This window comes from Rahnella sp. 1L-D-7-B-C2 (assembly GCF_057290995.1).
Genome location: NZ_JBXAVQ010000001.1, coordinates 57,672 through 172,070, shown reverse-complemented (window position 1 = coordinate 172,070; position 114,399 = coordinate 57,672). Strand labels below are relative to the sequence as shown.

Below are 114,399 nucleotides of genomic sequence, written 5' to 3'. Positions count from 1 at the left end.
CGGCCAGTTAAAGACCGACTCAGTCACCACCGCGCCACCAATCAGGCTGCCGAAATTGAGTGCGACGATAGTGACAATCGGGATCAGCGCATTGCGAAATGCGTGACTGCAATAAACGGTGGTGGCCGACAATCCCTTGGCACGCGCGGTGCGGATGTAATCTTCCGAGAGAACATCAAGCATGCTCGAACGCGTCATGCGCGCCATCACCGCCATCGGTAAAACCGCCAGCGTGACCGAGGGCAGAATGTAGCTTTTCCACGACGTCGCGCCGAGCAGTGGCAGCCAGCCAAGATTCACCGAGAAGGTGTTCATCGCCATCAGCCCCAGCCAGAAGTTGGCGATGGACGCACCGGCAATCGCCAGTAACATCACGCCAAAATCCGGCCAGCGGTTACGGTACACTGCCCCTATCATGCCGGCCGGAACGCCCACCGCTACCGCCAGAAAATACGCCAGCACCGCCAGCATCAGCGTATACGGCAGACGTTCGCCGATTTCCTGCGTGACGGGTTGCTGCGACTGCAAGGATACGCCGAGATTGCCGTGCAGCACATCACCTGCAAAATGCAGGTATTGCGTCACCATCGGCTGATCCAGCCCGAGGCGGACGCGCATGGCATCGACCGCCTCCTGCGTGGCTTCAGGTCCGGCCATCAGACGCGCCGGATCGCCCGGCAGCGCACGGATGGACACAAAAATCAGCATCGATACCCCGATCAGGATGATCGGGAAGGCGATGAGTTTTTTGGCAAGATAGGCTTTCATGGCGCTTTTCCACTGTAAATGCGGCGGTTATTTTTTCTGTGCATCTTTCACGACGATCTGGCCGCCCGGGATCATGGTGACGCCGGATATATTGGTGCCGGTGGCGTAGAGATCGTTCTGGTAATAGAGCAATACCTGCGGCGCCTGCTGGTTAATCTCTTTCTGCGCCTCAACATAAATGGCGTTGCGGGCATTTTCATCCAGCGTCGAAGCCGCTTTGTCTAACATTTCATCCAGCTTCGGATCGCTGAAGAAGCCCAGATTGGCCCCGCCCGGTGCGAAGCTTTTGCTGTAATACAGCGGACGCAGCTGGAGATCCGCACCGTTTGCGCCGGATGACCAGGACGCCAGTACCGCGCCGGTGTTATCCGCTTTTTTCCCGGCCTGATCGGCGAAGGCGGCTTTGGTCCACACGCCACTTTCCATGATGCGCACGTCCAGTTTCACGCCGATTTTTGCCCACATACTTTGCAGCACCTGCCCGATGCGCGCGTCCTGCCCCTGCACGGCAATCGACATCGTAAAGCCGTCGGCCACACCCGCTTCTTTCAGTAATGCTTTGGCTTTGGCCAGATCCAGCGGATACGGATTCAGCGTTTTGTCATAGCCGGCGGTGACCGGTGCCAGAGGGGAGTTGGCGGGCTGCGCGAAGCCGGACATGATGGCGCGCACCAGCCCGTCACGGTCGGTGGCGTAGTTCAGCGCCTGACGGACGCGGACGTCGCTAAGCGGTTTGAGATCGGCATTCAGCGCCACCCAGAAGACGGAGGCTCCCGGACTTTCGTGCAGGTTAAACTTCGGATTATTTTTAAGTACTTTGGCAAATTGCGGCGGCACCGGGTTGATCACATCAGTTTCACCGGCCTGAAGCGCCATGTTCATGACCGAAGGTTCTGCGCTCCACGTCCATTTGATGTCATCCGGACCGGCGGCTTTATCGCCCCAGTAGCCCGGATATTTTTGTTCTAAGACGAATTCGCCGGTTTTGTACTGCACCATTTTGTAAGGGCCGGTGCCGACCGCCTTGCTGTCGAGCGTGCCGGTTTTATCCGCCGCCGGGCTGACCATCAGACAAGCGCCTGTAGTGAGTAAATTCAGGAAAGCGGGATACGGTTTTTTTAATGTGAAGACGACGGTGGAGTCGTCGGTTTTGGTGACGCTGTCGAGGAAGGTCCGCAGACGTCCGCTGGCCGCCAGACCACGTTTGGTATCGAGATGGCGGGCGAAGTTGGCGACCACGGCGTCAGCGTTAAACGGTGTGCCGTCGTGGAAGGTGACGCCGCTGCGCAATTTGAATGTCCAGACCAGACCGCTTTCATCGCTGCTCCATGAGGTCGCCAGCGCCGCTTCCGGTTTCAGCTGCGGCGACATGCGCAGCAAGCCTTCGTACATCGGATCCAATACCGTGCCGGTAAACGTGGCGGTCTGGTTGCCCGGATCCATGCTGCGCGGCGCTTCGTTTTGCATCACGTTCAGCGTGGCGGCGAACACCGGCAGCGAAAACGCGGCGAGAAGGGCGCTGCTCAGTAACGATAACTGCACGGGACGCCGGATGTAACGGGTAATCTTCATGTTCTGCCCTCTGCGTGGAAATCGGATTAAGTGGCTCTGGTGATGTCAGTCTGATGAATAAAACATCGGTATTCATTACAAGACATTTTTTAACAAATAGTTCATATGAAATACTTATGTCGCGATGTTTAGTTTAATTTGTGAACTAATTGGCATTGATATATCCATTTCTTCCGTTTAATGTCAATGCAGATGAGCGAAAACTGAGAGCGCCTGAACGAATATGTTAACAATCTTGCAACGACAGATATTAGGTGCGATTAATGCGTCAGGTGGCTTAAGCCGGACGGAACTGGCTCAGTTGGTCGGCATGAGCAAAGCGGCAATCGGCGGTGTGGTGCGCGAAATGCTCGAGGCCGGATTCTTGCACGAGGCGGAAACGGTGCCGGGCAGCGGACAGGGGCGGCCATCGGTGCGGCTGGTAGTGCATCCTGACGGTGCATGGTTTGCCGGCGTCTCATTGTTGCAAAATCCGGCGCAGATGGTGCTGATCAACCTGCATGGGGAAATCCTCTCGCGTGTCGCATTTGCGGCAGATTCTGATCCACAGCGGCTGGCAGAAAATATCGCCAGGGCACTACCAGCGTTGCTCGAACCGCATCCTGACGCGGCGAAGAAACTGGTCGGCCTGGGCGTGACGCTGTCCGGCCTGATTGACGAACACCAGTCCACCTGCGTGCAGTCGGCGCTGCTCGGCTGGCGGGATGTGCCGCTGGCGAAGCTGATTTCACAGGCCACCGGCATGGATGTCGCCATTGAAAACGATGCCAAAGCGCTGGCGGTGAGTGAGAAGAGTTTCGGTCAGGCGCGGGATCTGAGGAGCTTTACGCTGGTCAGCCATGGCGCGGGGATCGGCAGCGCGCACTTTATCGCCGGGCAGTTGCATCGTGGTTTGCACGGCGGTGCGGGGGAAATCGCCCACTGTACGCTGGAGCTGAACGGCTCGCCGTGCCGTTGTGGTAAGCGCGGCTGTCTGGATACGCTGGCGTCGCTGAATGCCATCGCGCAAATGGCCATAGCCGAAGGACTGGAGGCGACCACCATCGGCGCGCTGGAGCAACTGGCGATGCAGGGTCAGACAGCGGCGATCCGCATTTTGCATCGCGCCGGTTCTGCACTGGGGCTGGCAGTTTCACTTCTCATCCAAATCAACGACCCGGATCTGATCCTCATTGCCCATCAGGACGCGGATTTTTCCGGGTTATTCGGCACCGTGGTACAGCAGTCTATCGAAGCCAACGTGCTGCCGGGCAATGCCGGTAAAACGCCGGTTCGCACTTTTACACTAAACGACGACACCTGGGCGCGCGCGGCGGCAAGCATTGCTGCACATCGCTTTCTTGTCGGTCTGAAGCCAGTCTGAGGAATCATCAACATGCGTATAGCGGTCAGCGGTATCCATATTGAATGCAGTACCTACAACCCGGTACTGAACGAAGAGAAAGATTTCACCGTGGTGCGCGACGGGCAGCTTCTGGCCTCGCCGCGTTTTCGTTTTTTACAAGATTATCCGGCGACGTTCTTACCCACCATTCACGCGCGTGCGATTGCCGGAGGGCCAGTTGCCCGCGCAACGTACGATAAATTTAAAGCGGAAATGATCGCCGGACTGGAGGCGCAAAAGCCGTTTGATGGCCTGTATCTGGCGATGCACGGCGCGATGTACGTCGAAGGGCTGGAAGATGCGGAAGGTGACTGGATCGCCGCCGCGCGTAAAGTCGTCGGGCCGGATTGCCCGATCAGCGTCAGCTACGATCTGCACGGCAATGTGTCGCAGCGGATCATTGACGCCATCGATATGTTTTCCACTTACCGCACAGCGCCGCATATCGATGTGGAAGAAACGATGCGCCGTTCAGTGGCGATGCTGGTGAAACATCTGCAAAGCGGGGTGAAACCAACGCTGTTGTGGGTGCCGGTGCCGGTGGTGCTTCCAGGGGAGCGCACCAGCACCGAAGATGAACCGGCAAAAAGTTTGTACGCCCGTCTGCCGGAAATGGACGAGGTGGAGGGCGTGTGGGACAGCTCGCTGATGGTCGGTTACGTGTGGGCGGATGAGCCCCGTGCGACGGCGGCGGTGATCATGACCGGTACCGATCGCGTTGCGCTCGAACAGCAGGCGACGCAGCTGGCGCAGGCTTACTGGGACGCGCGTGAGGATTTCGTCTTCGGTTGTGAGGCCGATACCGTGGAAGCCTGCGTGCGCAAGGCGATTCACTCTGAAACCCGGCCTGTGGTGCTGGCGGATTCCGGGGACAATCCAACCGGCGGCGGCGTCGGTGACCGCGCGGATGTGCTGGAAGAACTTATCAGGCAATATGCTGAAAATGTGATTGTGGCCGGCATCACCGATGCACCGGCGACGGACGCGGCTTTCAACGCCGGTGTCGGTTCTGAACTGACGCTGACGCTCGGCGCATCACTGGACAACTCCAGCCCGCAGGTCAAAGGCGAGTTTGAGGTGGTATTCCTGCTCGATGCGCTGACGGCTGCCGATCGTCAGGCGGTGTTACGCATTGGCGGTATTGACGTAGTGGTTTCGGCGCGTCGTCGTCCGTATCACAACATCAGCGATTTCACCGCGCTGCAACTCGATCCGCTCACCGCCGATATTGTGGTAGTGAAATCCGGTTATCTCTCCCCGGAGCTGGCCCCGATTGCCAGCCCGAACTTGATGGCGCTGTCGAACGGCGTGGTCGATCAGTTCGTTGAACGTCTTCCACGCAACCGCAAGGCGCGCAAAACCTTCCCGTTTGACCGTGATTTCAGCTATGTGCCGCAGGTGCAGCTGTCGGCAAGGAGCAAATAAGATGAGCGAACCGGAAAACCGTCAGCCGGTGCTGAGCGTAAAACATCTCACCACCTCATTTCGCGGTGAAGACGACTGGCTGCCGGTGGTGCGGGATTTGTCGTTTGAGGTGTATCCAGGCGAAACGCTGGCCATCGTCGGGGAATCCGGTTCGGGTAAAAGTGTGACGTCGCTGTCGGTGATGCGTCTGCTGAAAGCGCACAGCAGCAAAATTGAAGGTGAAATCCGGCTGAATCAGCGCAGTTTACTCGGGCTCTCCGATAAGCAAATGCGCGATATTCGCGGCAATGAAATGGCGATGATTTTTCAGGAGCCAATGACGTCGCTGAACCCGACGTTCAGCATCGGCAGGCAAATCGCCGAAAGCCTTAAGCGCCACCGGGGGATGTCGTCTGCACAAGCGCGGGCAGAAACGCTGAAGCTGCTGGAAAAGGTGCGCATTCCCAATGCCAGCGCGCGCTTCGATGAATATCCGCATCAGTTTTCCGGCGGGATGCGCCAGCGGGTGATGATCGCCATGGCGCTGGCGCTTAAACCCAAACTGCTGATCGCCGACGAACCGACAACCGCGCTGGACGTGACTATTCAGGGCCAAATTCTGGATTTGATCAAGACGTTGCAGGAAGAAGAGGGGATGGCAGTGCTGTTCATCACCCATGATATGGGCGTGGTGGCAGAAATTGCTGACCGCACGCTGGTGATGTATCGCGGTGAAGCGGTAGAAAGCGGCGCGACCGAAGATATTTTCCATCGCCCGCAGCATCCTTACACGCGTGCACTGCTGGCGGCGGTGCCGAAATTAGGATCGATGCAGGGGCGCGAATGGCCGCTGCGTTTCCCGCAGATTAATCTGCAAACCGGTGAAGCCAATACACCAACAGAAGTGGCGGGGACGGTGGATAATGGCCTGACGCCGCTGCTCTCGGTGAAGAATCTCAGCGCACGTTTTCCGGTCTACGGCGGCGTGTTCAGCCGCCAGGTCGGAGCGGTACATGCAGTGGAAAATATCAGCTTTGATTTATTCCAGGGCGAAACGCTCTCGCTGGTCGGCGAATCCGGCTGTGGTAAATCCACCACCGGCCGTGCGGTGACGCGGTTGCTCAAGCCGAACAGCGGCGCAATCGACTTTGATGGATTTGACGTCATGAATTTGGGCAAGCGTGACATTTTGCAAATGCGTCAGCGCATCCAGATGATATTTCAGGATCCCTTTGCCAGCCTCAATCCGCGTATGCGCATCGGCGACGCGCTGATCGAACCGATGCTGCAACATAAGCTGCATAACCGCAGCGATGCCAAAGAGAAAGCCGCGTCGCTGTTGCAAAAGGTCGGGTTGTCGGCGGACATGCTGCGCCGGTTCCCGCACGAGTTTTCCGGTGGTCAGCGTCAGCGGATCTGCATCGCCCGCGCGCTGACGCTCGACCCGAAAGTGATTGTCGCCGATGAGTCGGTATCTGCGCTGGATGTGTCGGTGAAAGCGCAGGTAGTGAATCTGCTGCTCGATTTGCAGGAAAGCATGAATCTGTCATACCTGTTTATTTCGCACGATATGGCGGTGGTCGAGCGGGTGAGTCATCGCGTGGCCGTGATGTATCTGGGGGAAATTGTGGAAATCGGCCCGCGCGCGGCAATATTCGATAATCCGCAGCATCCGTACACCCGTAAACTGATGGCCTCAGTGCCGGTGCCCGATCCGTCACGCAGAATGCTCAAACGTCAGATGCAGGTCGAAGAGCTGAAAAGCCCGGTGCGTGAGAACGGCTTTGTACCGCCAGTCAGGCAGTATCAGGAAGTGTCAGTGGGACATTTTGTGCAGGTTTAAATGTGGATTGTTTTGATTTTATCGAAAAGGTGAGGAGAACTCAGGAAGATGGTGGTGGGGGAAGGATGACTCGGCCTGTGGCCTCGCCCTGCGGGTCGTTGCTGCGCAACGCTGTCTCGCTTCGCTCGGCTCGAACCTTCGGGTCGAAGCTTCTCTATCCTTCCCGGGCAGTGTTCTATTTTATTTTTGATTTTGTCGAAAAAGTGAGGAGGACTCAGGAAGATGGTGGTGGGGGAAGGATTCGAACCTTCGAAGTCGATGACGGCAGATTTACAGTCTGCTCCCTTTGGCCGCTCGGGAACCCCACCACAACTTTTGTGGCATTTACTACATACTTCTTGGCCTTAAATCATCATGCGCTACATGGATGATTTCACGTTACAGCGGTTAACGCTGCGAACGGGGCGCATAATACCAAATGAAACGGATGTGTAAAGCGCTGAAAGCGATAATAAAGTTCGTTTGCGGTTTTTTTGTTCTTAACGATGCTTCTCTGCGCGAAAAGCACCGTCAGAACAGCGTTCTACAGGATAACCGTGCGATTCCCGTAAACGAATACGCGCTGCGCCAGGACGCGATACAGCGCACGGCTAAGCACGTTTTTCTCGACGTCACGACCGGCACGCATCATATCTTCAGCGGTATAGGTGTGATCGACGTTAATCACGTCCTGCATGATGATCGGGCCTTCGTCTAAACTGTCGTTGACGTAGTGCGCTGTGGCACCAATCAGCTTCACGCCGCGTTCGTACGCCTGGTGATACGGGCGTGCGCCGATAAAGGCCGGCAGGAACGAGTGGTGAATGTTGATGACCTGATGCGGATAATGCTGCACGAAGCCCGGTGTCAGAACGCGCATGTATTTCGCCAGAACCACGTAATCCGGCTGATACTGGTCGATCTGGGCAATCATCGCGCTGTCATGCTGTTCGCGGGTCAGACCTTCGTGGCTGACCAGATGGAACGGAATATCGAAGCGTTCCACCAGCGTTTGCAGCGTGTCGTGGTTACCGATCACCGCGGCGATTTCCACATCTAAACCGCCGTAAACGGCTTTCATCAGCAGGTCGCCAAGGCAATGTGCTTCTTTGGTCACCAGGATAACGATGCGACGACGGCCTGTGCTGTGCAATTCGCGTACGGAACCGGCAGGCAGCGCGCTGTCCAGATCGGCAAGCAGCGTGGTGTCATTGAAGATGCCTTCGAGTTCGGTACGCATAAAGAAGCGTCCGGTGCGGTGATCTACGAATTCATTGTTCTGCACGATATTCAGTTCGTGCTTGTAGCAAATATTCGTAATTTTGGCGATCAGACCTTTTGCATCAGGGCAAATGGTGCGTAATACCTTGGTTTGTACATTTTGTTGCGACATGAGGGTGTGGATCCTGTCCAAGACTGGTAATAACAAATTAACAATGCGATTGAATTATTTACCGCAGCACTTCTTATATTTTTTACCCGATCCGCACGGGCAGGCATCATTGCGGCCTGTCTGCGGTTTAATTCCGTCTATATAGTACCAGCGTTCTTTCAAACGAAGAAATCGCGAACGCTCGTGGATCAGATGAATCTGCTCCTGGCCAGCTTCGGTAAATCGCGCGGCGAATTCCACGAATCCTTCATCCTGGTCGCGACCGTCATACTGGCTAATGACCTGCAATCCCTGCCAGTCTGTGGTCGCAAACCCTTCCTGTAAACTGTCGCGCCAGTGCTCGGGTTGACAATCAGGATGCCAGGTGGTTATCAGATAACTCGCATTTTTAAATGTATAGGCGGTATAGCGGGACCGCATCAGCGCAGAGGGCGTCGGTGCCGGTTTATCTCCGTCGATGTATGGCTGGCAGCACTCGTCGAACAAAATGTTGCTGCCGCAAGGGCAAAGTAGGGACACGTAAACTCCTGAATCAGCATGTCTTGCGTATGTTGCACGCAGGTTGCGCTATTGAATGCATCAAAGTGTTATGTTACCTAACATCCTCGTCGTGTGGCAACGCGCTTCCCGGTTCACTCTTATCTACAGATAGCATTAAGGTTTTACATGAGCAGAAAAGTCACCATTGGTCTGGCCCTTGGCTCGGGAGCAGCAAAAGGCTGGGCACATATCGGCGTGATTAATGCCCTGAAAGATATGGATATCGAGGTGGATGTGGTCGCCGGATGTTCAGTGGGTGCGCTGGTGGGTGCGGCTTATGTGAGTAACCGGCTGCCGGCGATGGAAAGCTGGGTGCGTTCGTTCAGTTATTGGGACGTGCTGCGCCTGATGGATTTCTCGTGGAAACGCGGGGGATTGCTGCGCGGGGAGCGGGTCTTCAACGCCGTCGGACAGATTATCCGCATCAACGAGATTGAGGAGTGCTCGAAAAAATTCGGCGCCGTGGCAACGAACCTGAGTACCGGCCGCGAACTGTGGCTGACCAAAGGGGATTTGCACGAAGCCATTCGCGCCTCCTGCAGCATGCCCGGCCTGCTGGCGCCGGTCTGGCATAATGGGTATTGGCTGGTGGATGGCGCTGTCGTGAACCCGGTGCCGGTCTCGCTGACCCGTGCGTTAGGGGCAGATATTGTAATAGCGGTCGATCTTCAGCATGACGCGCACCTGATGCAGCAAGATTTACTGACAGTACAACCGACGGGAGAAGCACTCATTACTGAGAAAGACCTGAGCTGGCGTGACAGAATTCGCCAGCGCTTAACCCGCCCGAACGCCCGTAAGCCGAATGTCAGCCCTTCGGCGATGGAAATTATGTCGACCTCCATCCAGGTTTTGGAGAACCGGCTTAAGCGTAATCGTATGGCGGGCGATCCGCCGGACGTGGTTATCCAGCCTTATTGCCCGCAAATTTCGACGCTCGATTTCCACCGCGCTGCGGAGGCCATTGAAGCAGGGCGCCTCGCCGTCGAAAAACAAAGAGAACAATTGTTGCCCCTGATAAAAAACAAACAGTTCTGAGTGGCTTAACGTGTGTATTGACGGAATCTGAAAATTCTGACAAGCAAAAACAGGCTTTATGAGCCACTATTAGAATAAGAAAATCTGGGGGCCGTGATGGATAAACCACTTACAAGCAAGCACATTCTTATCGTTGAAGACGAAGCCGTTTTCCGATCTGTGCTCGCTGGCTATGTGAGCTCCCTCGGCGCGACTTTCACAGAGGCCGAAAATGGCCTGCAGGCCCTATCCCTGATAGAAGACTTTCCTCCTGACCTGATCCTCTGCGATTTAGCGATGCCCGAAATGGGCGGTATCGAGTTTGTCGAAAACCTGCGTCTGCAGGGGAACAAAATTCCCGTTCTGGTGATTTCCGCTACAGATAAAATGACCGATGTCGCGACGATGCTGCGCCTTGGTGTCGAAGATGTGCTGCTTAAACCGATAAACGATCTCCAGCGGTTACGCGATGCGTTGCTGACCTGCCTGTATCCGAAGTTGTTTTCTTCTCAGGCGATGGAGGAAAGTTCACTGGTTCAGGACTGGGAAGCGTTGTGCCGTAATCCAAATGAAGCGCAACGCTTGCTCAAAGAATTACAGCCACCGGTACAACAAACGCTGGCCAATTGCCGCATTAACTACCGGCAACTGACGACGACGGATCATCCGGGACTGGTGCTGGATATTGCGGCGCTGTCATCGAAAGATTTGGGTTTCTATTGTCTGGATGTGACACGCGCCAATGAAAATGGCGTTCTCGCTGCGTTGTTGCTGCGCGCCATTTTTAACAGCCTGCTGCGTGAGCATTTGAGCGACCAGCATCAACGGTTACCGCAGATGTCTACTCTGCTTAAGCAGGTGAATCATTTATTCAAACAAGCAAACCTGAAAGGCCAGTTTCCGCTTTTACTCGGTTATTATCATGCCGAGCATAAAAATCTTATTCTGGTCTCGGCAGGCCTGCATGCGAATCTCAATACCGGCACCAATACCATTCAGCTGAGTAACGGCGTGCCGCTGGGCACGACGGGCGCAACCTATTCTAATCAGATAAGCCAGCGCTGTGAGGCGTGGCAATGTCAGGTGTGGGGATCGGGTGGGCGTCTGAGATTAATGTTGTCTACTGAGTGAGAACATTTCTCATCATGTAGAATAATGCCTTAATAATATTGAGCATTTCTCCCGCACGACTTTTCGTCTTAATGATTCATCACATTATTCTAAGACCTATCTTATGCAAAATATGCCTTTGCAGAGGCACTTACGTTTGAAACTGGTATAATGCGCCCAGAATTTTAGGTCTCAATTTCACGTAGTCTAAAAATGATGTTTAAAAATATATAATAGGAATTCGCTGATGAAAGTAACAGTTTTTGGTATCGGTTACGTCGGACTTGTTCAGGCGGCGGTTCTTGCTGAAGTCGGGCATGAAGTACTGTGCATCGATGTGGATGCAAAAAAAGTAGAAAATCTGAAAAATGGTCAGATACCCATTTTTGAACCAGGTCTAACCCCGTTAGTTAAACAGAACTATGAAGCAGGGCGTCTGTTGTTCAGCACCGATGCGGCTGAAGGCGTGGCGCACGCAACCGTTCAGTTTATTGCTGTTGGTACACCGCCGGATGAAGATGGCTCCGCAGATCTGAAATATGTGACTGCCGTGGCGCGTACCATCGCCGAACACATGACTGAACCCAAAGTGGTGATTGATAAGTCTACTGTGCCCGTCGGGACTGCGGATAAAGTTCGTGCAGTGATGACCGAGGTGCTGAAAAAGCGCGGTGTGGATATCGATTTCAACGTCGTTTCAAACCCTGAGTTCCTCAAAGAAGGGGCCGCTGTCGCCGACTGCATGCGCCCTGAACGTATCGTCATTGGTACCGACAATCCTAACGCCATCGATCCTATCCGTGAACTGTACGAACCCTTCAACCGTAATCATGACCGTATGATCCTGATGGATATCCGTAGCGCAGAACTGACCAAGTACGCGGCAAACTGCATGCTGGCCACCAAAATCAGCTTTATGAATGAGATGTCTAATCTGGCTGAAATGCTGGGTGCAGATATTGAGAAAGTTCGTCAGGGGATCGGCTCAGACTCCCGTATCGGTTACCACTTTATCTATCCTGGCTGCGGCTACGGCGGCTCTTGCTTCCCGAAAGACGTGCAGGCTCTGATCCGTACAGCAGAACATATTGGCTATCAGCCGAAATTATTACAGGCCGTGGAACAGGTGAATTATCAGCAAAAATATAAATTGCCGACATTTATTCAGCGTCACTTTGGTGAGGACCTCAAAGGTAAAACCTTTGCGCTGTGGGGCCTTTCGTTCAAACCTAATACTGATGACATGCGTGAAGCCTCCAGCCGTGTATTAATGGAACAACTCTGGGCAGCAGGGGCGAAAATCAAAGCCTACGATCCAGAAGCGATGAATGAAACTCAGCGGATCTACGGTCATCGCGAAGATCTTGAACTGATGGGCACTAAAGAATCCGCATTGCAGAACGCGGATGCGCTGATTATTTGCACCGAATGGCAGAATTTCCGCGCGCCAGATTTCGATGTCATCAAAAATGCATTAAAAGAGCCGGTCATCTTTGATGGTCGTAATTTATTCGATCCTGAACGTTTGGAAAAACGCGGGTTTACTTACTACGGCATTGGCCGTGGTGCATCAGTCAATCCGGTTCTGTAAGGAGTATTCATGAAATATCTGGTTACCGGCGCTGCGGGTTTTATTGGTTTTTACGTGTCACAACGTTTACTGGCGGCAGGTCATACCGTTGTCGGGATTGATAATCTGAATGATTATTATGACGTCAATCTGAAACTCGCGCGTCTGGCGCAGCTCGAAAATAAAGACGGCTTTTCGTTCATTAAGCTGGATTTAGCCGATCGCGGGGGTATGGCCGATTTGTTTGCAGAGCAGCGTTTTGACCGTGTTATTCATTTGGCTGCGCAAGCCGGTGTCCGGTATTCCATCGAAAATCCTTTGGCATATGCAGATTCTAACCTCATAGGATTTGTTAATGTTCTGGAAGGGTGTCGTCATAATAAAGTGGGTCACTTACTTTATGCTTCTTCCAGTTCAGTTTATGGCCTGAACAAGAAACAACCTTTCTCGACGGATGATTCTGTTGATCATCCTGTTTCACTGTATGCCGCGACCAAAAAAGCCAATGAATTAATGGCTCACACTTATTCACATCTTTATAGCCTGCCAACAACTGGATTGCGTTTCTTTACCGTCTACGGTCCCTGGGGACGTCCGGATATGGCATTGTTTAAATTTACAAAAGCCATCATCGCGGGCCAGAGTATTGATGTTTATAACCGCGGGGAGATGCGTCGCGACTTTACCTATATTGATGATATTGCGGAAGCGATTGTACGTTTGCAGGATGTTATTCCGCAGGCTCAGCCGGACTGGACGGTGGAGAATGGTTCACCTGCCAGCAGCTCTGCTCCTTACAGTGTTTATAATATCGGTAATAACAGCCCGGTGAAACTGACGGCCTACATTAGTGCGCTTGAGAAGGCGCTGGGGACCGAAGCCAGCAAGAACCTGCTGCCTATGCAGCCTGGTGACGTGCATGAGACCAGTGCTGACACACAGCCGCTTTATGAGGCCATCAACTTTAAGCCTGAAACGACAGTTGAGCAGGGCGTACAAAACTTCGTGGACTGGTATCGCGATTTCTACCACGTATAAACTGGCGTGGTGGACAAAGGCTGCTCAGGCAGCCTTTTTTGTTTCTGTTTATTCGGTTAAATCTTATAGTTTTTATCCATAAATTAAATTTTGATTTATGGATTAAGACGGTTCAGCTCTATTCAAATACCGAAACAAAAAACCCATCGCGATGGATGGGTTTTATCATGACTTACATTTGTTTCAATAAGAGCAATTACAGCAGGAAATCGTCCAGTGATTTGCCTTGCTCTTCGATTGCTTTCTTGATTACAGCCGGAGTACGACCCTGGCCGGTCCAGGTTTTGTTTTCGCCGTTTTCGTCGATGTATTTGTATTTAGCAGGGCGCGCAGCACGTTTAGCTTTACCCGCTGATTTGGTAGCAGCCATCGTTTGCAGCAATTCGTTAGGATCAATGCCGTCAGCAATCAGCATTTCACGGTATTGTTGCAGTTTACGCGTGCGTTCTTCAATTTCAGCAGCCGCCTGAGAATCTTCTTCGCGACGTTCGTTAACAACAACTTCTAATTTTTCCAGCATCTCTTCCAGAGTTTCCAGAGTGCATTCTCTTGCTTGCGCACGCAGAGTACGGATGTTGTTCAGAATCTTTAATGCTTCGCTCATTATACTAGTCTCAATTATATGGTGGGGGACGTTTGTGTAATAATAGATTGCTCTTCCCTGTTCTGCAATAGACAATTTGTATTACTGACTCTAATTTACGCATTTAAAGCAAATAATGATGATGCAGTTAAAATATAGATGAGTCTGGAGCCGCTATTTACCGGGGGGTTATAACCCTCTATCCAATACATTCCGCAGGTGTATTCTCAAGTGGAACTCTGCGCTGTATAACCGTATACGCATCCGGACAATTAAAACATTTACCCTAGGATCAATTGTAAGGATATGGATAGAAAGGGCATTAATGCCGCAATAAGCCGCAGCACAGCTGCCTTTTTAGGACTTCGCTGACCGGTTCTTTAATGTATAGACAAACCATTATCTTCACTGAAAATTACATATAAATGCCCGTCATGTAAGGTAATAAGCAGTTACGATAACTCTTACCCTTACGTAGGATTATAATTTCTGATTGTAAGTTTCTGTGATTTTCAAAATGTCGGGAAAGGTTATTCCGGGATCATATTGAGAACCGTAACGCGTTGTTATCCATGAGAGGGATTGTGGTACAATCCAAGCCGAAAAATTCCGCCTTCCAATACGTTACGGGGTTGCCGCTTCATGGCTCAGCTTTATTTTTATTACTCGGCTATGAATGCCGGTAAGTCTACGTCTCTGTTGCAGTCTTCATATAATTATCAAGAACGTGGCATGCGCACGCTGGTGTTAACCGCTGAGCTGGATCACCGGTTTGGTCTTGGGAAAGTCAGCTCCCGTATCGGGTTGTCGTCGCCCGCAGAGCTTTATAATAATGAGACTGACCTGTTTACCCTTATTGCTCAGGAGAGCGGCCCGCAGCGTCTTAACTGCGTTCTGATCGATGAGTGCCAGTTCCTGACGAAGGCGCAGGTGTCGCAGCTGACAGACGTCGTGGATGACCTTGATGTCCCTGTCTTGTGTTATGGATTGCGTACAGACTTTCGTGGCGAACTTTTTGAGGGCAGTGAATACCTTCTGGCGTGGGCGGATAAACTGGTGGAGCTTAAAACCATCTGTCACTGCGGTCGTAAAGCCAATCGTAACCTGAGACTGGATGAGAAAGGGCACGCCCTGCACGATGGCGCACAGGTCGTAATAGGCGGAGATGAGAGCTATGTGTCGGTCTGTCGCAAGCATTACAAAGAAGCGATGGCTGCTATTGACGATAACGATGCAATAAAGCCTGAGTAAGCTACGTGGTGGATAGAAAACGCGCCATGCGCGGATGTGTCGCCCCAAGATTTCAGCGTAAGAACGTTCGACGCTTTGTGAGAAGCAAATAAAAAACCCGCCAAGTGGCGGGTTTTTTGCTTACCGGAAACTCAGCAAGTTATTTTTTGCTGGTTTTCTTATCAGCTTTTGGTGCTGGTGCAGCAACTGCAACTTCATCAGCAACGTCTTCGTTATATTCGCGGCCGTAGAAGGTATCCATCAGAATTTGTTTCAGCTCAGCAATCAGTGGGTAACGTGGGTTAGCACCGGTACACTGGTCATCAAACGCATCTTCAGACAGTTTGTCTACTTTAGCCAGGAAGTCTGCTTCCTGAACGCCTGCTTCACGAATAGAGGTTGGGATACCCAGATCCGCTTTGATTTCGTCCAACCAGTTCAACAGTTTCTGGATTTTCTGTGCAGTACGGTCGCCAGGAGCACCCAGACCTAAATGGTCTGCGATTTCAGCGTAGCGACGACGCGCTTGTGGGCGGTCATACTGACTGAAAGCAGTTTGTTTGGTTGGGTTATCGTTAGCATTGTAACGGATAACATTGGAAATCAGCATGGCATTGGCCAGACCGTGAGGAATGTGGAACTCTGAACCCAGTTTGTGGGCCATGGAGTGACAGACACCCAGGAAAGCGTTGGCAAACGCGATACCCGCGATAGTTGCCGCATTGTGAACACGTTCGCGAGCAACCGGGTTTTTAGCCCCTTCGTGGTAGCTGGCTGGCAGGTTTTCTTTCAGCAATTTCAGAGCCTGAAGCGCCTGGCCATCAGAGTATTCATTCGCTAGTACTGAAACGTAAGCTTCAAGTGCGTGAGTTACCGCATCAAGACCACCGAACGCACAGAGTGATTTTGGCATGTTCATGACCAGGTTAGCATCGACGATAGCCATATCCGGAGTCAGAGCATAGTCAGCCAGTGGATATTTCTGACCTGTAGCATCATCGGTTACAACAGCAAACGGAGTCACTTCAGAACCGGTGCCGGAAGTGGTGGTGACGGCGATCATTTTCGCTTTCACGCCCATTTTCGGGAATTTGTAGATACGTTTACGGATATCCATAAAGCGCAGCGCCAAATCTTCGAACTGAGTGTTTGGATGTTCGTACAGCACCCACATGATTTTCGCTGCATCCATCGGTGAACCACCACCCAGTGCGATGATCACATCTGGTTTGAAGGAGTTCATCTGCTCAGCACCTTTACGCACAATGCTCAGCGTTGGATCCGCTTCTACTTCGAAGAACACTTCAGTTTCAATACCGTGGCCTTTCAGAACGCTGGTGATCTGGTCTGCGTAGCCGTTGTTGAACAGGTAACGGTCAGTCACGATGAAGGCGCGTTTTGCTCCGTCAGTCGCCACTTCTTCCAGTGCGATTGGCAGTGAGCCACGACGGAAGTAGATAGATTTTGGAAGTTTATGCCACAACATGTTTTCTGCTCGCTTCGCTACAGTTTTCTTGTTGATCAAGTGTTTAGGACCGACGTTTTCAGAGATGGAGTTACCACCCCATGAACCGCAGCCCAGCGTCAGAGAAGGGGCAAGTTTGAAGTTATACAGGTCACCGATACCACCCTGTGAAGCAGGGGTGTTGATAAGAATACGTGCAGTCTTCATTTTGTTGCCAAAATAGTTAACACGTTCTGGTTGGTTATCCTGGTCTGTGTACAGACAAGAGGTATGGCCGATACCGCCCATTTCTACCAGTTTCTCTGCTTTTGCTACCGCATCTTCAAAATCTTTTGCACGGTACATCGCGAGAGTAGGGGACAGTTTTTCATGTGCAAACGGTTCAGATTCGTCAACAACGCTGACTTCGCCGATTAACACTTTAGTATGAGCGGGAACTTTGATGCCGGCCATTTCAGCGATTTTCGCTGCTGGCTGACCTACGATAGCCGCGTTCAGGCCACCATTTTTAAGGATGATGTCGGAAACCGCTTTCAGCTCTTTACCCTGCAGCATGTAACCGCCGTGGGAAGAGAAGCGTTCACGTACTGCGTTATAGACAGAATCAACCACAATGATGGACTGTTCTGATGCACAGATTACGCCGTTATCGAAGGTTTTTGACATCAGCACCGAAGCAACAACACGTTTGATATCAGCAGTTTCATCAACAACAACTGGAGTATTACCTGCACCCACGCCGATGGCTGGTTTACCAGAGCTGTAGGCTGCTTTCACCATGCCAGGACCACCGGTCGCCAGGATCAGGTTGATGTCTGGGTGATGCATCAACTGGTTAGACAGTTCTACACTTGGTTCGTCAATCCAGCCAATAATGTCTTTCGGCGCACCCGCAGCGATAGCCGCTTGCAGAACGATATCTGCAGCTTTGTTCGTCGCATTTTTAGCACGTGGGTGTGGGGAGAAGATGATGCCGTTACGGGTTTTCAGGCTAATCAGCGCTTTGAAAATCGCAGTGGACGTTGGGTTGGTGGTAGGTACGATACCGCAGATGATGCCGATTGGCTCTGCGATAGTGATGGTACCGAAGGTATCATCCTGACCGAGGATGCCACAGGTTTTTTCATCTTTATAGGCGTTGTAGATATATTCTGAGGCGAAGTGGTTTTTGATCACTTTGTCTTCGACAATACCCATACCGGATTCTTCAACAGCAAGTTTTGCCAGCAGAATTCTCGCATCGGCAGCAGCCAGGGCGGCGGCAGCGAAGATCTTATCTACTTGTTCTTGACTGAAGTTGGCATATTCACGCTGTGCCTTTTTGACTCGGGCAACCAGCGCGTTCAGTTCGGCGACATTTGTTACAGCCATAATGCTCTCCTGATAAAGTTAAACTCTTTTAGTAAATAACCTGCCAGAGATTAGTATAGCCTTGCTATCTTACACCGTGAGAAAGTAATTAATGCTATCATTCTCAATGTGTTATCTCTGTCTCTTTATTTGCTCAAAGAGCTTTCAGTCGTGTAGCACCTGTAGTAGATAAATTGCCATTCCGCGCCATCTTATGAACGTTTATGTCAGAGCCTGTTCGTAAGTACCGGTGAGTGACTATGCGCAAAGCTTACCTATTTGTAGGGAGGAGGAATTTGATCTGGATCACTAAACACCGATGCTGACACCTTTCAGCTGGGGTTTATTGAGAATAATTATCAAAAAATACCTAATCGCCTACAAATTAGCAGCCATTTAGGGCAGCAACATTACACTTATTTAACAAAAGTGTCATTCACTGCTTTTTATTGAAATTCTGGTGATAAATACCATGAAACGACGTGGCGCCTTCATTGCAATTCCAGTACATTAGCGCCCCATCAAGACCTTCATCTACTGGCATTTTGTGCGGAGTTCTGCGTGAGCCAATCTTTATTAGATTTTTCAGGCTATATCAAATTTTTCGTCGGGCTGTTTGCACTGGTGAACCCTGTCGGGATCCTGCCTGTTTTCATTAGTATGACCAGCTATCAGGCAGCGGCTGGCCGTAATAAGACCAATATGACGGCTAACCTGTCGGTCGCCATTATATTGTCGACGGCATTATTTCTCGGCGATGCCATTCTTCACCTGTTTGGGATCTCAATTGATTCATTTCGCATTGCCGGCGGCATCCTGGTAGTGACCATTGCGATGTCGATGATAAGCGGCAAGCTGGGCGAAGATAAGCAGAACAAACAAGAGAAGTCGGAAACGGCGATCCGTGAAAACGTCGGTGTTGTTCCTTTAGCCTTACCTCTGATGGCGGGGCCGGGGGCGATCAGTTCGACAATCGTCTGGAGTTCTCGCTACAACGGCTGGCAAAACCTGCTCGGTCTGACGCTGGCGATCATGTTTTTCGCGTTCTGTTGCTGGCTTTTGTTCCGTGCCGCGCCTTTGCTGGTACGTTTGTTGGGGCAAACCGGCATCAACGTCATTACCCGAATCATGGGTTTGTTGCTGATGTCTCTGGGGATTGAGTTTATTGTCACCGGGATAAAAGCTATTTTTCCCGGCTTGCTCTAATCAATAAGCAGACAAATTATCGCGAAAACGCTGATGTGTTTTCGCGATAATTATTACTTCCTCTTATAATGCCATGCATTAATATAGTGCAGCTAATGGCGTAAATAAGAGCGTTTGCACCCAAATGTAGCGTAAACTCCCTTCTCATACTTCATTTCACTCCAAGCCTTCATTTCTTATAATAAACTTAGCTATTTTTTTGCTTAATACACTCCTTTCCTGCCCGTTTTGCCGTTAATTTATCCACATCATTCTGTAAGGCTTGTGCAGGCCGTATCGAGATGTTATTAGTGTTAACACAGCAGTTAACAGGGCATTATCCTTGAAATGCGCAGATTGTTAACTGATTGTGTCAGCCGGGTTGTTGAGCAAGCTGTAATGCATTTTTGAATTGAAGAGATTGCTAATTTTTAATCAAAATCAGTGAGTTAAATGCACTTTGTTTGTGCTGTACTTAGTAGGCTCCAAACGCTCTGCAACGCATAAAAGAGAATTACGTAACAAATTTGCAAAATTAATTGGCGCCGGTATCGGGCTTCTGATAATTTTCAAAACGTCTTCACAAATGGAAAATTGTTTAGAGTCATGCTCTAAGTGAGAACGAATCTTGCAAGGCATAGAAAGATTGAAGCAGTTTCATTTGTTTTTGGAGAGCGAAGTGTCGCAATACGTAACGCAAATTTATCCTCAGTCGCTTTCTCTTTTCAGGAAGACAGGCTTTGCGTTGCTGGCATTACATAGCCTTGTGTTGAATCTTCCCGTTAAGCAAAACAAATCTTCAGTTCTTCTTCTTATTTGATTCCCGCCGTTTGATGATGCCGGGAGGCTTTCGGCTTTACGGGTGAAAGCCAAAAAACTTTATTGAGTAGGAATAGGAATATCAGTATGCGACGGCCTGGTTTATCCCCGAAGTCAAAATCGGCGGTGAGCGGGGCGAGTCAAATGGAGGGGATCATCCTTAACGATCTCTGAAACCGCATGGCGCTTAACAGCCTGACGTTTCAACGGCTTCACGTAGTAAGAGGGGACACCATCTGTGGATGGTGACGAAATGGGGGAGTTTCTGAGCAATTCGTTCCTGCTTGTGAAATCCGTTAACCCGGAAAGGGTTTATCTTGCGCCAGAGCGCGTAAGTTCATAATAAAAATTGGAGTTGAATGACAATGACCAACATCACAAAAAAAAATCTGCTGGCTGCCTGCATCATGGCTGCGGTTGGCGCCATATCTATCAATACCGCCTTTGCTGCTACTGTGCCTGCCGGTGTGACGCTGTCAGACAAGCAAGAGCTGGTGCGTAATAACGGTTCAGAAGTTCAGTCTCTTGACCCGCATAAAGTTGAAGGCGTTCCGGAATCGAACGTTATCCGTGATTTGCTGGAAGGTCTGGTAAATACCGACAGTAAAGACGGCAGCGTCATTCCTGGCGTCGCTACCAGCTGGGAAAACAAAGATTTCAAAGTCTGGACTTTCCACCTGCGTCCGGAAGCTAAATGGTCCAACGGCGACCCTGTTACTGCTCAAGATTTCGTGTTCAGCTGGCAGCGCCTGGCTGATCCAAAAACTGCCTCTCCGTATGAAAGCTACCTGCAATACGGCCACATCGAAAATATCGATGACATCATCAGCGGTAAGAAAAGCCCTGATACCCTGGGTGTGAAGGCGATTGATGACCATACCCTGCAAGTGACACTGACCGAACCGGTCCCGTATTTTGTTAAAATGCTGTCCCACACCGCGATGAAGCCGGTGAACAAAAGCGTTGTTGAGAAATTTGGCGACAAATGGACTCAGCCAGAAAACTACGTCAGCAACGGCGCCTACAAACTGAAGGCCTGGACCGTCAACGAACGTATCGTGCTTGAGCGTAGCCCGACTTACTGGGACAACGCCAAAACTGTCATCAATCAAGTTACTTATCTGCCAATTTCTTCTGAAGTCACAGACGTTAACCGCTACCGCAGCGGCGAAATCGACATGACATATAACAACATGCCGATCGAACTGTTCCAGAAACTGAAAAAAGAAATCCCTACCGAAGTGCACGTTGATCCGTATCTGTGTACTTACTACTACGAAATCAACAACCAGAAAGCACCGTTCACTGATTCACGCGTACGTGAAGCGCTGAAACTGGGTCTGGATCGCGACATCATCGTGAACAAAGTGAAAGCGCAAGGCGATCTGCCGGCGTACAGCTACACCCCTCCTTACACCGACGGCGCGAAACTGACGCCTCCGGCCTGGTTCAAAGAAACTCAGGATCAGCGCAACACCGAAGCGAAAAAACTTCTGGCAGAAGCGGGTTACACACCGGCCAAACCACTGACCTTCGAACTGCTGTACAACACGTCTGATTTGCATAAGAAACTGGCGATTGCCGCAGCCGCTATCTGGAAGAAAAACCTGGGCGTGGACGTGAAACTTGTCAACCAGGAATGGAAAACCTTCCTGGACAGCCGTCATCAGGGCAACTTCGATGTAGCGCGCGCCGGCTGGTGCTCTGACTACAACGAACCGTCTTCCTTCCTGAACACCATGCTGTCTGACAGCAGCAACAACACCTCTCACTATAAGAGCGCGGCGTTTGATAAAGCGATCGCGGACACCCTGACGGCGAAAACTGACGACGAACGTGCGGGTCTGTATCAGAAAGCGGAAACTCAGCTGGATAAAGATTCTGTGATTGTCCCTGTGTATTACTACGTGAACGCGCGTCTGGTGAAACCATACGTTGGCGGTTACACCGGTAAAGATCCACAGGACAACGTCTACGTGAAAGATCTGTACATCATCAAACACTAATACGTGAGGAAACAGGGCATCCCCGAGCTGCCCTGTTTTTATTTGATGAAGGTAATGCTTATGGCGCGAGTATTCAGCGCCATAGCAAAGAGCCACTACGATGAGCCGCACACGCGGGTCATCGTGACCAAGCCAAAAACTATCAAGCTGTAGTGACAGGCTTAGAAACAGGTACGGGCAATGTTAAAGTTTATTTTACGCCGCTGTCTGGAAGCGATTCCGACGCTTTTCATTTTGATCACCATTTCGTTTTTTATGATGCGTCTCGCACCGGGCAGCCCTTTTACGGGTGAGCGTAATCTTCCACCAGAAGTGATGGCGAACATTGAGGCGAAATACCACCTCAATGACCCAATCTATAAGCAATATTTCAATTATTTAGAACAGCTGGCCAAAGGCGATTTCGGTCCGTCGTTCAAATATAAGGATTACACCGTTAATGATCTGGTCGCGGCTTCTTTCCCGGTTTCGGCGAAATTAGGACTGGCGGCATTTATCATGGCGATTGTTTTTGGTGTGACGGCGGGGGTTATTGCTGCGCTGAATCAAAACACCAAGTGGGATTACACGGTGATGGGAGTGGCGATGACCGGGGTGGTTATCCCGAGTTTCGTCGTCGCACCGTTACTGGTGCTGATATTTGCCATTACCCTGAAATGGTTGCCGGGCGGTGGCTGGAACGGCGGGGGGGCCAAATACATGATCCTGCCGATGGTCGCACTTTCACTGGCTTATATCGCCAGCATTGCGCGTATCACCCGTGGTTCAATGATAGAAATCCTGCACTCCAACTTTATCCGCACAGCACGCGCTAAAGGCTTACCGTTGCACCGCATTATTTTGCGCCATGCACTTAAGCCTGCACTTTTGCCAGTCCTGTCTTACATGGGGCCTGCGTTTGTGGGGATTATCACCGGTTCGATGGTTGTCGAGAGCATTTTCGGATTGCCGGGCATCGGCCAGCTGTTTGTTAACGGCGCTTTAAACCGTGACTACTCGCTGGTACTGAGCCTGACTATTTTAGTGGGCGCATTGACCATTTTATTCAATGCGATCGTTGACGTGCTGTACGCCGTCATCGACCCGAAAATCCGTTATTAATGCCGGAGTACGTCAATGATGTTAAGTAAAAAAAACAGCGACGTTGTCGAGAACTTCACCGAGAAACTGGAAGTTGAAGGCCGCAGTTTGTGGCAGGATGCGCGTCGTCGCTTTATGCATAACCGCGCTGCAGTCACCAGCCTGATCGTTCTGGCCTTTATTGCCCTGTTCGTGGCTTTCGCTCCGTTCTTATCACAGTTTGCCTACGATGATACCGACTGGAATATGATGTCGGCCGCGCCTGATATGGCTTCACACCACTTTTTCGGGACTGACTCCTCAGGCCGTGATTTGCTGGTTCGTGTGGCGATCGGCGGGCGTATCTCGCTGATGGTGGGTGTTGCCGCTGCGCTGGTGGCGGTGATCCTCGGGACGTTGTACGGTTCGTTGTCCGGCTATCTGGGCGGTAAGATTGACTCCGCCATGATGCGTTTGCTGGAAATCCTCAACTCTTTCCCGTTCATGTTCTTTGTTATCCTGCTCGTGACTTTCTTCGGACAGAACATCCTGTTGATTTTCGTGGCGATCGGCATGGTGTCGTGGCTGGATATGGCACGTATCGTGCGTGGCCAGACCCTTAGCCTGAAACGTAAAGAATTCATCGAAGCGGCGTTGGTCAGCGGTGTGAGTACGCGCAATATCGTGTTGCGTCACATTGTTCCCAACGTTTTAGGTGTCGTAGTGGTGTATGCGTCATTGCTGGTGCCAAGCATGATCCTGTTCGAATCCTTCCTGAGCTTCCTGGGTCTGGGTACGCAGGAGCCGCTGAGCAGCTGGGGCGCATTGTTAAGTGACGGCGCCAACTCGATGGAAGTTTCACCTTGGTTACTGCTGTTCCCGGCAGGCTTCCTGGTTGTAACTCTGTTCTGTTTCAATTTTATCGGCGATGGCCTGCGTGATGCCCTCGACCCGAAAGATCGTTAAGGAGTGCAACCATGAGCACTATTGAACAAATTCAAGCCAACGCGGCACCGGCTTCTGCCCTGAAAGGCGAGATGTTGCTGGACGTGAAAGACCTGCGCGTCACTTTCGAGACGCCTGACGGCGATGTTACTGCGGTAAACGATCTGAATTTCGACCTGCGCGCCGGTGAAACCTTAGGGATAGTGGGTGAATCCGGTTCCGGTAAATCCCAGACTGCGTTTGCACTGATGGGCCTGCTGGCCAGCAATGGCCGTATCGGCGGCTCAGCGAAATTCAACGGCCGCGAAATCCTTAATCTGCCGCAAAAGGAGCTGAACAAGCTGCGCGCTGAGCAGATTTCGATGATTTTCCAGGATCCGATGACCTCGCTGAACCCGTACATGCGCGTCGGTGAGCAGCTGATGGAAGTGCTGATGCTGCATAAACACCTCAGCAAACGTGAAGCCTTTGAAGAATCTGTACGTATGCTGGATGCGGTAAAAATGCCGGAAGCCCGCAAGCGTATGAAAATGTTTCCTCACGAATTCTCCGGCGGTATGCGCCAGCGTGTGATGATCGCGATGGCGCTGCTGTGTCGTCCGAAACTGTTGATCGCCGATGAACCCACCACGGCTCTGGACGTGACCGTCCAGGCGCAGATCATGACGCTGCTGAATGAACTGAAAGCTGAGTTCAACACCGCGATCATCATGATCACACACGATCTGGGCGTTGTTGCCGGAATCTGTGACAAAGTGCTGGTGATGTACGCAGGCCGTACTATGGAATATGGCCGCGCCCGCGACGTGTTCTACGAACCTTGTCATCCGTACTCCATCGGTCTGCTGAATGCTGTTCCGCGTCTTGATGCAGAAGGCGGCGCCATGATGACCATCCCAGGTAATCCGCCAAACCTGCTGCGTCTGCCAAAAGGCTGTCCGTTCCAGCCGCGTTGTCCGCACTCAATGGATATTTGCGCCACAGCGCCACCGCTTGAGCGTTTCGGTGAGGGTCGTTTGCGTGCCTGCTATAAGCCGCTGGAGGAACTGGTATGACTGACAATACAATCATGGACAGCTCAGCGATGAACACCCACGCGCCGGAGAAAAAAGTCCTGCTGGAAGTGGCCGATCTCAAAGTCCATTTCGACATTAAAGATGGCAAACAGTGGTTCTGGCAGCCGTCAAAAACCCTGAAAGCCGTGGATGGCGTCACTTTGCGTCTTTATGAAGGTGAAACGCTGGGCGTGGTAGGGGAATCTGGCTGTGGTAAGTCGACCTTTGCCCGGGCACTAATAGGTTTGGTGAAAGCGACTGACGGTCGCGTGGCGTGGCTGGGTAAAGACCTGCTGAATATGTCTGATAACGAGTGGCGTAAAACCCGCAGCGATATTCAGATGATTTTCCAGGATCCGCTGGCGTCCCTGAACCCGCGTATGACTATCGGCGAAATTATCGCCGAGCCGCTGAAAACCTATAATCCGAATATGCCTCGTTTAGAGGTGAAAGAGAAAGTGAAGGCGATGATGCTGAAGGTCGGGCTGTTGCCTAACCTGATCAACCGTTACCCGCACGAATTCTCGGGTGGTCAGTGTCAGCGTATTGGTATCGCGCGTGCTCTGATCCTTGAGCCGAAGCTGATTATCTGTGACGAACCGGTGTCCGCACTGGACGTGTCGATTCAGGCGCAGGTGGTAAACCTGCTGCAACAGTTGCAGCGCGAAATGGGCTTGTCACTTATCTTCATCGCGCACGATCTGGCAGTGGTAAAACACATCTCTGACCGTGTTCTGGTGATGTACCTGGGTCACGCGGTGGAACTCGGCACTTATGATGAGGTGTATAACAATCCTCAGCATCCTTACACCCGCGCGCTGATGTCTGCCGTGCCGGTACCAGACCCGGACAAAGAGCGTAACAAAGTGATTCAGTTGCTGGAAGGGGAATTACCTTCGCCAATCAATCCGCCATCCGGCTGCGTGTTCCGTACACGTTGTCCGATTGCCGGACCGGAATGTGCGATCACCCGTCCGCTGCTCGAAGGTAGTTTCCGCCATGCGGTTTCCTGCCTGAAAGTTGATCCGCTCTGAATCATTGGTGTCAGCCCTGAAGCATAAAAAAACCTGCCGCTGGCAGGTTTTTTTATACGCTGTATTCGGGTTACTCTTTCCAGAGAATATGGCACAGCTTATGATCTTTCTCCCGGCACAGCAGCACGCGGGCAAAAATATCATTGATCGGCATGTCTTCTGCGTCCGCCAGACCAATCACCACTTCAGCGAAGAAGTCAGGGTTTAGATCGAAATCCACATGTTCTACCCAGTCTTCTGCCGGATCATAAAGCTCAGCGCCACCGCGTTCTTCAAATTGCAGATTGAAGATCAGGATATCCGCTGGATCCAGGTTATCCCCGGCCAGTTCCAGAAAGATATCGTAAGCTTGCTCAAGCGTTTCGTCTTCGGTCAGGCGATTATTCAGGTCCATAGCATTCTCGTTTACAAATGAGTGTATTCAGGCTTTATCAAAACCGGTACTGCGCGTATTACACCACGCTCAACGCGGCTTTTACAGCAGCGGGCTGAAAAAGTAGAACAAACGTTCGACCAGACGATGCCAGAAGGGACGTTTCAGCCAGGCTTCGACATCCAGCAGGCGCGAACGCGCAATGTAATCGTCCTGAACGCGACCCAGATCGGCACCGAATCCGGCGTCATCGATCACCAGCGTGATTTCAAAATTGAGCCAAAGGCTGCGCATATCCAGATTGACTGTCCCGACCAGGCTCAGTTGCCCATCCACCAGAATACTTTTGGTGTGCAGCAGGCCGTCTTCGAACTGGTAAATTTTGACACCGGCTTCAAGAAGCTCGTTAAAGAACGCGCGGCTGGCCCAGCCGACCATCATAGAGTCATTTTTTAACGGCAAGATAATGCTGACATCCACACCGCGCTGTGCGGCGGTACATATTGCATGAAGCAAATCGTCGCTCGGCACCAGATAAGGCGTGGTCATGACCAGCTGTTCGCGCGCAGAATATGTGGCAGTAAGCAAAGCCTGATGGATCATATCTTCAGGAAAGCCCGGCCCTGACGCGATAACCTGAATCGTATGGCCACTTTCCTGCTCGAACGGCATCTGATTAGTATCGGGCTCCGGCGGCAGAATACGTTTACCGGTTTCGATTTCCCAGTCGCAGGAATAAACGATACCCATAGTGGTGGCTACCGGGCCCTCCATGCGCGCCATCAGATCAACCCACTGACCGACGCCTGCATCCTGTTTAAAGAAACGCGGATCGACCATATTCATGCTGCCGGTGTAGGCTACATAGTTGTCGATTAATACGACTTTACGGTGCTGACGCAGATCCATCCGGCGAAGGAACACACGGAACAAATTTACCTGTAATGCTTCTACAACTTCGATACCGGCATTACGCATCATTGCCGGATACGGGCTGCGGAAGAAAGTAACGCTGCCGGCTGAGTCGAGCATCAGACGGCAATGGATACCCCGTCGTGAAGCCGCCATCAGCGATTCGGCAACCTGATCAACCAGACCACCGGGCTGCCAGATGTAAAACACCATCTCGATGTTGCTGCGCGCCAGTTCAATATCGCGCATCATCGCTTTAAGCACGTCATCGCTGGTGGTCAGCAGCTGAAGCTGGTTGCCTTTTACCCCCGCGATACCCTGACGGCGTTCGCAGAGCTGGAATAAAGAGGCGGCAATTTCACTGGTTTCGGTGGCAAAAATGCGCTGGCAATCTTTGAGATCGTTCAGCCAGCGCGCCGTAGAAGGCCACATCGCTTTTGCACGTTCGGCGCGACGTTTGCCCAGATGAAGTTCACCAAACGACAGATAGGCGATGATGCCAACCAGAGGAATAATATAGATGATCAGCAGCCACGCCATGGCCGAAGGCACCGCACGGCGTTTCATCAAAATGCGCAGAGTTACGCCGGCTATCAGTAACCAGTATCCAAAAACCAGAAATCCGCTGATTACCGTATAAAAAGTTGTCATAAAGGCGAAAAATCCTGTTCGCAAGCCATTAGCGTAAGTGTACGTGTTCGGGAGATTCTTTTAACCAACTTTTTCCCACCAATCAATCAGCTACCTCTGAATCTGTTAATGACTGATAAAAATTCTCAGGGTGCTGATATCAAGGTTAGCTGATTACAGGAGACAAGGTGAGAAACAAGACTTGGATCACAACGTCATCGGCCTATAATGTCCCGGCTAAATTCTTCCGTTCTTATTCTTTCATTATTGAACAGTGACGGCCACCACGGGACACAGGTGTATGAAACGCAGTAAAAATGAAGTCGGTCGCTGGCGTATGTTACGCCAGACTCAGCGCCGGAGAAGCCGCTGGCTGGAAGGTCAGTCGAGACGCTATCGTCACATCTACCGTATTCGTCAAATCCACCACCAACAACATCAACGCCTGTCATTGTATGCCGTGAATTACGAATGGAGTTCATGATTAGCGGGATTTAGGCTGGAAAAGCGCGCCGCATTTTTTACAGACCAGCGTGGAGTTTTTGCGAACTTTGGTGCTGATTTGTTCAGCAACATACCCGCATTCAGGGCAAGTAACCTTCGTGGTTTTACTGGTTAGAAACTTCAGTCCGTCGAAGAATGACATAGTGCTTACCTCATGGGCAGGGGTAAACATCCTAACACAGAAGCCATGAAAGCATTGTGACGGCTTTGGGGTTATTGCGCCACGACGGTTCAGGTCGTGACGCAGTTCAGTTTCAGAAGACGCGTTTAAAGGGTTTCACGGTGACGGCTTTATACACGCCCGCCTCGACATACGGGTCAGCATCCGCCCAGGCTTTAGCGGCTTCCAGCTTTTCAAACTCTACCACCAGCAGTGAACCGGTCATGCCTGCAGCACCGGGGTCTTCACTGTCGATTGCCGGCGTTGGTCCGCCGATTAACACCCGGCCCAAAGCCTGCAATTTTTTAAGCCTTTCGATATGTGCAGGGCGGGCAGCCGCACGTTTTTCCAGTGAATCGGATACATCTTCAGAATAAATAACGTAAAGCATGAGCCACCTTTCTTTTGATTTTAATGAGCAATCTGTCGCGATTTCGCGCGGGCAGACCGATGTGCAGAATTACCATAGCTAAACCTGAAGCCCGAAGAAAGTGCTTTGCGCGGGATCAAGTCAGAGGTTATTTGAGAATAGTTGTCATCTCGGTGTTGAATATGATTGCTATTTACATTTAAACTTGCGGCTTCACGGGGAAAAAGAATCATTATGCCGCTAAAAAAGTTTAGGTTTATTCGCAAGGTTTCTTTGCCGGTGGCGCTTTCCGTCGGCTTACATGCTGTAGTTATTGCCGCCGTGCTGTACGTCACGGTCAGTGACGCACTCAAATTGCCAGTGCAGGAACAGAAGGTCATGAGCGTGACGATGGTCAATCCTGCTGACTTTGCGCCACCTCCGCCGCCACCTCAGGCTGAGCCAACACCGCCCGAACCTGAGCCGGAACCGGAAGTTGTGCCAGAGCCGCCTCCGCCGCCAGAGGCAGTGGTGATCCCTGAACCTCCGAAGCCTAAGCCGAAACCGCCTAAAAAACCGGTGGTGAAGCCGAAGGTAAAACCCGTTGAGCGTCCGGTAGAAAAACCGACGCAAACTGTGCAGACGGCTCCGGTGACCAGCAATCAGCCGGTGACGAAACCGGCCAGCCAGCCGCCAGCGTCGAGCAACACGCAAAGCACCAGCGGCCCGCGTCCGCTTGAACGTGGCAAACCGTTCTATCCGACGCGTGCGCTTGCCTTGCGTATTGATGGCCGCGTCCGTGTGCAGTTTGACGTGGACAGCGACGGACGCGTGGAGAACGTGCGTATTCTCTCTGCGGAACCGCGCAATATGTTTGAACGTGAAGTGAAACAGGCAATGCGTAAGTGGCGCTATGAGCCTAAAGCGGCCAGCAATCTGGTGGTCAATCTGGTATTCAAAGTAGAAGGCGGTTCGTCCGTCGAGTAATTCTCTGCCGTTTCTGCAATAAAAAAGGTCGCCCTCATCAGGCGACCTTTTTTGTTTTCATGTATCACATCGCACAATTAATCCTGCGACACACCTTCTGAATCGACGCTGAAATTACTGCGTCCATCGGGAAGCTGGCGGGATTTGCCTTCTTCATCCACGGCGACATAAGTGAAGACCGCTTCGGTGGCTCTGTAACGCTGTCCTATAGGCTCGGAAGAGACTTTCTTGACCCACACTTCCACATTGATGGTGATGGAGCTGTTGCCGGTACGGATGCAACGTGCATAGCAGCAAACAACGTCACCGACGGCGACCGGTTTGAGGAACGTCATGCCGTCCACGCGAACCGTCACAACGCGACCTTTGGCGATCTCCTTCGCCTGGATAGCACCGCCCATATCCATCTGCGACATTAACCAACCGCCGAAGATATCGCCATTCGCATTGGTGTCCGCAGGCATTGCCAGCGTGCGCAGCACCATTTCACCATTGGGTAAGCTATGTTTTTCGTTCATAAAGAGTGGCTTCACACAGTTCAATGACTTCAAAAATTAAGGCCTTTCAAAGAAAGGCCCATGCAGGAGATGACTTATTTTTTTTCTTCATCCGGCATATGCCGGTAGATATATACACCGCTTAACAGAGTGAAGACCAATGTCAGCGCGGTCAAACCGAAGACTTTAAAGTTAACCCAGATATTTTGTGGCAACCAGAATGCGACATAGATATTGGCCAGTCCGCAAAGCAGGAAAAAAATCGCCCAGCTGATGTTCAGTTTATTCCATACGTGATCGGGCAGGGTCAGTTCTTTACCCAGCATGCGTTGAATCAGAGGTTTTTTCAGCACCAGCTGACTAATCAGCAATGCACCGGAGAAGAGAACGTAAATCACGGTCACTTTCCATTTAATGAACTCGTCATTATGGAAAACCAGCGTCAGGGTGCCGAAAACAGCCACCATCGCGAAGGTGATCAACGTCATTTTTTCGATTTTACGATACATCACCCAGGTGATGATCAGCGCCAGTGCCGTGGCAGCAATTAATGCGCCCGATGCGACAAAAATGTCGTAAAGCTTATAAACCACAAAAAAGACAATCAGGGGAAGAAAATCGAGGAGCTGCTTCATACTTCATTCCATGTTTTATGTATGGGATGACTATACCGGAATCATTTCGCGGACAAAAGAAAAGGGCGCCTGAGCGCCCTTTAAAAAAACATATCAATATTACACGCGTAATTTTGTGTAAAGACGGAACAGATAAATCAGTAATAACGCGGAAACCAGGTTGCTCAGCGCGCTGAGGATCACCGCCGCGACGTCAGGGGACATCATCGACAGACGGCTCACCACCAGCAGCAGTACCATTTTCGCTGCCAGCCAGAACATGATGGCCGGAACAATGAGGCGCAGATTGGCGAAGGCCAGCTTGCTGCTGACTTTGACGGATTTGAAAACGCCGAGTTTTTCATTCACACACAACACCGGTGACAGGCATGTCGCTACCGCCAGCACGATGCCCGGTACGACGAACAGCGTCAGGCCGAGCTGAACCAGCAGGGTGCAGAGAAGCATCAGGCCGAACAGACGCGGCATGATCGGTGCTGCTGCGCCGAGCGCGCGAAGAGCGCTGGTGCGCATCCCGCCTGAAACCTGTTGCAGCAGAACTAACATCCCGCCCACCAGCAGTACATTGCCGATCAGCGCAGAGAACGTCGCCGCCGCAGACACCTGAAGCAGCACTTTCTGCTGCTCCGGGGACATGCTCTGTACCAGCTCCTGAATGCTCATGCCGGTATTACTCAGCAAATCGTCGCTACCGGCGCTGAGCAGGCTCAGTTGATCGCTGCCCGGCATAAAAATCTGGTTCAAGATGACGGTAATTAATGCGGTCATGACAGCCAGCAGCAAAATGCTACCTAACTGATTACGCATAAAATTGAAACTGTCACGGTACAACGTACTGGCCGTGATAGGCATGAACGCTCCTTGGCAAAAAGCAAAAATCAATAAGACGGCGATTGTAACCTTTAAATGGGGATCGCCGATAGGTTTGCGCTGACTTCCTGTCAGTTTGCGTGACGAATCGCTGCCTGAACGCGTTGGTGTTAACTGCAATCAGGAACCGGTAATTTCATCTCCAGCGCAGGCAACCCGTAATGCGCACGGGCGCGGTCGCAGGCAGAATTGCCGATACCGTCCAGACCGGACTGATCGAATTCGCGGCAGGGTGAAGGGCGGTTGAGGTAAATAGAACAGGAAACGGACTGGCCGACTTCCCCTTCAAGGGCGACACAGCGCGGTGATTTGCTGTTGGTGCCTTGCATACAGCTCAAAAAGGGAGTGACTTGCTCTGTCAGCGCCTGCGGAATATCTCCACCTGCGACCTGAGATTCAGCCCAATAAAAAGAGACCCGGAAATACGCACAGCATGCGCCACAGGTCATGCATGGGTTGTTCATTTCGCTCATTTTGGGATGTGACCCACTCCTTAACGGCACCAAACCAAAACCACAAGGAATAAGCAAAGTACGCAGCGACGTTTTTTTAAGCAACAGATATTCGCGGCATTTGAGAAATAAACAAATCCCCCTGTTTTTGATGTAGATCAATTCCTTTGTTTTTATAGATTTAGATCGGATTGAGAAAGATGCTTTTTTCGTAAATTTGTTTTAAAGATGTGATCCCGCAATGATCAATCCATACCAAAGAGTAGGTATCATTCGCGCGGCAAATATATAATCCACACAAAGGGAAGGGACAATGAAGGCAGCATATTGGGCATTGGTCGCGGCAGCGGCATTTCCGTCAGTCGCGAGCGCACATCAGGCAGGGGATGTGATTTTTCGTGTAGGTACCGCCACCGTCCGGCCAACCGAAGGGTCCGACAACGTTCTGGGACTGGGTTCGTTTAATATTAATAACAATACGCAGATGGGGATGACCCTGGGTTACATGTTCACCGATAACATCGGGATGGAACTGCTTGCGGCCACGCCGTTCCAGCACAAAGTCGGTCTTCAAAGCACCGGGACCATTGCCGAAGTGAAACAGCTGCCGCCGTCATTAATGGCGCAGTACTACTTTGGGGATAAGCAAGACAAGCTGCGTCCGTACCTCGGCGTCGGTATCAACTACACCACGTTTTATGATACCAATTTCAACCAAACGGGCCGCGATGCCGGGTTGTCCGATCTGAGCGTGAAAGATTCCTGGGGCGTGGCAACGCAGGCTGGTCTTGATTACAACCTCGATAACAACTGGCTGATAAACATGTCAGTGTGGTGGATGGATATCGACACTGAAGTGAAATTCAAAGCCGGTGGCGAGCAGCAAAACATCAACACCCGGATCGACCCGTGGGTCTTTATGTTTGGCGTCGGCTATCGTTTCTGATTGTTGGTCAGGTATAAAAAAAGAGGCGCTCCGGCGCCTCTTCGCATTTCTACAACCGACAGCCCTTACTTAAGGCGCATGTCGTTCTCAATGGAGCGAACACCGGCCACGCCGCGTGTCACTTCAACCGCACGGTTAGCATCCGCAGTTGACGTTACAAAGCCGCTCAGCTGAACGCGACCTTTAAAGGTTTCGACGCTGATTTCGCGTGATGCGATGGTTTTATCCGCCAGCAGGGCTGATTTCACTTTAGTGGTCACGACGGTGTCATCGATATAACCGCCGGTTCCTTCTGATTTTTTTGTAGGCGCACAGGCGGCAACGGCCATGACGACGACGGCTGCCATGCAAAATGCGGACAAGGTTTTGAATAGCTTCATAAATAACTCTCCATGCTTTGTTATAAAACCAAAAGAAACGATCTGTAGAACAAACGGTAACTCACGCAAGCAATGCGGTTAGAGCCCGAATAATCATAGGCTTGATGAGTAAATTTAGTTTGGTTTATTGATGGCTTTTATACAAATATTTGAAGGGAGAAAAATCGTAAGAAATTAAAAAGAAACAGAACGTGAGCATTTTGACGCCTCACGTTCTGTTTATTGCACTTATGCGCGGGTGGCGGCTTTCATGTCACTGACGAAACGGGAAAGCTGAGCCAGCATTTCGGAAGGCTGATGCAGATTATTTTCGATGATGCGCACAGTAGCAGATCCGGAAATCGCCCCGGCCGCGCCGGCAGCCAGCGTTTCTTTCACCTGCGAAGGTTCGGAGATCCCAAAGCCCTGCAACGGCGGTGCGGCATGGTATTCACGCAGCTTATCGACCAGATGGTTCAGCGGCGTCAGTGCGCGTTTCTCCGTACCGGTCACGCCGGCACGGGACAGCAGATAAGTGTAACCACGGCCGTGAGAGGAAATCTCGCGCAGCAAATCGTCTGAAGCGTTCGGCGGACAGATGAAGATCGGTGCGATACCGTGGCGCAATGCAGCGGCGCGGAACGGCGCGGATTCTTCAAACGGCACATCGGCAACCAGCACGGAATCGACGCCTACTTCAGCGCAGCGCTGATAGAAGGTTTCGACGCCGTTGTGGAACACCAGATTGGCGTACATCAGCAGGCCAATCGGAATGTCCGGGTGCTTTTCACGAATGCGCGCCAGCATGTTGAAGCACTGGGTCGGAGAAACCCCGGCGGCAAACGCGCGCAGGTTGGCGTTCTGAATGACCGGGCCATCAGCCAGCGGATCGGAGAACGGAATGCCCAGTTCCAGCGCGTCGGCACCGGCTTCAATCAGCGTATCAATAATTGACAGGGACAGCTCAACGCCCGGATCGCCCAGCGTGACGAAAGGAACAAACGCGCCTTCTTTCTTGCTTTCCAGACGCTTAAATAGTTGCTGATAACGTTCCATTAAATTTCTCCCCGGGCAGTCAGGATGTCATGTACGGTGAAAATATCTTTGTCGCCGCGGCCAGAAAGGTTCACCACCAGAATCTGTTCTTTTTCCGGCGTTTCCTTAATCATTTTCAGCGCATATGCCAGCGCGTGGGAAGATTCCAGTGCCGGAATAATCCCTTCGTGGCGGGATAATTCTTTAAAGGCTTCCAGCGCTTCGTCATCGGTAATCGAGACATATTCCGCACGGCCAATGCTGTTGAGATAGGCGTGCTGAGGGCCGACCGACGGGAAATCGAGACCGGCAGAAATGGAATAGGATTCTTCGATCTGACCCTCGGAGGTCTGCATCATCGGCGCTTTCATGCCGAAATAGATGCCGACGTGACCGTGTTTGAGCGGTGCGCCGTGCTGGCCGGTTTCGATACCCAGACCACCCGGTTCAACGCCAATCAGTTTCACGCTGGTGTCTTCGATAAAATCTGCAAACATACCGATCGCATTGGAACCGCCGCCCACGCAGGCAATAACTGCGTCCGGCAGACAGCCTTCGCGTTCCTGCATTTGCACTTTGGTTTCTTCGCCAATCATGCGCTGGAATTCGCGCACAATAGTCGGATACGGATGCGGGCCCGCTGCGGTACCCAACATATAGTGGGCGGTTTCATAGCTGCCGGACCAGTCGCGCAGTGCCTCGTTACAGGCATCTTTCAGCGTGGAAGAACCGCTGTGTACCGGGATGACTTCAGCGCCCATCAGTCGCATACGGAACACGTTGGGTGACTGGCGCTCAATGTCTTTCGCGCCCATATAGATGCGACATTTCAGGCCGAGCAGTGCACAGGCAAGGGCTGATGCCACACCATGCTGACCGGCACCGGTTTCGGCGATGATTTCGGTTTTGCCCATGCGTTTTGCCAGTAGAGCCTGACCCAGTACCTGATTGGTTTTATGTGCACCACCGTGCAGCAGATCTTCACGTTTCAGGTAGAGCTTAGTTTTGGTGCCTGCGGTCAGGTTTTTGCACAGCGTCAGCGCCGTCGGGCGACCTGCGTAGTTTTTCAGCAGATCGATAAATTCAGCCTGAAACTCCGGGTCGCGCTGAGCGCTGACAAAAGCTTCTTCCAGCTGCGCCAGCGCAGGCATCAGAATTTGCGGGACATACTGGCCGCCAAATTCGCCGAAGTAGGGATTAAGTAAAGTCATGTTATTCCGTCCTGTCTGTCAATTTTTGCGTCATCGCGACAGCGTTAATACGCCCGCAATGTCTGGAATACGGCGGTAATTTTACCGGCATCTTTGATACCCGGCTCGCTCTCAACGCCAGAATTGAAATCCAGCCCGGCGCAACCGAGCTGCGCCGCCTGCACGCAGTTATCTGCACTAAGGCCTCCGGCGAGCAGGACGTTACTAAGATCCTGACCTTCCAGCGTGCTCCAGTCGAAACGATGACCGGTGCCGCCTTTACCGTTGTCGAGGACGTAGCGATCTACAAGATTGAGGTCACGCGCCGGAATACTGTCTTTTACGCTCAGCGCTTTCCAGATTTGTACGCCCGATGGCAGGGCTTCGCGCAGCGTGTCGATATACGCCTGATCTTCATCACCATGTAGCTGTACGGCAGTCAGATTCAGGGTCTGCGCGGTGTGTGCAATTTCTGCAACCGGCTGGTCACGGAACACGCCAACGTACTTCAGCGGTGCACCATTCTGAACTTCCTTAGCCTGAACCTGCGTTATAAAACGCGGGGACGTTTCCACAAAAATCAGTCCGCCGTAAATCGCACCGGCTTCATGTGCAGCTTTAGAATCTTCGGCGCGGGTCAGACCGCAGACTTTATTATCGCCAAGCAGAACACGGCGAACCGCACTGCTGAGATCGTCTTCTGACATCAGCGCGCTGCCGATCAGGAAACCATTGGCGAAGCGGCTGAGTTCACGGATCTGACCGTACGTATTGATGCCGGATTCGCTGATCACCGTAACACCGTGCGGCACGCGCGGGGCGAGCTGACGGGTGCGGTCTAAGTCGATGGACAAATCGCGCAGGTCGCGATTATTGATGCCGACCACTTTGGCTTTCAGCTGCACCGCACGATCCAGTTCTTCTTCATTACTGGCTTCGGTCAGGACGCCCATATTCAGGCTGTGCGCCACGGCGGCCAGCTGAACGTACTGTTCGTCGTTGAGCACTGACAGCATCAGCAGAATGGCATCGGCCTGATAAAAACGGGCCAGATGGATCTGATAGGGATCGATGATGAAGTCTTTGCACAGTACCGGTTGTGTGACCGTCTTGCTGACCAGCGGCAGAAAATCAAAACTGCCCTGGAAATATTTCTCGTCGGTTAAAACGGAGATGGCTGATGCATAGTCTTTGTAAACGCTGGCGATTTCTACCGGATCAAAGTTGTCGCGGATCGTGCCTTTCGACGGAGACGCTTTTTTGCACTCCAGAATGAAGGCGGTTCTGGCGCCTTGCAGGGCATGGTAGAAACTGCGCTGGCTCTGAGTAATTTCGTTTTGAAAGCTGGCCAGCGGTTGTTGTTCTTTACGTGCCGCGACCCAAATTTCTTTGTCGCGGACAATCTTGTGGAGCACGGTTTCCTGCTGCATCACTTATCCTCTTGCTGCCAATGCCAGCACGCGCTGGTAAGGTTCACCGCTGCGCATGACGGCCAATGCCTGTTGTGCGTTTTGTTTTAAATCTTCCTGACCGAAAAGGCGCAGTAACATCGCCACATTGACGGCTACCGCGGCTTCATGGGCCGGATCACCTTTACCTTGTAATAAGCGTGCCAGAATGTCACGGTTTTCTTCCGGTTCGCCGCCCAGCAGCGATTCAATAGGATAATTGTCCAGTCCGAAGTCCTGCGGCGTCACTTCATAGGTGGTGATTTTGCCGTCTTTCAGCTCGGCCACCTGCGTTGGCGCGTGGATCGCCACTTCGTCCATTCCGCCGCCGTGAACCACTGCCGCACGCTCATAGCCCAGCGCCCGTAAGGTTTCCGCAATCGGCAACACCAGTTCCGGGCTGTACACACCAATCAGCGCCAGCGGCGGACGTGCCGGATTAATCAGCGGGCCAAGTACGTTAAACAGCGTGCGGGTTTTGAGCGCCTTACGTACTGGCATCGCATGGCGAAAACCGGTGTGGTACTGCGGCGCGAACAGGAAACAGACGTTCAGATCGTCAAGCGCCGCGCGGGATTGTTCCGCAGGCATATCCAGACGAATGCCAAACGCCGCCAGCAAATCGGAGGAGCCCGACCGGCTGGAGACGCTGCGGTTGCCGTGTTTCGCTATGCGGGCTCCGCAGGCCGCCGCCACAAAGGCGCTGGCGGTAGAAATATTGATGCTGTTGGTGCCGTCGCCGCCGGTACCGACGATGTCCGCGAACTGATAATCCGGACGCGGGAACGGTTCGGCGTGGGCGAGTAACGCTTTAGCCGCACCGGCAATTTCCTGCGGCTGCTCGCCGCGTACTTTCATGCTGATTAAGGCTGCCGCTAGCTGCGCGGGCTCCAGTTCGCCATTCACAATGGCGGTAAATAACTGCTGGCTCTCTTCCTGGGTCATCGTTTGTGCGCGATACAGATTCTCAAGAATGCCGGGAATAGTTTGCGTGTTCATGTCCTTTCTCCTTACGCCAAAGCCCAGGCCAGGGTCTGTTCAAGCAGACGCGCACCCTGTGAGGTTAAAATGGATTCCGGATGGAACTGGAAACCGCAGACGCGATCTTCGTCATGGCGCACTGCCATCACCATGTCGCCGTAGCGGGCGTTGACCGTCAACCCGTCGGGGATCTGGCTGCCGACCAGCGAGTGGTAACGCGCCACCGGCAGTGGATTGTTCATTCCGGCAAACATGCCTTCGTTGTCATGGGTAATCGATGAGGCTTTACCGTGCAGAATTTCCCCGGCCTGGCCGACAAATCCGCCGTAGGTTTCAACAATCGCCTGATGACCCAGACAGATACCTATAATCGGTAACTGGCCGCGCAGACGTTTCAGCAGTTCCGGCATGCAGCCTGCTTCTGACGGCGTACCCGGCCCCGGTGAGAGCAACAGCACGGGTTTTTCCAGCTGGCTGAGTTTTTCGATAATGACGTCAGCCGGGATCTGATTGCGGTAAATCACCACGTTGTGACCGCTGGCGCGCAGCTGATCGACGAGGTTGTAGGTAAAGGAGTCGACGTTGTCGATGAGTAAAATGTCGGCCATCTTAAAATACCTCTTTTGCATTGTGGGCAGTGGCGATGGCGCGCAGCACGGCACGGGCTTTATTTCGGGTTTCATCGGCTTCGGCCTGCGGGACGGAATCGAGCACCACGCCGCCACCTGCCTGCACGGTGGCAATCCCGTCTTCAACGTACGCAGAGCGGATAACAATGCAGGTATCCAAATCACCGTGAGCGGTGAAGTACCCGACCGCGCCGCCGTAGCTACCGCGACGGGTTTGCTCAGAGGCGGAAATCAGCTGCATCGCGCGCACTTTCGGTGCACCCGTCAGCGTGCCCATATTCATCACTGCCTGATAGGCGTGGAGAACGTCCAGGTCGCCGCGCAGCGTACCAACTACGCGGGAAACCAGATGCATGACGAAAGAGTAACGGTCAACTTTGGTCAGGTCAGCGACGTAACGACTGCCCGGCTCGCAGATACGCGCCAGATCGTTACGCGCTAAATCCACCAGCATCAGATGCTCGGCCAGCTCTTTATGGTCGGTGCGCATTTCAAGCTCTATCCGGCTGTCGAGATCCAAATCCAGTGAGCCGTCAGTGCGGCGGCCACGAGGGCGGGTACCGGCAATCGGGTAGATTTCGATCTGGCGGTTGGTCGCATCATATTTCAGTGCGCTTTCCGGAGAAGCGCCGAACAGCGTGAAATCGTTGTCCTGCATGAAAAACATGTACGGGCTTGGGTTATTGTTTTTCAGTGTTTCGTAGGCGGCCAGTGGAGAAGGGCACGGCAGCGAGAAGCGGCGCGAAGGCACTACCTGGAAAATTTCACCGGCGCGGATCGCCACTTTCATTTTTTCCACCACAGCGCCAAACACTTCATCACTCTGGTTCACGCTCAGTTGCATTTCCGGCACGCTCTGATGCGGAATCGCGTGCGGCGGCAGTTGCAGCTGATGCTGCAGCTGTTCAAGACGGTCATGCAGACGCTGTTTCTCATCATTTGATGGGGTAAACAGGCTGGCCTGTAAGCGGCAGGTGCGGTTTTGGTGATCGAGCACCAGCAGCGTTTCCGCCAGATAGAAGCAGAAATCCGGGCAACGCTGGTCGGCGTCCAGCTTCGGTAAATCTTCGAAACCGGCGACCAGGTCATAAGCAAACAGCCCGCCGAGGAACATCGCCTCGCGCTCTTCCGCTGGCGATTCCACCGAGGTCAGAATGCTGCGCAGGGCGTCGAACACGGAACGGGAACGCAGGCGCGCATCTTCATCCTGCATCTGGTCAATGGCCGGGAAGGTCAGCTCGCGACCGTTCGGGCGGACATCATTCTGAATTTCTGCTGGCAGCGCGGCGTCAATCAGCGGCAGTAAAGCCGCGCCGTTTGGCGTCAGCGCCTGCAGCGAAACCCGGGAACCCAGCGCGGTGATGCGCAGGGCGCTGTCGACAATCAACAGGCTCTTCAGGTTTTCTTTGCTGGTCACTTCAGAGGATTCGAGCAGCAGCGTGGCCGGGCGTGCACCACACAGCTGATGAAAAATGGCCGTCGGGTCACCGCGATAACTTCCCTGCGCGGTCAGCAATTCTAAACGTGGTTTTGGTTGAGTCATTTTGCTTCCTAAATTTCTCGACGTTTTTAAAAGGTTTTTCAAACAGACGGCCATAAAAAAGCCCGCATTATGCGGGCTTCGGAAATCTTGCAGCGTCTGATGACAGCTATGCGTGATTACTCCGCCCGACAAGGGGAAGTACGCCACCAGCTGAGAACCGCCATCATTTGAATTTTCATCATCAGACACTCTTATTAGTTTGGGAAAGCTATCGTTTTAAAAACCTAAACTTTCTAAATCAGTTTGTCACGCCGTTCTTTAACGAACTGTTCCGTGAACTTGCGTACTAGTAAACTAGTTCATGAATGTAAAGTCAACCCTCTTTTTACCCTGATTTCACAACTTTAGTGCGCACAGATGTTATCGCACCGTTTCAGTGCGTAAACGCGAGGTGAAAAGAGCGGGAAGATAGCTCTAACGTGAGCCGTCCTAACGCGTTATGATATGAACTGCATTCAGAAAAGGTTAAATCCCCGACGTGACGATGACTTCACCAACGACAGTTCAAACAACAGCGGCACCCTCAGCAGACGACCAGAACCTCAGCCCGGCCTTCACGATTTACGATCTCCACAGCCACACCACGGCATCGGACGGCTATCTGACGCCTGAAGCGCTGGTGTCCCGCGCGGTGGAGATGCGTGTCGGCGTGCTGGCGATCACCGATCACGACAGCACCGAAGGGCTGGCCCGTGCGGCGCAGGCGATTGCCGAAAAGCAGTTACCGCTGGTGCTCATCAACGGCGTTGAGATTTCCACGCTGTGGGAAAATCACGAGATCCACATCGTCGGTCTGGGCATTGACCCGCACCATCCGGCGATGGTGAGTCTGCTTAGCACGCAGGCGGATTTGCGTCAGCAACGCGCGCAGGAAATGGGGCATCGTCTGGCGAAAGCCCGCATCGAAGGTGCCTGGGAAGGTGCGCTTCGTCTGGCGCAGGGCGGGGCGGTGACGCGTGCGCATTTCGCCCGCTATCTGGTAGAAGTGGGTGCAGCGGACAACATCGCGCAGGTCTTTAAGAAATTCCTCGCCAAGGGCAAGACCGGCTACGTTCCGCCACAGTGGTGTACAATAGAACAAGCGATTGATGCTATTCATCAGTCAGGCGGACAAGCCGTTGTCGCCCATCCGGGGCGATATGATCTCTCCACCAAGTGGCTGAAACGCTTACTGGCGTATTTCGCAGAGCAGGGCGGTGATGCGATGGAAGTCGCGCAGTGCCAGCAGGCGCCCAATGAGCGTGCGCAGCTGGCGGCCTATGCCCGCGATTATCAGCTGCTGGCCTCGCAGGGGTCTGATTTCCATCAGCCCTGTTCGTGGATTGAGCTTGGCCGCAAACTTTGGCTTCCCGCAGGCGTTGAACCGGTGTGGCAACACTGGCCGCTTGCGATGACACAGCCTGAAATTGAACCGGTCTGATGCCTGACCGGAAAGAATAAAGAGCGAGAGGGAACCATGAGTCAATACTTTTACATTCACCCCGAAAATCCGCAGCCGCGTCTGATAAGTCAGGCGGTTGAGCTGCTGCGCAAAGGTCAGGTCATTGTTTATCCGACCGATTCCGGTTACGCGCTGGGCTGTCGTCTTGAAGAGAAAAACGCGATGGAGCGCATTTGCCGCATCCGTCAGTTAGACAGCAACCACAATTTCACGCTGGTGTGCCGCGATTTGTCCGAGCTGTCGACCTACGCCTATGTGGATAACGGCGCATTCCGCCTGATGAAAAACAATACGCCGGGCAACTACACATTCATCCTGAAAGCGACCAAAGAAGTGCCGCGCCGCCTGATGAGTGAAAAACGCAAAACGATCGGCCTGCGTGTGCCGTCCAACCCGATTGCGATTGCACTGCTGGAAGCGCTGGGTGAACCGCTGATGTCCACCACGCTGATGCTGCCGGGCAATGACTTTGCGGAATCCGATCCCGAAGACATCAAAGACCATCTGGGCAAACTGGTAGACCTGGTGATTGACGGGGGGTCTATCGGGCAGCAGCCCACCACGGTCATCGACCTGACCGAAGCCGCGCCGGAAGTGGTGCGTGAAGGCGCAGGCGATCCGGCACCGTTTCGCTAAGCCTGCGGCCGTCTTGTATTGTGTGAAATATAATCAGCCCGCAAACTGCTTACAGCAGACAAATTGCAGATAATTGTGTATAATGGCGGGCTGACTTTTTGTAAGTCGTTGTATTGATAAGCAATGCTGTCTGGCGATGTGTTTTATGTATGCATGTATGGCGTAATCCCTGTGCAGAAATAAAGTTTCCGCGACAGTACGTTTATCTCCCAAACTGAATTTTGACGGGCAGGCGATGGCTAACATCGTGCTGGCCGTTCCCCCCGACGCCTGTGAAGGCGACAAATGAGGCTGCTCAATGAGCGAGAAGTATAATTCCCAGAAACATTCCAGTGACAGATCCAAACCGGCGCGTTCACCAGGTGATAAGCCAAAAAGCGGCAGAAATTCCGGTGCAGCGAAGGCCCGTCCTGAACTGTCACGTGCAGAGAAACGCGGCGAAAAGCCGCGTTCAGACAAGCCACGTACTGATAAACCCAATAGCGACAAGCCACGCAGTGATAAACCGCGTTCAGACAAACCTCGTTCTGATGCTGGTCGCGGCGATTCACGTACTGATTCCCGCATCGAAAAACCAGGCCGTGGTAAAACGCGTCCTGAAAATCCTCGCGGTGAAAAACCTCGTGCCGCAAAACCACGCGCAACCAAGCCTAAAGCCGACACCCTGTTTGATGAAACCGGTGACGACGAAGAAGTGAAGTACCAGAAGCCGAAGAATGCGCTGGACAGCACCGAAGGGCAAAGCGAAAAACTGCAAAAAGTCCTGGCACGTGCAGGCCACGGTTCACGTCGCGAAGTAGAAGCGATGATCCAGGCTGGCCGCGTCAGCGTCGACGGTAAGATCTCCACGCTGGGCGACCGCGTTGAAGTCACCGGCGGCACCAAAATTCGCCTCGATGGCCATGTGCTGTCGGTGATGGAATCTCAGGACACCGTCTGTCGTGTGCTGGCGTACTACAAGCCGGAAGGCGAGTTGTGTACCCGCAGCGATCCGGAAGGCCGTCCGACCGTGTTTGACCGCTTGCCAAAAATGCGAGGTTCACGCTGGATTGCTGTGGGTCGTCTGGACGTAAACACCTCCGGCCTGCTTCTGTTCACCACCGACGGTGAACTGGCAAACCGCCTGATGCACCCGAGCCGTGAAGTTGAGCGTGAATATGCCGTACGTGTATTCGGCCAGATTGATGATGAAAAAATCAAACAGCTGAGCCGTGGCGTGCAGCTGGAAGACGGTCCTGCGGCGTTCCGCTCGATCAAATTCCAGGGCGGCGAAGGTCTGAACCAGTGGTACAACGTGACCCTGACCGAAGGTCGTAACCGTGAGGTTCGTCGTCTGTGGGAAGCGGTGGGCGTTCAGGTCAGCCGTCTGATCCGCGTCCGTTACGGTGATCTGAATCTGCCAAAAGGCCTGCCTCGTGGCGGTTATAAAGAGCTGGATCTGCCGGACATCAACTACCTGCGTACGCTGGTCGAAATGAACGAAGAAACCGTCAGCAAAATGCCGGTGGAACGCGATCGTCGCCGCGTGAAAGCCAACCAGATCCGTCGCGCCGTTAAGCGCCACACTCAGGTGGCTCCCGCTCGTCGTAGCGCTCCGGCGAAAAGAGGCTAATCGCTAATTAGCGAGACTGCTTCGAATGAGCCGATGAACCGCAGTCACTGACTGCGGTTTTTTTTGCTCTCAATTCAGACGCTTATTCAGTAAACACGCGCTGAAAATGGCGCTTACCAGTCAATTCCCTGCTGCGCCATGATCCCCGCGTCAAAGGCATGCTTCACCGGACGCAGCTCGCTGACGGTGTCCGCCATTTCCAGTAAATCGCGATGACAGCCGCGACCGGTAATGATGACCGTCTGATGCGCCGGACGCGCTTTTAGCGCATCCACCACATCCTGCAATTCCAGATAGCCGAAACTGACCATGTACGTCAGCTCATCGAGCACAACGAGATCTAACGACGCATCGGCCAGCATGCGCTTTCCATGCTGCCATACGGCCTGACAGGCCTGCGTATCGGTCTCTTTATTCTGGGTTTCCCAGGTAAAACCGGTCGACATCACCTGAAACTCGACGCCGTGCGGTTCAAGCAAATTCTTTTCACCGTTCGGCCATTCGCCTTTGATGAACTGAATCACCGCCGCGCGCATGCCGTGGCCGACCGCACGGGTCACGGTGCCAAAGGCCGCCGTAGTTTTGCCTTTACCGTTGCCGGTGAAGACAATCAAAATTCCGCGCTGTTCTTTGGCGGCGTCAATGCGCGCATCAACCTGTTCTTTCAGCTTTTGCTGGCGCTGCTTGTGGCGATCTTCGGTCATGAACGGCTCCGTCTTTGGATTCAGGGCAATCGGCTAAATTATTCGGCAGGGCCTGCTTTGCGGCCCGGCTGGGCATCAAAACTGATCCCAGTTTTGCGGCGACTGTCATCACCCATCAGATACAAATACAGCGGCATGATATCGGCCGGCGTCTTGAGTTTGTCTTTGTTTTCATCAGGAAACACCGAAGCACGCATTCCGGTACGCGTACCACCGGGATTAATACAGTTAACGCGCAACCCGGTATGTTTATGCTCTTCGGCCAGCACCTGCATCATGCCTTCGGTGGCAAATTTCGAGACTGCGTAAGCGCCCCAGCCGCTGCGGCCTTCACGTCCGACGCTTGAGGTGGTGAACACCAGCGAGGAGCTGGCGGATTTCAGCAGCAGCGGCAATAACGCCTGCGTCAGCATGAAGGTGGCATTAACATTCACCTGCATTACGTCCATCCAGTCCTGCAATTTGATTTCAGCCATCGGGGTGATCTCGGTGAGCAGCCCGGCGTTGTGCAAAACGCCGTCAAGGTGCGGCACCCATTGTGCAATCTGATCGGCGACGCGCTGGCAATCCTGCTGACTGGCGGTCAGCAAATCCAGTGAATAAATGAAAGCGGGGCGGAGGTTTCGTGCCGCGATTTCCTGCTGTACGCTCGCCAGTTTGCTCTCGGTGCGGCCCAGTAAAATCACCTGAGCACCAAATCGCGCGTAGGTGAGGGCAGCTTCGCGACCTATGCCATCGCCTGCGCCGGTGATCAGAATAATGCGGTTATTCAGTAAGTCAGATTTGGGATGATAGTGCACGTTCAGTCCTCGTAAACGGATCGGGATGCGGCGGCAAATGGCCGTCGTCACATCACGGGTTCGATAAAACAAAACGCCGGAAATGGGAGGTGTTGCGCTCAACCATCGCCCGGCATTTCGGCGCAAATGTGGGGTGTTTCTGGTGTGATCACCGGTTATATGCCTGAAATGAACATGAGTTTCAATAATTAACCCAAAAACAGGCAGCTCTTTTGTAACAAAATTGGAACAGATGCGCACCCGTATTTACCTCTGACTGACAATGACATATTCACACAAGACGCGGATGCGGGGATTGTCTAGAATGTTCACCTCTTTCTTACCACAGTGAATAGGCAGGTTTTTGTGGATTTACTTTCTCTTTATGGGCTGTTTCTAGCCAAAGTCGTTACCGTGGTGATCGCCATCGGCGCACTGGTGGTGTTAGTGATTGGGCTTCGTCAGCGTAAAGCTCACAGCAAAGGCGAATTACAGCTGATTGATCTTGGCGAGCAATATCGTGAGATGCAGCGTGAAATGCGCACAGCGCGGCTCAACCCGGCGGAGCAGAAACTGCGCAGCAAAGAGTTAAAGAAAAAGGACAAAGCTGAAGCCAAACAGAAGAAAATGCAGGCCAAAACAGGTGCAAGCAAAAGCAAGCCATGCCTGTATGTGCTCGATTTTAAAGGCAGTATGGATGCCCATGAAGTGACGTCGCTGCGAGAAGAAATTTCTGCGGTAATGGCCGTTGCCACGCCGGAAGACGAAGTGCTGTTGCGTCTGGAAAGTCCGGGCGGTGTGGTGCATGGATATGGCCTGGCGGCATCGCAGCTGGTTCGCCTTCGTCAGAGCGGTATTCGCCTGACGGTGGCGGTGGATAAAGTGGCCGCCAGCGGGGGGTATATGATGGCCTGCGTGGCTGACCGTATCGTCGCGGCACCGTTTGCTATCATCGGCTCCATCGGTGTCGTAGCGCAGATCCCAAACTTTAACCGGTTGCTGAAAAAGAACGATATCGACATTGAATTGCACACGGCGGGCGAATTTAAACGCACGCTCACCTTGCTTGGTGAAAACACCGATGAAGGCCGTGAAAAATTCCGTGAAGATCTGAACGAAACGCATGTGCTGTTTAAAGCGTTCGTGCATCAGAACCGTCCGTCTCTGGATATCGACGCGGTGGCCACCGGCGAACACTGGTTCGGGACGCAGGCGCGTGAAAATGGTCTGATCGACGCTGTCGGCACCAGCGATGATTTGCTCATCGCCGAAATGAAAAATCATGAGGTGATTGCGGTGCGTTATGCGCGTCGCAAACGCATGATGGACAGGTTCACCGGCAGCGCGGCAGAAAGTGCCGACCGCCTGTTCCTGCGCTGGTTGCAGCGCAGCCAGAAGCCGTTGTTGTAACCGGTAAAGGAAGAAAGAAAAAGGGACGAAAGTCCCTTTTTTGATGCTGCTAATTTATCCGTAATACGAAATAGTTGTAGCGATGTATTTATCTCAATTTTCGAGATGGTATTTTTCTGAAAACAGATGTGCCAGATGTTTAAACATATTAAATACGGCCGTCGTTTTTCGGGTCGGTAAACCGTCGTCATCCATGAAGAATTCCCCACGGAAAACCAGCACATTCCCTTTCTGTTCAACCTCTGTGGCGATCATCCCTTGCATGTAATCCTCATGCTCACGGATAACCTTATTCGCTTCGATCAGTAAAGCTTTGCGACTAATTGCCGATGTATTTTCGTGCATGATATTTACTCCCCACTATAATTTCTGACGATATTGTAATCCTGCCAGTGATAAAACCGCAAATCCGCTGGGGTTAATGGTTTAAGTAAGCGGTCGTATTTTGAACAAGCGCGTGAAAACGTTGAGCCCTTTGTCGAAATGGGGGATTCAGTGTTAATTAGGTTGCGTGGCGATTTTTATCAGGTAGAGTGTGGGATTTTGTGGCTTCAGGTGGAATGTTTTGTTTACGCTTGGTCATTATTTGACGTAAAAACAGGCACATTCCGCCGAACCCTGTCTGGTTAATCCCTTGCAGAATCAGTGTTTTGAACCTCTGGAAGTCAGTTCGCTCGTCATTTGAAAGAAATAAGTTGACGTTCTGACTCACTGCCGCAATATAAAAAAAGACATGATATTGTGCCGCGGCATAACTAGACAAAAACTTCTTCAGCTGATGAAGAATCATTCAGGTAAAGGTAATTATGGGCAAAGCTCTCGTAATAGTTGAGTCCCCGGCAAAAGCCAAAACGATTAATAAATATTTAGGAAATGACTACGTGGTTAAGTCCAGCGTCGGTCATATCCGTGATTTACCGACCAGTGGGTCCGCCGCAAAAAAAACCGTCGTCTCAACCGAAGAAAAGCCAAAGAAAAAAGTAAAAAAGGATGAGAAAACCGCGCTGGTTAATCGCATGGGCGTCGATCCTTACCATGGCTGGGAAGCGCAATACGAAATACTTCCGGGCAAAGAAAAAGTGGTTGCCGAGTTAAAAGCGTTAGCGGAAAAAGCTGACCACATCTATCTCGCAACCGACCTTGACCGCGAAGGAGAGGCGATTGCCTGGCATTTGCGGGAAGTGATTGGCGGTGATGACAAACGTTTCAGCCGCGTCGTGTTTAACGAAATTACCAAGAACGCTATCCAGAACGCCTTTAAAGAACCGGGCGAGCTGAATATTGATCGTGTGAATGCTCAGCAGGCGCGTCGCTTTATGGACCGCGTGGTGGGTTACATGGTCTCTCCGCTGTTGTGGAAGAAAATTGCCCGCGGTCTGTCCGCCGGTCGTGTTCAGTCCGTGGCGGTGCGTCTGGTTGTTGAGCGCGAAAAAGAAATCAAAGCATTCGTGCCGGAAGAGTACTGGGAGCTGCATGCAGATTTGCTGGCAAAGATTGATACCGCCCTGCAAATGGAAGTTACGCATCACCTCGATAAACCGTTCAAACCGGTTAATAAAGAACAAACCCACGCTGCGGTGTCACTGCTTGAAAAAGCGCGTTACACGGTGGTGGATCGCGAAGACAAACCGACCAGCAGCAAGCCGGGCGCGCCTTTTATTACCTCCACGTTGCAACAGGCGGCCAGCACGCGTCTGAGCTTCGGCGTGAAGAAAACCATGATGATGGCGCAGCGGTTGTACGAAGCCGGTCACATCACCTACATGCGTACCGACTCCACTAACCTGAGTCAGGACGCTGTGGAAATGGTGCGCGGCTACATCGGTGAAAATTTCGGTGAAAAATACCTGCCGAAAGCGCCGCTGCAATACAGCAACAAAGAAAATTCACAGGAAGCGCACGAAGCGATTCGTCCTTCTGATGTGGCTGTCGTGTCTGAGCAACTGAAAGATATGGAAGCCGATGCCCAGCGTTTGTACCAGCTGATCTGGCGTCAGTTTGTGGCCTGTCAGATGACACCGGCGCAGTACGATTCTTCCACTCTGACGGTGAAAGCGGGCGATTACTCGCTGCGCGCCAAAGGCCGTACTCTGCGTTTCGATGGTTGGACGAAAGTCATGCCAGCGCTGCGCAAAGGCGACGAAGATCGCATTCTGCCTGCTATCGAAGTCGGCACCGACCTCGAACTGCAACAACTGTTGCCGACACAGCATTTCACCAAACCGCCTGCGCGATTTAGCGAAGCGTCACTGGTCAAAGAGCTGGAAAAACGTGGTATTGGCCGTCCGTCCACTTATGCGTCGATCATTTCGACCATTCAGGATCGCGGTTATGTTCACGTTGAGAACCGTCGTTTCTACGCCGAGAAAATGGGTGAAATCGTTACAGATCGCCTGGAGCAAAACTTCCGCGAACTGATGAACTATGACTTCACCGCGCGCATGGAAGACGGTCTGGATCAGGTTGCCAATAACAAAGCTGAGTGGAAAGCCGTGCTGGACGAATTCTTCACCGAATTCAGCAAACAGCTGGAAACCGCAGAGAAGGATCCGGAAGAAGGCGGTATGCGCCCGAACCAGATGATCCTGACCAGCATTGAGTGCCCGACCTGTGGCCGCCCGATGGGCATCCGCACCGCCAGCACCGGCGTTTTCCTTGGCTGTTCCGGCTATGCATTGCCACCTAAAGAGCGCTGCAAGACCACCATTAACCTGATCGCTGATGCCGAAGTGCTCAACGTTCTGGAAGGTGATGAAGCAGAGGCTAACGCGTTGCGTGCCAAACGTCGCTGTGGCAAATGTGGCACAGCGATGGACAGTTACCTGATCGATAACCAGCGCAAGTTGCATGTCTGCGGTAATAACCCGGAATGTGACGGCTACGAAATCGAGCAGGGCGAGTTCCGCATTAAAGGCTACGACGGCCCGATTGTTGAGTGTGAGAAGTGTGGTTCTGAAATGCACCTGAAAATGGGACGTTTCGGTAAGTATATGGGCTGTACCAACGACGAGTGCAAAAATACCCGTAAAATTCTGCGTAACGGTGACGTTGCACCGCCGAAAGAAGATCCGGTTCCGCTGCCTGAGCTGCCGTGTGAGAAATCAGACGCTTACTTTGTTCTGCGTGATGGCGCTGCCGGTGTGTTCCTGGCGGCCAATACATTCCCTAAATCGCGCGAAACCCGTGCGCCGCTGGTGGAAGAACTGAAGCGTTTCAAAGATCGTCTGCCGGAAAAACTGAGCTATCTGGCTGATGCGCCAGTCGCTGACCCGGAAGGCAATAAATCGATGGTACGTTTCAGCCGCAAAACCAAGCAGCAGTACGTTTCCTCCGAAAAAGACGGTAAAGCCACCGGCTGGACCGCCTTCTTTGTTGACGGCAAATGGGTTGAAGGCAAGAAATAAAGTCTCGTCACTTATCCGAAATCATTTTGTTATTTGATTGTAAAAAACCAGTCCTCCGGGCTGGTTTTTTTATTGCATTAAGATCTATCATCGGCAGGTTCCTGGCGTATTTGTTCACAGGGCAACGCTTCCTGCTGTAATCCTTATGTTATCTGGCTATACAATGTGTTAATTCTTGATATAATTGTTATATAAAATTTATTTTTATTCACAATAGTAATAAGCTAATGCGTCTGCGGCATAACACGGCGCGTTCACAGACTTCGGCATTCAATAAAAATCATTTCCAGTCTGTTCAGCCAGCGTGCGAACAGGGATGGTGACAGGGTTTGAAACCAGGGTGGTATGAGATATGAAATTGCAGCAACTGCGCTACATCGTAGAGGTTGTTAATCACAATCTGAACGTCAGTTCGACGGCAGAGGGCCTGTACACGTCGCAGCCAGGGATCAGTAAACAAGTCCGAATGCTGGAAGATGAGCTGGGGATCCAGATTTTCTCCCGCAGCGGCAAACATCTGACACAGGTGACACCGGCCGGGCAGGAAATCATTCGTATTGCCCGTGAAGTGCTGTCAAAAGTGGATGCCATTAAGGCCGTGGCCGGTGAGCATACCTACCCGGACAAGGGATCGCTGTACGTGGCGACAACGCACACTCAGGCACGTTACGCCTTACCGAACGTGATTAAAGGCTTTATTGAGCGTTACCCGCGCGTTTCGCTGCATATGCATCAGGGCTCGCCGACCCAAATCGCCGAAGCCGTGTCGAAGGGTAATGCCGATTTCGCGATCGCCACCGAAGCGCTGCATCTTTACGACGATCTGATTATGCTGCCTTGTTACCACTGGAACCGCGCCGTGGTGGTTCAGCCGGATCATCCGCTGGCGGGCAAAGAGAAAGTCACCATCGAAGAGCTGGCTGCATACCCGATTGTCACTTACACCTTCGGTTTCACCGGCCGGTCCGAGCTGGATACTGCGTTTAACCGTGCCGGTCTGACGCCAAAAATTGTCTTCACCGCCACCGACGCCGACGTGATCAAAACCTATGTCCGCCTCGGTCTGGGTGTGGGCGTTATTGCCAGCATGGCGGTTGATCCGGTTCAGGATCCAGATCTGGTGACCGTGGATGCGCGCGATATCTTTACCTACAGCACCACCAAAATCGGTTTTCGCCGCAGCACATTCCTGCGCAGCTACATGTACGATTTCATTCAGCGTTTCGCACCGCACCTGACACGTGACGTGGTGGATACCGCGATTGCGCTGCGTTCGAACGAAGATATTGAAGAGATGTTCAAAGATATTAAACTGCCGACCAAATAAATTTCCGGTCAGTTTCAGATACTGAAAAGTCCCGTGACATCGCCTGATGCCGCGGGATTTTTTTTGCCCGATGATCCGTTTGAGCTGTTATGAAAATGTTAATAAAAATATGTGTTATCTTTATATATGCACTTATAAGCCAGCGGGTTATTGGTTTTTTGCCCAGCTGGTGCTGTGAAGCATAAGGAGAAGCTATGTCGTCCGATATTCGTAACAGAAGTCTGGATAAGCTGGCAGTCCAGGGTAAGGAGTTTCACTACTACAGTCTGCCTCTTGCCGCCAACACGCTGGGTGATATTCAGCGTCTGCCAAAATCCCTTAAAGTCTTACTCGAAAACCTGCTACGTCACGTAGACGGTGACACTGTCACTGAAAGCGATTTGCATGAGCTGGTTGACTGGCAAAAAACCGGCCATGCCGATCGCGAAATTGCCTATCGTCCGGCGCGCGTGTTGATGCAGGATTTCACCGGGGTACCCGCCGTGGTGGATCTCGCAGCGATGCGTCAGGCGGTCAAACGTCTCGGCGGCAATGTCGAGCAGGTGAACCCGCTGTCGCCTGTCGATCTGGTGATCGACCACTCGGTGACCGTTGATGAGTTCGGCGATGAAGATGCGTTTGATGAAAACGTCCGTCTGGAAATGGAGCGTAACAACGAGCGCTATCAGTTCCTGCGCTGGGGTCAGAAAGCCTTTAACCGTTTCCGCGTTGTGCCGCCGGGCACCGGTATTTGTCATCAGGTCAATCTTGAATATCTCGGTCAGACCGTCTGGCATGAAGAGCAGAACGGAAAAACTGTGGCGTACCCCGATACGCTGGTCGGTACCGATTCCCACACCACCATGATTAACGGCCTGGGCATTCTGGGCTGGGGCTGCGGCGGTATCGAAGCCGAAGCGGCGATGCTCGGTCAGCCAGTGTCGATGCTGATCCCGGACGTAGTCGGGTTCCGCCTGACCGGCAAACTGCGCGAAGGCATCACCGCCACCGATCTGGTGTTAACCGTCACCCAGATGCTGCGTAAACACGGCGTGGTCGGAAAGTTCGTCGAATTTTACGGCGACGGTCTGGCGGATCTTCCGCTGGCAGATCGCGCGACTATCGCCAATATGTCACCGGAATTTGGCGCGACCTGCGGCTTCTTCCCGGTGGACGACGTGACGCTGAGCTACATGAAACTCAGTGGCCGCAGCGACGACCAGATTGAACTGGTAAAAGCCTATTCGCAAGTGCAGGGCCTGTGGCGTAACGCCGGTGACGAACCGGTCTTCACCAGTACGCTGGCGCTGGACATGGGCGATGTCGTGCCAAGCCTTGCCGGGCCGAAACGCCCGCAGGACAGGGTGGCGCTGCCGGATGTGCCGAAAGCGTTCAAAGCCGCGACGGAGCTGGAGCTTGGCAATAACAAGCCTGGCCATACGGACAAAGAGAGCTTTACCCTCGACGGTCAGCATTACGCGCTGGAAACCGGTGCAGTGGTCATTGCCGCCATTACGTCTTGTACTAACACGTCCAACCCCAGCGTGCTGATGGCCGCCGGGCTGCTGGCGAAGAATGCCGCTGAGAAAGGGCTGACCAGCAAACCCTGGGTGAAAACGTCACTGGCACCGGGTTCGAAAGTGGTGACCGATTATCTGAATGCTGCCGGGCTGATGCCATATCTGGAAAAACTGCGTTTCAATCTGGTTGGTTACGGTTGTACGACCTGTATCGGAAACTCAGGACCGTTGCCGGAACCTATTGAATCGGCGATAAAATCCGGTGATTTAACCGTCGGTGCGGTGCTGTCGGGCAACCGTAACTTTGAAGGGCGCATCCATCCTCTGATCAAAACCAACTGGCTGGCCTCGCCGCCGCTGGTGGTGGCTTACGCGCTGGCCGGGAATATGAACATCAATCTGACCACCGATCCGCTGGGTGAAGATCCTGATGGCAAACCGGTATATCTGAAAGATATCTGGCCGACGGCGGCAGAAATTGCCAATGCGGTCGGGCAAGTGACTACCGAGATGTTCCATAAAGAGTATGCCGAAGTGTTTAACGGTGATGCCAGCTGGCAGGCGATTCAGGTCGACGGCACGCCGACATACACCTGGCAGGAAGATTCCACCTACATCCGCCATCCGCCTTTCTTCAGTGACATGAAGGCAGAACCGGATGCGGTGGAAGACATCAAAGACGCCCGCATTCTGGCGATTCTGGCGGACTCGGTGACCACCGACCACATCTCACCGGCCGGTAACATCAAAATTGAAAGTCCGGCAGGGCTGTACCTGAAAAATCACGGTGTGGAACCGAAAGCCTTCAACTCCTACGGGTCGCGACGTGGTAACCATGAAGTGATGATGCGCGGAACCTTCGCCAACATCCGTATCCGCAACGAAATGGTGCCGGGCGTGGAGGGCGGTTATACGCGTCACATCCCGTCGCAGGATCAGCTGGCGATATACGACGCTGCGATGCGCTATCAGCATGAAAGCGTGCCGACGGCGGTGATCGCCGGGAAAGAGTACGGTTCCGGCTCCAGCCGTGACTGGGCGGCGAAGGGCCCACGTCTGCTGGGCGTTCGCGTGGTGATTGCCGAGTCGTTCGAACGTATCCACCGTTCGAACCTGATCGGTATGGGGATTTTGCCACTGGAATTCCCGCAGGGCGTCACCCGTAAAACGCTGAAACTGACCGGCGACGAGCTGATTAGTGTCAGCGGGCTGCAAACGCTGAAACCGGGGCAGGACGTACCGGTGCAAATTGTGTTCGCCGACGGCCATGCAGAAACGGTTAACGCGCGCTGCCGTATCGACACCGGCAACGAGCTGACCTACTTCCAGAACGGCGGCATTTTGCATTACGTCATCCGCAAAATGTTGTGATCGTCTAATTAATCCGTTTTAGCCATAAAAAAGGGCACCTTCATAAGGTGCCCTTAATATTTACCGGTCAGAATACCCGGCAGCAGAATTACTTGTGGCGCAGATCGTTATCGAGCAGGTGACCCATTTTGGCGGCCTTGGTCGAAAGATAACGTTCGTTTTCCGGATTACGGCCAACCACCAGCGGGACGCGTTCGACGATGTTGATCCCGGCTTCAGTCAGAATTTCGACTTTTTTGGGATTATTGGTCAGCAGGCGAACGGAATCGACGCCGAGCAGTTTGAACATGTCGGCACAAAGCGTGAAGTCGCGTTCATCGGCGGCGAAACCGAGCTGATGATTCGCTTCGACGGTGTCATAGCCTTTATCCTGCAAGGCGTACGCGCGGATCTTATTCAGCAAACCGATGTTGCGGCCTTCCTGACGGTGATACATCAGAATGCCGCGACCTTCCTCAGCGATGTCATTAAGTGCTGCTTCGAGCTGGAAACCGCAGTCGCAGCGCAGGCTGAAGAGGGCATCGCCGGTCAGGCATTCTGAGTGAACACGTGCCAGAACAGGCGTTTCACCGCTGATATCGCCAAAAACTAACGCCAGGTGGTCGTGCCCGGTGGCCAATTCTTCAAAACCCACCATCAGGAAATCGCCCCAAGGTGTTGGCAGATTGGCTTCTGCCACCCGTTTCAGCTGCATTTTACGCTCCAAAAAAAACACAAATAGTCTTCATTTACGGTGAGTATTTTACTTATTGATGCGCATCCTACGTGCGGATGCGGTCTCTGGATAGGGAATCGGTGCCTTTCCATCACAACATGGCACCATTTTGCCACAGTTTGGCTCACATATTAGCGGGAATATTTGAACGATTACTTCATAAGTTATGAACTATAACAGTAACCTCAACAACCCTGATTTAAGGAATGTTAAGGAATTACAACATTGTTACACTCCATTGCTTTATATGCATTTTACAAAAAACAGAAAGGACGACTATGTTTGATATCGCCAAACGCACCACCCTCGGGGCACTTCTTCTGCTTATCATGCCTGCCGCGGTGTGGGTAAGTGGCTGGTTATGGACGCCCGGCGGCAATCCGGCGATTTTACGCCCGCTTTACTGGGTGACCGAAACAGTCAGCCAGCCCTGGGGGATTATCACCACGGTTATCCTGTGCGCCTGGTTTTTATGGTGTCTGCGTTTTCGTATCAAAGCCGCGATTGGGCTGGTAATGATCATCTCTGCGGCGCTGCTCATCGGACAATTCGCTAAGGATTACATCAAAGGGGAAGTGCGTGAGCCACGGCCCTATGTGGCGTGGCTCGGTAGCGATCATCAGATGAATGTCCAGGAGTTCTATGCGATGAAGAGCAAAGCGCGTGGCAAGCAGGTCAAAGAAATTCTCGGTGAGAATGTTCAGATCCCTCACTGGCTGAATAAAAGCTGGCAGAACGATACCGGATACGCGTTCCCTTCGGGACATACGATGTTTGCTGCAAGCTGGGCATTGCTGGGCATCGGGCTGCTGTGGCGTCGTAAACACTACAAGACCGTGACTGCGCTGATGGTCTGGTCGATAGTCGTGATGGGCAGCCGTCTGATGTTGGGGATGCACTGGCCGCGTGACCTGATAGCCTCAGTTGGGATCAGCTGGATCCTGGTGACGCTTGCCTGCTGGCTGACAGAGCGTTACATCGGGCCGTTAACGCCGCCGCCGGAAGAAAATAAAGAAATCGCTGAACGCGAATAATCGCCTCATCCGATTTCTGATACTTCCGCGAATCAAAGGGGAATTTTTCGGTTCCCCTTTGATTTTACGCGCAACGTCCCCATATCTCTTACATGTCGTTTTCACCGGTTCACGTCGCCGATCGCAAAAGTTGCGCGATCTTCAGACAGTTACTCTTTTAACCCTCGGCAATGTTTCCCAGCTTTGTGCAGAAATGCTAACTTATTAGGTCGGGACGAGAGTTTTTGGCATAATTCATCCGGTATACCCGGCATTACAGGAATGAATGTGAAATATCTGCTGATTTTTTTATTTTTACTGGTCATCGTGGTGATTTCAATCACGTTAGGCGCCCATAACGATCAGACTGTGACCTTCAACTATTTGCTGGCGCAGGGTGACTATCGCGTCTCAACGCTGCTTGCCGTGCTGTTTGCGACCGGTTTCATTCTGGGCTGGGTCATCTGCGGTTTGTTCTATCTTCGCGTACGCCTGTCTCTTGGCCGCGCTCAGCGAAAAATCAAACGTCTGGAACTGCAAATCGAGCCCGTGGCTGTCGTGACGCCGCCTGCAGCATCTTATGATGTCAGCAAGGAATAACCCTTTATGTTAGAGCTGCTGTTTCTGTTGTTGCCCGTTGCGGCCGCCTATGGCTGGTACATGGGGCGCAGAAGTTCTCAGCAGGACAAACAGGAAAATGCTAACCGCCTGTCGCGTGAATACGTGGCGGGGGTTAACTTCCTGCTTTCCAATCAGCAGGACAAAGCGGTCGACCTGTTCCTCGAAATGTTGAAAGAGGACAGCAGTACGGTCGAAGCGCACCTGACGCTTGGTAACCTGTTCCGCTCCCGTGGCGAGGTCGATCGCGCGATCCGTATCCATCAGTCATTGATGGAAAGCGCCTCGCTGACCTTCGAACAACGCCTGCTGGCCGTACAGCAGCTGGGACGCGATTATATGACCGCCGGTTTTTATGACCGCGCCGAAGACATGTTTAACCAGCTGGTGAAAGAGCAGGATTTCCAGCTTTTCGCCCTGGAACAGTTGTTGATCATTCATCAGGCAACCAGCGACTGGCAGAATGCCATCGACGTGGCCGAACGTCTGGTCAAACTGGGAAAAGAGAACCGTCGCAAAGAAATCGCCCATTTCTGGTGCGAACTGGCTTTGCAGGCGATGGTATCGGATGATTTCGATAAAGCGACAGGATTGCTGAAGAAAGCCGCCGCGGCAGACAAACTCTGTGCCCGCGTTTCTATCATGCAGGGTCGCATTCTGATGGCGCAGGGCGAATACCGTAAAGCCGCCGATGCGTTACAGCGGGTGCTGGAGCAGGATAAAGAGATTGTCAGCGAAGCGCTGCCAATGTTGCAGGAGTGCTATCTCAATCTGAAAGATACGCTGGCCTGGGCGGAGTTTCTCAAACGCTGCGTGGATGAAAATACCGGTGCAACCGCTGAGCTGATGCTGGCGGAGATTATCCATCAGGAAGAAGGCCGTGAAGTCGCGCAGAACTATATTAACCGTCAGCTTCAACGCCATCCGACCATGCGCGTGTTCCATCACCTGATGGATTACCATCTGGCTGATGCAGAAGAGGGGCGTGCGAAAGAAAGTCTGGGGCTGCTGCGGGATATGGTCGGCGAACAGATCCGTACCAAACCGCGTTACCGGTGCCACAAATGCGGCTTCACCGCGCATTCGCTGTACTGGCATTGCCCGTCCTGTCGAGGCTGGGCGACGATCAAACCTATCAGAGGATTGGATGGGCAGTAATATTTCCCCCTGTATTTTTACCTACCGGGGGAAAGGGCTTTAATTATTTCTTCTTGCTGCTCGCTTTACGCGCGTTAATCAGCGTACGCAGCTTCTTGATTTCTTTGGCGGTCAGAGCGGGTTCTGACTCTTCCGCCAGATGTTGATTGTCAATATCGTGTTCGGTCGCCCTGGCGGCCTTTTTTCCTTTGTGGGCGGCCGGATTAAAACTCGCTTCCAGGCGTTCAGCGACTTCTGCGCTTAATGAATGCTCGGCTTCGGCGGCAGCATTTTTGATCAGCTCTTTCAGTTCCACCGAAATTTTTACGGTCAGGGTCGTTATTTCACTCATTTTTCTGCCTTTCCTTCGTGTAAAAGTAACAAGCTAAGCCAGCCTTGTGACATCGTCTAGTGCATAACAAAAATTTAATAAAACTGTCACATTAGGTGTAGCTGTGAATTCGGCGTCTTGCCATGTAAAATGCGGGCGGCAGAAATTATGCTTTTCCTTCCTGATTTGAAAATTAACAAGAGGCTGAAGACATGAAGTCAGAAAATAACATTAACAACAACGACTTAAATTCATCACCTATTGTTGTCGCACTTGATTACGCTGATAAATCCTCCGCGCTGGCATTCGCCGATAAAATCGATCCGCGTGATTGCCGTCTGAAAATTGGCAAAGAGATGTTTACCCACTTCGGTCCGCAGATGGTCAAAGATTTGCAGTCGCGCGGCTTCGACGTCTTTCTGGATCTGAAATTCCACGATATTCCTAACACCACGGCGCGCGCTGTAGCGGCCGCTGCCGACCTCGGCGTGTGGATGGTGAACGTGCACGCCAGCGGTGGCGCGCGCATGATGACGGCGGCGAAAGAGGCGCTGGTGCCCTTCGGTAAAGATGCTCCGCTGCTGATCGCCGTCACCGTGCTGACCAGTATGGAAGGCAGCGATCTGGCCGATCTAGGCATTACATTGTCACCGGCAGATTACGCCGAGCGTCTGGCGCGTCTGACCCGCGACTGCGGTCTGGATGGCGTTGTCTGTTCTGCGCAGGAAGCCACGCGATTCAAATCCGCGCTCGGCAGTGCGTTCCAGCTGGTGACGCCGGGCATCCGCCCCGCAGGCAGCAAGGCTGACGATCAGCGCCGCGTGATGACGCCGCAGGAAGCGCTGGCCGCCGGTGTGGATTACATGGTGATTGGTCGCCCGATCACGCAGTCTGCCGATCCGGCGCAGACCCTGCGTGAAATCCGCGATTCACTGCGTTAAGAAGAGGCTGATATGAGCAACGATAACAACACTCGCTTAGTCTATTCGACGGACAGCGGCAGAATAGATGAGCCAAAAGCCGCCGTTGTGCGACCGAAAGGCGACGGCATTGTGCGCATTCAGCGTCAGACCAGTGGCCGTAAAGGCAAAGGCGTCTGTCTGATTACCGGTGTGGATCTGGATGATGCGGCGCTGGAAAAGCTGGCGGCGGAGCTGAAAAAGAAATGCGGCTGTGGCGGTGCGGTGAAAGAGGGCGTGATTGAGATCCAGGGCGACAAGCGCGATCTGCTCAAACAACTTCTGGAAGCGAAAGGCATGAAAGTGAAACTGGCTGGCGGCTGATGAAAACAAGATGCTGCGCTATTCAAAAGCGCAGCGTCTTTTCTGTTGAGTTTTTTTAATACTTATTTACTAACCTGATGACCCACAATACCACCAACTGCTGCGCCACCTAACGTGCCCAATGTACTGCCGTCAGTCAGAACCGCACCACCAAGTGCACCGGCACCGGCGCCAATGGCCGTGTTACGGTCACGTTTGGACCAGTTACCACAAGCGGTAACAGACATTGCTAAAGTCAGAACCAGTGCAATACTGGCAACGCGTTTATTTACGAGCATCATAGTTATCTTCCTCAAAGGATTAACGTTCAGCATCATTCATAAGTATAGGTAACCTGCGGCGTTTTCACCGGATTTCACCTTGTGATCCTTCACGCGACTCACGAATTTCTCAGCTGCTCCGAACCTTTATTCATAATTTGTATCATCCGGACGCACTTTTGCATCCGTTGAATAAAAATAGTGAATTTACTATTCATTCACTAGGTGAATAATCTTAATTCACCAGCAGGCTGCGCCCGCGGAGCACAAAAGACTAAAAACCGGCCTCGTTCACACCTCACTTCTGTGCGCACGGGCACTTTTGCGTTTGCAGCAGATCTTTACGCACTCTTTAGCCAATTCCCCCATACCTGCGATCTCCTGTCGCCCAGACAATAGGTCATCGACAGACGAGGGAACCATCATGCTAAAACAACTGAAAGAGCAGGTACTGGAGGCCAATCTGGCACTGCCTCGCCATAATCTGGTGACCTTTACCTGGGGAAACGTCAGTGCTGTAGACCGCCAGCAGGGGCTGATTGTTATCAAGCCATCCGGTGTGGAATACGAGCACATGGGCGTGGACGATATGGTGGTGGTGGAGCTGGAAACCGGCAAAGTCGTTGAGGGCAGTAAAAAACCGTCTTCCGATACCGATACTCACCGCGTGCTTTATCTGAATTTCCCCGAAGCGGGCGGCATCGTGCATACGCATTCTCGCCACGCGACCATCTGGGCGCAGGCAGGCATTGATATTCCGGCGTGGGGCACGACGCATGCGGATTATTTCTACGGCAATATTCCCTGTACGCGACTGATGACTGAAGCAGAAATTGCCGGGCGTTACGAATGGGAAACCGGCGAAGTAATTGTTAACACTTTTGCTGAACGTCACCTGTCACCGGCCGATATTCCGGCGGTGCTGGTGCATTCTCATGGGCCGTTTACGTGGGGAAAAGATGCAGATAACGCGGTTCATAACGCCGTGGTGCTGGAAGAAATCGCCTACATGGGCATTTTCTCCCGTCAGTTAACGCCGCAGTTGCCAGATATGCAGCCGCAGTTGCTGGATAAACACTATCTGCGCAAGCATGGGAAGAACGCCTACTACGGACAGTAAATCCCCGCAGGAACAGAGAAAGAGTCAGCCGACCAGGCTGACTTTAATGCCTGAGTCTGAAAGCGCCCGCTGATACACTTCTGCTAACAACTCATCCGTAATCACACGACTGAATGCACTCACCGGCCCGAGCGGATTAAGGTTGATTTGGCCGAATTTCGAGGAGTCCGTCAGCACGATATTCTCTGCACCTTTCGCGACCACCGCATTGACGATATCTGCCCGCAGCATATCCCGGCCAGTGAATCCGGTAGAACCGGTAAACCCGTCGATGCCCATAAAGGCTTTGCTGAAGTTCATTTGTTGCAGACACATTTTGGTCAGCGGCCCGACCACCGTCTGGCTGGTCTTCTGGTACATCCCGCCGAGTAAGACCACATCGCAGGGCATACTTTTCAGTAATGACGCCACGTAGCTGCTGACGGTGATCACCGTCAGGTTCTTCTTATCAGAAAGATATTGTGCCAGCAGGGCAATGCTGCTGCCGCTTTCGAAAAATACTGTTTCGCCGTCATGGATAAGCGAGGCTGCGAATTTCGCCAGTTTTTGTTTCTGCGCGAAGTTCGTCATCATGCGCGTATCCACATCGTCGGTCTGAATGGCAACGGCAAAACCGTGCGCACGGCGCAGATAATGACGCTGTTCCAGCTGAGTGAGATCGTGACGGATCGTCACTTCCGATACCTGACAAATTTCCGACAGCTCACTGACGCTGATCCGATGTTTATCGTTTACCCATTGGAGGATAAGTTGCTGTCTGTCGTTCATAATCGCCCGAAAATACGGGCGGCCGCAGCCGCCCCGGTAAAATTAAATTCTGATGCGAACATCAAAGTGTATGTTCAGTGCGCGCGATAATATCATCCTGAGCCTCAGGCGATAAAGCCGTAAAGAACGCGGAGTAACCGGCTACGCGCACCACCAGATCACGGTAGTTTTGCGGTTCTTTCCGCGCTTTGAGCAACGTCTCGCGGGAAACGATATTGTACTGAACGTGCCATCCGCGATGCTCCTCGAAGAATGTCCGCAGCATCAGCATCAGCGTCTGACGGTCAGTTTCGTTTTCCAGCGACGCCGGGTTCAGTTTTTGGTTCAGCAATACGCCCCCGAGGATCGCTTCGGTCGGCAATTTTCCCAGCGAGTTAAAGACCGCCGTCGGCCCCAGATGGTCGGTACCGGATGCCGGGCTGGCGCCTTCCGCCAGCGGAGTGTAGGCCTTTCTGCCATCCGGCGTCGCCGTTGTGCCTGCCCCAAAAGGCACGTTGGCAGAAATCGACGACGTGCCCGCATAATAGGTGCCGCCAATCGGGCCGCGTCCGAAACGGGTATTGTGATAATTGGCCAGCTCATCGATATAACACTGATAGGCACGCACCAGCAGTTGATCGACATCGTCGTGATCGTTGCCGTATTTCTCCGCGCCGTTAATCAGACGCTGGCGCAGACGTTCTCCGTCCAGCCCCGCGTAATCAGACGCCAGCGCATCCGCCAGTTCCTTCTGACCCATTGCACCCTGGTCGAACACCAGTTTTTTGACCGCCGCCAGACTGTTGCCCAAATTAGCGATCCCGACCTGCAAACCTGACACCCAGTCGTACTTTGCGCCGCCTTGCTTGATGGTTTTGCCGCGCTCGATACAATCATCCACCAGCGCCGAACACAGAATATCCTGCGCGTTTTCTTCCAGCACCGTATCGACCACGCACTCAATTTCGATAGATTTTCGCGTGTAATAGCGGATTTGTTCATCCCACTGCGCGAAGACCTGTTCGAAATTCTCGAAATTATTCTGCGATAAACCACGCTGCTGCGGCAGGAAACAGGTCTGGCTTTTCGCATCCTGACCCTGTTCCAGCGCCGCCAGCATCACGCGGGCGAAGTTGATGAAACTCATGCCGGTGCAGCGGTAACCCCATTTGCCGCCAACGGCAGTTTCGATACAACCGATGGCGGCGTAATCGTACGCATCTTCTTTTTCGACGCCCAGTTTGATGAACTCAGGAATGACGATTTCATCGTTGTTGAAGGCCGGCATCCCGAAACCACAGCGGATCACCTGTACACAGGCGTCGAGGAAATCGGCGCTCATTCCTGCGTGATAACGCACGCTCAGATTTGGTTGGGTAGAACGCAACTGCCCGCAGGATTCCAGCACCGCATAGGAGAGCGGATTCACCGCATCCGCAGACACGCCGTGATGTAGCATCTGACCGCCGAGGGTAACGTTCTGATACAGCGGGCTGCCCGCCGAGGCTTTCGAGTGCGTCCCGGAGCGGATCTTGTTCACCTCCAGTAATTTTAGCCAACAGCTTTGCAGCAGTTCGATCGCCTGACTGCGCTCCAGCGTTTGCTCAAGCTCCACGTCGCGGCGGTAGAACGGATACAAATATTGGTCCATACGCCCGAAGGAAACGGAGTGGCCGTTGGACTCGATCTGCAACATCAGCTGGATGAAGTAGCACAGTTGTAATGCCTGCCAGAAATTCTTCGGCGGCTGGTGAGCGATGATGTCGCAGTTGGCGGCGATAGTCAGCAGTTCGGAACGACGGCTTTCTCGCGTTTCTGCCTCCGCCATCTCCCGCGCCAGCGCGGCAAAGCGTGTAACGTGTTCGCTCACCGCCGCCAGCGTGATATCGATGGCTTTCAGCAGTTGTTCTCTGTGCAAATCCTCCCAGTCAGTCAGGTTGATACGGCTGCGACGTTCATCGACTTTGTGGCGCAAACCGTCCAGCCCCAGATCCAGCAACAGCGGGAAATTCACTGCCAAATGGGCATCGCCGGAGGTCATATTGCCTTCCACTTTGATGATGCCGCTCTCGAGGAGCGCTTTCTGTTCGTCGGTAAACATGCCGTAGCAGCGGTCCTGAACGGTCTGGCCACGCCACCAAGGACAAATGTCATGCAGAATTTTTTTATTGGTTTCGCTGACCGCAAAACCCGCGCCCGGACGATCGGCCAGCGCATCGATTTCACTCTCGATCCAGCCCACGGTGTATTCAGGAAAAATTGGCGCAGCGCGCACTTCGCTGGCCTGATTACCGACAATCAGCTCGTCGTGTTTGATCCAGATAGTGCGTTGTCGCAGATGTTCAGCCAGCGCCAGGGCGCGGCGTACCGCCAGTGGTTTATCGGCATGTTGTTGATAAATCTGCGTGTAATGCTGTGCGCGTTCGGTACACACCGGCGGTTTGACGATGTGGATCAGCGCCTCTTTGTGTGCGCGGATGCGGTTGGCAAGGGTGTTCAGATTCAGCTGGGTCATTATTTTTATCCTCTTAACTGTACACAAAGCCCTTTTCCGGCGGCGTATTCTTCGGCGAACGTCAGCAGGTCGGGGTCATTTAACGGCTGGCGCGGGGCCAGATAGGGGTGTCCGAGCAGGACATATTTGTTGATGCCAAGGGTGTGATAAGGCAAAAAGTGAATCGCATCGCAGCCGGTTTCGTCAGCGGCGAAATCGACAATCTGGCGGATGGACGCCCGGTCGGCATTGAAATCAGGGATCAGCGGAACCCGGACAATCAGCTTCTGCCCGGCAGCAGCCAGGCGGCGGAAGTTATCCAGCACCCGTTTTGCCGACCCCCCGGTCAGGCGTTTAAACGGCTCGTCGGCGACGTGTTTCAAATCCGCCAGCAGCAAATCCAGCGCACCGAGTGAAGGCTCTATGTACTTCCACGGCACATGCAGGCAGCTTTCCACCGCTGTGTGCAAACCTTCCTGACGACAGCGTTGCAGCAGCGTCAGTGCCGTTTGCGGTTGCATAAAGGGCTCACCGCCGGAAAGCGTTACACCACCGCCGGTGCGCTGATAAAACGGCTTGTCGCGCAGGATTTGCTTCATCAGGGCATCGATATCGGTTTCAACACCGCACGCGCTCAGCGCACCGGCCGGGCAAATCTGTTCCAGCTGGCCTAAATCACTGACTGAAAAGTTTTCACGATGGATATCAATGCCACCGTCTGCCACCGTGACAGCGTGGGGAAACGCCTGCGCACAGTGCTGGCAACCGGTGCTGCAAAGGCGGGAATCGAACAGCACATCGGGTGCGGCCGAGCGGCTTTCGGGGTTCTGGCACCACGAACAGCTCAGCGAACAGCCTTTGAGAAACACCACCGTGCGGATCCCCGGACCATCATGGGTGGAATAACGCTGCACGTTGAAAATCATACCGACACTCCCGTTGCTGATATCTTCATTCACAATCTATGATCTTTCATTCGAAAGTCATTTGACAACGATCAACAAACCCTGTGCTTGCTGGCGTACAATCACCGAACTTTGCATTCGCTCACAGGTTTCAGGGAGAGAGTTATGGAGTTGTATCTCGATACTGCCGATGTCATTGCGGTAAAACGTCTTTCACGCATTTTGCCGTTGCAGGGTGTGACTACCAATCCGAGCATCGTGGCGAAAGAGGGGAAATCGCTGTGGGATGTGTTGCCTGCGCTGCGTGATGCGCTGGGCGGCACCGGAAAATTATTTGCTCAGGTGATGGCATCAGACGCCGAACAGATGGTTGCCGAAGCGCTGCTGTTGTCGCAGCGGGTTTCTGGTCTGGTGGTAAAAATTCCGGTCACCAGCGAAGGTCTGGCGGCGATTAAAAAGCTGAAAGGCATGAATATTCCGACGCTCGGCACTGCCGTTTACGGGGCAGGTCAGGGCTTGCTGTCGGCGCTGGCCGGTGCGGAATATGTTGCGCCTTATGTGAACCGTCTGGATGCGCAGGGCGGCGACGGCATCGCAATGGTGAAAGAATTACAGACGCTGCTCAGCCTGCACGCCCCGCAGTCAAAAGTGCTGGCAGCGAGTTTCAGAACGCCACGTCAGGCGATGGATTGTCTGCTGGCGGGCTGTCAGTCGATCACCTTGCCGGTGGATGTTGCCGAACAGCTGCTAAATACGCCCGCCGTGCAGTCTGCGGTAGAAAAGTTCGACGCCGACTGGCGTCAGGCATTCGGCACGACCACGCTCAGCTGATCTTTCTTCGTTTTTCGTTCAAATACCCCCCGCACAGGCGACTGTTGCGGGTTTTTTTGTTTCTGTGGGTTAAGCATTTTCGTACTAATAATCCTAAAATGTGATTTCGCGCTGAAATTAATTATTGACGAGATAAATTAATAAAACCCACGATCTAAAAAATAGAAACATCGTTTCATTTTATGATTGGCATCACTTTTATAAGCCTGGAGAATGGATAACGTAACGGCATTCGGTAATACGTTACTTTTACATCAGGTGGAAAATATGCACATTAAACGAGCGATAGAAAAAATCCCCGGCGGAATGATGTTAGTTCCTCTCTTCATTGGTGCGCTGTGCCATACCTTTGCACCTGACTCCGGTAAATATTTCGGCTCCTTCACAAACGGCCTGATCACCGGCACCGTGCCGATTCTGGCGGTATGGTTTTTCTGCATGGGTGCGTCGATAAAACTGAGCGCCACCGGGACGGTGCTGCGTAAGTCCGGCACGCTGGTGGTGACCAAAATTGCCGTGGCGTGGATTGTGGCGGCGGTGGCATCGCGCTTCATGCCGGAAAACGGCGTCGAGTTCGGCTTCTTCGCCGGGCTTTCCGTTCTGGCGCTGGTCGCGTCGATGGACATGACCAACGGCGGCTTGTACGCCTCGGTGATGCAGCAATATGGCACCAAAGAAGAGGCGGGTGCTTTCGTGCTGATGTCTCTGGAATCCGGCCCGCTGATGACCATGATCATCCTCGGCACCGCCGGTATTGCCTCTTTCGAACCGCACGTTTTCGTCGGCGCGGTGCTGCCATTTCTGATCGGCTTTGGCTTAGGTAATCTGGATCCTGAACTGCGTGAATTCTTCAGCAAAGCGGTACAAACGCTGATCCCGTTCTTCGCTTTTGCACTTGGTAACACCATCAATCTGACGGTTATCGCACAAACTGGCCTGCTGGGTGTACTGCTGGGCGTTTCCGTGATTATCCTGACTGGTATTCCGTTAATTCTGGCCGATAAATTTATCGGCGGCGGTGACGGTACGGCGGGTATTGCAGCTTCAAGCTCTGCCGGCGCAGCGGTCGCCACTCCGGTACTGATCGCTGAAATGGTGCCACAGTTTAAAGCGGTGGCTCCGGCAGCGACGGCACTGGTCGCCACCTCGGTTATCGTCACCTCGATATTAGTCCCGATACTGACTGCGATGTGGTCGCGGAGAGTGAAAAACAAGGCGATTAAAGGGAAAGTTGCGATGGACCCGCCGATGGCGAGTGTCAAATAACGCCAGAGAGGGTTTTGGCTTCTCCCCTTCGCAGGGGAGGAGCTGTCACAACCCCGGTGCTTTCCACATCGACGTCGTCAGATGCCTGTCTACTAATCCCAGCTGGTCAGCGTACACCGCCTGCCAGTTCGCCTTCTGCGCAAGATAAAGTTCATGGTTTGCCGCCACCGGCTGATACTCCCATTCCCAGCGCACCAGTGCTTCACCCGTTTCGGCGAGGGACAAATACACGCCCGCCGCCACTCCCGCCGCAATCGCGCAGCCTAACGCCGTGGCCTCTTTCACGACCGGTACGTTGACCGGCACGCCGGTGACATCACTTAAAATCTGACACCACAACTTGCCTTTCGAACCCCCGCCGGAGAACACCAGCGATTTGGCGCGAACGCCGGAGAAGCTGGCGATCATGTCCAGATTGCAGGCCGAGACGATGGCGGCGTTTTCTTCCAGCGCGCGAAACAGCGTCGGTTTGTTGCATTTTTCAGGGTCGATGGAGAGATTGATGAACGACGGGGCAGCGTGATACCAGTTTTTGAAATGCATTGCGTCGGAGAACACCGGCGTCACGCCCCAGGAACCGACCGGTACGCGCGCTGCCATGTCTTCCAGCAGGCTGTAAGTATCGACGCCAAGACGCTGGGCGAGGGTTTTCTCTTCGGTGCAGAACGCATCGCGGAACCAGCGCATGGTCAGGCCGGTGAAGAAACTGATGGATTCCGCCTGCGCCATACCGGGGATGACGTGAGGATTGACGCGGATATTCATTTCAGGGTCAGTGATCGGCGCAGGCAGATTGACGATTTGTTGCCAGAACGTACCGCCAAGCACTGCCGTCTGACCGGGACGCACCAGCCCGAGGCCAAGCGTGCCAAGCTGAGCGTCGCCGCCGCCCATGCCGACCGGCGTTCCGGCTTTCAGCCCGCAGCCTTCCGCCGCGCTGGCGGTCACGTATCCCAGGCGTGTACCGGTTTCAGCTACCGGAGAAAGCATGTCGGCGCGCAGACCGGCCATGTCCAGCAGCTCCGGCCGCCAGTTGCGCGTGGCGAGATCCAGCATGCCGGTGGTACCCGCGTTGGAAGGGTCCACCGCCAGCTCGCCGCTGAGCTTATAGGCCAGCCAGTCACTGATCATCGTAACCGTCGCTGCCTGGCGGTAAATGTCCGGGCGATGATGCGCCAGCCACAGCAGGCGCGGCATAGCGCTCAGCGCCAGCGTCTGCCCGGAGCATTCATACACTTCGCGCTCAAACTGAAAATCGTGGATTTCTTTCAGCTCTGAGACTTCGCGGCTGGCGCGCGCATCGACGTTAGCGCAGGCCCAGATCGGTTCACCAGATTTGTCATACAACACGATGCCTTCGCGCATGGAACAGGCGGCTACGGCGCGGATGGCGGAGGCGGGGAGATGCGCTTCGTGCAGCGCCTGGCGAATGCACTGACAGGCCAGCTGCCAGTTCTTTTGCAGATCGAATTCCATCGAGCCGGGCACATCCGGCACGGCCAGATGGATCCACTCGGCCTGCCCGGCGGCGATTTGCTCACCTTCGAGATTGAAAATCACCGCGCGGACGCTGCCGGTGCCGGCGTCCAGCGCCATTAAATAGCTACGATCGTCGTCAGAGTTCAGGGTTGAGGTCATCGCCAGTTTCTCTCGTGCCGGTTTATCGGGCACCTGTTACCTGACCGCCACACCCCATAAACCCTGCGGGTCAGCCGAGCAGCGCCAGCATGGCTCTTGCTGTGCTCTCTTCAGTAACCAGTGCGTTAATGCGTTTACCTTTGAGCGCCGCGACAATCGCCTCGGCTTTTTCGACGCCGCCCGCGACGCCAAGTACGGTCGGGATACTGGCCAGTTCGTCGGGGGCGACGGCGATCAGCTCATCGTGGATCGCCATGTTTTCCGCCAGCTCGCCATTGCGCTGCATAAAGAATCCGAGAATGTCGCCGACCGCGCCTTTACGGCCAAATAACAGTTGTTCACCTTCGCTGATGTAACCGGAACGTAAAATCGTCGCTTCCTGTTTCTGATTCAGCGAGCCGATGCCGACCACGGCGATATCCGCGGCGCAGGCCGCGAGCATCACGTCGTGGACATTACGCTCTTGTCGAAAAATCGCCGCGACGCTGGCCGAAGAAGCACGCAACGGTGCCGGAATAATGCTCACACCACAGGCCGCGTCGAGCTGGCCGATGCCGGTCATGTAAGGTCCGACGCCGCCGGATAGCGTGACCATACGGATCTGCTGCGATGAGATGAAACCGCTCAGATGTTGCAGCGTACTCATCGCCGTTTCACCAAAACCTACCGCCAGCAGCTGTTCAGGTTTGAGCAACGTCATCAGCATATGCGCCGCGCCGACGCCCAGACGTGCACTTAGCGAACCGTCGGCCAGCTGCGGCAACACGCGGATCTGCTGCAAACTAAAGCGCTCCAGCAGAGTGTTTTCCAGCGACAAACAACCCTCGAAGCGCGAGTTGATTTGCACATGGATCACGCCCGACTGTCGGCCCTTCTCCAGCAGGCGCGACACTTTGAGCCGCGTCAACCCGAGCCGTTCACCAATCTCATTCTGGGTCAGGCCGTCGTGGTAATAGAACCACGCGGTGCGCGCCAGCAGTTCCTCTTCACCCATGCTGAATTCCAGATGGTTAGTCAAATCGGACAGGTTCGTTTTCTTGCCGTTTTCAGAAGTCATAGTGAACACTTATCAAAATGTAGATCAATTGTTCGTTAACAAAATGTTGTTAACTGTGATGTGTATGGCAAATCCTGAATGATTGCCGCATGAATCATATCGCAGAGTATATGAGTTGAACAAACTGTGATCGATGCAAAAGTTTTCCTGCTCAACGCAGACTAGGTTTATGAACATTGTTAAACAATAAATACATTTGTTCATTTAATGTATCCGCTCTGAGGGTGATGTATGCAGCAGCCAGAACACGTCTTAGCCTCATCCACGGTGCTGCTGCAGGTCAGCGGCGTTAGCAAAAGCTTTTCCGGCGTGGCGGTGCTGAAAGATATCGGTTTCAGTCTGCGCGCCGGTGAAGTTCACGCGCTGCTGGGTGGGAACGGGGCGGGGAAATCGACGCTGATGAAAATCATTGCCGGAGTCGAAACCGCTGACTGCGGCGAAATGCAGCTTGGCGGCGCGCCGCTGCTGGCGCTGACCCCGGCCAAAGCGCATCAGGCAGGCATCTATCTGGTGCCGCAGGAACCGATGCTGTTTCCGAGCCTGACGGTGCGAGAAAACATTTTGTTCCGCTTACCCGCCCGTCAGGCCAGCGAGAAAAAATTACTCGAAACGTTGAGCGGGCTGGGCTGCAATCTGCCGCTCGGCGCACTGGCCGGAACGCTGGAAGTGGCGGATCAGCAGCTGGTGGAAATCCTGCGCGGGCTGATGCGCGACGCACGTTTGCTGATCCTCGATGAACCGACCGCCTCGCTCACGCCCGCCGAATCCGCCCGCCTGTTCACGCAGGTTCGCCATCTCACCGCAAAAGGCGTCGGCGTGGTGTTTATCTCCCACAAACTACCTGAAATCCGCGCGATTGCCGACCGGGTCAGCGTGATGCGCGACGGCAAAATTGCCCTCACCGGCACGCTGGCTGAACTTGATAATGACGCGCTAATCCGCGCTATCACGCCGCAAACGCAGGACGTGGCGTTGCCCGCTGAACAAAAGCTGTGGCTGGATTTATCCGGCACGCGGCGCAATGCCAAAGGCCGGGAACCGGTCTTGCAGGTAGAAAATCTTACCGGCGAAGGCTTTATCGATATTTCATTTAGCGCCGGCGCCGGGGAAATCGTCGGGCTGGCAGGCGTGGTCGGGGCAGGGCGAACCGAGCTGGCAGAAACCCTGTACGGCCTGCGCGAAGCAAAAAGCGGTGAGGTGCGGCTGATGCAGCACGACATCAGCGGGCTGAACACGTTGCAGCGGCTGCAAAAGGGGCTGGTGTATCTGCCGGAGGACCGTCAGGCGTCCGGCCTGTATCTCGATGCGCCGCTGAGCTGGAACACTACCTCGCTGACCTTTAACCGTCAGAGTTGGTGGCTGAACATCAAACGCGAAGCGGCGGTACTCGAACGTTATCACCGCGCACTGGGGATCAAGTACCGCGACGGTTCACAAACCGCCCGCACGCTCTCCGGCGGCAATCAGCAAAAGCTGCTGATTGCGAAATGTCTGGAAGCGCAGCCTGCGGTGCTGATCGTCGATGAGCCGACGCGCGGCGTGGACGTCTCCGCCCGCGCCGACATCTATCAGCTGCTGCGCAACGTTGTTGAACAGAATGTCGCGGTGATCCTGATTTCTTCGGATCTGGATGAAATCGAGGCGCTGGCCGATCGCGTATTCGTCATGCATCAGGGCGAAATGAGTGGCGAATTGAAGGGCAGCGAAATAAACGTCAACAACATCATGCACATCGCTTTTGGTAACCATCCCCAGACCGCTGCCCCCGGAGGATCCTCATGCTGAAGCGGATACAAAACAACCGTGAACTGACCGCGCTGATGGCGATTATCGCGCTGTTTGCGTTGCTCGGCGTCATGGACCGGCAGTCGTTCAGCTTCCAGACGCTGAGCATGATTTTTGGCAGCGCGCAGATCCTGATGCTGCTGGCAATGGGCGCGACGCTGGTGATGCTGACCCGCAATATTGACGTATCGGTCGGGTCGATCACGGGTTTGTGCGCTGTCACGCTGGGCGTGTTGCTCAACGACGGTATGAATCTGGCGCTGGCCTGCGTCATCACGTTGGGAACCGGGCTGCTGGCCGGAGTGTTCAACGGCGTACTGGTCGCATGGCTGCGCATTCCGGCGATAGTCGCGACGCTCGGCACGCTCGGGCTGTATCGCGGGCTGATGCTGCTGATGACCGGCGGCAAATGGATTGAGGGCTTACCGGCGGGGCTGAAATCGCTGTCCGAACCGGTATTTCTCAGCGTATCGGCGCTCGGCTGGGGAATTATCGTACTGCTGGGCGCGATGTTCTGGATGCTCAGCCGCACTGCGTTTGGCCGCAGTTTTTACGCGGTCGGCGATAACTTACAGGGCGCGCGGCAGCTCGGCGTGGCGGTTAACCGTGTGCGTATTCTGGCGTTCGGTATTAACGGCATGATGGCGGCGATCGCCGGTATCGTCTTTGCCTCGCAAATTGGCTTTGTCCCCAATCAGACCGGCAGCGGGCTGGAAATGAAAGCCATCGCCGCCTGCGTACTGGGCGGGATCAGTCTGCTCGGCGGCACCGGTTCGATTCTCGGTGCGGTGCTCGGTGCGTATTTCCTCACCCAGATCGACAGCGTGCTGGTGCTGCTCCGGCTGCCTGCCTGGTGGAATGATTTTATTGCCGGACTGGTGTTGCTGGCGGTGCTGGTGTTCGACGGCAGACTGCGCCAGGCGTTACAAAAAAATCTGCGCCGCCAGAAATACGCCCGCTTCCTCTCTGCCAGCCAGCCCGAACAGAAAAAGCCTGCTGAGCGTAAACCTGGTCAGCAAAAACATCTCACACGCCGTTTAAGCACCGGCAAAAAAGGCGGGGTAGCGTGATGAAAATCCTTCAACAGTATGGCTGGGAAGCGGCGCTGCTGGCGCTGCTGATACTGGAAATTCTGCTGTTCAGCTTCGCGAATCCGCGAATGCTTGATGCCAATACGCTACTTTTCAGCACCAGTGACTTCATCACCATCGGCATTGTGGCGCTGCCGCTGACGCTGGTGATTGTCAGCGGCGGGATCGACATTTCCTTCGGCTCAACCATCGGCCTGTGCGCCATCGCGCTCGGTGTCTTGTGTCAGGCCGGTGTGCCGCTGGCGCTGGCGCTCGTTCTCACTCTGATGCTCGGCGCAGCCTGCGGTTTACTCAACGCGGCGCTGATCCTCTATACCGGCGTCAATCCGCTGGTGATAACGCTCGGCACACTGTACCTGTTCGGCGGCAGCGCCTTGTTGCTCTCCGGGCTGGCGGGCGCGACCGGCTTTGAAGGCATCGGTAATTTCCCGGATGTCTTCACCAATTTTGCCAATCAGGTGGTGCTCGGCCTGCCGATGCCTCTGCTGATTTTCCTCGCCGCCACGCTGTTTTTCTGGCTGCTGATGCACCGCAGTCGCACCGGGCGCAACGTGTTTCTCATCGGCCAGAATGCCCGCGTGGCACGCTACGGTGCGCTGCCGGTCAGCCGGACGGTGTTTGCGCTCTACGGCATGACCGGGCTGGCATCGGCGGTAGCCGCCATTCTGATGACCTCTTATTTCGGCTCGGCGCGTTCCGATCTCGGCAATGCGCTGCTGATGCCGGCCATCACCGCCGTGGTGCTCGGTGGCGCAAATATTTACGGCGGTTCGGGTTCTATTCTCGGGACGGCGCTGGCGACGCTGCTGATCGGCTATTTGCAACAGGGGTTGCAGATGGTCGGCGTCTCAAGTCAGGTCTCCAGCGCGCTGTCCGGTGCGTTGCTGATCGTGGTGGTGATTGGCCGTTCCGCCAGCCTCAACCGGGGTCTTATCCGCAGTGTTTTCCAGCGTTACCGCCAGCGCTGGTCTGCGTCTTCTCCTTCTTTATTATCCAAATGAACCGGGGTGCAAGATGAAAACCAAAATGCTGAAAACCATGCTGATCGCCAGTGCCGTCAGCCTCGCCTGCCTGAGTGCGCAGGCAGCTGAACGCATCGCATTTATTCCAAAACTGGTCGGCGTCGGGTACTTCACCAGCGGCGGCAACGGGGCGACGGCGGCGGGGAAAGCGCTGGGCGTGGATGTCACCTATGACGGCCCGACCGAACCGAGCGTGTCCGGTCAGGTGCAGATGATCAATAACTTCGTCAATCAGGGGTACAACGCGATTGTCGTTGCTGCCGTTTCACCTGACGGGCTGTGTCCGGCGCTGAAACGCGCCATGCAGCGCGGGGTAAAAGTGCTGACCTGGGATTCCGACACCAAGCCCGAGTGCCGCTCGATTTACATCAATCAGGGCACGCCGCAGCAGTTGGGCTCAATGCTGGTAGATATGACCTCCAGTCAGGTGAAAAAAGAGAAAGCCAAAGTGGCGTTCTTCTATTCGAGCCCGACGGTGACCGATCAGAACCAGTGGGTGAAAGAGGCGAAAGCTAAAATCGCCAAAGAGCATCCGGGCTGGGAAGTTGTCACCACGCAGTATGGCTATAACGACGCCACCAAATCCCTGCAAACCGCCGAAGGGATCCTGAAATCCTATGGCGATCTGGATGCGATTATCGCGCCGGACGCCAACGCCTTACCGGCTGCGGCGCAGGCGGCGGAAAACCTCAAACGTAAAGACGTGACCATCGTCGGCTTCAGCACGCCAAACGTCATGCGACCTTACGTCGAGCGCGGCACGGTCAAACAGTTCGGCCTGTGGGACGTGGTCAGTCAGGGCAAAATTTCGGTGTACGTCGCCGATCAGCTGCTGAAGAAAGGTGACCTGAACGTGGGGGACAAACTGGATGTGCCGGACGTCGGGACGGTAGAAGTGGTGCCCAACAGCGTGCAGGGCTACCAGTATGAGGCCAAAGGCAACGGCATCGTTCTGCTGCCGGAACGCGTGGTCTTCACCAAAGACAACATCGGTAAATACGATTTCTGACGATAACGGTTTTCGATAAAGGAGACACAGCATGGCAGATTTGGACGATATCAGAGATGGCAAAAACTTCGGCATCGGCACGCCGCAGGAGAACCGGGCATTTTTCCTCAAGGGCAGCGGCCAGCTGGACTGGGGGATGCAATCGCGTCTGGCGCGGATTTTCAATCCTGACTCCGGCCGCACGGTAATGCTGGCCTTCGATCACGGTTATTTTCAGGGACCGACCACCGGTCTTGAGCGCATTGACATCAATATTGCGCCGCTGTTTGCACACACAGACGTGCTGATGTGTACCCGTGGCGTGCTGCGTAGCGTGGTGCCTGCTGCGGTGAATAAACCCGTAGTGATGCGTGCGTCGGGGGGAAATTCGATCCTGACTGAGCTCTCCAATGAAACCGTGGCGGTCGCCATTGAAGACGCGCTGCGCCTGAACGTCGCGGCGATGGCGGCGCAGGTGTATATCGGCAGTGAATACGAACATCAGTCGATCAAAAATATCATCCAGCTGGTCGATCAGGGGATGCGCTACGGCATGCCGACCATGGCGGTGACCGGCGTCGGCAAAGATATGGCACGAGATCAGCGATATTTCTCGCTGGCTACACGCATCGCCGCCGAAATGGGCGCAAACATCATCAAAACGTATTTTGTGGATGAAGGTTTCGAACGTATCGCCGCCGGTTGTCCGGTACCGATTGTGATCGCCGGAGGCAAAAAGCTGCCGGAGCGCGAGGCGCTGGAGATGTGCTTTAAAGCGCTCGATCAGGGCGCATCGGGCGTCGATATGGGACGCAACATCTTCCAGTCAGAGTCGCCGGTGGCGATGCTCCATGCGGTTAAAGCCGTGGTGCATGAAAACGCCAGCGTGGCGCATGCCTATGAACTGTTCCTGAGCGAGAAGGGGTAAACCATGGAAGTGACGCTGGTTGAAATTAATGTCCAGCCGGACAAAATCGCCGATTTTCTGCAAGTGTTTCACGCCAATCATCTGGGCGCGGTAAAGGAACCGGGAAATCTGCGGTTCGATGTGTTGCAGGACTCAGAGGTGGCGACGCGTTTCTTCATCTACGAGGCCTATGTGGATGAAGCCGCGGTGCTGGCGCATAAAAAAACGCCGCACTATCTGGCATGCGTTGCGGCGTTAGAAGGGATTATGTCTCAGGGGAGGAAGAAAACGGTGTTTAAAGGGATATATCCGTAAGCAGGGAGTAAACATTCGGTACTCTGCGATAACCCAAGCACCCTTCACGCCATCGTAATGCAAGGTGCCCGGCTGACAGACCGGGTGCCTGTTCAACTCATGCAACGTCCTTCTTCCGTTACATTCTTATTTCCGTGCCATCTTCCAGTTAATTGATAAATATATTATTTATCATTCATTTCTACACGAGTGCTCGTATTCTGTGCGCATATTTTCATCCCAGTCTTTTCAGATGTGGGGCCAAAACAATCAGTTGATCACGTACGACAACTGGCGTACATTGGAGGGCGTGTGGGGTTTAAAGATATTAAGCGCAGGGTCATTGAGTGTTTACGGGCGGGGAATATTGAGTTTGCTGTCCGGCACGATGTGGACCTTAAGAATTTATTAAGTACCGGTGATGTGTCTGCGCCAGAGGTCATCAATGTGATTATGCGCGCAGGTGGGGCCGATCACCGGATGAGCCCTCATCATCATGACAGCAGTGTTGATGTACACATTATTACAGTGACCTGCGCAGGCTTACATTGGTATATCAAATGGTATTTCGATGAACCGGCCAGCGTATTTATCAGCGTTCATCATTAAAGGGAAATTATGAAAATCTACAAAGTGGGTGATGAGAAACGGGCGGCTTGCGAGGTGTGTCAGTCTTTTCAGACGGTTAGCTTCCAGCTGCGCGATGTGCCTTTCAGCGACGGCAGCGGGCTGGTGAAGAACGTGGTAGTGGGGGTTTGTAAGACCTGCGACAGCGTGGCGTTGCTGCCGTATCAGTCGGTTCCTGCGGTGAAGAAGCAGCTGGAAACACAGCGTAAGGCCGTGGAAAGCCGCGTGCCTGCGCATATGATCGATATCCTCAATCTGGCAAGCGCCAAACTGGGTGCGACGCCGGAGTTTATCCCGCTGCTGATGAAATATTATATCCATATGCTGGCGACCCATCCGGTGGCCGCAGTGCAACTGGTACAGCTTCTCACTTCTGAGCTGGCAACCGGTCTGGCGAATAAACGTCTCTCGCTGAAAGGGCGCGAAATCCACCATGATATTAACGAGCTGAAATCCCTTTCTCAGATTTCCAACACCACGGAACTGCTCAAGGGCGTGGTGCTGGCCATCAACAACGATGTCCTCATCAACCCCGACAAACAGCGTATCGCGCACCTGAAAAGCCTCGTCGCGACAGTGGCGTAAGGCTTACAACACTTTCTCTAAAAACGCCTTCGTCCTCGCATGTACTGGCCGGTCGAGAACCTGTGCAGCGTTGCCGCTTTCAACGACGCGCCCGTCAACCATAAAGACCACCTGATCCGCCACCTGCCGTGCGAAGCCTATCTCATGCGTGACCACTACCAGCGTCACGCCGGACTCTGCCAGTTTTTTGATAACGTCCAGCACCTCACCAACCAGTTCAGGGTCCAGCGCCGAGGTCGGCTCATCAAACAGCATCACTTTCGGGTTGAGCGCCAGCGCGCGGGCGATAGCGATGCGTTGCTGCTGACCGCCGGAAAGATGGCGCGGCCAGGCATGCGCTTTTTCGCGCAGGCCAACGGTATCGAGCAGTTCATAGGCGCGGACGATGGCCTGTTTGCGGCTAAGATAACCGTGAACCACCGGCGCTTCGATGATGTTGTCCAGCACGGTCATGTGCGGGAACAGATTGAAATTCTGGAACACGTAGCCGACGTGCGTGCGCTGTTTGAGGATGGCCCTTTCTTTCAGCTCATACAGCGTGTCGCCTTTACGCCGGTAACCGATGTAATCGCCGTCGATCTGGATAAACCCTTCATCCACACGTTCAAGATGATTAATGGTGCGCAGCAGGGTCGATTTACCAGAGCCGGACGGGCCGAGGATCACCGTCACTGTGCCAGGCTCAATGTTCAGGCTGACGTTATCCAGCGCTTTGTGCGCGCCGTAATATTTGCTGAGATTATTGATCTCGATGCGCCCGACGGTGGTGGTATGAGATTTATGGGGGAACAGCTGCTTAACAGGAGTTTCCGCCGGGCGGTTAACGAACAGATCAAAGGCTTCGGACATGATGATTCTCCAGAAAGTAAGCCGTTATGAGCGGGCCAGACGCCACTGACGCAGGCGTTGCAACGGCGTCGGCGCAACCTGACGCACGGTGCCGCGTGAGAAATAACGTTCGACGTAATATTGCAGTACTGACAGCACGGTGGTGATCAGCAGATACCAGACAGTCGCGACCATCAGCAGCGGAATAACCTGCTGGGTACGGTTGTAAATCACCTGCACGGTGTAAAACAGCTCTGGCATCGACAGCACATAAACAATCGACGTGCCTTTGGCGAGGCTGATCACTTCATTAAAACCGGTCGGCAGAATTGAACGCAGCGCCTGCGGCAAAATGATGCGGAACGTGCGGCGATACGCCGGTAAGCCCAGTGCGGCGGCAGCTTCATGCTGGCCGTGCTCGACGCCTAAAATCCCGCCGCGAATGATTTCAGCGGTATACGCCGATTGCACCAGTGAAAGGCCGAGCACCGCGACGGAAAATTGATCCAACAAATCCACCGTTGGCGTGCTGAAAAACGACAGTGAAGTAAACGGAATACCGATCGAAAGATTGTCGTACAGATAAGAAAAGTTGTAGAGGATGATCAATACCAGCAGCAACGGCAGCGAGCGGAATAGCCAGATGTAGCCCCACGCCAGGGAATTCAATAAGTAGGATTTTGACAGGCGGGCGAGCGCCAGCGCGGTGCCAAAGACAATACCAAACAGGGTACCGAGCAGGGTAAGCAGCAGGGTTTTGCCAAGCCCCGACAAAATGACCGGATCCAAAAACCACTGGCGAAACACGCCCCATTCCCAGCGGGGATTGGTGGCGATGGATTGCACTATCGCCAGCAGGATGAACACCGAAAATACCGCACCGGCCAGCCGCCACGGATAGCGTGCCGGCACCACTTTCAGCGGGGGATGATTAACGGTCGGAGAGGTGTTTTCGCTCATAGTTTTGCCTGTTATCGGTTGTGCTTCGTAGCTAGCTGACGGGAACGTCAGCGGTCAGCGCTTTTTTGAAGGGCAGACGCCCGTCGTACGGTTCTCTGGAATACACTTCCGGGTCGAGCCTGGTATCGAACTGCGGCTGATAACCGTGCGATAAATACAAGCCGACCGCTTCCGGCTGGCGGAATCCGGTGGTCAGAAACACCTGACGGTAACCGTAAGCAGCGGCGCGACGCTCCAGTTCGTGCAGGATTTTCTGCGCCAGCCCCTGACGGCGCAGCCGGCGATCTGTCCAGATACGTTTGAATTCTGCGGTGTCTTCGTCGTAGCGTTTGTACGCGCCCATCGCAATGGGCGCTCCGTTTCTCAGCAGAACAATAAACGTGCCGTCGGGTGCGGAAAACACGCTGTCGTCTTCTGGCGGCAGGCTGGAGAAGAAGTCGCCGTAGCGTTCACGGTATTCACCAAATAACCCTTCGATGACCGGCGCAATCAGCGGGTCTTCCGGCACGGTTTGAATAAAAACGTCGTCGCTCATCATTGAATCTCCTGATCAGTCGCCCAGTCCCGGCGGGTTAATTTCTGAATGGTCGATTTTCTCAACGCTCTCACCCCAGCGATCCAGCACCTGCAAATACGCGCCGCTGGCAATGGCACTGTTCAGCGATGCCTGTACCGCATCCACTAAGCCGTTGCCTTTTTTCAGCGTCACGGCAATGTTGGCGGTTTTAGGCCAGCCGCCCGGCACCGTGCCGACCAGCTGCGTTTTGCCGGTCAGCAGGGCTTTATAGGCACCGGTGACGTTTGGCCCGAAGGTGGCGTCGGCACGACCGGACTGAATAGCCAACGTGGCGGCGGCATCGTCGGTGACGTATTGCGGTTTAAACGCGGGCAGGCCCTTAGCCTGGTTCTCTTTGTCCCATGCCAGCAGCACGGCTTCCTGATTAGTGCCGGAACCGACGATAATGCGCTTACCGGCGATGTCCGGTGCGGATTTGATCGAGGTGATTTTGCTGCCGGTTTTCACGTAGAAGCCCAGCGTATCTTCGCGATAGGTGGCGAAATCAAATTTGGTTTTGCGGTCTTTAGTCACGGTGATGTTGTAGATAGCCGCGTCGTATTTCCCTGAGGTCACGCCCAGCGGCCAGTCTTCCCATGAGGCGGGTACCACTTTCAGCTTCAGCCCCAGACCATCGGCCACCAGACGGGCAATGTCCGCTTCGCTGCCAATCACCGTTTTGTTATCACGGGCAAACAACCCGAATGGCGGGGCGCTGCCGAGTACGGCCAGTGCCACCGTCAGCGTGCCCGGTTCGACAAACTTAAAGTTGGCCGGAATTTTCGCCACGGCTTCGGGGCTTTTCGGCGTATTGATCGGGGTTTCATTGGCAACAAGGTCGATACCCGGTGCAGCATGAGCCAGTGTAGAAAGAGTTAACAAAGTGGCAATGGCAGTCAGACTAAAGCTACGTTTCATCATTATATTTACCCTGCATTCTTATTATGTGTTTATGACATTGAGGTGACGTTTTCACTATTCCCGAGTGTTACTGGGATGTAAAAGAACAAAATTCAATAATCAAATTGAGAAAAAGCAAATACGAGAAAAAGAATATTCCCCACGGAAAATGCCCGGTATCTCCGGGCATAAATTACAGGCTGAAAGAGCAAGGTAGATTATTTTACGATTAATTCATGCAGCGCTTTTTCAGCTAATTGCTGGAAATAATTCGCAGCCGGGAAAATAGCCGATTCGTCCGGATTAAATTGCGGATGATGCAGGCCAAATTCGCTGGCCGAGCCGATGCTGACAAACGCGCCAGGGACGTGATGCAGGTAAAACGCAAAGTCTTCGCCGCCCATCTGCGCGGTGGCCACTTCCGCTTTATAGCCAAATTCGGCAGCGGCCTGCAGGCTGAATTCCGCCCAGCGTGGCGTATTCACCACCGCCGGCGGCCCGCCAAACCAGTGCAGCTCGGCTTTTGCGCCCAGCGCGCCTGCAACGCCAGAAATCAGCTGGCGGATCCGCCCCGGAATTTGCTCACGAATGTCATCATGGTGCGTGCGCACCGTGCCTTCCAGTTCAACGCTCTGGGGCAGCACGTTCCAGGTATTGCCGCCCTCGATTCGGGTCACGCTGACCACTGCGGACTCCTGCGCGGCGACGTTACGGCTGACCAATGTTTGGAGCGCCGTCACGATGTGGCTGGCGGTGACGATACTGTCGACGCCTTCTTCCGGATGTGCGGCGTGCGCGCCTTTGCCGGTGATAGTTATCTGGAAGCGATCGACATTGGCGTAAAACGCGCCGCCTTTAGTGGAAAAGGTGCCGACCGGCAGTTCAGGCGCATTATGCAGGCCAAAAATCGCATCGACGTTTTCCAGCGCACCGGCCTTGATCAGCTGCGATGCCCCGCCAAAACGCTCTTCGGCAGGCTGGAAGAACAAACGGACGCGGCCTTGCAACTGATCCTCGCGCGCTTTGAGTAAGTACGCTGCGCCAAGAATAACAGAGGTATGGAAATCATGGCCGCAGGCATGCATCACGCCCGGTTGCTGCGAACTGAACGGTACGCCGGAGGTTTCTTCGATCGGCAGGGCGTCGATGTCGCCGCGCAGCGCCACCACCGGGCCGTGCGCCGGGCCAATTTCAGCCACTACGCCGGTTTTCAAGCCAAGATCCAAAATGCGGATCCCGGCGGCATTCAGCCAGTTAGTGATCTTTTGCGTGGTCACGAATTCCTGATTAGATAATTCAGGATGTTGATGTAATTCGCGGCGATGGGCGATGAGTTGATTTTCTAGCGCAGTGGGAGCGGTGTTAGCCCCGGTGCGGATTTCATCGGCAAGTGAAATGCTCATTATAAATAGCCTTTTATGGGTAGAGATTGCAGTCATTTCATCCTAGTCATGAATTGCTGTCTGACTAAATACCCTGTGGCTATAATTTATATCCGGCGTGCAGGCTTAAATTCCATAGCTAAATATTCACTATAGAAACGTGATTTTATTATTTAGCTTTGCGCTGACTTCGTGGAACTCTTTTTATCAAGATTAATGATTGTTAACAGACATAAGCAGATAAAAAAGGAATGCCCGCCGTGAATTACCGACTGAGCTTATTAGATCAAAGCCCGATAAATGACGGGCAGAGCGCCGCAGAGGCACTGGCGGCGACGCTGACATTTGCGCAGACAGCCGAAAAACTGGGCTATCACCGTTTGTGGGTGTCCGAACATCATGATACCGAAAAGCTGGCGGGCAGTTCGCCGGAAGTATTGATCGCCTGGCTGCTGGCGCAGACATCCCGCCTGCGTATCGGCTCCGGCGGTGTGATGCTGCAACATTACAGCCCGTACAAAGTTGCGGAGAATTTCCATTTGCTTTCAGCACTGGCGCCGGATCGTGTCGATATAGGCATAGGTAAAGCGCCCGGCGGTTTACCGCTTTCCACCAGAGCGCTGCGCGGACATCAGTCAGCCGATAATGCGCCCGGTTTTCCCGCGCAGTTGCAACAGCTGACCCATTATCTTACCCATCTCGACGACCATCTGGCCGGTGTGGAAGCACGCGCGTTGCCGCATCCGCCGGTTGCGCCCCAGCGTTTTCTGCTCGGTGCCAGTAAAGAGAGCGCCCGTCTGGCAGCCTCGCTCGGCTGGAATTTTGTGTTCGCCGGTTTCATCAATACTTCAGCGGAAGTCATGACAGAATCAGTGCTGGCGTTCCATGAATATTCCGCCGGAAAAGGGCAGGCACTGGTCAGCCTGGCGGTGCTCGCCGCTCAAACCCGTGAAGAGGCCGCAGAGCGGGTGGCCGAACAGCATAATTTCCGCGTCACGATCGGTGATAAACACGTTACGGTCGGCACCCGCGAACAGGCGGAAGCCTTTGTGCAGCAGGCGGGCGCCAGGCAGTTCACCATCGAACAACAACAGCTCAGCGTGCTGCACGGTACGCCCGGCGACATCCACGAGCAGCTGCGCGATATTCAGCGTCGTCTGTGCGTCAACGAATTTGTCCTTCACACCCCACTGACAGAGGCCGCCGTGCGTCTGAAATCCATTGAATTGCTGGCTGGCCAGCATAAGGAGATCTCATGAGCCATTCGAAAAGTATCAAGCTGGGTCTGATGTTGCACGGTGCAGGTGGCCATATGAATTCATGGCGACATGAAAAAGCGCCGGCCGATGCGAGCGTTAATTTTCCCTATTTTCGTGATTTAGCGCTGCGCGCAGAAGCTGCCGGTTTTGATTTCCTGTTTGTCGCCGACGGTCTGCACATCAACGAAAAATCGCTGCCGCATTTTCTTAACCGTTTCGAACCGATTGCTTTGCTGTCGGCGCTGGCGTCGGCGACGCACAGCATCGGGCTGGCCGGAACGATTTCGACCTCCTACAGCGATCCGTTCACCGTCGCGCGGCAGCTGGCGACGGTCGATAACATCAGCCAGGGGCGCGCTGGCTGGAATGTGGTGACCTCGCCGCTGGCCGGTTCGGCGAAAAATTTCGGTAAAGATCATCCTGAACATGCACTGCGCTACCAGATTGCTGAGGAATATATCAGCGTGGTCCAGGGGTTGTGGGATTCGTGGGAAGACGACGCCTTTGTACGCGACCGCGAAAGTGGCGTGTTCTTCGATGCGGCCAGGCTGCATAAACTCAATCATCAGGGGCAGTTCTTCTCGGTGGAAGGACCGCTGAATATTCAGCGCTCGCCGCAGGGACAGCCGGTGATTTTCCAGGCAGGCGCGTCGGATGCGGGGATCGCGCTGGCAGGTAAATCTGCCGATGCAGTGTTCACCAACGCCCGTACGCTGGAAGAGGCCAAAGAATACTCGGCAAAATTGCAAGCGCAGGTGGTGAAAAACGGGCGTCATCCGGTGGGGATTTTCCCCGGCATCAGCCCGATTGTTGGCAAAACCGAAGCGGAAGCCGAAGCCAAATATCAGCATTTGCTCTCGCTGCTGTCTCTCGACGACGCGCTGGCGTATCTCGGTCGCTTCTTCGACCATCACGATTTCAGCCAGTATCCGCCGGATGGCCCGTTCCCTGAGCTGGGTGATTTAGGCCAGAACACTTTCCGTTCAACCACCGACAGCATTAAAAAGCAGGCCAGAGAGGAAAATCTCACGCTGCGTGACGTCGCATATCAGGCCACACTGCCGCGCGGTGAGTTCTTCGGCACGCCGGAGCAGGTTGCCGACAGGCTGATCCGCTGGGTGGAAGAGGGCGGCGCAAGCGGCTTTATTATCAGCGGACCGGTGCTGGTCGAGGCGCTCGAAGATATTACACGTCTGGTGCTGCCGGTGCTGGAGGCGCGCGGTTACTGGCATCCTTCAGAGGCGCAAACCTTGCGCGAACGGCTGGACATTCCGTTTAAAGTGAATCGCTACAGCGTGCCGGAAAAGCAGCGGGAAGCAGTGAACGAGAAATAGTTACAACATACTGGACCTTAATTGCCCGCTCAGGTGACATCTGGCGGGCTTTTTGCTTTGCAGGGAAGACTTCCGGGCTTGCCTCGTTAAAAGATTGGGCGTAGGTTTCGCAAAACCCTTTAAATCTTAGAACGCTTAAGGAAAACACATGAAAGCTCTGGTTCTGGAACAGCTTGACAAAGCCACGCTGGCTGAGGTGAAAGAGATTGCACTGCCTGACATGGCGCAAGGCGATGTGTTGGTGGATATCAGCTGGTCGGGTCTGAATTATAAAGATGCGCTGGCAATCACCGGCAAAGGCAAAATCATTCGCCAGTTCCCGATGGTGCCCGGCATTGATTTTGTCGGCCACGTCAGCCGCAGTAATGACCCGCGCTTTTCCGTCGGGCAGTCGGTGATCCTCACCGGCTGGGGCGTGGGCGAAACGCACTGGGGCGGTCTGGCTGAGCAGGCGTGCGTGAAAGGCGACTGGCTGGTGCCGTTGCCGGAAGGCATGGCGGCGCGTAATGCGATGATCATCGGTACGGCTGGTTTCACCGCGATGCTGTGTGTGATGGCGCTGGAAGAGGCGGGCGTAACGCCGGACAGTGGCACCGTCGTGGTGACCGGCGCGAGCGGCGGCGTGGGCAGCACAGCGGTCGCGCTGCTGCATACGCTCGGTTATAACGTGGCGGCGGTGACCGGGCGTGAGTCTACCCATGATTATCTGCGTAAACTTGGTGCCAGCGAAATTCTCTCGCGTGATGATTTTGCCGAAACGCGTCCGCTGGAAAAACAGGTCTGGGCGGGTGCGGTAGATACCGTTGGCGATAAAGTGCTGGCGAAGTTGCTGGCGCAAACCAATTACGGCGGCTGCGTTGCAGCCTGCGGTCTGGCGGGTGGCTTTAACCTGCCGACCACCGTTATGCCGTTCATCCTGCGCAACGTGCGTTTACAGGGGGTGGATTCCGTTTCTGTGCCCGCTGAGCGCCGTGCGGCGGTGTGGGAACGCCTGATGAATACCTTGCCGGAAAGCTTCTACCAGCAGGCCGCCACCGAAATTAGCCTTGAGCAAACCCCAGCGGTAGCGGCAGATTTCCTCAACAATAAAATTCAGGGCAGAACGCTGGTGAAAATCACCGGTTAACCTGCTTTTCCCGGCACCCCTGCGATGCCGGGATTTCTCCTTCGTTCAATTTTCCTTCAGCACTAAAGAATTCCCCGCGACTGACCGATAAATACAGGACGAGATAAAAGAGAATCTGATCCCTTATTTTCCGAATGGCTCATATCGCTTTGCTGTCGCACAACAAATAATTAAACGCATGGGGAAAGTATGGACAATTTTCAGAAAGACATCGATGAGAGAACCAATCTCACGTCATCTAACCGGTTTGAGTTATTGCTGTTCCGTCTGGGCTCAGCGCCTGATGAAGACCAGTCCGAGCTGTTCGGCATCAACGTGTTCAAACTGCGTGAAATCGTTCCAATGCCCGCGCTGACCAAAGCGGCAGGCATGAAATCGCCGATGATGGGCATGGCGAATATTCGTGGTGAAATCATTCCGGTGATTGACCTTCCGGCGGTTGTCGGTTGTGTGCCAAAAACCGGCCTGAACATTTTGCTGGTCACCGAATACGCGCGCAGTACACAGGCGTTTGCGGTGGAATCGGTTGACGATATTGTGCGTCTCGAGTGGAGCCAGGTGCTGGCTGCTGAATCTGGCGTCAAGAGCCGAAATATCACCAGTATCGCGCGTCTGGACAACGATAAATCCAGCAACCGTCTGGCACTGGTGCTGGACGTCGAACAGATCCTTTACGACATCGTGCCTTCTACCGGCAACGTGGCAATCGATAAGCAAAAAACCCGAGCGTTCCAGCTGAAACCGGGCGCCGTAGCGATTGTGGCAGAAGATTCGAAAGTGGCGCGTCAGATGCTGGAGAAAGGGTTGGCGATGATGGAAATCCCGGCGCAGATGCACGTCACCGGTCTGGAAGCCTGGAATAAAATTCGCAAAATCGCAGAAGAGTGCAAAGCCGAAGGGCGGCCAATTTCCGATAAAATTTCCTTCGTGCTTACCGATCTGGAAATGCCGGAAATGGACGGTTTCACCCTGACGTTGAATATTAAGCGTGACGAGTTCCTGAAGAATATTCCGGTGATCATTCACTCCTCGCTTTCAGGCAGTGCTAACGAAGACCACGTGCGTAAAGTCGGTGCCGATGGTTACGTTGCCAAGTTCGAAATTAATGAACTGGAAGCGGCTATTCATAAAGCGCTGGATGCGAAGACGGCGGCGGTGGCATAACCACGCTTTCCGGAAAGCCCGCTGATAAAACGACATCTGCCCGGCGAACGCTGAAAACAGAGTTGCCCGGCAGATATCGCAATAGATTATATATTATAGGGCGATAAGTTAAATAATGGCGGTGAAGTCACCGCAATATATTATTATTTTTCCTCTGGCATCACATGCCAGGCGTAATGTTTTGGAGTGAATTTAAATGCGTCGTATTACCAAGAGATAAAGAAAACCAATTGTAATTAATGTTTTCCTGACGGCACTTTGTTTGTTTTTCGATAAATGCTAATATTTCAGTAATAAAGCTCGCACAATATCGGAAATCGTGATGATGTTTTTCCTGGAAGAAACGCTAATAAATACGCTCGTCAGCCTGTGCATTACGTACACGTGTATTTCTTTTCCCTATTTATTCATCAGATTTACTGAGAGAAACAGCCTGCTGGTGAAGTGTGGCCTGGGTGTGTTGGTCGGACTGGCCAGTGCCTATATTTTTCATGAAGGTATTATCAACCACGCCAGCCTGTACAGCGCGATCATCTCACCCATTACCTTTGGGTTTATCTTCTTTGGTTACCCGGTATTAATTTTGGGGATTATTACAAGTACGCTATTTATATTTGGGAACACCAGTTATTACGATGTGTTTTCTATGGTCTTTTTTCTCTGCCTGATCGGATTCGACCTGACGAAGCGCAGAGGGATGGTGTTTGTCATTTATTCCTACTCCATCGCGCAAAGCCTCAATCTTATCTCGCACGTTTCGGCCCTCAACGACAGTGGATACTGGCAACTGGCGATCGCCAAAACCGGCCTGAGTTTAGCCTTTCTGTTGCTGCTGTATTTCGCTTTTGGCAAACTGATTGACCTTTCAGCCAGTAAGAATTATTTCAAGAAAGCCTCTGAAACCGATCCCCTGACCGGGGTCAGTAACCGCCGGAGTATTGATCTCTATTTAAAAAAGGTCGAAGAGTCTATGAATACGCAATTTTGCGTATTTATGCTGGATATCGATAATTTCAAATCAATTAATGATAACTTCGGCCATCCTTTCGGTGACACGATAATCAGCACTGTGGCAAAGCTAATTAAGAAGAATATCCGTAGCAATGATTTTGTTGGCAGATACGGCGGCGAAGAATTTATTATTATCTTAAATTCCAGTCTGGATAATGCGCTGCCGGTGGCGGAGAAAATGCGGGTCATTATTGAGGAACACGTCAATGAAATTGATCCTCAGGAAAGTGTTTACGTCACCGTGTCCGTGGGTGTCGCTGAACATTCTCCCGGCTCACCGGTCAATATTGCCGTCGCTAACGCTGATAGCGCACTTTATAAAGCCAAGACCGGGGGTAAAAACAGGGTTGAAGTGTATTAGGTGGCGGTAAGCTGAAATGAACTCTGACAAGAGTCAGAAGCCAAAAGAGAGACAGTTCATCAAATAAACTGAATCCTTATGTTAAACAATTGATATTTATTCTCATCCCGGCACGACGTAGAGTGGTCGCATAAATGCGTGATTTTCTGCACAAGCTGTCTGGTTAATCCGCTCATGGTCACACGAGGTTTGAGGATGATTTCGCTATGAAAAAAATTGGATTCTTATCATTTGGTCACTGGACGCCGTCTCCCCAGTCGGGTACGCGGTCGGCATCAGATGCCCTGCTGCAATCCATTGATCTTGCTGTGGCGGCAGAAGAACTGGGCGCAGACGGCGCGTATTTCAGGGTCCATCACTTTGCCCGCCAGCTGAGTTCTCCATTTGCCTTGCTCGCGGCCATTGGTGCGAAAACGCGCAATATTGAGATTGGTACCGGCGTTATCGACATGCGTTATGAAAACCCACTGTACATGGCTGAAAATGCCAGCGCGGCGGATCTGATTTCCGGTGGTCGCTTACAGCTTGGTATCAGTCGCGGATCGCCGGAACAAGTGATTGATGGCTGGCGGTATTTTGGATATCAGCCGGCAGAAGGGGAAACCGAAGCCGATATGGCGCGGCGTCATACCGAAGTGCTGCTGGATGTACTCCGTGGTGAAGGATTTGCTAAACCCAATCCACAGCCGATGTTTCCAAATCCGCCGGGACTTCTGCGCCCTGAGCCGTATTCAGAAGGTTTGCGTGAGCGTATCTGGTGGGGCGCCAGCTCGAACGCTACCGCAGTCTGGGCAGCCAAACTCGGAATGAATCTGCAAAGCTCGACGCTTAAAGATGATGAAACCGGCGAACCGTTTCATATTCAGCAGGCGCAGCAGATCCGCGCTTACCGGGCGGCGTGGGCTGAGGCTGGCCATGAGCGTACGCCACGGGTTTCTGTCAGCCGCAGTATTTTTGCGTTGATGGATGACCGTGACCGCGCGTATTTTGGCGCCAGCAGTAACGACAGCGATAAGGTCGGTTTCATTGATGAGAAAACACGCGCCATTTTTGGACGTAGCTATGCCGCCGATCCGCAGACGTTGATCAAACAACTCCAACAGGATGAAGCCATTGCCGAGGCCGACACTCTGTTGCTGACTGTACCTAACCAGCTGGGTGTTGATTACAACGTGCACGTCATTGAATCGATTCTCAGGCACGTGGCACCGGCCATGGGCTGGCGCGATTAGTGCGCTGAGCGTCATCGGAATCTGAAGCCCGCTTATGGCAACGTAAGCGGGCTTTTCTTATTTTGCGACGCTGACAGAAAACCTGCTGAGGCGAAGTGGTTATTCTATAATCAGTTAGAAAATTTTTCCTGATGATAAAACCCGCAAAAATTACGTAAAAATCCGAAGGGAAGGTCTATCAAATACATAGGGTGATTCAGATGTGACTGTCGTTGATCCGCGTATAGAGTAGCAATGAAACTATAAAAAAGGAGTGTGAGCATGAGCAGTTCTATTGATGAAGAAGCGAAAGACGCCAAGCCGATTGTAGAAGCAGACAGAGAAGCCGATGTCAGCAAATGTCCTTTTCATACGGGAAACTCGAATAAAGCCTCCGGTGGCGGTACCAGTAACCGCGACTGGTGGCCTAATCAGCTCAGAGTCGACCTGTTAAACCAGCACTCATCCCGCTCAAATCCGTTGGGCGACACTTTCGATTATCGTAAAGAATTCGCCAAATTAGATTACTCCGCACTCAAAGCTGACCTCAAAGGTCTGCTGAATGAATCCCAACCCTGGTGGCCCGCCGACTGGGGAAGTTACATCGGTCTTTTCATCCGCATGGCATGGCACAGCGCCGGCACCTACCGTTCGGTTGACGGTCGCGGTGGCTCGGGGCGTGGTCAGCAGCGTTTCGCGCCTCTCAATTCCTGGCCAGATAACGTCAGCCTCGATAAAGCACGCCGTCTGTTATGGCCGGTGAAGCAAAAATACGGTCAAAAAATTTCGTGGGCCGATCTTTATATCCTTGCCGGTAACGTCGCGCTGGAAAATTCTGGCTTCCGTACTTTTGGCTTTGGTGCCGGACGCGAAGACGTCTGGGAACCGGATTTGGACATCAACTGGGGCGACGAAACCGAATGGCTGGAACACCGTCACCCTGAAGAACTGGCAAAATCACCGCTGGGTGCAACGGAGATGGGGCTGATTTACGTCAACCCGGAAGGCCCGAACCACAGTGGCGATCCGGCTTCCGCCGCGCCTGCTATCCGTGCGACCTTCGGCAATATGGGCATGAACGATGAAGAAATTGTCGCGCTCATCGCGGGTGGACATACGCTGGGTAAAACCCACGGCGCAGGCGATGCCAGCCATGTTGGCGTTGACCCGGAAACTGCACCCATTGAATCTCAAGGTTTGGGCTGGGCCAGCAGCCACGGCACGGGCGTCGGGGCTGATGCCATTACCTCCGGTCTGGAAGTGATCTGGTCGCAGACGCCAACACAGTGGAGTAATTACTTCTTCGAAAACCTGTTCAAATACGATTGGGTTCAGACACGCAGCCCGGCAGGTGCGATTCAGTTCGAAGCAACCAACGCACCGGACATCATTCCTGATCCTTTTGATCCGAATAAAAAACGCAAACCGACCATGCTGGTCACCGACCTGACCCTGCGTTTCGATCCTGAATTTGAAAAAATTTCCCGTCGTTTCCACAGCGATCCGCAGGCCTTTAACGAAGCCTTCGCCCGCGCCTGGTACAAACTGACGCACAGGGATATGGGGCCGAAAGCGCGTTACATCGGACCGGAAGTACCAAAAGAAGACTTAATCTGGCAGGATCCGCTGCCGGTTCCGGTGTATCACCCGACGGTTGCTGATATCGCCCAGCTGAAAGAAAAAATTGCCGCGTCCGGTCTTTCGGTCAGTGAGCTGACGTCGGTGGCATGGGCTTCGGCATCCACTTTCCGCGGTGGTGACAAACGCGGAGGCTCCAACGGTGCCCGTCTGGCACTGCAACCACAAAGAGGCTGGGAGGTTAACGCCGTCGCTGCCCGTGTGCTGCCGACGCTGGAAGCCATTCAGCAGTCATTCGCAAAAGCCTCGCTGGCAGATGTGATTGTGTTGGCTGGCGTAGTCGGTGTTGAAAAGGCTGCGAAAGCCGTCAACGTTGAGATTGACGTGCCGTTCACGGCAGGGCGCGTGGATGCCCGCCAGGATCAGACCGATATCAAATCCTTCGAACTGCTAAAACCGCGCGCGGATGGCTTCCGAAACTACCGAGGCGATACCGGCAGCACGTCGACCGAAAATCTTCTGATCGACAAAGCACAGCAACTGACGCTTACCGTACCGGAACTAACGGTGCTGGTGGGCGGGTTGCGCTCACTGGGGGCAAACTTCGACGGCGGTAAGCACGGCGTTTTCACAGATAAAGCGGGTGAACTGAATACTGACTTCTTCCTGAATCTGCTGGATATGCGCACCGAATGGAAAGCCACCGACGCGTCTGGCGAACGGTTTGAAGGGCGCGACCGTGTCAGCGGCGAAGTAAAATTCACCGCCACGCGTGCCGATCTGGTCTTCGGTTCCAACGCAGTTCTGCGCGCCAGCGCTGAGGTCTACGCCAGCGGAGACGCCAAAGAGAAGTTTGTGAAAGACTTTGTTGCGGCATGGACCAGGGTGATGAATCTGGACAGATTTGAACTCTGAGAATTGTCGCTCACTCTAAAACGTTGACACTGTAACGTGAAAGCCCGCCTGAGGAGACTTAAGCGGGCTTTTTTGATCTGATGTCCGCTTCCCGCTCATCGCTTTACGTAAATTCCTACCTGCTTAAAAAACAGACGTGACGGGGGATGTTTTCCGTTTCCTGAGCGGATCCCTTAAACTACAGCATGCAGGTCGCAAGATATAAGCCTTCCATTCGTTTCGCGCTGATGCGCAGGCGGCTGAGACGAGCGAAGAGGGTGGTCAGCTGTTCACACGAAGGAAGTAAGATGCTTTTGCCAGATTTGAGCTTTACAAAAACCGTATATCAATCGCCATTTCGAGAATGAGTCGCCCCCTGTTTATTTCTCTGGACGGGCCCAAGGGCGTCGGCAAAACCACACTGTTGGAGGCCATTACGAAAGTACTAAGGGCCGACAACAAGAAGGTGATCCGCCTTTGCGAGAAAAAAAGTGATCCCTTCAGGGGAGAAACAATGGCTCTCGTTAACCGGCTCGCCAGAAATCCCGCCCAGGATCTGGAGCTGGAGGTTTGTGAGCGCTTTGCCGATAGCCGCGCCTGGATTTCCCGGCATGTGCTGACTAAACAACCTGCTGACAGCATTATCTTGATGGACCGCTGGTACCCGTCGGACGCCGCGTTTCGCCGGATGGTTCCGTTTGCAAAGATTTTACAGCTTAACATTGAACGTAACGTGCGAATGCCAGACCTGCATGTCGGGGTTGTTACTGCGCCTGATATTTCATGGGCGAGGGCTGCGGCCCGAACGCGTGGGCTAAGCAGTACTGTGATTCATAAGCTTGAAGAACATGTCGCTTGTACCAGGGCGTTTGAGCGAGAAATTGCAGATCACGGCTGGTTTTTATGCCGTAATGAAGGAACGGTCGAAGATGCAACGATGCAGGTTATTTCTGAGATCTACAAAGTGCTTTGATGCCCCGCAGGCAACGGTCCTGGTATGGTTTACCACACATCTTCTCTGAGGAGCCGACATGGCCACGTTTCATCAACTCACCGCCACCCGTCTGGGTGGCCAGCTCATCTCTATGGCCGACTACGCGGGTAAGCTGGTTCTGGTGGTTAATACCGCCAGCCATTGTGGCTTCACGCCACAATACGCAGGCCTCGAATCGCTCTACAAGAACTTCGCCGCCCAGGGGCTGGTGGTGCTTGGTTTCCCCTGTAACCAGTTCGGTAATCAGGAACCCGGCGGTGCCGACGAAATCGCGCAGACCTGCCACATCAACTATGGTGTGAGCTTTCCGATATTCGAGAAAGTGGAGGTCAACGGAGCTGCAACGCACCCGGTATTTCGTTACCTGAAAGACGAATTGCCCGGTGTGCTGGGGGGGCGGATCAAGTGGAACTTCACTAAGTTCCTGATCGGACGTGACGGAAAACCGCTCAGGCGTTTTGCACCCTTTACCACCCCGGAGAAAATGGAAACCGTCATTCTTGCTGCACTTGAAATTTAAGCGTTCGTGTAATTTGGGTCGTCCACATTTGCAGACCCTTCTCGATGCCGGGCAACAACGCGGCCTGGCTGGCGCCACACTGACAACAGACAACATGGCCGCCTTTAATGCCATATTTTACGCCACATTAGGTTTCAATATTGTGGAAGGTCACACTCGTCCGCCACATCTGGTAAGCCTGATCGCTGAAGAGACGGCGATGGGTTTCAATCCGACCCGACGTGTCGCAATGTGGGCCACCTTTTAGGGGATCTGATTAGTCAAAATAAGGTTTCAACACTTCCTCAGTCCAATTCATAAAAGCCCTCACTCGTTGCGACAGATTGCGCCGGTGCGCGACGACGAAAGATGCATTTAGCGGCCTGGGCCGCAGATTGGGAAGGACTTCAACCAATGTGCCCGATTTTATATGGGGTACGAGCGCTGAATAACCTCCCTGAATTAAACCCAAACCCGCCAGTCCTGCTTCGTGGTAGGCCGGTACGCTGTTGACCGTCATCGTGCCGGGTAACATCAGTGAATTGTAGCCATCACCTGATGGATATTCCCATCCATCAGGCTTCGCGCCAAAATTGCGCATGTAATGAACCATTCTATGCCCTTGATGAAGAAGATCATCAATCGTCTGCGGCACACCGTAGCGTTTCAGATAGCCTGGACTCGCCGCATTGATCATCCGTAATTTTCCCAGCGGCCGGGCAATCAGGGTCTCATCAACAATGGGCCCCAGACGAATTACGCAATCAAATCCTTCCAGAACCAGATCAACACGGCGGTCAGTACTTGAAAGCTCAAGTTCGAATTCCGGGTGAGCATCCAGTAGTTGTGGTAGTGCGGGAATAATGACGCTTTCTGCCAGAATAGCCGGCATATCCACACGTAAACGCCCTCGCAGTGACATTCTACCGGGTGAAAACATTGACTGTAGTTCGTCTGCTTCCGCCAGCAGGTCTCGTGCACGCGAATAAAAAATGCGGCCATCTTCGGTCAACTGCACTGTCCGCGTGGTGCGGTGCAAAAGCGTGGCGCCTACGTCTTGTTCGAGCTCGCGCACCACCATTGAAGCACGGCCTTTCTGAATGCCAAGGCTTTCTGCTGCCTGGGTAAAGCTCTTCATTTCTGCCACGCGCGCGAAAATGATCAGTGCCTCAAGATTTTTCATTGTTCCTCTTTAAGATAACAGTGCGTTAAATTTTAGGTTATTTATGGCTACTGTAATACTTAATAGACTGTCTTCACACCGCGTTATCCAGGGCAGACATTTGCTGAAGGTGCCAGCGCCACGTTCGTGGCTATCGACTACGAAGGGAACATGTTTGCCTGTAGAACTGAATTGCGCTGGAATAAACCACGTCTGACAAAAGAGATAAAGAAATGAATAAAGGTTATTTGATCGCGCATGTCACCGTATCGGACGCTGTTGCCTACGCCGAATATGCCAAGGCTGCCGGAGAAGCAATGCAGGCGTTCAGTCCTAAGGTTATTGCCTGGTCCGGGCAGTATGAAAACCTTGAGGGTGAATCTCATGAACGGCACGTCGTTTTTGAGTTTGCATCTTTTGCCGAAGCCAAGCGTTTTTATGAGAGTCCTCAATATCAGGCAGCCAGAGCAATACGTGCCGGTGCTGCGACCGGAACTTTTGTGCTGGTTGAAGGAGGCGCTTAATTTTCGGCGTAATGCATGATAAAAAGCTAATGCTGTTTTGGTACGGAGGTCTGTCTGATGACAGATCTTCATACCAGATATGATGTTCATTGGGCATCATTGGAATTTTATTAAAGAATACAGATCTGCTTCGTGTCAGAGGCAGATATTCCCCCCTGCCACGGTATGATAATAAATAGGCAATAAATTCGGCGGAGCCTGTGGTAATTTGCACTAAATATCGCAACTAAAGGAATTCCAATGCTAACTGTATGGGGTCGAAAAACGTCTTCAAATGTTCAGGCTTTGATGTGGTGCATTGGAGAAATGGATTTGCCGTATGTCAGGTACGACATAGGGCATAAATATAAAGGAACTGAGACTGATTTTTTCTATTCACTTAACCCTAACAGGACTATTCCGGTTCTGCAGGATGGTGCTGCTGCGCCTCTGTGGGAAACGGGAGCAATTCTCCGTTTTTTAGCTAATCGCTACGGTACAGAAAGCTTCTGGCCTTCTGATGACATAAAAAAAGCTAACGTTGATAGATGGGCTGAATGGTCAAAAATTAATGTCGCGACGGCTTTTACCGCTCCCGTGTTCTGGCGTGTTGTCCGGACACCGGAGGAAAATCGAGACGAAAATGCAATCAGAGAAGCGATGGTGAATTTAGAGAGAAACCTGTTAATCGCAGAAGCGCAGCTCGAAAAGCACCGCTTCCTGGCTGGCGATAATTTCTCTCTGGCCGATATCCAGTTTGGTCATGTGTTATACCGCTATTACGACATAGACGTAATCCGAAAACCTTTGCCCAGACTACGTTCGTATTATGAAAATATAGCCCTGAGACCTGCTTTCCAAGAACATGTCATCGTATCCTATGAAGATCTGCGCGCTTAGCCGCCCCGGTCTGATGCAGGCAATTGCGTGCCAGAAGCAGAAATTCCTTGCATCATGATGTGTTAATCGCTGAGATTCAGGTCCGACTTTCGCTCATAGCGTACCATTCACATCAGCATGTCTGCTGTGTGCCACAAGCGGACTTTGCAAACATCTCTGTTTTAATTAGAGGATAACAGGTCATCATATGTGGGCCTCATTGACTGCGTTCCATCAATTCAAGCGTCTGGCCATCAGGGCTTTGTAAATATATTACTCTGGTTCCCTGCATGGGGCCTGACAATACTGTCTGAGGTTTACCCGGCGTCTTCCAGCCGTAGTCCGATACTTTGCCCAAGAGCGTATCAAGATCCTCTACATTTAAAGCAAGGTGAGCGTAGCCTGGGATATAGGGCGCTGAAGGTTCTTCTGGCTGTTCAATGTTATTGTATTGTAGTAATTCAATTCGAATATCAGCCAGTTCAAGCAAAGCCATTCGTACATCAGCTCCCCTTGCACCTGTTACCTCATCGATTATAGGCCCGGACATTTTTCCTTCACGTAATAATTTACCTCCAAGAATCTGAGTCCAGAAAAATAATTAGTCTTCAATGTTTTTAACTGAAAAACCAACGTGATTAACACTTAAGATCATGCAATTACCTGCTGAGATTTGAAAGTTCATCATCCAACTATATAGAAAGCCTGGTTTATTTCTACAAGATAAATGCGCGACCGTTTTACAAGCCTGCATCTTTTATCGATAAATTGCGAATGTCCGCTCATCGCTCATAACAGACAAATCAATCCTTCAGAGGAACTGACATGAACAGCATGAAACTAACTAACATTTCTCACCACTCAGATCATATTTTTTAAAAAACCACGTGAAGAGACGAAGTAGGTGCAGATAGAGTAGGTAATGGCAGCTCCAGCTACTTTGACAGACTTAATCGTCAATGACTAAACCCCTGCCATAAAGGCAGGGGTTGCTCGCTAAATGAGTCCTTTCTGGAAAAAAGTAACCCGTGTCGCTTCATTCAAATCCATACTTTTCATTGCTTCAGGTGACACCCAGCTAATTTCCTGAAATTCCTCGTTAAAGGTAATATTCCGGTTAGCGGCAATGCAGTCAAATATAAGATAAATCATGTAAATTTCTTCGGTGCTTCCATCTGGATACATTTTAGTCCGGATATCATCACGAAATGCCCACGGCTTAACATCAGTGATACGAAGCTCCTCACCTAGTTCTTCCATGATTTCGCGCCTTAGAGCCGTTTCCATCATTTCACCGGGTTCCATTCCCCCGCCAGGCAGAGCCCACTGCCCTGGAAAAACCCCACGATCGGAAGCCATTTTACAAAGCAGATACTCACCGTCATTTTGTATCACAGGACACACGATTACTCTCTGGCGCATTTTATCTCCTTAACATTATTGCTTTCTGAATTACCCTATCAGAAAAGGTGTCAATTTCACCCGGATGATTACAAATCATAATTCGCTGACGAAGATGTTTCGGAAGATTATTGACCTGTTCCCAGTTGATTGACACACGGCATCGTTAGCAAATTCGATGGCGACTCAATTACGAACGTCTGCTCATCGCTCATAGCCGACATTTTCCAACTTAGTAGGCTGCTGTGTGCCAAAAGCGGACACGATCAATATTAAGACTCGGGGCACTCCAAATCTGACTGGTAACCGTCCAGGAGAATAGGGCTTCTTCATTCGAAGTTTTCTGGAATTTATCGAAATAAATGAGGGTGCTGCGCCATACTCGCTACTCCGGCTGCATTTTTCTGTTCCATCCAAAAGTGTCGGCGCAGGGTGATAACCATTGACGGATTTTGGAATTGCACGACAGGGACTCGGGTTCGAGCAAGCGTGCTCCGAAATTGGCATGCTTCAGGAAGCGCACATCCAGACATTGCTCCAGTTGCCCAGCCAGCAGGGGAAAATCCATGAGACTGGATAGTCGGGGCCATTTGATCAATTTTCGGTAGCGCAGTTGCTCCGACTCGATGCGCAAATCATCATTCGCGCGCCATTGAATGTTGAACAGCTTGTCATGACGCGATAGGTCGACCAACCAGTTCCCGTTAGATGGGATGAGCAAATCCAGTTTAAGGCTTTCAGGCCGCAACTTGTTGCGCTTGTAAAACCAGTGCTCAGGCGGTTCGTTGGTTAGGGCGACGGAACACCCGCTATATGACACCTCGGCAACACCAAACCTTGCAAACCATTCGGCGACTTCGGGGTGGGTAGAATGGTCGAACATATTTTGCATGCTCCTTAGAAAGCGTCATATACCACAACAGCTTATCGCTCATAGCTGCCCATTGAAATCCCTTTTGGGGGTGCTTCGTGCCAAGAACGGAGGTTATCCCTCTGTGCCATTAAAGATTAGCCATGAAATGTTATGATAAATTCATTCAACTGTTAGGACTCAATTAGGGTGAGCAACATGCTCCTGGAAAAGCTGAAAGCACTTGAATGCAGTCTTCACGATGCCCGGCGGAATGATCGAAAATGGCTTGAACAGATACTGCATCCCGAATTTCGGGAAATTACACGTTCAGGCGTAATAGTTGACCGCGCGGAGACGATAGCATTTCTGGCAGGCGAATTAAGTACAACGATCATTCTTAGCAGTGATTTCCAACTGATCAGCATGGGAGAGCACTGCGCCATTTTGCACTACAAGACGTTTAATTCGGACGGCAGCCGTGCATCCCTACGTTCTTCCTGCTGGATGTATTCTGACAGGGAGCAATGGGAGCTGGCTTTCCATCAGGGAACACCAGAGGCGGGAGCGCTATAAATTTGGTAATGACACGGTAAAAAAATATCAGCCCGGTAGGTATATCTTACAGGCAAAAAATCAATGTCCGCTGCTTGCTCAAAGAGGCCCTGTCACATCAGCAAGTCAGCTTTATCCAGAAGCGAAAGTCAGATCAGATTAATACAATCAGCGCAATATCTTTGAGAAACAGACAGCTTCTGTCCTACCTATGTATGGGCCGTAATTCTCAATACGAAGATAACCATTTTTCTCATAGAAATTTACAGCCCGATAGTTGATGTGTCGAGTTTCCAGCCTAAGTTCGGTATATCCCATCTCTTTTGCAGATTTTTCAAGAAAATTGAGTAAAGCACCGCCAACCCCTGAAACACTTCGGTCTGAAAACATTCTTTTAAGCTCGGCTATATTTTGCGTTAATGGCCGTATAGCAGCGCATCCTATAGCTTTGCCTTGAGAATTCTTTGCTAATGCCCATAAAGCTTTGTCATCACTCATTGCTTCAACGATAAAATTACTTTTGCCGTGATCGCCAGTAATAGCGGCAAGCTCTGCTGACAGCATTTCGATTAAGCGATGGGATTCTGAAGAAAATGGATCTGATTTCTCTACTGTTATCATGGTTATACCCTATAAGATGAGTTTGACCAACATAAAGCAACCTGCTAAAAGAAAGCATCATCCCAAAATGGGTGATAGGACAACACTGTTTCCAAGCTATCCCTAAGGTGTCATGTCCGCTTTTCGATCACAGCCGACGATTTCCAACATAGTGGTCTTGTTCGTATCTGAAGCGGACATCATTCTTTGAATGTATGCTAACCATCAGGAGACAGATCTGCTTAAATATTCCTCTTTTATTACGACGCTGCGATTGTCAAAGTTTATGTTCAATAATACGCCAAGCGGCAGAGTTAACATAGGATGTGTATGGCAGCAATCAAAGCCGTCCACTATTGGTAAAGATCTGGCGCCTAATACTTCCTGTAGAATATCAGAAGGCTGTCGCTCACTTCCTGCATCATCAAAAAGTTCATGTTTTCCTAAAATAATAGCACTGACCTTATCAAATATACCGTTTATTTTTAGCATGGAAAATGAGCGCTCAACTGTAGCAATATCTTTTAGACTATCTTCTAGAAATAATATATCACCGTGCTTTACTTCTGGCATCCATTTGCTGCCCATAATTCCTGAAAGTGTGTTGAGGTTACCCCCTATTACTCGTCCTTCAACACTCCCAGTTCCCAAAAAACGGCACTTGTTCTCATAAAGTCTCTTGTCCCTCACTTTCTCAATGCTGTCCCAATTCAGTCGCTCATCCGTCCATTCTTTTGGCAAAGTGTAGCAATAGGGGACGTTAAAAGGCTCCATTAGTATTTCGCTAAATGAATCATATGTCTCATCCACTAATGGAGAGAATTCACCAAAAGAAGCAACGAGTGCCGGTCCATAAAATGTAACCAATCCTGTTCTGGCATAAATTCCTGCGAGTAGAGCAGTAGCGTCAGAGTAACCAATGATTATTTTGGGATCCTGAATAAGGGTCTGGTAGTCAATATATGGTAAAAGTGAGTTGCTGTTGCTTCCACCAATGGTGGACATAATGCAACGTACTTCAGGGTCGCGAATAAGAGCATTGAGCTCATCAGCACGTTCTTTAATGGTACCTGAACGATAAAAGTCTGACTGGCCTGTCAGGTTACCTGCTTTAAGGTGAAATCCTTTATTCACAAGAAAGGATTTTGCGCGATTAAACCGGTTGGGTGCCGTCACTGTAACGGGAGAGGAAGGGGAAAAAAAACCAATCGTATCACCATTTTTCAAAGGGGGAGCCAGCAGAGTCTGCTTTATAGACATATATTTTCATCCTTACATTATGGCTTTTTGATCATTCTAAGATCAGAGAGCCTAAAGAGAAAAATCTTAATAATGTTGACGTAAATTGTTCAGGCCATACTCTGTAACACAGATATTTATTGCAAGACAATCGTTTAAAATAAAATAAAGAAATATTATATGCATGTAAAGAAGGCAGCTAAAATAAGCATGTTCGTTTTTGTTGCATATGTGGATAGTTGATTACAATGCAAAGTGGTTAGCAAAGAACAAATGTGAACTTCCGCTTCACGCTCACAGCGGTTGTCGAAGCCGCTGGATATACCAGTCCGTACAGTCGGCCATTTTAACTTCAAGCACATCTACAGACGGTGTTTCTGGGGTATTTAAAGCCGTGTAACCGTGCTGCTGACCTGAAATATTTGCTCTGAAAATCATGTCTACTACATGAGTATGATTCATCAGCCTTAGCATCAGGTGACGTTTTTCTGCATAAGCGCATTCGTTGATAGCTTTAATTGTTTTTAGAGTTTCGGAATCAATCCAACGCTTGTACTTCAACAGTGTAACTATTGTGTCCTTTGCCATAATTTTCTCCAGATTTTCCTATACCAATAGCATATCAACAACGCACTTTTTTTGGCAGAGTTTCATTTTTTATAAGGCCACAGTCAGTGGTGGATATTTCATTTTGTTGGCGTGAGTTGACACATTAACCAGGCTATCAATGCTAAAGCCAGAACTGACATGCCCATAACGCTATAACTTACCCCAAAATCTGCGCTAACCCCTACGGCGAAAACAGCGGCACTACAACCGATGCGCTGGCAGTGGATTTCAAGAACCCTGCCATCGAGCGTAGACAGGCAAAATATCCGGTCATATGGGTGACACTCTCCACCACCACGCACGGCAAGGGTAAAAGCTGTGATGAAATTGCTGACGAATTCCGTTTACAGCAACAGACTTGCTGAGCGAAGAAAAACCGGCGGTCAGCTTTTCGCTCAGATCAGCCATTGAAATCTCTTTTGGGGCTGCTTCGTGCCAGAAACGGACACTGATGACCTTGAACGATGCTAACCCAGTCAGGCTTGCCCATTCATTTTTCAGAGTAGGAAATGCGGTATCCACTGCCCTCCCTGAGAACGCTGGCAAACCCAGCTTGGCTTAAGTGCATGCCGGCAATGATCAGTTTTTCTCTGACAGCTTTTTCCATAATTTTCTTTCTTGTTTCCTCGGCCTGAGCGGGGTCGGTGTCGAATAAAATAGAAACAGCCGGCTGCGCTGACTGAATATGAGGATAATGGACAATGTCTCCCCATATTAATAAGCATTCATCATCCGCATCGATGCGAAAACCGGTATGCCCAGGCGTATGACCCGGTAAGCATACCGGCAGAATGCCTTCTGCTATTTTGTCGCCGTTAAAAAAACGTACCTTCCGGGCATAGGCGTCTAAGGTTTGGCGGACCAGCCAAAAATTACGTTGCCCGCGCTCATTCGCTATGTTGAGTTTTTCATCATCCTGCCAGTATTGCGCTTCGAGAGGATGAAGAATAATTTCAGCGTGTTTAAAAACCGGCTGTTTCTCAGAATCCAGCAGGCCTCCAATATGATCCGGATGACAATGCGTCAATAAAACGGTATCGACGTCGTCAGGGCTGATACCCTCTGCGGCAAGGTTTGCGTTGAGTTGTCCCGCCATGTTATTCAGCGAGCCTGTGCCAGCGTCAACCAAAATGATCCGACCCAAACCGCGGATAAGGTAACAGTTTATATGGATATCGCCGGGCTCACTGATTCCGGCGCGGCATTGAAGAAGGTCCGCATCAGCTTTTTCAATGCCTGAGAGCAAATCCAGACTCGCTGACATATTGCCGTCACTCAGCGCAGTTATGTGAAAATCGCCAATCTGACGGAACGGAAGGGGATGGCTCATTACTACCTCGAGGTCAGTTGCAGGCGAATAGGTGTTCTGCTGGGGAGCCAAAACAACGAATACGGGTCATCAGACCAGAGGTCTGTTGAGTGGCAAAATCCAGTTCACGCATAAAGTTCTTCATCACATCGGGGGAGCGCAATGTTGTCAGACGATAAAAGAGCTCGGCGTAGACCGGTTGCCCACATCCCGGCCTTACATCGACAAAAATGATATGAACGTTTTTGGGTTCTGCACCGAGGATGTCACAGCAGAGGGCGCTGCATTTATGGGTAAAATCACCAAGATTTTTAAACTTGTCAGAGTGATTTTCAGAAATATAAAAAGTCAGGTTAGGCATGATGTTATGGCTTCCCTTTTTCAGCACTCTGCAACTGCGGTGTCAGTGGCTCGTAGAGATACACACCAGGCATATCTGTAAACAGCGAGGCCATCTCAACAGGCAAGACATATGCAACGCGATAGCCAGGGGATTTATCCAGCCCCACCGCATGCATTTCCAGACCCCGATATCCCCGCACTGTCTCTAAAAAATCTATTGGCTTTGCGCTCAATAGTAGAATTTCATCGGAAGAGATGCCTGGAGCAAGGCCTTCACCTTCATAAAGGTTACGATGCCAGTCAGTAATGCAGACCTGCCAACGAGAGAAATTACCGCCTCCTTTTAAACGGTAATCCTCACTGCTGAGAATATCTGCATCATTAATCGTATGAATGGCAAGATAAACTGGGCAGCCGGATTTGACGGCGCGAAAGCGTTGAGAGGTAGTGAAGCCAGCAACAGATATCAATGCGGGTAGTTTTTGCTGGCTGTAAAAGGCATTCCATTCGGCCTCGCTTTCAGATGCGTTATACGAACATTCCACGGTATAGAACATTAGCCCATCTCTACATTAGTTATAAACGCAAGCAAATACATTGCTTAGTGACTTTTCATCATGTTACAGGCTGGTTATGCTGCTTAAAAACGATAATATGTCACAGGTTAGTGATATTAAGTCAATAAAGCATGTTGTCAGCACTGAGCAAGGAGCCGGTTTTATGCGCAGAAAAATACCCAGTAGTGCGTCCTTGCAGGCTTTTGATGCCGCCGCAAGGCACGGTAATTTTGCCCGGGCCGCAGAGGAGTTATCGTTAACAGAAGGGGCGATTAGCCGTCAGATTGCGCGTCTTGAAGCGTTGCTGAACTGTAAACTGTTTGACCGTGTGGGAAGCCGGGTAAAGCTTAACCCTGTCGGAGCGCGCTATGCACATCACGTGCGTGAAACGCTCGATCGGCTCGAAAGAGATACGCAGTACATAATGGGAATGCCTGAGGGCAGTAAGAGTCTGGATATCGCCGTCCTGCCGACCTTTTCCAGCCGTTGGCTTATTCCCCGCCTGAGCGGCTTTAACTCTTTGTTCCCGGACATAACGTTAAATATTGCGGCGAGAACGGACCCGTTCATTTTGCCAGGAAGTGGCTTTGACGCTGTCATTCATTTTGAACATTCCGCATGGGCAGGCATGCGTATGCAATTTCTGTTTCAGGAAAATCTGCTGCCTGTTTGCAATCCCGCACTGTTAACAAATTATGACGTAAATCGACAGCTCAACGTACTTCCGCGCATTCACCGTCGACAGAATCCTGATGCATGGCATCACTATGCCCGGGAAAGTGGAATACGCCTCGATAATCCGGCTCAGGGTGTGCGGTACGATCTTCATGAAATGGCCATCGCTGCCGTCATCGCGGGACACGGCGTAGCATTGGTTCCGCGTATGTATGTCGAGAAAGAATTGAGTTGCGGCATGCTGGTTTCGCCCTGGCCAGCCTCAGACTGCCTGAGCAAAAAGTTCTGTTTAGTAAAACCGACGGAAACGGGAATCAATGAGGCTGCGCTGGAAAGCTTTGAACGCTGGTTACTTGCTGATGAAATGAATACGCTCACCAGCCTTAATGTCGAACGATGACGTTAGGTCCGCTACTCGCTCATAGCGGACTTAACGAACCCTCCACAGGGCTGCTTGTGCCAGAAGCAGACATGTTAAATTTCAGAGATTAAGGGATCGTTGAAGTTTTTTTTCCACCAAAGCAAAAAGCCCGCTTAAGTTTCCTTAAGCGGGCTTTTCTAATATGGCTCCTCTGACTGGACTCGAACCAGTGACATACGGATTAACAGTCCGCCGTTCTACCGACTGAACTACAGAGGAATCGTGTGAACGGGGCGCATAATATCCAGAGGGCGCCTGGGTGTCAACGCTAAATTCGATAAAATACTCTGACTGCTCAGCATCTAATCAATACGGCTGAAAATCACCATTCTGAGCCTGAAAACATGGCTTCTCAGGCAGGATTAACAATCGCAGCGCTGTCCACGACGTTGCCGTGCCAGCGGGTCTTGCTGATAAAAACGTGTGAAATGGCCGTATACCAGCGGAAACCGATCGGACAGTAATTCTGGCGCACTAAAGAAGTATTCGGAAAGCACCGCAAAACACTCGGCGGCATCGGTAGCGGCGTAGGCATCCATGCTGGCGGCCTCTTCACCGACGGTGTCTATCTCATCTTGCAGGTTCTGCATCGCGGCCTGCAAGTCATGCTCCCAGGCAACCACTTCCCGTAGCGGGATCGGCGGAATACCGGTGACTTCGCCGCCGTTGCGCATATCGAGCTTGTGCGCAGCTTCGTGAATGATGAGATTAAAGCCGGAGTTATCAAACGAATCTTCGATATCCTGCCAGTTCAGCACGATAGGGCCCTGATCCCAGCTCTGGCCGGCGTGGATTTGCATACCGGCGTGGATCAGCCCGTTCTCGTCCTGCCACGGTGTATCAACCACGAAAGGGGAAGGATAGAGCAGGATTTCATGGAAACCGTCGAGCCATGCCGCGCCCAGTTCCATTACCGGCAGGGCGAACAGCAGTGCGATGCGCGCCTGCATCTTTTCAGTCAGCACGACGCCCTGCAACGGCACCAGCCTTTTTTGTTGCAGCAGCTGGCTGGCGATTTGTATCAGACGTTGCTGCTCTTCTTCGTTCAGCGAGGACAACAGCGGGATATTCAGCGCGTCATTCCACGCATCTGATTTCTCGATTTTCAGCTCATTTGCTTTCCACGGCCACTTAATCATCATTTTGCTCGCAAAGTGATTACGTAAACTGTCAGTGCATGAGGCTAAAATGTTACTCCAAAACAAGTAACTTCAATAAGTTAGCGTCGTGCTGCACGGATTCTGAGTGGATGTTACACATCCGCTGATTTTAAGCAAAATGTGCAGTCATCTAATAAGACATAGCTCACGTTATTCCTTTAACCACTTTTCGACAAAATCATTTGCCGCGACCGGCTTGCCGAAAAAGTATCCTTGCAGGTATTCGATCTGGTAGGGCGTCAGGTAATCGACCTGCGCCTGTGTCTCGACGCCTTCGGCGACGATCACCATTTGCAGGCGCTTCGCCAGGTCGATTACGTTGTCAACAATGTGCCCGGCCAGCGCATCGGTGCCGATGCGATGAATGAAACTTTGGTCAATTTTTAAGATATCAATGTGGAATTTTTGCAAATACGTCAGGCTGGAATGGCCGGTGCCGAAGTCATCCAGCGCAATCAGTACGCCCATCCGGCGCAGCCCGTTGAACAGGCTCTGGGTGGTCTCAGTTTGTTCGATAAGCTCGCGTTCGGTGAGCTCGAGTACCAGTTTAATCGGATTGGCCTTGAAGGCATCGATAAAGGCTTTGCAATCTTCCACCAGCGTCAGATCTTTAAAATGACTGGCGCAGATGTTGATGCCGAAATGGAAACCTTTAGGCAACTCAGCGGCCAGCGGGCCAAACTGTTCACGCACCTGTTCCATCATTGCGCGGGTCATCGGCACAATCAGGCCGCTTTCCTCAGCCAGGGGGATAAACTTATAGGGTGGGATCAACCCGGACTGCGGATGCTGCCAGCGCATCAGCACTTCGCAGCCGGTAATCTGATGGTGGGTGCCGTCCACCACCGGTTGCAGGTACGGAACAAACTGCTGCTTCTCCATCGCCGCTTTCAGCGCCGTCACCGGCGTCGCAAACCGGCCAAGCAGCTGGTAGATCATAAAGGCGACAAACAGTCCGACCAGCGGGAACAGCACCAGACTGGCGGTGGCGTAATCGAAGATATAGCGCCAGTGATCGCTTTTACGGATCACCAGCCGCATCTCATAAGGATAGTGTTTCGACGCCAGAATCATCCGCTCGCCTTCCGGCCAGCCTTTATCACGATGAATTTTGCCCTGATTATCCATCCACTGATCGCCGACTTTCAGCACCAGATAAGTATGAGTGCTCAGCAGGTTGAGGATGTTATGCAGGTAATAGCCATCGACGCCAATCAGAACGCCATTGCCATCAATGTCGCGACGATAGGCGATCAGCGGGTGATCCGGCGTGACGGCGTTGCCGCTCATCAGCAGAAGTTGCCCGCCAGCGTAGTTGCCTGTTGAGACGTAATCAATGTTGTGGCCAAACAGGGAGGTACAGTAAATGGTGTCGCCACGATACAGATTAACGGTGCGCACATTTGGCACTCTGGCGACCTGCCAACGTAATGCCTGAATCGTGTCCTCGGTGCAGGGCGACCCGACGAGTGAGCGGACGGCATCAGCTGCGAGAGTGGCATTACTGAGCGTCATGTCCACCAGACGCACGGATTGCGCCAGACTGGCGGCGGTATCCTTACGCAGGCCCTGTGAAGTCTGCCATGAAATGGCCAACGTGCCCAACGCGGCGACCACCAGAAAAGCCAGTATCGACAGACAAAGTCTGAATCGCGGGCGGTATTGCCAGGGTACGGAGAGAGCCAAAGGAGTATCCACCAGTAAGAATTTGTGAAGGCTGACTTTCTTTAATATAACGCATAACGGGGAGAGTCTGCTGGAAAGGTGAAAGGATGACGCAGGAAATTTTTTCGTTATGTGCCTGAAGCCCAAACCGAAAATCAGTTTGTGCGGTTTCAGTTTGCAGGGTCGCCTAAAGTTTGTAGCATAAGCCTTTACGCCTGTCAGACCACAACATCAGGACGATCTCATGCTTCCCCGCCTTAAACTGCTTTTGTGTGCCGCTGCTTTATCCCTTTGCGCGACCGGCTCTGCGCTGGCCGCCGATGCGCCGTCGTACGGGCCGCAGCTGCAGGGTTTTGATTATCCATTTCCGCTAAAACAGTTCTCTTTTACCTCGCAGGGTGCGCCGCTGCAGATGGGATATCTGGATGTCTCGCCGGTGGGCCGTAAGAACGGCCAGACGGTGGTGCTGATGCACGGTAAAAATTTCTGTGCCGCCACCTGGGGCGACACCATTTCGGCGCTGGCCGGGAAAGGCTATCGCGTAATTGCTCCCGATCAGGTCGGTTTTTGCTCATCGACCAAACCCAGCCATTATCAGTACAGTTTCCAGCAGCTGGCTATCAACACTCATGAATTGCTCAAAAGCCTGAAGATCACCAAAGCGGTTATTGTCGGCCATTCGACCGGCGGAATGTTAGCGACGCGCTACAGCCTGATGTTCCCGGCCGACGTGTCGAAGCTGGTGATGGTGAATCCGATAGGGCTGGAGGACTGGAAAGCCAAGGGCGTGCCGTATCGCACTGTCGATCAATGGTATGACCGTGAGCTGAAAACCTCGGCAGAAAGTATCAGACAGTACGAGCTGAAAACCTACTACGTGAACAAATGGAAACCGGAATATGACCGCTGGGTGGATATGCTGGCGGGGCTGAACAACGGGCCGGGGCATAAACTGGTCGCGTGGAACTCGGCGCTGATTTACGACATGATCTTCACCCAGCCGGTCTTTTACGAATTCAAAAACCTGAAGGTGCCGACTACGCTGATGATCGGCACGGCCGATACCACGGCGATCGGCAGCGACATTGCGTCAGCGGCCGTGAAAGCCAAAATCGGTCACTACAAAGTGCTGGGAAAACAGGCCGCGAAGCTGATTCCGCATGCGAAGCTGATTGAATTTAAAGGTCTGGGTCATGCGCCGCAGATGGAAGAACCGGAGAAATTTAACGCCGCATTGCTGAAAACATTGGCGAACTGATTTTGCCACCCAATGAAAAACCGCAGCGTCTGAAGGCTGCGGTTTTTTTTCATCTGCATTTTATCGTTATCAGGGATTAACGCAGGTTATCCGGGAAATTAGCCGGTAACTCGCTGGCTGCACAGGCAATCACAGTATCGTTATCTGCGCCGCAGTCACGGACGAAAGTGATGGTGGCGAATTCATCGATCACTTCGGTCGGATACGCAGGGCCCGCGTCGCGATAAGCATTCATCAGCGGAATATGGTCGTTCTGGAAGCAAACGGTTTTTTCCGGATTATTGATCACCCAGCGCGGGAAGAAGATGGTGCCGTGGAAAACGTTATCGCCCAGATTCACTATCAGGCTGACGTCGGTGCCGGTCGGCTCGGTCCATGAAATTTTATACACATCCGACGCCACACGAACGATGTAGGCTTTTTGATCTTTGACCCAACGGTTGCCCACCAGGCCACTGTGAATGCGGTAATCCAGAGTTTCGGCATTTTTCACATAAATTTCATAGTTCCAGCCGTTGTCGTAGGTATACACAACATGTTTGCCAACGAAACCGCTCAGGTCATGTTTATCAAAGTTGCTCATGGTGATTCTCCTTAATGTGTTCGGGATGAAACGTTTCGTTTCGATGGGAAAATAATACGCTGTAAAAAGTTGATAAAAAAACGCTGATATCCGATAAAAAGAATCGGATAAATAGATGTATTATGCGCTGAGTTAACGGCTTTCAGATAAGGACACAATATGGCGCTGCCAAGATCCACGCTTGAACAATGGGTTGTGCTGCAAACGGTGATTGAGCAGGGAAGTTTTGCACAGGCCGCGACGGCGCTGAACCGCAGTCAGTCATCGGTAAGCTATGCGTTGAGCGGATTGCAGGAACGCCTCGGGCTGCCGCTGCTGGAAATCACCGGGCGCAAAGCCTTGCTGACCGAGCAAGGGCGCGCGTTGCTGGCACAGGCGTCGCCGCTGATCTCTGCGTTTTTGCAACTTGAACATCGCGCCGCCGGTCTGCGGGGGGGCGTGCGCACCGAGCTGAGTCTGGTGGTCGACAGCGTGTTCCCGAAAGACCGCTTATTCCGTGCGCTGAAAGCATTTCAGCAGCAGTTTCCTGACACGCAGGTGCACCTGACGGAAATCCTGCGCGGCGAAAGCATTGAGCAATTAAATGAACGATCAGCGGATTTGTACATCACTACGCTGGCCCCTGAAAACGCCATTCACGGGCGTTTTCTTCTGGACGTCGATTTCGTGCCGGTGGCGAAAAGCGATCACCCGCTGTTTCAGCTGCCCGCACCACTTTCTGCCGAAGATCTGGCGCGCTTCCCGCTAATCTCGGTAGCTGACCGGCGTTCGCAGCGCACGGAGAATCGCGCCAGCGGGCAGGCGTCGAACTGGACATTCACCACGGTGGCCGCGGCGATGGAGGCAATTTCGGTTGGCGTAGGATACGGCTGGCTGCCGCTGGGCAGTGTCGAAAAGGTGCTGGAAAGTGGCGTGCTCAGCCGCCTGTTACTGGCGGCCAGAACCGTGCGGCAAACGGCGCTGTATATGGTAATGGATAAAGAATCGCAAAACTTTGATCAGACGATCGGGGCACTTTCGCAGTGTATTCTGGCGGAGTGTGAAGTGCTGCCCTGAGTTTCAGGGCAGCCACTTTTCATCTTACGGCTTTTTGCAGGCGGCAAGGATATCCAGCTGCGCGTCGCGCTCGCTGGTTTGCACGTTCATTGCGCTCAGCACTGTGTGGAACAGATTATCCTGTGACACATCATTCTTCGCCGCATTGGCTTTCAGGCAAGGCATATCGATCCCCTGTGCCTTTACATAACCCTCGGACAGCCAGAACAGCATGGGTACGTGCGTCTGTTGCGCGGGTGCGACGCTGTACGGCGTACCGTGCAGATAGAGACCGTTCTCGCCCAGCGATTCACCGTGGTCGGAAAGATATATCACCGCCACATTGTACTTATCCTGATACTGCTTCGCCTTTTCAATCACCTGCGATACCACATAATCGGTGTAGCGCAGGGTATTGTCGTAAGTATTCACCAGCTGTTCCTGCGTGCAGTTTTCGATATCACTGCGCGGGCAGTCCGGGGTGAATTTACGAAATTCAGGCGGATAGCGTTTTGAATAAGTCGGGCCGTGGCTGCCGATTAAATGCAGGCCGATCAGCGTATTTTTACCCTCGGACTTAATGTCATCGTCGATATTTTGCAGCAATGCCATGTCGTAGCAGGTATCGCCATCGCAATATTTACCGTCTTTTTTAGTGTCGATGATGACGTTTGGCACACGGTCGCAAACGCCTTTGCAACCTTCGTCATTGTCTTTCCAGAACACCGACACGCCGGCTTTATGCAGGATATCCAGCAGGCCCTCGCTGTTGCGCGCCCGGTTGGCGTCATAGTTGGTGCGCTTCATATTGGAGAACATGCAGGGCACCGAAATCGCCGTGGCAGTGCCGCAGGAGGTCATGTGATTGAAGAACACCACGTCCGGCGTGGCCTGCGTGTATTCGTTGGTCGGCTTAGCGTAACCGTTTGAAGACTGGTTCTGCGCGCGGGCGGTTTCGCCAATCACCAGAAACACCAGGTTTGGTTTCTCACCCGGTTTCTGCACCAGTTTGGCGTCGTTACCGATGCTCTGGAACGGCATCTTTTTGGTGAAATAGCGATGATTCATGTACTGGAACGCGCTGTAAAGATAGTTGGTCGGCACAATTTCCAGATTCAGGGTACGGTTGTTGCGCCCGACCGAGGCGTAATCTTTGTAGAACACACCCGCGACGGAAGCGACGATCGCCAGTGACACGATCATTGACACCAGCCGCACGCCCAGGCGGCGCAGCGATGTTTTTTCATAGCTGACCGGCGTGAGGAACAGCAAAATTGCCGGTAGCACGCCGGTGAAGACAAACCACAGCACGACCTGCACGTTGAGATAGGAGGTCGCTTCAGCCGACTGCGTCTCCAGAATGTTTTCGATCATCCCGCGATCGAACACCACCTGATAGGTCATCATCGCGAAGCTGGCGAGCGCGCTGACCGGCAAAATAATCATGAAGAATGGTTTAAGCAACGGCCGGAAACTGAAAGGGGTGAACACAAAGTTCAGGGCAAAGAAAAGCACCACGGGGATGGTCAGCGCAAACGCCAGGTTATAGGCGGGCAGCGCATGCAGAATGCGATAAAAATGTAGCAAAATTGGCAGGTTGACGACAAAGGTGAAATACAAACTGAGCAACAAAGTCAGCGTGAAATAGCTGATCTTTGGAAATAAATAGCGCAATGAGAACTCCCAAAAAACTGAAGGTTGCTGGCGCGACCGGTCTGAAACCATCACGCCCATAAATGAATTGCCGGGAATCTTAATATTGCTAGCTTAAGAAAGCCTTAATTGAAGTGTCACAAATGATTCACAGCTCTCATTTTTAAGAAAGGTTCAGAAAATAAATAAAATATAGTTAGCTGGGTTTACCTTCGCAAACCCTTATGCTAGGCGGCATAGCAGGGGAGTTGCGAGAAAAACAGCCAACCTGTTTATACCTTTCTGAGTGCACCTTTCGACTCATTCTGATCCTCCCGCTGATTAATCCAGATTCGGTTTAATTTACTACTGACGTTTACGGCGTTCGGCTTTTGCACGCAGAGCGGTTGTCAGAAGGATTTTCGTTGATTTCATCTTCGGCCACAATTGCGGCCAGCAGTATCGTTGAACCCGGTGTCATTATCGGCCCGCACGTTGTTGTCGGGCCTTTCTGCTTTATCTCTGCGGGCGTGCGGATCGGAGAAGGCACCATCATTGCCTCGCACGTCGTCATTAATGGCGATACCACGATCGGTCGTGAGAACCGAATTGGCATGGGATCGTCGGTAGGCGAAATCAGTCAGGATTTGAAGTACGACGGGGAACCGGCACGCCTCGAAATCGGAGACGGAAATGACATAGGCCGTCACTCAACGCTGCACCGCGGCACGGCTCAGGGCGGCAGCGTCACGCGTATTGGCCATCAGAATATCTTTCAGGCAGGGGTGCACATCGGTCATGACTGTCAGGTAGGGGATCACACCACCATGGGCGATCACAGCGGGCTGGCCGGTCACGTCACACTGGGAGATTATTCACAGCTCGGCGCACTGTGCGCAGTGCATCAGTTTTGCATCGTCGGTACCGGTTCACGCCTGCTCGACAACACCTGCGTCGTGCAGGACGTTCCGCCTTATGTGCTGGCGAACGGCAACCGCGCAGTTCCGCTGGGGATTAATGAACGTGCGCAAGCCTTTGCCAGGGCAAATGCCGAAGAACAGCGGGTGATCCGCCATTTATATGATTTGCTTTATCACCAGCAGGAGCCGGTAGAAGTGGTGAAACTGGAGATTGAACGGCTCAGTGCGGAATATCCGATGCTGCGCCAGTTCAATGATTTCTTTACCCGCTCGGTGCGGGGCATTATTCGCGGTTGACTCGAAACACACCCCGCACCGAAACGTCAGGCTTCCAGCGCCAGCAGGGCGAAGGTTGCCAGCCAGTGTTCACCCATGTAATCGCTGTCAAGATGATCCAGCGCGCTGTGTAAATGAGCTTCAGCGGTCTGACGTAAGAGCGCTACGCGCGGGTCATTTTCTGGTAACGCTGAGGCCAGAGCGCGCTGGCACCAGGCGCGGCTGAGGTTCAGACCGTCCAGATGACCAATTTTGCCATCGCTGCGGTCCGTGACGGTGGCGGGCGTGAACAGCGTCGCGGGCTGGCTCTGTGCCAGATCCGGCAGGAAATACCCGAACCACGTAACAAACTCTTCCCCCGGCAGCACGCGACGCATCAGTTCCGCTTCCATCAGTGAGGGTGATAAAAACTCATCACCGCCCGGTTCCCAGGCCTGACAATGCCTGTCATCAAGATGCCAGCGCAGCGCCGTTTCTTTAATCAGTTCACTCAACGACTCATGCTTCACGCTGCGGGCGTAATCGAGCGTCAGCGCCAGTGCAAACGCGGTATTGAAGTGGCTGCCGACGCGAAGCGGATAGGTCGCCTTCGGCAGAAAAGTGGTAAAGCTTTCTTCGAAGAATCGGGTCATCGGCGCGAGATTTTTTGCCCAAACGGCGGCCTGCGGCAGCGCCATTTCATTGAGTTGCTGCGTCAGTGCTAAAAACCATGCCCAGCCGTAAGGCCGCTCGAATCCTGCGTGTTGCGGCTGTTGCAGATACGCCATTTCACCTGCAACGTTTTCTGCGGTGAAATGTTCACCGACCACCGCAATGATCTTCTCTGCTTGCGGCAGATTCGGGAATTTATTCAGCAAGCGCAGCAACAGCCAGTAGCCGTGAACGCAGGAGTGCCAGTCATAGCTGCCGTAGAAAATCGGATGCAGTTGCCGCGGGGTTTGAGCGTCAGCGGCGCTGCTCATAGC

The 114,399-nt window shown here is 52.7% G+C and carries 106 protein-coding genes, 2 tRNA genes, 1 other RNA gene, 3 pseudogenes and 1 other annotated feature (2 of these 113 running past the window's edge); of the genes and pseudogenes, 57 read left to right on the top strand and 55 right to left on the bottom strand.

From position 1 onward, the window contains the following. A protein-coding gene (locus AC0Z7K_RS00790; protein WP_413528623.1) for an ABC transporter permease crosses the window boundary here: on the bottom strand, positions 1 to 768 show its 5' portion. 153 nt of this gene lie to the left of the window's left edge; 768 of the gene's 921 nt are visible here — the first part of the coding sequence; its start codon is at positions 766 to 768; its stop codon lies off the left edge, out of view. Positions 769 to 795: 27 nt separating this feature from the next. Beyond that, positions 796 to 2,340: an ABC transporter substrate-binding protein gene (locus tag AC0Z7K_RS00785; RefSeq protein ID WP_485612320.1), complete on the bottom strand. Its 1,545-nt coding sequence runs from the start codon at positions 2,338 to 2,340 to the stop codon at positions 796 to 798. 223 nt (positions 2,341 to 2,563) lie between these two features. Between AC0Z7K_RS00785 and AC0Z7K_RS00780 the strand changes: the two genes are divergently transcribed. Genes AC0Z7K_RS00780 through AC0Z7K_RS00770 form a run of 3 tightly spaced genes read left to right on the top strand, consistent with a single transcriptional unit; the run spans position 2,564 to position 6,971 of the window. Continuing rightward, entirely contained in the window at positions 2,564 to 3,703 is a 1,140-nt protein-coding gene (locus AC0Z7K_RS00780) for an ROK family protein (protein ID WP_485612318.1), read from the top strand. A 12-nt stretch (positions 3,704 to 3,715) separates the two neighbouring features. Continuing rightward, on the top strand, positions 3,716 to 5,149 hold the full coding sequence (locus AC0Z7K_RS00775) for a M81 family metallopeptidase (protein ID WP_485612316.1): 1,434 nt from the start codon (positions 3,716 to 3,718) through the stop codon (positions 5,147 to 5,149). A gap of 1 nt (position 5,150) precedes the next feature. Beyond that, the gene (locus AC0Z7K_RS00770) at positions 5,151 to 6,971 is read left to right on the top strand and encodes an ABC transporter ATP-binding protein (RefSeq protein ID WP_485612315.1); all 1,821 of its coding nucleotides are present in this window, start codon (positions 5,151 to 5,153) and stop codon (positions 6,969 to 6,971) included. 49 nt (positions 6,972 to 7,020) lie between these two features. Here AC0Z7K_RS00770 and AC0Z7K_RS00765 read toward each other — a convergent pair. The 4 genes from AC0Z7K_RS00765 to AC0Z7K_RS00750 all read right to left on the bottom strand — a co-directional run bounded on the left by AC0Z7K_RS00765 (position 7,021) and on the right by AC0Z7K_RS00750 (position 8,862). Next, positions 7,021 to 7,150: non-coding RNA, RtT sRNA (locus AC0Z7K_RS00765), on the bottom strand. Between the two features lie 44 nt (positions 7,151 to 7,194). Continuing rightward, positions 7,195 to 7,279 (bottom strand) — tRNA-Tyr (locus AC0Z7K_RS00760). A gap of 215 nt (positions 7,280 to 7,494) precedes the next feature. Continuing rightward, positions 7,495 to 8,343, bottom strand: a complete 849-nt coding sequence (purU, locus tag AC0Z7K_RS00755; RefSeq protein WP_112164351.1) for a formyltetrahydrofolate deformylase — start codon at positions 8,341 to 8,343, stop codon at positions 7,495 to 7,497. A 54-nt stretch (positions 8,344 to 8,397) separates the two neighbouring features. Then, positions 8,398 to 8,862: a YchJ family protein gene (locus AC0Z7K_RS00750; protein ID WP_485612313.1), complete on the bottom strand. Its 465-nt coding sequence runs from the start codon at positions 8,860 to 8,862 to the stop codon at positions 8,398 to 8,400. Positions 8,863 to 9,009: 147 nt separating this feature from the next. Between AC0Z7K_RS00750 and rssA the strand changes: the two genes are divergently transcribed. The 4 genes from rssA to AC0Z7K_RS00730 all read left to right on the top strand — a co-directional run bounded on the left by rssA (position 9,010) and on the right by AC0Z7K_RS00730 (position 13,618). Further along, positions 9,010 to 9,921 (top strand): patatin-like phospholipase RssA, encoded by a 912-nt coding sequence (gene rssA, locus AC0Z7K_RS00745; protein WP_112164349.1) that lies wholly within the window; start codon positions 9,010 to 9,012, stop codon positions 9,919 to 9,921. Between the two features lie 96 nt (positions 9,922 to 10,017). Beyond that, positions 10,018 to 11,031 carry a two-component system response regulator RssB gene (gene rssB / locus AC0Z7K_RS00740; RefSeq protein WP_413528632.1) on the top strand — a complete coding sequence of 338 codons (1,014 nt, stop codon included), beginning with the start codon at positions 10,018 to 10,020 and terminating at the stop codon, positions 11,029 to 11,031. A 226-nt stretch (positions 11,032 to 11,257) separates the two neighbouring features. Next, entirely contained in the window at positions 11,258 to 12,601 is a 1,344-nt protein-coding gene (locus AC0Z7K_RS00735) for a UDP-glucose dehydrogenase family protein (protein ID WP_485612311.1), read from the top strand. 9 nt (positions 12,602 to 12,610) lie between these two features. Next, complete coding sequence (locus AC0Z7K_RS00730) at positions 12,611 to 13,618, top strand: NAD-dependent epimerase (RefSeq protein ID WP_485612309.1); 1,008 nt, start codon at positions 12,611 to 12,613, stop codon at positions 13,616 to 13,618. A 196-nt stretch (positions 13,619 to 13,814) separates the two neighbouring features. Here AC0Z7K_RS00730 and hns read toward each other — a convergent pair whose 3' ends face one another. Next, entirely contained in the window at positions 13,815 to 14,222 is a 408-nt protein-coding gene (gene hns / locus AC0Z7K_RS00725) for a histone-like nucleoid-structuring protein H-NS (RefSeq protein ID WP_056780802.1), read from the bottom strand. A 621-nt stretch (positions 14,223 to 14,843) separates the two neighbouring features. Here hns and AC0Z7K_RS00720 point away from each other — a divergent pair. Continuing rightward, a complete protein-coding gene (locus AC0Z7K_RS00720; protein WP_485612308.1) occupies positions 14,844 to 15,452 on the top strand; it encodes a thymidine kinase in 609 nt (202 codons plus the stop codon). A 139-nt stretch (positions 15,453 to 15,591) separates the two neighbouring features. Here the strand turns inward: AC0Z7K_RS00720 and adhE are convergent, their stop codons facing one another. Further along, entirely contained in the window at positions 15,592 to 18,267 is a 2,676-nt protein-coding gene (adhE, locus tag AC0Z7K_RS00715; protein ID WP_485612307.1) for a bifunctional acetaldehyde-CoA/alcohol dehydrogenase, read from the bottom strand. A 540-nt stretch (positions 18,268 to 18,807) separates the two neighbouring features. Between adhE and AC0Z7K_RS00710 the strand changes: the two genes are divergently transcribed. The 6 genes from AC0Z7K_RS00710 to oppF all read left to right on the top strand — a co-directional run bounded on the left by AC0Z7K_RS00710 (position 18,808) and on the right by oppF (position 26,349). Continuing rightward, the gene (locus tag AC0Z7K_RS00710; RefSeq protein ID WP_112165637.1) at positions 18,808 to 19,452 is read left to right on the top strand and encodes a YchE family NAAT transporter; all 645 of its coding nucleotides are present in this window, start codon (positions 18,808 to 18,810) and stop codon (positions 19,450 to 19,452) included. A 1,163-nt stretch (positions 19,453 to 20,615) separates the two neighbouring features. After that, on the top strand, positions 20,616 to 22,256 hold the full coding sequence (gene oppA, locus AC0Z7K_RS00705) for an oligopeptide ABC transporter substrate-binding protein OppA (protein WP_413528637.1): 1,641 nt from the start codon (positions 20,616 to 20,618) through the stop codon (positions 22,254 to 22,256). A 180-nt stretch (positions 22,257 to 22,436) separates the two neighbouring features. Then, a complete protein-coding gene (gene oppB, locus AC0Z7K_RS00700) occupies positions 22,437 to 23,357 on the top strand; it encodes an oligopeptide ABC transporter permease OppB (RefSeq protein ID WP_112165640.1) in 921 nt (306 codons plus the stop codon). Positions 23,358 to 23,372: 15 nt separating this feature from the next. Next, the gene (gene oppC, locus AC0Z7K_RS00695) at positions 23,373 to 24,281 is read left to right on the top strand and encodes an oligopeptide ABC transporter permease OppC (RefSeq protein WP_413528639.1); all 909 of its coding nucleotides are present in this window, start codon (positions 23,373 to 23,375) and stop codon (positions 24,279 to 24,281) included. 71 nt (positions 24,282 to 24,352) lie between these two features. Then, on the top strand, positions 24,353 to 25,315 hold the full coding sequence (gene oppD, locus AC0Z7K_RS00690; protein WP_413528651.1) for an ABC transporter ATP-binding protein: 963 nt from the start codon (positions 24,353 to 24,355) through the stop codon (positions 25,313 to 25,315). Between the two features lie 29 nt (positions 25,316 to 25,344). Continuing rightward, positions 25,345 to 26,349, top strand: a complete 1,005-nt coding sequence (gene oppF / locus AC0Z7K_RS00685) for a murein tripeptide/oligopeptide ABC transporter ATP binding protein OppF (RefSeq protein WP_056781023.1) — start codon at positions 25,345 to 25,347, stop codon at positions 26,347 to 26,349. A gap of 70 nt (positions 26,350 to 26,419) precedes the next feature. Here oppF and AC0Z7K_RS00680 read toward each other — a convergent pair whose 3' ends face one another. After that, positions 26,420 to 26,743: an HI1450 family dsDNA-mimic protein gene (locus tag AC0Z7K_RS00680; protein WP_112165646.1), complete on the bottom strand. Its 324-nt coding sequence runs from the start codon at positions 26,741 to 26,743 to the stop codon at positions 26,420 to 26,422. Positions 26,744 to 26,824: 81 nt separating this feature from the next. Beyond that, positions 26,825 to 28,285, bottom strand: a complete 1,461-nt coding sequence (gene cls, locus AC0Z7K_RS00675; RefSeq protein WP_413528640.1) for a cardiolipin synthase — start codon at positions 28,283 to 28,285, stop codon at positions 26,825 to 26,827. Between the two features lie 280 nt (positions 28,286 to 28,565). Here cls and AC0Z7K_RS00670 point away from each other — a divergent pair, with 280 nt between their 5' ends. Beyond that, positions 28,566 to 28,748 carry a YciY family protein gene (locus tag AC0Z7K_RS00670; RefSeq protein WP_413528641.1) on the top strand — a complete coding sequence of 61 codons (183 nt, stop codon included), beginning with the start codon at positions 28,566 to 28,568 and terminating at the stop codon, positions 28,746 to 28,748. On the opposite strand, the gene AC0Z7K_RS00665 is transcribed toward AC0Z7K_RS00670, so the two are convergent. Together AC0Z7K_RS00665 and AC0Z7K_RS00660 are read right to left on the bottom strand one after the other, a co-directional pair. Beyond that, complete coding sequence (locus AC0Z7K_RS00665; RefSeq protein ID WP_217204059.1) at positions 28,749 to 28,910, bottom strand: YnfU family zinc-binding protein; 162 nt, start codon at positions 28,908 to 28,910, stop codon at positions 28,749 to 28,751. 112 nt (positions 28,911 to 29,022) lie between these two features. Further along, positions 29,023 to 29,319 carry a YciI family protein gene (locus tag AC0Z7K_RS00660; protein ID WP_485612304.1) on the bottom strand — a complete coding sequence of 99 codons (297 nt, stop codon included), beginning with the start codon at positions 29,317 to 29,319 and terminating at the stop codon, positions 29,023 to 29,025. Positions 29,320 to 29,532: 213 nt separating this feature from the next. Here AC0Z7K_RS00660 and AC0Z7K_RS00655 point away from each other — a divergent pair, with 213 nt between their 5' ends. After that, positions 29,533 to 30,264: an energy transducer TonB gene (locus AC0Z7K_RS00655; RefSeq protein WP_485612303.1), complete on the top strand. Its 732-nt coding sequence runs from the start codon at positions 29,533 to 29,535 to the stop codon at positions 30,262 to 30,264. Between the two features lie 77 nt (positions 30,265 to 30,341). Here the strand turns inward: AC0Z7K_RS00655 and yciA are convergent, their stop codons facing one another. From yciA to AC0Z7K_RS00635, 4 genes are all read right to left on the bottom strand, one after another. Continuing rightward, entirely contained in the window at positions 30,342 to 30,782 is a 441-nt protein-coding gene (gene yciA, locus AC0Z7K_RS00650) for an acyl-CoA thioester hydrolase YciA (protein ID WP_413528644.1), read from the bottom strand. Between the two features lie 74 nt (positions 30,783 to 30,856). Further along, a complete protein-coding gene (locus tag AC0Z7K_RS00645; RefSeq protein WP_413528645.1) occupies positions 30,857 to 31,396 on the bottom strand; it encodes a septation protein A in 540 nt (179 codons plus the stop codon). A 99-nt stretch (positions 31,397 to 31,495) separates the two neighbouring features. Next, positions 31,496 to 32,248, bottom strand: a complete 753-nt coding sequence (locus AC0Z7K_RS00640) for a YciC family protein (protein ID WP_413528646.1) — start codon at positions 32,246 to 32,248, stop codon at positions 31,496 to 31,498. Positions 32,249 to 32,376: 128 nt separating this feature from the next. After that, complete coding sequence (locus tag AC0Z7K_RS00635; protein WP_485612302.1) at positions 32,377 to 32,739, bottom strand: YkgJ family cysteine cluster protein; 363 nt, start codon at positions 32,737 to 32,739, stop codon at positions 32,377 to 32,379. A 292-nt stretch (positions 32,740 to 33,031) separates the two neighbouring features. Here AC0Z7K_RS00635 and ompW point away from each other — a divergent pair, with 292 nt between their 5' ends. Next, on the top strand, positions 33,032 to 33,664 hold the full coding sequence (gene ompW, locus AC0Z7K_RS00630; RefSeq protein WP_485612300.1) for an outer membrane protein OmpW: 633 nt from the start codon (positions 33,032 to 33,034) through the stop codon (positions 33,662 to 33,664). 65 nt (positions 33,665 to 33,729) lie between these two features. Here ompW and AC0Z7K_RS00625 read toward each other — a convergent pair whose 3' ends face one another. From AC0Z7K_RS00625 to AC0Z7K_RS00600, 6 genes and pseudogenes are all read right to left on the bottom strand, one after another. Continuing rightward, positions 33,730 to 34,044: a BON domain-containing protein gene (locus tag AC0Z7K_RS00625; RefSeq protein WP_056780743.1), complete on the bottom strand. Its 315-nt coding sequence runs from the start codon at positions 34,042 to 34,044 to the stop codon at positions 33,730 to 33,732. Positions 34,045 to 34,272: 228 nt separating this feature from the next. Then, complete coding sequence (trpA, locus tag AC0Z7K_RS00620; RefSeq protein WP_485612298.1) at positions 34,273 to 35,079, bottom strand: tryptophan synthase subunit alpha; 807 nt, start codon at positions 35,077 to 35,079, stop codon at positions 34,273 to 34,275. Continuing rightward, complete coding sequence (gene trpB, locus AC0Z7K_RS00615; RefSeq protein WP_112165666.1) at positions 35,079 to 36,269, bottom strand: tryptophan synthase subunit beta; 1,191 nt, start codon at positions 36,267 to 36,269, stop codon at positions 35,079 to 35,081. Before trpB ends, trpA begins: the two co-directional genes overlap by 1 nt. 44 nt (positions 36,270 to 36,313) lie before the next feature. Next, a complete protein-coding gene (trpCF, locus tag AC0Z7K_RS00610; RefSeq protein WP_413528652.1) occupies positions 36,314 to 37,678 on the bottom strand; it encodes a bifunctional indole-3-glycerol-phosphate synthase TrpC/phosphoribosylanthranilate isomerase TrpF in 1,365 nt (454 codons plus the stop codon). A 3-nt stretch (positions 37,679 to 37,681) separates the two neighbouring features. Continuing rightward, positions 37,682 to 39,285 (bottom strand): annotated as a pseudogene (gene trpD, locus AC0Z7K_RS00605) (bifunctional anthranilate synthase glutamate amidotransferase component TrpG/anthranilate phosphoribosyltransferase TrpD). A gap of 1 nt (position 39,286) precedes the next feature. After that, positions 39,287 to 40,849: an anthranilate synthase component 1 gene (locus AC0Z7K_RS00600; protein WP_485612296.1), complete on the bottom strand. Its 1,563-nt coding sequence runs from the start codon at positions 40,847 to 40,849 to the stop codon at positions 39,287 to 39,289. A 52-nt stretch (positions 40,850 to 40,901) separates the two neighbouring features. Next, positions 40,902 to 41,004 (bottom strand) — a sequence feature (Trp leader region). Between the two features lie 329 nt (positions 41,005 to 41,333). Here AC0Z7K_RS00600 and rnm point away from each other — a divergent pair. From rnm to rluB, 3 genes are all read left to right on the top strand, one after another. Beyond that, the gene (gene rnm / locus AC0Z7K_RS00595) at positions 41,334 to 42,269 is read left to right on the top strand and encodes an RNase RNM (protein ID WP_485612853.1); all 936 of its coding nucleotides are present in this window, start codon (positions 41,334 to 41,336) and stop codon (positions 42,267 to 42,269) included. A 36-nt stretch (positions 42,270 to 42,305) separates the two neighbouring features. Further along, complete coding sequence (locus tag AC0Z7K_RS00590; RefSeq protein ID WP_112165675.1) at positions 42,306 to 42,926, top strand: L-threonylcarbamoyladenylate synthase; 621 nt, start codon at positions 42,306 to 42,308, stop codon at positions 42,924 to 42,926. A 694-nt stretch (positions 42,927 to 43,620) separates the two neighbouring features. After that, a complete protein-coding gene (gene rluB, locus AC0Z7K_RS00585; protein ID WP_413529008.1) occupies positions 43,621 to 44,538 on the top strand; it encodes a 23S rRNA pseudouridine(2605) synthase RluB in 918 nt (305 codons plus the stop codon). A gap of 113 nt (positions 44,539 to 44,651) precedes the next feature. Here the strand turns inward: rluB and cobO are convergent, their stop codons facing one another. Further along, entirely contained in the window at positions 44,652 to 45,242 is a 591-nt protein-coding gene (cobO, locus tag AC0Z7K_RS00580; protein WP_413528654.1) for a cob(I)yrinic acid a,c-diamide adenosyltransferase, read from the bottom strand. A gap of 38 nt (positions 45,243 to 45,280) precedes the next feature. After that, a complete protein-coding gene (locus AC0Z7K_RS00575) occupies positions 45,281 to 46,042 on the bottom strand; it encodes a YciK family oxidoreductase (protein WP_485612295.1) in 762 nt (253 codons plus the stop codon). Between the two features lie 345 nt (positions 46,043 to 46,387). On the opposite strand from AC0Z7K_RS00575, the gene sohB reads away from it, so the two are divergent. Then, on the top strand, positions 46,388 to 47,431 hold the full coding sequence (sohB, locus tag AC0Z7K_RS00570; protein WP_485612293.1) for a protease SohB: 1,044 nt from the start codon (positions 46,388 to 46,390) through the stop codon (positions 47,429 to 47,431). 93 nt (positions 47,432 to 47,524) lie between these two features. Here sohB and AC0Z7K_RS00565 read toward each other — a convergent pair whose 3' ends face one another. Next, positions 47,525 to 47,776 carry a YciN family protein gene (locus tag AC0Z7K_RS00565; protein WP_485612292.1) on the bottom strand — a complete coding sequence of 84 codons (252 nt, stop codon included), beginning with the start codon at positions 47,774 to 47,776 and terminating at the stop codon, positions 47,525 to 47,527. A 461-nt stretch (positions 47,777 to 48,237) separates the two neighbouring features. Here AC0Z7K_RS00565 and topA point away from each other — a divergent pair, with 461 nt between their 5' ends. The 3 genes from topA (at position 48,238) to acnA (ending at position 55,032) form a co-directional block, all read left to right on the top strand. Next, positions 48,238 to 50,835 (top strand): type I DNA topoisomerase, encoded by a 2,598-nt coding sequence (gene topA / locus AC0Z7K_RS00560; protein ID WP_485612290.1) that lies wholly within the window; start codon positions 48,238 to 48,240, stop codon positions 50,833 to 50,835. Positions 50,836 to 51,187: 352 nt separating this feature from the next. Beyond that, on the top strand, positions 51,188 to 52,162 hold the full coding sequence (gene cysB / locus AC0Z7K_RS00555; RefSeq protein ID WP_056780687.1) for an HTH-type transcriptional regulator CysB: 975 nt from the start codon (positions 51,188 to 51,190) through the stop codon (positions 52,160 to 52,162). 194 nt (positions 52,163 to 52,356) lie between these two features. Next, positions 52,357 to 55,032, top strand: coding sequence for an aconitate hydratase AcnA (acnA, locus tag AC0Z7K_RS00550; RefSeq protein WP_485612289.1), 2,676 nt, complete (start codon positions 52,357 to 52,359; stop codon positions 55,030 to 55,032). Between the two features lie 88 nt (positions 55,033 to 55,120). On the opposite strand, the gene ribA is transcribed toward acnA, so the two are convergent. Further along, positions 55,121 to 55,726, bottom strand: a complete 606-nt coding sequence (gene ribA, locus AC0Z7K_RS00545) for a GTP cyclohydrolase II (protein WP_056780679.1) — start codon at positions 55,724 to 55,726, stop codon at positions 55,121 to 55,123. 299 nt (positions 55,727 to 56,025) lie between these two features. On the opposite strand from ribA, the gene pgpB reads away from it, so the two are divergent. The 3 genes from pgpB to lapB all read left to right on the top strand — a co-directional run bounded on the left by pgpB (position 56,026) and on the right by lapB (position 58,536). Beyond that, positions 56,026 to 56,781, top strand: coding sequence for a phosphatidylglycerophosphatase B (gene pgpB, locus AC0Z7K_RS00540; protein WP_485612287.1), 756 nt, complete (start codon positions 56,026 to 56,028; stop codon positions 56,779 to 56,781). A gap of 267 nt (positions 56,782 to 57,048) precedes the next feature. Further along, positions 57,049 to 57,360, top strand: a complete 312-nt coding sequence (locus AC0Z7K_RS00535; protein WP_056781019.1) for a LapA family protein — start codon at positions 57,049 to 57,051, stop codon at positions 57,358 to 57,360. Between the two features lie 6 nt (positions 57,361 to 57,366). Further along, the gene (gene lapB / locus AC0Z7K_RS00530) at positions 57,367 to 58,536 is read left to right on the top strand and encodes a lipopolysaccharide assembly protein LapB (RefSeq protein WP_413528660.1); all 1,170 of its coding nucleotides are present in this window, start codon (positions 57,367 to 57,369) and stop codon (positions 58,534 to 58,536) included. Positions 58,537 to 58,579: 43 nt separating this feature from the next. Here the strand turns inward: lapB and AC0Z7K_RS00525 are convergent, their stop codons facing one another. Continuing rightward, complete coding sequence (locus AC0Z7K_RS00525) at positions 58,580 to 58,867, bottom strand: hypothetical protein (RefSeq protein WP_413528661.1); 288 nt, start codon at positions 58,865 to 58,867, stop codon at positions 58,580 to 58,582. A 191-nt stretch (positions 58,868 to 59,058) separates the two neighbouring features. Between AC0Z7K_RS00525 and pyrF the strand changes: the two genes are divergently transcribed. Together pyrF and yciH are read left to right on the top strand one after the other, a co-directional pair. Beyond that, the gene (pyrF, locus tag AC0Z7K_RS00520; protein WP_485612285.1) at positions 59,059 to 59,787 is read left to right on the top strand and encodes an orotidine-5'-phosphate decarboxylase; all 729 of its coding nucleotides are present in this window, start codon (positions 59,059 to 59,061) and stop codon (positions 59,785 to 59,787) included. A gap of 12 nt (positions 59,788 to 59,799) precedes the next feature. Beyond that, complete coding sequence (yciH, locus tag AC0Z7K_RS00515; protein WP_485612283.1) at positions 59,800 to 60,129, top strand: stress response translation initiation inhibitor YciH; 330 nt, start codon at positions 59,800 to 59,802, stop codon at positions 60,127 to 60,129. A gap of 62 nt (positions 60,130 to 60,191) precedes the next feature. Here yciH and osmB read toward each other — a convergent pair whose 3' ends face one another. Next, positions 60,192 to 60,410 (bottom strand): osmotically-inducible lipoprotein OsmB, encoded by a 219-nt coding sequence (osmB, locus tag AC0Z7K_RS00510; protein WP_056780657.1) that lies wholly within the window; start codon positions 60,408 to 60,410, stop codon positions 60,192 to 60,194. 403 nt (positions 60,411 to 60,813) lie between these two features. Between osmB and araD the strand changes: the two genes are divergently transcribed. Beyond that, positions 60,814 to 61,509 (top strand): L-ribulose-5-phosphate 4-epimerase, encoded by a 696-nt coding sequence (araD, locus tag AC0Z7K_RS00505; RefSeq protein WP_485612281.1) that lies wholly within the window; start codon positions 60,814 to 60,816, stop codon positions 61,507 to 61,509. Positions 61,510 to 61,533: 24 nt separating this feature from the next. Here the strand turns inward: araD and AC0Z7K_RS00500 are convergent, their stop codons facing one another. From AC0Z7K_RS00500 to AC0Z7K_RS00490, 3 genes are all read right to left on the bottom strand, one after another. Further along, a complete protein-coding gene (locus AC0Z7K_RS00500) occupies positions 61,534 to 62,277 on the bottom strand; it encodes a DeoR family transcriptional regulator (protein ID WP_485612280.1) in 744 nt (247 codons plus the stop codon). Positions 62,278 to 62,338: 61 nt separating this feature from the next. Continuing rightward, complete coding sequence (locus AC0Z7K_RS00495) at positions 62,339 to 64,771, bottom strand: formate C-acetyltransferase/glycerol dehydratase family glycyl radical enzyme (protein ID WP_485612279.1); 2,433 nt, start codon at positions 64,769 to 64,771, stop codon at positions 62,339 to 62,341. A gap of 5 nt (positions 64,772 to 64,776) precedes the next feature. Further along, positions 64,777 to 65,676, bottom strand: a complete 900-nt coding sequence (locus AC0Z7K_RS00490; protein ID WP_485612277.1) for a glycyl-radical enzyme activating protein — start codon at positions 65,674 to 65,676, stop codon at positions 64,777 to 64,779. 144 nt (positions 65,677 to 65,820) lie between these two features. Between AC0Z7K_RS00490 and fsa the strand changes: the two genes are divergently transcribed. Together fsa and kdgT are read left to right on the top strand one after the other, a co-directional pair. Then, complete coding sequence (gene fsa / locus AC0Z7K_RS00485; protein WP_413528668.1) at positions 65,821 to 66,486, top strand: fructose-6-phosphate aldolase; 666 nt, start codon at positions 65,821 to 65,823, stop codon at positions 66,484 to 66,486. Between the two features lie 267 nt (positions 66,487 to 66,753). Further along, entirely contained in the window at positions 66,754 to 67,752 is a 999-nt protein-coding gene (gene kdgT / locus AC0Z7K_RS00480; protein ID WP_413528669.1) for a 2-keto-3-deoxygluconate transporter, read from the top strand. Between the two features lie 45 nt (positions 67,753 to 67,797). On the opposite strand, the gene lsrK is transcribed toward kdgT, so the two are convergent. Both lsrK and lsrR read right to left on the bottom strand, forming a co-directional pair. Continuing rightward, on the bottom strand, positions 67,798 to 69,390 hold the full coding sequence (gene lsrK / locus AC0Z7K_RS00475) for an autoinducer-2 kinase (RefSeq protein WP_485612851.1): 1,593 nt from the start codon (positions 69,388 to 69,390) through the stop codon (positions 67,798 to 67,800). Positions 69,391 to 69,460: 70 nt separating this feature from the next. Beyond that, positions 69,461 to 70,447 (bottom strand): transcriptional regulator LsrR, encoded by a 987-nt coding sequence (lsrR, locus tag AC0Z7K_RS00470; protein ID WP_485612275.1) that lies wholly within the window; start codon positions 70,445 to 70,447, stop codon positions 69,461 to 69,463. A gap of 231 nt (positions 70,448 to 70,678) precedes the next feature. On the opposite strand from lsrR, the gene lsrA reads away from it, so the two are divergent. The 8 genes from lsrA to AC0Z7K_RS00430 all read left to right on the top strand — a co-directional run bounded on the left by lsrA (position 70,679) and on the right by AC0Z7K_RS00430 (position 77,746). Beyond that, positions 70,679 to 72,232: an autoinducer 2 ABC transporter ATP-binding protein LsrA gene (gene lsrA, locus AC0Z7K_RS00465; RefSeq protein WP_485612274.1), complete on the top strand. Its 1,554-nt coding sequence runs from the start codon at positions 70,679 to 70,681 to the stop codon at positions 72,230 to 72,232. After that, positions 72,226 to 73,302 carry an autoinducer 2 ABC transporter permease LsrC gene (lsrC, locus tag AC0Z7K_RS00460; RefSeq protein WP_485612272.1) on the top strand — a complete coding sequence of 359 codons (1,077 nt, stop codon included), beginning with the start codon at positions 72,226 to 72,228 and terminating at the stop codon, positions 73,300 to 73,302. Before lsrA ends, lsrC begins: the two co-directional genes overlap by 7 nt. After that, on the top strand, positions 73,302 to 74,324 hold the full coding sequence (lsrD, locus tag AC0Z7K_RS00455; RefSeq protein ID WP_485612271.1) for an autoinducer 2 ABC transporter permease LsrD: 1,023 nt from the start codon (positions 73,302 to 73,304) through the stop codon (positions 74,322 to 74,324). The genes lsrC and lsrD overlap by 1 nt, the downstream gene beginning before the upstream one ends. Positions 74,325 to 74,337: 13 nt before the next feature. Next, on the top strand, positions 74,338 to 75,354 hold the full coding sequence (gene lsrB, locus AC0Z7K_RS00450) for an autoinducer 2 ABC transporter substrate-binding protein LsrB (protein WP_485612269.1): 1,017 nt from the start codon (positions 74,338 to 74,340) through the stop codon (positions 75,352 to 75,354). A gap of 31 nt (positions 75,355 to 75,385) precedes the next feature. Further along, positions 75,386 to 76,261 carry a 3-hydroxy-5-phosphonooxypentane-2,4-dione thiolase gene (lsrF, locus tag AC0Z7K_RS00445; protein WP_413528675.1) on the top strand — a complete coding sequence of 292 codons (876 nt, stop codon included), beginning with the start codon at positions 75,386 to 75,388 and terminating at the stop codon, positions 76,259 to 76,261. 3 nt (positions 76,262 to 76,264) lie between these two features. Further along, on the top strand, positions 76,265 to 76,555 hold the full coding sequence (lsrG, locus tag AC0Z7K_RS00440) for a (4S)-4-hydroxy-5-phosphonooxypentane-2,3-dione isomerase (protein WP_485612267.1): 291 nt from the start codon (positions 76,265 to 76,267) through the stop codon (positions 76,553 to 76,555). A gap of 291 nt (positions 76,556 to 76,846) precedes the next feature. Further along, positions 76,847 to 77,143, top strand: coding sequence for a hypothetical protein (locus tag AC0Z7K_RS00435; RefSeq protein WP_485612265.1), 297 nt, complete (start codon positions 76,847 to 76,849; stop codon positions 77,141 to 77,143). A gap of 9 nt (positions 77,144 to 77,152) precedes the next feature. Continuing rightward, on the top strand, positions 77,153 to 77,746 hold the full coding sequence (locus AC0Z7K_RS00430) for a hypothetical protein (protein ID WP_485612263.1): 594 nt from the start codon (positions 77,153 to 77,155) through the stop codon (positions 77,744 to 77,746). 3 nt (positions 77,747 to 77,749) lie between these two features. Here the strand turns inward: AC0Z7K_RS00430 and AC0Z7K_RS00425 are convergent, their stop codons facing one another. The 5 genes from AC0Z7K_RS00425 to AC0Z7K_RS00405 form a co-directional block, all read right to left on the bottom strand. After that, a complete protein-coding gene (locus AC0Z7K_RS00425; protein ID WP_413528679.1) occupies positions 77,750 to 78,595 on the bottom strand; it encodes an amino acid ABC transporter ATP-binding protein in 846 nt (281 codons plus the stop codon). Between the two features lie 24 nt (positions 78,596 to 78,619). Next, complete coding sequence (locus AC0Z7K_RS00420; RefSeq protein ID WP_485612261.1) at positions 78,620 to 79,534, bottom strand: amino acid ABC transporter permease; 915 nt, start codon at positions 79,532 to 79,534, stop codon at positions 78,620 to 78,622. 31 nt (positions 79,535 to 79,565) lie between these two features. Next, positions 79,566 to 80,069 (bottom strand): GNAT family N-acetyltransferase, encoded by a 504-nt coding sequence (locus AC0Z7K_RS00415; protein WP_413529010.1) that lies wholly within the window; start codon positions 80,067 to 80,069, stop codon positions 79,566 to 79,568. Positions 80,070 to 80,084: 15 nt separating this feature from the next. Then, positions 80,085 to 81,008, bottom strand: coding sequence for an ABC transporter substrate-binding protein (locus tag AC0Z7K_RS00410; protein ID WP_413529011.1), 924 nt, complete (start codon positions 81,006 to 81,008; stop codon positions 80,085 to 80,087). A gap of 200 nt (positions 81,009 to 81,208) precedes the next feature. Further along, positions 81,209 to 82,393, bottom strand: a complete 1,185-nt coding sequence (locus AC0Z7K_RS00405) for a M20 peptidase aminoacylase family protein (RefSeq protein ID WP_485612260.1) — start codon at positions 82,391 to 82,393, stop codon at positions 81,209 to 81,211. Between the two features lie 239 nt (positions 82,394 to 82,632). Between AC0Z7K_RS00405 and AC0Z7K_RS00400 the strand changes: the two genes are divergently transcribed. From AC0Z7K_RS00400 to AC0Z7K_RS00355, 10 genes are all read left to right on the top strand, one after another. Further along, complete coding sequence (locus AC0Z7K_RS00400) at positions 82,633 to 83,631, top strand: MsnO8 family LLM class oxidoreductase (RefSeq protein WP_485612259.1); 999 nt, start codon at positions 82,633 to 82,635, stop codon at positions 83,629 to 83,631. Continuing rightward, positions 83,628 to 84,965, top strand: a complete 1,338-nt coding sequence (locus tag AC0Z7K_RS00395; RefSeq protein ID WP_485612258.1) for an LLM class flavin-dependent oxidoreductase — start codon at positions 83,628 to 83,630, stop codon at positions 84,963 to 84,965. The genes AC0Z7K_RS00400 and AC0Z7K_RS00395 overlap by 4 nt, the downstream gene beginning before the upstream one ends. A 148-nt stretch (positions 84,966 to 85,113) precedes the next feature. Then, positions 85,114 to 86,091, top strand: a complete 978-nt coding sequence (gene acuI / locus AC0Z7K_RS00390) for an acrylyl-CoA reductase (NADPH) (protein ID WP_413528684.1) — start codon at positions 85,114 to 85,116, stop codon at positions 86,089 to 86,091. Between the two features lie 189 nt (positions 86,092 to 86,280). After that, positions 86,281 to 87,255, top strand: a complete 975-nt coding sequence (locus AC0Z7K_RS00385; RefSeq protein WP_413528685.1) for a chemotaxis protein — start codon at positions 86,281 to 86,283, stop codon at positions 87,253 to 87,255. A gap of 322 nt (positions 87,256 to 87,577) precedes the next feature. Further along, positions 87,578 to 88,627, top strand: a complete 1,050-nt coding sequence (locus AC0Z7K_RS00380; protein ID WP_485612257.1) for a GGDEF domain-containing protein — start codon at positions 87,578 to 87,580, stop codon at positions 88,625 to 88,627. Between the two features lie 206 nt (positions 88,628 to 88,833). Then, positions 88,834 to 89,859 carry an LLM class flavin-dependent oxidoreductase gene (locus AC0Z7K_RS00375; protein ID WP_485612255.1) on the top strand — a complete coding sequence of 342 codons (1,026 nt, stop codon included), beginning with the start codon at positions 88,834 to 88,836 and terminating at the stop codon, positions 89,857 to 89,859. Between the two features lie 261 nt (positions 89,860 to 90,120). Next, positions 90,121 to 92,331, top strand: a complete 2,211-nt coding sequence (katG, locus tag AC0Z7K_RS00370) for a catalase/peroxidase HPI (RefSeq protein WP_485612253.1) — start codon at positions 90,121 to 90,123, stop codon at positions 92,329 to 92,331. A 343-nt stretch (positions 92,332 to 92,674) separates the two neighbouring features. Beyond that, on the top strand, positions 92,675 to 93,283 hold the full coding sequence (locus AC0Z7K_RS00365; protein ID WP_485612252.1) for a dTMP kinase: 609 nt from the start codon (positions 92,675 to 92,677) through the stop codon (positions 93,281 to 93,283). Positions 93,284 to 93,341: 58 nt separating this feature from the next. Next, positions 93,342 to 93,824 (top strand): glutathione peroxidase, encoded by a 483-nt coding sequence (locus tag AC0Z7K_RS00360; RefSeq protein ID WP_485612250.1) that lies wholly within the window; start codon positions 93,342 to 93,344, stop codon positions 93,822 to 93,824. Next, positions 93,805 to 94,071 carry a GNAT family N-acetyltransferase gene (locus AC0Z7K_RS00355; RefSeq protein WP_485612889.1) on the top strand — a complete coding sequence of 89 codons (267 nt, stop codon included), beginning with the start codon at positions 93,805 to 93,807 and terminating at the stop codon, positions 94,069 to 94,071. The genes AC0Z7K_RS00360 and AC0Z7K_RS00355 overlap by 20 nt, the downstream gene beginning before the upstream one ends. Positions 94,072 to 94,080: 9 nt before the next feature. Here the strand turns inward: AC0Z7K_RS00355 and AC0Z7K_RS00350 are convergent, their stop codons facing one another. Continuing rightward, on the bottom strand, positions 94,081 to 94,986 hold the full coding sequence (locus AC0Z7K_RS00350; protein WP_485612249.1) for a LysR family transcriptional regulator: 906 nt from the start codon (positions 94,984 to 94,986) through the stop codon (positions 94,081 to 94,083). 212 nt (positions 94,987 to 95,198) lie between these two features. On the opposite strand from AC0Z7K_RS00350, the gene AC0Z7K_RS00345 reads away from it, so the two are divergent. Both AC0Z7K_RS00345 and AC0Z7K_RS00340 read left to right on the top strand, forming a co-directional pair. Next, positions 95,199 to 95,489, top strand: a complete 291-nt coding sequence (locus tag AC0Z7K_RS00345; protein ID WP_413528693.1) for a DUF1330 domain-containing protein — start codon at positions 95,199 to 95,201, stop codon at positions 95,487 to 95,489. 240 nt (positions 95,490 to 95,729) lie between these two features. Then, positions 95,730 to 96,368: a glutathione S-transferase family protein gene (locus tag AC0Z7K_RS00340; protein WP_485612247.1), complete on the top strand. Its 639-nt coding sequence runs from the start codon at positions 95,730 to 95,732 to the stop codon at positions 96,366 to 96,368. Positions 96,369 to 96,564: 196 nt separating this feature from the next. Here AC0Z7K_RS00340 and AC0Z7K_RS00335 read toward each other — a convergent pair. The 3 genes and pseudogenes from AC0Z7K_RS00335 to AC0Z7K_RS00325 all read right to left on the bottom strand — a co-directional run bounded on the left by AC0Z7K_RS00335 (position 96,565) and on the right by AC0Z7K_RS00325 (position 98,631). Then, positions 96,565 to 97,002: pseudogene (locus tag AC0Z7K_RS00335) on the bottom strand (VOC family protein). Positions 97,003 to 97,343: 341 nt separating this feature from the next. Continuing rightward, on the bottom strand, positions 97,344 to 97,769 hold the full coding sequence (gene nudI / locus AC0Z7K_RS00330; RefSeq protein WP_485612245.1) for a nucleoside triphosphatase NudI: 426 nt from the start codon (positions 97,767 to 97,769) through the stop codon (positions 97,344 to 97,346). A 364-nt stretch (positions 97,770 to 98,133) separates the two neighbouring features. Next, positions 98,134 to 98,631: a hypothetical protein gene (locus AC0Z7K_RS00325; RefSeq protein ID WP_485612244.1), complete on the bottom strand. Its 498-nt coding sequence runs from the start codon at positions 98,629 to 98,631 to the stop codon at positions 98,134 to 98,136. Between the two features lie 186 nt (positions 98,632 to 98,817). On the opposite strand from AC0Z7K_RS00325, the gene AC0Z7K_RS00320 reads away from it, so the two are divergent. Next, a complete protein-coding gene (locus AC0Z7K_RS00320; RefSeq protein WP_485612243.1) occupies positions 98,818 to 99,174 on the top strand; it encodes a nuclear transport factor 2 family protein in 357 nt (118 codons plus the stop codon). 147 nt (positions 99,175 to 99,321) lie between these two features. On the opposite strand, the gene AC0Z7K_RS00315 is transcribed toward AC0Z7K_RS00320, so the two are convergent. The 7 genes and pseudogenes from AC0Z7K_RS00315 to AC0Z7K_RS00285 form a co-directional block, all read right to left on the bottom strand. Continuing rightward, complete coding sequence (locus AC0Z7K_RS00315; RefSeq protein ID WP_485612242.1) at positions 99,322 to 99,774, bottom strand: GNAT family N-acetyltransferase; 453 nt, start codon at positions 99,772 to 99,774, stop codon at positions 99,322 to 99,324. A gap of 204 nt (positions 99,775 to 99,978) precedes the next feature. After that, complete coding sequence (locus AC0Z7K_RS00310) at positions 99,979 to 101,013, bottom strand: S66 family peptidase (protein WP_485612240.1); 1,035 nt, start codon at positions 101,011 to 101,013, stop codon at positions 99,979 to 99,981. Positions 101,014 to 101,307: 294 nt separating this feature from the next. Further along, positions 101,308 to 101,580: pseudogene (locus tag AC0Z7K_RS00305) on the bottom strand (DinB family protein); the annotation flags it as partial. 291 nt (positions 101,581 to 101,871) lie between these two features. Next, positions 101,872 to 102,123 carry a hypothetical protein gene (locus tag AC0Z7K_RS00300; protein ID WP_485612239.1) on the bottom strand — a complete coding sequence of 84 codons (252 nt, stop codon included), beginning with the start codon at positions 102,121 to 102,123 and terminating at the stop codon, positions 101,872 to 101,874. After that, the gene (locus AC0Z7K_RS00295) at positions 102,092 to 102,931 is read right to left on the bottom strand and encodes an MBL fold metallo-hydrolase (RefSeq protein WP_485612238.1); all 840 of its coding nucleotides are present in this window, start codon (positions 102,929 to 102,931) and stop codon (positions 102,092 to 102,094) included. Before AC0Z7K_RS00295 ends, AC0Z7K_RS00300 begins: the two co-directional genes overlap by 32 nt. A 13-nt stretch (positions 102,932 to 102,944) precedes the next feature. Further along, positions 102,945 to 103,271: a hypothetical protein gene (locus AC0Z7K_RS00290; protein WP_485612237.1), complete on the bottom strand. Its 327-nt coding sequence runs from the start codon at positions 103,269 to 103,271 to the stop codon at positions 102,945 to 102,947. Between the two features lie 4 nt (positions 103,272 to 103,275). Further along, positions 103,276 to 103,809 carry a sugar ABC transporter gene (locus tag AC0Z7K_RS00285; RefSeq protein WP_485612236.1) on the bottom strand — a complete coding sequence of 178 codons (534 nt, stop codon included), beginning with the start codon at positions 103,807 to 103,809 and terminating at the stop codon, positions 103,276 to 103,278. Between the two features lie 163 nt (positions 103,810 to 103,972). Here AC0Z7K_RS00285 and AC0Z7K_RS00280 point away from each other — a divergent pair, with 163 nt between their 5' ends. Continuing rightward, on the top strand, positions 103,973 to 104,884 hold the full coding sequence (locus AC0Z7K_RS00280) for a LysR substrate-binding domain-containing protein (RefSeq protein WP_485612850.1): 912 nt from the start codon (positions 103,973 to 103,975) through the stop codon (positions 104,882 to 104,884). A 164-nt stretch (positions 104,885 to 105,048) separates the two neighbouring features. Here the strand turns inward: AC0Z7K_RS00280 and AC0Z7K_RS00275 are convergent. From AC0Z7K_RS00275 to AC0Z7K_RS00265, 3 genes are all read right to left on the bottom strand, one after another. Further along, positions 105,049 to 105,124, bottom strand: a tRNA-Asn gene (locus AC0Z7K_RS00275). Between the two features lie 143 nt (positions 105,125 to 105,267). Then, the gene (gene mtfA / locus AC0Z7K_RS00270) at positions 105,268 to 106,044 is read right to left on the bottom strand and encodes a DgsA anti-repressor MtfA (protein ID WP_485612849.1); all 777 of its coding nucleotides are present in this window, start codon (positions 106,042 to 106,044) and stop codon (positions 105,268 to 105,270) included. A 171-nt stretch (positions 106,045 to 106,215) separates the two neighbouring features. Next, positions 106,216 to 107,751, bottom strand: a complete 1,536-nt coding sequence (locus AC0Z7K_RS00265; protein ID WP_485612235.1) for an EAL domain-containing protein — start codon at positions 107,749 to 107,751, stop codon at positions 106,216 to 106,218. 223 nt (positions 107,752 to 107,974) lie between these two features. On the opposite strand from AC0Z7K_RS00265, the gene AC0Z7K_RS00260 reads away from it, so the two are divergent. Further along, on the top strand, positions 107,975 to 108,988 hold the full coding sequence (locus tag AC0Z7K_RS00260) for an alpha/beta fold hydrolase (RefSeq protein WP_485612234.1): 1,014 nt from the start codon (positions 107,975 to 107,977) through the stop codon (positions 108,986 to 108,988). Between the two features lie 76 nt (positions 108,989 to 109,064). Here AC0Z7K_RS00260 and AC0Z7K_RS00255 read toward each other — a convergent pair whose 3' ends face one another. Beyond that, positions 109,065 to 109,571 carry a phenolic acid decarboxylase gene (locus tag AC0Z7K_RS00255; RefSeq protein WP_413528702.1) on the bottom strand — a complete coding sequence of 169 codons (507 nt, stop codon included), beginning with the start codon at positions 109,569 to 109,571 and terminating at the stop codon, positions 109,065 to 109,067. A gap of 159 nt (positions 109,572 to 109,730) precedes the next feature. Here AC0Z7K_RS00255 and AC0Z7K_RS00250 point away from each other — a divergent pair, with 159 nt between their 5' ends. After that, positions 109,731 to 110,627, top strand: coding sequence for a LysR family transcriptional regulator (locus AC0Z7K_RS00250; RefSeq protein WP_485612233.1), 897 nt, complete (start codon positions 109,731 to 109,733; stop codon positions 110,625 to 110,627). Positions 110,628 to 110,651: 24 nt separating this feature from the next. Here the strand turns inward: AC0Z7K_RS00250 and AC0Z7K_RS00245 are convergent, their stop codons facing one another. Beyond that, on the bottom strand, positions 110,652 to 112,280 hold the full coding sequence (locus tag AC0Z7K_RS00245) for a phosphoethanolamine transferase (RefSeq protein ID WP_485612232.1): 1,629 nt from the start codon (positions 112,278 to 112,280) through the stop codon (positions 110,652 to 110,654). A 383-nt stretch (positions 112,281 to 112,663) separates the two neighbouring features. Between AC0Z7K_RS00245 and lpxA the strand changes: the two genes are divergently transcribed. Next, positions 112,664 to 113,455 (top strand): acyl-ACP--UDP-N-acetylglucosamine O-acyltransferase, encoded by a 792-nt coding sequence (lpxA, locus tag AC0Z7K_RS00240; RefSeq protein WP_485612231.1) that lies wholly within the window; start codon positions 112,664 to 112,666, stop codon positions 113,453 to 113,455. A gap of 26 nt (positions 113,456 to 113,481) precedes the next feature. Here the strand turns inward: lpxA and AC0Z7K_RS00235 are convergent, their stop codons facing one another. Then, a protein-coding gene (locus tag AC0Z7K_RS00235; RefSeq protein ID WP_485612230.1) for a DUF2891 domain-containing protein crosses the window boundary here: on the bottom strand, positions 113,482 to 114,399 show its 3' portion. It continues 96 nt past the right edge of the window; only the last 918 of its 1,014 coding nucleotides appear in the window; its start codon lies off the right edge, out of view — the gene reads right to left on this strand; it ends in the stop codon at positions 113,482 to 113,484.

Coding starts and splice junctions, on each gene's coding strand:
- AC0Z7K_RS00325 (WP_485612244.1), bottom strand. CDS start 98,631: ATGTTCGACCATTCTACCCACCCCGAAGTCGCCGAATGGTTTGCAAGG.
- AC0Z7K_RS00320 (WP_485612243.1), top strand. CDS start 98,818: ATGCTCCTGGAAAAGCTGAAAGCACTTGAATGCAGTCTTCACGATGCC.
- araD (WP_485612281.1), top strand. CDS start 60,814: ATGCTAAAACAACTGAAAGAGCAGGTACTGGAGGCCAATCTGGCACTG.
- lsrA (WP_485612274.1), top strand. CDS start 70,679: ATGCAGCAGCCAGAACACGTCTTAGCCTCATCCACGGTGCTGCTGCAG.
- AC0Z7K_RS00665 (WP_217204059.1), bottom strand. CDS start 28,910: ATGTCATTCTTCGACGGACTGAAGTTTCTAACCAGTAAAACCACGAAG.
- lsrR (WP_485612275.1), bottom strand. CDS start 70,447: ATGACTTCTGAAAACGGCAAGAAAACGAACCTGTCCGATTTGACTAAC.
- topA (WP_485612290.1), top strand. CDS start 48,238: ATGGGCAAAGCTCTCGTAATAGTTGAGTCCCCGGCAAAAGCCAAAACG.
- cobO (WP_413528654.1), bottom strand. CDS start 45,242: ATGACCGAAGATCGCCACAAGCAGCGCCAGCAAAAGCTGAAAGAACAG.
- pyrF (WP_485612285.1), top strand. CDS start 59,059: ATGAAGTCAGAAAATAACATTAACAACAACGACTTAAATTCATCACCT.
- AC0Z7K_RS00785 (WP_485612320.1), bottom strand. CDS start 2,340: ATGAAGATTACCCGTTACATCCGGCGTCCCGTGCAGTTATCGTTACTG.
- AC0Z7K_RS00310 (WP_485612240.1), bottom strand. CDS start 101,013: ATGTCTATAAAGCAGACTCTGCTGGCTCCCCCTTTGAAAAATGGTGAT.
- lsrF (WP_413528675.1), top strand. CDS start 75,386: ATGGCAGATTTGGACGATATCAGAGATGGCAAAAACTTCGGCATCGGC.
- AC0Z7K_RS00625 (WP_056780743.1), bottom strand. CDS start 34,044: ATGAAGCTATTCAAAACCTTGTCCGCATTTTGCATGGCAGCCGTCGTC.
- lsrK (WP_485612851.1), bottom strand. CDS start 69,390: ATGACCTCAACCCTGAACTCTGACGACGATCGTAGCTATTTAATGGCG.
- AC0Z7K_RS00735 (WP_485612311.1), top strand. CDS start 11,258: ATGAAAGTAACAGTTTTTGGTATCGGTTACGTCGGACTTGTTCAGGCG.
- acnA (WP_485612289.1), top strand. CDS start 52,357: ATGTCGTCCGATATTCGTAACAGAAGTCTGGATAAGCTGGCAGTCCAG.
- oppF (WP_056781023.1), top strand. CDS start 25,345: ATGAACACCCACGCGCCGGAGAAAAAAGTCCTGCTGGAAGTGGCCGAT.
- AC0Z7K_RS00590 (WP_112165675.1), top strand. CDS start 42,306: ATGAGTCAATACTTTTACATTCACCCCGAAAATCCGCAGCCGCGTCTG.
- AC0Z7K_RS00410 (WP_413529011.1), bottom strand. CDS start 81,008: ATGAAACGTAGCTTTAGTCTGACTGCCATTGCCACTTTGTTAACTCTT.
- lsrD (WP_485612271.1), top strand. CDS start 73,302: ATGAAAATCCTTCAACAGTATGGCTGGGAAGCGGCGCTGCTGGCGCTG.
- AC0Z7K_RS00730 (WP_485612309.1), top strand. CDS start 12,611: ATGAAATATCTGGTTACCGGCGCTGCGGGTTTTATTGGTTTTTACGTG.
- AC0Z7K_RS00375 (WP_485612255.1), top strand. CDS start 88,834: ATGAAAAAAATTGGATTCTTATCATTTGGTCACTGGACGCCGTCTCCC.
- trpCF (WP_413528652.1), bottom strand. CDS start 37,678: ATGCAGCAGGAAACCGTGCTCCACAAGATTGTCCGCGACAAAGAAATT.
- AC0Z7K_RS00395 (WP_485612258.1), top strand. CDS start 83,628: ATGAGCCATTCGAAAAGTATCAAGCTGGGTCTGATGTTGCACGGTGCA.
- hns (WP_056780802.1), bottom strand. CDS start 14,222: ATGAGCGAAGCATTAAAGATTCTGAACAACATCCGTACTCTGCGTGCG.
- rnm (WP_485612853.1), top strand. CDS start 41,334: ATGACTTCACCAACGACAGTTCAAACAACAGCGGCACCCTCAGCAGAC.
- lapB (WP_413528660.1), top strand. CDS start 57,367: ATGTTAGAGCTGCTGTTTCTGTTGTTGCCCGTTGCGGCCGCCTATGGC.
- nudI (WP_485612245.1), bottom strand. CDS start 97,769: ATGCGCCAGAGAGTAATCGTGTGTCCTGTGATACAAAATGACGGTGAG.
- katG (WP_485612253.1), top strand. CDS start 90,121: ATGAGCAGTTCTATTGATGAAGAAGCGAAAGACGCCAAGCCGATTGTA.
- yciH (WP_485612283.1), top strand. CDS start 59,800: ATGAGCAACGATAACAACACTCGCTTAGTCTATTCGACGGACAGCGGC.
- AC0Z7K_RS00495 (WP_485612279.1), bottom strand. CDS start 64,771: ATGACCCAGCTGAATCTGAACACCCTTGCCAACCGCATCCGCGCACAC.
- lsrB (WP_485612269.1), top strand. CDS start 74,338: ATGAAAACCAAAATGCTGAAAACCATGCTGATCGCCAGTGCCGTCAGC.
- AC0Z7K_RS00295 (WP_485612238.1), bottom strand. CDS start 102,931: ATGAGCCATCCCCTTCCGTTCCGTCAGATTGGCGATTTTCACATAACT.
- AC0Z7K_RS00380 (WP_485612257.1), top strand. CDS start 87,578: ATGATGTTTTTCCTGGAAGAAACGCTAATAAATACGCTCGTCAGCCTG.
- AC0Z7K_RS00635 (WP_485612302.1), bottom strand. CDS start 32,739: ATGAGCGAAATGAACAACCCATGCATGACCTGTGGCGCATGCTGTGCG.
- AC0Z7K_RS00365 (WP_485612252.1), top strand. CDS start 92,675: ATGAGTCGCCCCCTGTTTATTTCTCTGGACGGGCCCAAGGGCGTCGGC.
- osmB (WP_056780657.1), bottom strand. CDS start 60,410: ATGATGCTCGTAAATAAACGCGTTGCCAGTATTGCACTGGTTCTGACT.
- fsa (WP_413528668.1), top strand. CDS start 65,821: ATGGAGTTGTATCTCGATACTGCCGATGTCATTGCGGTAAAACGTCTT.
- AC0Z7K_RS00360 (WP_485612250.1), top strand. CDS start 93,342: ATGGCCACGTTTCATCAACTCACCGCCACCCGTCTGGGTGGCCAGCTC.
- AC0Z7K_RS00565 (WP_485612292.1), bottom strand. CDS start 47,776: ATGCACGAAAATACATCGGCAATTAGTCGCAAAGCTTTACTGATCGAA.
- AC0Z7K_RS00670 (WP_413528641.1), top strand. CDS start 28,566: ATGAAACGCAGTAAAAATGAAGTCGGTCGCTGGCGTATGTTACGCCAG.
- oppB (WP_112165640.1), top strand. CDS start 22,437: ATGTTAAAGTTTATTTTACGCCGCTGTCTGGAAGCGATTCCGACGCTT.
- ompW (WP_485612300.1), top strand. CDS start 33,032: ATGAAGGCAGCATATTGGGCATTGGTCGCGGCAGCGGCATTTCCGTCA.
- AC0Z7K_RS00775 (WP_485612316.1), top strand. CDS start 3,716: ATGCGTATAGCGGTCAGCGGTATCCATATTGAATGCAGTACCTACAAC.
- AC0Z7K_RS00345 (WP_413528693.1), top strand. CDS start 95,199: ATGAATAAAGGTTATTTGATCGCGCATGTCACCGTATCGGACGCTGTT.
- pgpB (WP_485612287.1), top strand. CDS start 56,026: ATGTTTGATATCGCCAAACGCACCACCCTCGGGGCACTTCTTCTGCTT.
- AC0Z7K_RS00420 (WP_485612261.1), bottom strand. CDS start 79,534: ATGAGCGAAAACACCTCTCCGACCGTTAATCATCCCCCGCTGAAAGTG.
- AC0Z7K_RS00600 (WP_485612296.1), bottom strand. CDS start 40,849: ATGACTCAACCAAAACCACGTTTAGAATTGCTGACCGCGCAGGGAAGT.
- cysB (WP_056780687.1), top strand. CDS start 51,188: ATGAAATTGCAGCAACTGCGCTACATCGTAGAGGTTGTTAATCACAAT.
- cls (WP_413528640.1), bottom strand. CDS start 28,285: ATGACAACTTTTTATACGGTAATCAGCGGATTTCTGGTTTTTGGATAC.
- AC0Z7K_RS00720 (WP_485612308.1), top strand. CDS start 14,844: ATGGCTCAGCTTTATTTTTATTACTCGGCTATGAATGCCGGTAAGTCT.
- lsrG (WP_485612267.1), top strand. CDS start 76,265: ATGGAAGTGACGCTGGTTGAAATTAATGTCCAGCCGGACAAAATCGCC.
- AC0Z7K_RS00430 (WP_485612263.1), top strand. CDS start 77,153: ATGAAAATCTACAAAGTGGGTGATGAGAAACGGGCGGCTTGCGAGGTG.
- AC0Z7K_RS00645 (WP_413528645.1), bottom strand. CDS start 31,396: ATGAAGCAGCTCCTCGATTTTCTTCCCCTGATTGTCTTTTTTGTGGTT.
- AC0Z7K_RS00285 (WP_485612236.1), bottom strand. CDS start 103,809: ATGTTCTATACCGTGGAATGTTCGTATAACGCATCTGAAAGCGAGGCC.
- adhE (WP_485612307.1), bottom strand. CDS start 18,267: ATGGCTGTAACAAATGTCGCCGAACTGAACGCGCTGGTTGCCCGAGTC.
- AC0Z7K_RS00415 (WP_413529010.1), bottom strand. CDS start 80,069: ATGAGCGACGACGTTTTTATTCAAACCGTGCCGGAAGACCCGCTGATT.
- AC0Z7K_RS00315 (WP_485612242.1), bottom strand. CDS start 99,774: ATGATAACAGTAGAGAAATCAGATCCATTTTCTTCAGAATCCCATCGC.
- ribA (WP_056780679.1), bottom strand. CDS start 55,726: ATGCAGCTGAAACGGGTGGCAGAAGCCAATCTGCCAACACCTTGGGGC.
- AC0Z7K_RS00655 (WP_485612303.1), top strand. CDS start 29,533: ATGCCGCTAAAAAAGTTTAGGTTTATTCGCAAGGTTTCTTTGCCGGTG.
- yciA (WP_413528644.1), bottom strand. CDS start 30,782: ATGAACGAAAAACATAGCTTACCCAATGGTGAAATGGTGCTGCGCACG.
- AC0Z7K_RS00260 (WP_485612234.1), top strand. CDS start 107,975: ATGCTTCCCCGCCTTAAACTGCTTTTGTGTGCCGCTGCTTTATCCCTT.
- rssA (WP_112164349.1), top strand. CDS start 9,010: ATGAGCAGAAAAGTCACCATTGGTCTGGCCCTTGGCTCGGGAGCAGCA.
- AC0Z7K_RS00680 (WP_112165646.1), bottom strand. CDS start 26,743: ATGGACCTGAATAATCGCCTGACCGAAGACGAAACGCTTGAGCAAGCT.
- rssB (WP_413528632.1), top strand. CDS start 10,018: ATGGATAAACCACTTACAAGCAAGCACATTCTTATCGTTGAAGACGAA.
- AC0Z7K_RS00640 (WP_413528646.1), bottom strand. CDS start 32,248: ATGCCTATCACGGCCAGTACGTTGTACCGTGACAGTTTCAATTTTATG.
- mtfA (WP_485612849.1), bottom strand. CDS start 106,044: ATGATTAAGTGGCCGTGGAAAGCAAATGAGCTGAAAATCGAGAAATCA.
- acuI (WP_413528684.1), top strand. CDS start 85,114: ATGAAAGCTCTGGTTCTGGAACAGCTTGACAAAGCCACGCTGGCTGAG.
- AC0Z7K_RS00770 (WP_485612315.1), top strand. CDS start 5,151: ATGAGCGAACCGGAAAACCGTCAGCCGGTGCTGAGCGTAAAACATCTC.
- AC0Z7K_RS00780 (WP_485612318.1), top strand. CDS start 2,564: ATGTTAACAATCTTGCAACGACAGATATTAGGTGCGATTAATGCGTCA.
- AC0Z7K_RS00255 (WP_413528702.1), bottom strand. CDS start 109,571: ATGAGCAACTTTGATAAACATGACCTGAGCGGTTTCGTTGGCAAACAT.
- AC0Z7K_RS00280 (WP_485612850.1), top strand. CDS start 103,973: ATGCGCAGAAAAATACCCAGTAGTGCGTCCTTGCAGGCTTTTGATGCC.
- purU (WP_112164351.1), bottom strand. CDS start 8,343: ATGTCGCAACAAAATGTACAAACCAAGGTATTACGCACCATTTGCCCT.
- AC0Z7K_RS00525 (WP_413528661.1), bottom strand. CDS start 58,867: ATGAGTGAAATAACGACCCTGACCGTAAAAATTTCGGTGGAACTGAAA.
- AC0Z7K_RS00425 (WP_413528679.1), bottom strand. CDS start 78,595: ATGTCCGAAGCCTTTGATCTGTTCGTTAACCGCCCGGCGGAAACTCCT.
- trpB (WP_112165666.1), bottom strand. CDS start 36,269: ATGACTTTACTTAATCCCTACTTCGGCGAATTTGGCGGCCAGTATGTC.
- oppC (WP_413528639.1), top strand. CDS start 23,373: ATGATGTTAAGTAAAAAAAACAGCGACGTTGTCGAGAACTTCACCGAG.
- AC0Z7K_RS00350 (WP_485612249.1), bottom strand. CDS start 94,986: ATGAAAAATCTTGAGGCACTGATCATTTTCGCGCGCGTGGCAGAAATG.
- AC0Z7K_RS00290 (WP_485612237.1), bottom strand. CDS start 103,271: ATGCCTAACCTGACTTTTTATATTTCTGAAAATCACTCTGACAAGTTT.
- AC0Z7K_RS00250 (WP_485612233.1), top strand. CDS start 109,731: ATGGCGCTGCCAAGATCCACGCTTGAACAATGGGTTGTGCTGCAAACG.
- AC0Z7K_RS00405 (WP_485612260.1), bottom strand. CDS start 82,393: ATGAGCATTTCACTTGCCGATGAAATCCGCACCGGGGCTAACACCGCT.
- oppD (WP_413528651.1), top strand. CDS start 24,353: ATGTTGCTGGACGTGAAAGACCTGCGCGTCACTTTCGAGACGCCTGAC.
- kdgT (WP_413528669.1), top strand. CDS start 66,754: ATGCACATTAAACGAGCGATAGAAAAAATCCCCGGCGGAATGATGTTA.
- AC0Z7K_RS00500 (WP_485612280.1), bottom strand. CDS start 62,277: ATGAACGACAGACAGCAACTTATCCTCCAATGGGTAAACGATAAACAT.
- AC0Z7K_RS00660 (WP_485612304.1), bottom strand. CDS start 29,319: ATGCTTTACGTTATTTATTCTGAAGATGTATCCGATTCACTGGAAAAA.
- oppA (WP_413528637.1), top strand. CDS start 20,616: ATGACCAACATCACAAAAAAAAATCTGCTGGCTGCCTGCATCATGGCT.
- lsrC (WP_485612272.1), top strand. CDS start 72,226: ATGCTGAAGCGGATACAAAACAACCGTGAACTGACCGCGCTGATGGCG.
- AC0Z7K_RS00340 (WP_485612247.1), top strand. CDS start 95,730: ATGCTAACTGTATGGGGTCGAAAAACGTCTTCAAATGTTCAGGCTTTG.
- AC0Z7K_RS00490 (WP_485612277.1), bottom strand. CDS start 65,676: ATGATTTTCAACGTGCAGCGTTATTCCACCCATGATGGTCCGGGGATC.
- AC0Z7K_RS00385 (WP_413528685.1), top strand. CDS start 86,281: ATGGACAATTTTCAGAAAGACATCGATGAGAGAACCAATCTCACGTCA.
- trpA (WP_485612298.1), bottom strand. CDS start 35,079: ATGGAACGTTATCAGCAACTATTTAAGCGTCTGGAAAGCAAGAAAGAA.